Consider the following 88,814-nt stretch of genomic DNA (forward strand, 5'->3'; position numbering starts at 1 on the left):
CGTAGAGGCTATAGAAAAAGTCTGCTTTATGAGCGATGCGGAGAAGAAAATCATATCGTCACATGAGCGGCCCATAGTGGTGCTAGAAAAAAAGAGTCTAGAGCCATTTGAAAAAGCTGCACCGGGTTTGCATAACGTTGGCATAATGCTCCCTTACTCGCCCCTTCACTTTTTACTGTTTAATTACACCTCACTTGATTTTTTTGTCATGACCTCTGCCAATATGCCTGGAGACCCCATGATAACTGAGAACAGCTCTGCTTTTGGCTCGCTTGATGTTGATTACTTTCTTTGCCATAACTTAAAGATATATAACAGATGCGATGACTCTGTTATTCGTGATGGTAAGTTTATTAGGAGATCGAGAGGATTTGTGCCACAGGGGATTCAAATACCTCACAGCGAAAAGATATTGGCCTTCGGTGCAGAACTGAACAATGCCTTTACGCTTACAAAGGAAAAGAAGGCATTTATCTCGCAACACATAGGAAATACCACACATTACGATACACTCCTGTTTTTTGAGGATGCGATAGATAAACTCATGACGCTTCTTAACATGAAGATGGAAGAAGTTGAACTTTTGGTATGTGATCTTCACCCGCAGTACGAGACGACCAAACTCGCCGAAAGATACTCTAAGGAAACTGGGATACCGCTCATAAAGATACAGCACCACATCTCGCACGCAAGGGCAGTTTTTACTGAGAATAAATTGGAAGAAGGTGTTGCAATAGTGTGTGACGGAACAGGCTACGGCCTTGATGGAAAATCATGGGGCGGGGAACTATTCTATGTTAGAGAAAATGAAGAGGAAAGGATCGGCCATTTGAAGGAATACCAGCTTTTAGGCGGAGACAGGGCTGCAAAAGAACCAGTGAGGGTGCTTGTATCACTTCTAAAAGACGAAGACCTTTCCGAGTATGCAGCCTCCTATAAATATGGATTACAGGGTATCGACGCATTGAAAAAACTCACAAAAGATGAAAAGATTTTTTCAACTTCTTGTGGTAGGCTACTTGACATGTTTTCAGTTATGCTTTTTTCATGTAACGAGAGGACATACGAAGGTGAGCCTGCAATGAAGTTAGAGTCTCTCGCATGGAAGCGAAAGGACCTCAACATACCAATTGAAATTGAAGGGAACATAATACAGGTAGAAGAGTTTGCAAAAAAAATATTTGATTTAAGGAACAGAGAAAGAAGGGAAGATCTTGCAAAGACAGTCCATGTCTCTCTTGCCAATGCCTTTTCTGATATCGCAATTGAAGAGGCCAAAAAGGACCACCTTCCCGTGGCATTTTCTGGAGGAGTCGCCTATAACAAGATATTCTCAGATGCGATAAAAAAGAGGGTTGAATCAAGCGGCCTAAAGTATGTAGAACATAAACTCATCCCGTGTGGTGATGGCGGCGTTTCCTTCGGACAGTCTCTTTTCGCATACAAAAACATATAAGATTTTAATCCTATTATCTTTTTATGGAGATAGAGTTCATCGAGATTGAAAAACTTAATACGCATGAGCGTATAGTTCCTAGCGTTCTAAACAGATTACTGATTAAGATGGAGAGAGAAAAAAAGTTCTCTGTCGCCATCATTGTAGATGCAAATACGATGACAATCCTCGATGGCCACCACAGATTCGAAGCCGCAAAAAGACTTGGGTGTAAAAAAGTACCGTGCCTCCTTGTGGACTATAACGACCCGGAGATTAAGCTAGGCCAGTGGTTTCCTGTAATATACGGAGATGTCGGGAAGATAGTAGAGATTTTAGAGAAAAACGGTATGGCCGTTAGATATGAAAAAACTCTAAAGAAGGCTTACTGGCTACTCTACTCTGAAAAAGCTGGCGCAATTCTTGTTCCAAAAAGGGTAACTAAGGATGAAGTTGTGAAGACTGCAAGGAGAGGAGATCTTTTCCCTCCCAAGACTACAAGGCATATGCTCCCAAAATTAAACAAGTTTATCGATGTGCCTCTAGATGAACTTGTATGATTATCTTGCCGCTGAAACTATCTTTATTATGTCTCCGTTTTGAAGCTCGTAGTCGTCTTTTATCCTTCTTTTTGTTCTTGCATTTACAGCATAAAGGAAGTTCTTCCCTATGTCTGTATGAACCCTAAAGGCGAGGTCTCTTGGCGTTGAGCCCTTGTCCATAAGGAAAGCGTCTGGCAAAACATTGCCTTTCCCATCCTTCATATGGGTCTCATCTTCCACGGGATAGACCACTATTTTATCCAATATGTTGAAGACCACCTGATTTATGGTCTTCTGGACGCCTGTACCATCATTTTTTTCCATGAAGCTTTTGATTCTGTTTAGGGCAGTTATCTGCTTGTCATTTAGATTCCCAGTTATTTCAAAAGAAGACTCAGAAGGCACATATTTGACTAATCCAGCACTCGATGCTTTTCTTAAGACAAGCTCCGCCTCGGCACTTATTGTAAAGACCTCCCCAAACTTTTCCTTCAAGGCTTTGATGTTCTCAGGTGGCGCTATATCTGTCTTGTTTAAAACTATCGTAATTGGCTTTGATATCTTTCTTAGAGATTTTGCAAAGATCAATAGCTCTTCATCCTTCCAGTGTATGCATTTTTCTGGATCAAGGCCTGTTTCTCTCATTGACATAATAACATTGCCCTCAGTTATACCTATCCCGGTAAACTGCTCAGCCACTATCTTACAGAAATCATGATGCCCCGAGCATACCTTTCTTGCAAATCTAAACCAGTTTTCATTTAGAATCCCAAAAAACCATAAGTTTATCTCTTCTTCCAAGAATTCTATATCTTCTATTGGATTGTGTGTCCCTATAGGGACTGGATTTCCTTCGATGTCTGTTGAGCCCGAAGCATCAACTATATGAATCAAGGTTTCAGCCCTTGAAAGATCATTTAAGAATTTGTTCCCAAGCCCCCTTCCAGTGTGCGCACCTTTTACAAGACCTGCAACATCAATTATTTTTAAGGGCACAAGCCTTGTTCCATCAATACACTTTGAATTTTGAGGTGAGCACTTAATATCAAGCTCCTTACATGGGCATTTATAGGTAACATAAGTCGCCCCTATGTTTGAGTCAATTGTTGTGAAAGGATAATTTGCAATTTCTGCCCCCCCGAGTGTGACTGCATTAAAAAAAGTTGATTTTCCTACATTTGGTTTTCCAATAACTCCTACATCCATTAAATTCCCTCCTCCGACAAATAAAGACGTGGAAAATTCATAGTGGATACGGCGTTTGCGCCGTAGAAATCCCTTATATACAAAATAGACTTTAAGTGCAGATCCTTTTTAACATCGCAACATGCGTTTGTCAGCATGATGCACTTGTAATCTCTATAATAAGCGTCTGCTACTGTATGCCTTACAGAAAGTGATGTTTGAAGACCCGAGAACACTAAATTCTTTATGCCTTTCTTCTCTAAGATCTCATCAAGCTCTGTTCTGAAAAAACCACTATACTTCCTTTTCTTTATGATAAAATCCCCTTCTTTTGGGATAAGATCCTCTATGATTCTCTCTCCGCGATCATTTTTAGTTTCAATGTCGCATATGTAGATCACGGGGAATCCATTTTCTCTAAAAAGAGAGGAGACCTCCCTAATTGGCCCTATTATCTCTGTGGGATTTTCACATTTTTTTTTATTCCCATAGACGAACTCATTAATCATATTAATGATGAGAAGGGCATATTTTTCCATGTTAGTTACTCTATAAAGGGCCTATATAAAATTTGGCTTTATAAAAAAATAAGATAAAAAATAAAATTATTTTATTTGACTACTTCCTTGTCAGAGACCTCAAGGGCTTTGTCAACCACATCAAGCGCTTCGTTTATCTGCTTCTCATTGATTGAAAGTGGAGGTGCAAATAGTAGTGTTGAAACCATCTGTAAGAAGAATACCCCGTTCTTCATGCACTCCCCGGCAACTTTGGCAGGTATTGAAGCATGACCTCTCATGAACTTTTCTTCCCTTGTTCCTGCCTGCTCCTTTGTCTTTGTGTTTTTGATTAATTCAATTCCCCAGAATAGTCCCTTACCTCTGATGTCACCTACTGACTTGTGGTCTGCTTTTATCTCGTTCAATCTCTTTTCCATTACTTTTTCCATCTTTGCGGCATTTTCAACTAACTTGTTTTTCTTCATGTAGTTTATTGTTGCAACTCCGGCGGCGCATGCGAGTGGGTGGCCTGCATATGTGTGGCCCTCGACAAACCAGTGGTCTTCAAAGTAATCAGAAATCTTCTTTGAGTATGTTGTACCCCCTAGTGGAACGTAAGTTGCAGATAAGTTCTTGGCGGATGTGATTATATCGGGCTGGAACTTGTAGTGCTCTACTGCAAACCATTTTCCTGTCCTACCAAATCCGGTCATGACTTCATCAGCAATCAATACGACATTGTATTCATCACAAATCTCCCTCAGCATGGGGAAGTACTCTTTAACAGGTGGGATAATACCGTTTGAACCTACAATAGGCTCTGCTATTATAGCGGCAACTGTTTCCTTTGCCTCATATCTTATCATATCGCCAATATATCTGGCACACATTATATCGCAACTTGGGTATTCCATCTTGAATGGGCATCTGTAACAGTAGCAGTCAGGCCCGTGCAATACACCTGGGTAACCTGGCTCGTTTGGATATCTCCTTGGGTCTCCTGTAAGCATCATGGCTATGCCTGTTGCCCCATGGTAGGACTGGTAACGTGATATTACCTTATATTTCCCAGTGGACCATTTTGCAGCTTTGACTGCAGCTTCATTTGCTTCGGTACCACTTGAAGAAAAGAATGTTTTCTTAAAGTTTGAACCTGCTATGTCAGCTACCATCTTTCCAAGTTTTGCTCTTGCATCACTCCCAAGTCCAGGACCGATATAAGCATACTTGTTAAGCTGCTCTATAATCCCATCATTTATTTCTTTCACATTGTGACCGCAGCTTGTGCTCAAAAGCTGGGAAGAGAAGTCTGAATATTTCTTGCCTGATTTATCCCAGAAGTAGATTCCATCAGCCTTCTCTATCATGTTAACTTTGACATCAGCTTGGCATGACCAAGATCTCATGACATATTCTTTTTCCATCTGCGCTAAATCTTCCATAAAAGGCCTCCTATTTTTTAATAGGTACAGTTACTTTATTTGTTTAGAGATTTATATAACTTTCGATTATAACTTGGAATATGCAGAGAATAGTTTAATAACATTTAATTATTTAGTCTAATATCCAATGAAAAATCGGTATTTTAAAAATAAAATAAAAATTAATTATTTTATAAGGGATAGAATCTGTCCCTCTTTATGAATTTGCCCCATCCTTTTTCGCCTGCAAGTTTTCCATCTTCTACGACCAGTTTTCCTCTTGAGAGTACGGTCACAGGGTAGCCCTTTACCACCATACCCTCCCAAGGAGTGTAGTCTGTATTCTGGTGGAGATTCTTCACAGAGAGTGTGACTTCTTTTTCCGGGTCAAAGACAACTATATCTGCATCTGAACCGACTGCTATTGTTCCCTTTTGAGGGAATAATCCAAACATTTTTGCAGGATTTGTTGAGTTGAGCTCGACAAATTTATTTAGTGTAATCCAGTCTTCAAGAACTCCGGCAGTGTACATTACTGCCATTCTTGTTTCAACTCCTGGCGCACCGTTTGGTATCTTTGCAAAGTTATCCTTTCCTGCCTCCTTCTGGCCTTTGAAGAAGAACGGGCAGTGGTCTGTTGATATCACTTGAAGGTCCCCCCTCTCAATTGCAAACCACAGTGCGTCCTGGTCAAACTCTGATCTCAAAGGTGGCGACATTACATACTTCGCGCCGTTAAAGTCAGGTTCAGTATATCTTTCTTCATCAAGAGTTAGGTACTGTGGGCATGTCTCTCCATAAATTGGAAGTCCTCTTTCCCTCCCTTCATGAATTGCTTCTACTGCTTCTAGACATGAGTTGTGTACTATGTAAAGAGGCGCCTCTGCCAAATCGGCAAGTGCAATTGCTCTCTGGCAAGCTTCGCCTTCAAGAATAGATGGTCTTGAGACTGCATGATACATTGGCTCTGTCTTTTTTTCAGCCAATAATCTCTTTGTATAGAGGTCAATTATATGGCCATTTTCGGCGTGAAGCATTACAAGTCCACCAAACTCGCCTGCTTTTTCAAGAGCCTTGTAGAATCCATCATCATCTACCATGAGCGCCCCTTTGTAAGCAAAGAATAGTTTGAAACTTGGTATGCCCTCTTCTAATATCATTGTTTCCATTTCTTTCAGCGTGTCGTCATTTATATCGGTCATGGCCATATGAAATCCATAATCGATGTAAGCGTTGCCTGTTGCTCTTTTATTCCATTCGTCTAGAGCTGCTTTTAGGGTTCCCCCTTTTGATTGGATAATAAAGTCAACAACACAGGTTGTTCCACCAAAGGCCGCTGCCCTTGTTCCTGTTTCCCATGTGTCAGAAGAATATGTGCCCATAAATGGCATTTCAATATGTGTATGCACATCTATAAACCCTGGAAATATCATCATCCCGTTTGCATCAATTTCCTTGGAGCCTGAAAGCCCCTTGCCAATGGCGACAATCTTTTCGCCTTCAATGCCTATATCTGCTTCATACATATCTGTTGCAGTAACTATCGTTCCATTCTTAATAACGAGGTCCATAACTATACCCCCCCTATACTTCTACGCCTTTATAACTTATAAAACTTATGATTTCAAATATATAATAAAAATATCCTATTTATTTATCAAAATAATATTTTCTTCAGTAAGAAAATTAAAATGATTTCCATTTTTGAGCGAATTTCCTTTTCCTTTGATTATTTCCAATATCTCTTTCATAGTTTCATCAATAGTTTCATTCAACACTTCATAGATATCTTCATCGCTAAAGAGCTCCTTTACAGCATAAATTTCATAATCAAGAATCTCTGAAAGCAGATTGTCTTTTATTTTCTCTTCAGAGTATCTCCTCTGCCGGAGTCTTTCCAGAAGTATAGGCGGATTGCACCTTAAAATTAACGCTTTGTCAGCTTTGAAAGGTATGTGGGAATCAATAACTATATTTTCCAATTCCTTTAGTTTTTTTTCTACTTCTTTTTCATCGATTACTATTTCATCATCTTCAATTGGGAAGTCAAAGTTATCTTTTGCAAACTCGCCGACATTAATATAATTTAAATTTAGCATTTCGGCGAGCTTTTTTGATATTAGAGTCTTGCCGGTACCCGGTACTCCGGTGATTAAAAGCTTCATAATTATAAATATGAACGAAAATCTTAAATACGTTGTTAATATTTGCGTGATATACATGGGCCCGTGGCTTAGATTGGTTATAGCGTCCGGCTGATAACCGGGAGGTCCTGAGTTCAAATCTCAGCGGGCCCACCTTATTTATTCTTTATCTGTGTTTTCCTACCCCTATTTTTGGGCAGTATTCTTCTATTGGACAGATACTGCACTTTGGGCTGATAGGCGCGCAGACATTTTGGCCGTATGTTACAAGGATATCATTATACTCAATCCAGTGCTCTTGTGGAAGCTTTTCTCTCAAAGCAAACTCAGTTTGGATTGGATTTTTTGTCTTGACGTACCCCCACCTGTTTGATATCCTGTGGACATGGGTATCGACACAAACTCCAAGTTTTGCATATCCAAGAGTAACGACAATGTTTGCAGTTTTTCTGCCTACGCCTTTAAGTTTCAAAAGTTCATCAATTGTATCTGGAACTTTCCCACCATATTCATCCAATATCTTTTGTGACATCTCGATAATCCTTTTTGCCTTGGTCTTATAGAATCCAACTGGATATATTATCTTCTGGATCTCCGCTTCGTCCAAATTAATCATTTTTTTAGGGGTATCGGCATGCTTGAAGAGTTTAATTGAAGCCTTTTTTGTCACTTCATCCTTAGTTCTAAGACTCAATACGCATGAGATTAGCACCTTGTAAGGATCCCTGTCGGCTGCAACTTCAGAAACAATCGGTACATTGAACTTCTTAATCTCCTCTCTTAAGGCCACTAAAATATCTGAGATGTTGTTATTATCGATAATACTTACTCCCCCTTGAATCTTTTAGGAAATCCTGAATTATTTTATTGTGATCAAAGGCTAGATCAGTTGGTATTTGATCTATATCAAATAAGAATATCTCCTTGGCGTCATCGCCGGCTTTTGGCGTTCCGTTTCCTTTGCCAAGGAAAACGATACTTACCGTATGCCCGCGTGGGTCTCTATCAGGCTTTGAATAAATTCCTAAAAGAGATAAATTTGTGATGTCAAGGCCTGTCTCTTCTTTTGCTTCCCTTATTGCGGCATTTTCAACAGTCTCCCCATATTCAACAAAACCCCCAGGGAGTGCAAAACAGTCTTTGAAAGGTTCTCTCCCTCTTTTTATCAAGGCTAATTTATTATCTAAAAGAATTATTGTGTCGACTGCCAGTGAAGGGGACCTTCTCATATCCTAACTCCAATAAGGCGCTTAAAGAAAATTGTCACATAACCAAGTTTTGGTATCTTCATGACACTTTTTCCCAGAATAGCATAATCTGGTACACCTGGAAGTTTTTTACCATTTTCAAAGTAAGAGTCCTCAAAAGGATTGTTGTCACCCTTAGTTACAAAATACAGAATCCCATCCTCCTCTATTATGTTTATCGCTCTGTGCACAATAGGAATATCCTGGTACGGTCTCTTATATACAACAATGTCGCCGACCTGTAGATTGCTTGGTTCAGTTCCTTTTATCACAATAATGTCTCCTCTGTAATAGACGGGCTCCATACTTCCAGAAATTACAACGGCCACGGGATTTTCAACTTTTAAAGCGTAGGATAATGTCAAGCTAATGACTAGGTAAAGCACAACAGCAATAACTATACCTTCTAGTATCTCCTTGCCTTCTTTCTTGTAATCCACTGCTTCACATCCAGAAAAACATGTATATTATAGTATAAGATATAAGAAACCTTTTAAAAGTTTATTGATAGGTTCAATTGGTGATTTTATGGATGAAATTAATGATGATTATTCTATTGAAACTGCCCACCCTGATGAGATAATGGGCAGGATGATTTTTGAGATATCTTACCAAGAAGTCTTTTTGGATCTCCTTTTAAAAAAGCTTGAAGAAAAGGGGATATTAAAAGCTGAAGAATTTAAAAACGAAGTTCAAAAAGAAATTGAGCAGAATTATGGATTCTATCTAGATAAATATTACGCCAGCAGATAGTTATCTCACCAAGTCATAGATAACTGATGCCCATAAAACTGCGCACTTTTCTAAATTTTCTATTTTTACATATTCATCTGATATATGCCAAGTTTTATCAGAATCAGGTGAATGGGCAATTGCAGGTATTCCGTTTAAGTTCAGTATCTTTGCAACTGTTATACCGGCAGATGTTTCAAATTCCATTGGCATGCCAATCTCCTTTGCAGTGTTCTTAAAAGCATCTATTAATTTGCTATTATTTTCTATTATGTGAGGGTAGTGCCTTGTTGTAACTTCACCTAATCGTATGTCTACCTCTTTATCTTCCTTTTTTAAAACATCTATTTCGTCAGACATTCTTTTTAGTATCATGCCCTCAGTTATTCCGACGGGGTATCTTATATCAAGTGTAACTTTGCATCTTGAAGCCACTATATTCGGTGCATTTCCTCCAGATATCATACCCACGTTAATTGTTGGTGGGGTGAACCTAGGGTCGTATTTAAGATTGAAAACAAATTTTTCAAAGTTAGAGATTAATTTGGATACTTTGATTATGGCATTTATTCCTAATTCTGGTGTTGAACCATGGGATTGCTTCCCAAAACTTTCAAGGTCAAACCACGCTGCACCTTTTTCTCCAATAATTGCTTTGTCTATTGAACCGCTATCAGGAACAATTGCATAGTCAGGCTTAAACCCCTTCTCTACAATATATTCAACTCCATAATCGGATCCCATCTCTTCATCAGAAACTGCACAGAAATAAATCGTTCCTTTGAACTTTAATCCACTTTTGAGCAATGCTTTTATCCCAGCCCACGATGCTGCGAGGCATCCTTTGTTATCAAGAGCCCCCCTGCCGTAAATCTTTCCTTCATTTTCATATGGCTGAAATGGGTGATGCGTCCATCCCTCTCCTGGTGGCACAACGTCCATGTGGGAGATTATTGCAACAGATGGCTCTCCACTCCCTATTCTCCCAATGTAATTTGGCCTTTTTTCGTCCTTTGAAATAATCTGAACTTCAGCACCTATCTCTTTCATAGATTTCATGATTATATCATGTAAAAGATATTCATCCCCGGGAGGATTAACTGTTTCAGTTTCAATAAGGCTAAATAAAAAATCTAGCATTTCCTGTTTGTTAAGGTTTGAAGTGATCTTTGCAGCAATCTCATTTATCTCCATTACAACTCCTCCGCATATTTTAAGGCCAAATAAAAGTATTTTTTTGTAAGTTCTTTGGCAGTACTATCTAGAGATGCTTGATAACCGTTTATCTTTGCCCTGACACAAGCCCTATACCCTTTGTAAAATGAAAGGAGCTTTTGGATTTCCTTATCATTACTTTCTAAGATGTATTTATCTGAAAAGATTTTTGAAAGATCATCCCTTCCAAGAAACTCTAGATCCATACACAAGAAAGCTATTTCTGCGGCTACATCAGTTGTATTAATCGCTGGGTTAAATTCTATGGCATCAAAAATATAGGTGTCCTTCGGTGTCACAAATATGTTTCCAGAATGAAGGTCACCATGTGTTTCTAGAACCCTCCCCTTCTTGACTCTTTTTTCAAAAAGAGCACTGTTTTTGTTTATGAACTCAAGATTTTTCCCAATAAGGGCATTGAATTCGTTACTTGAAAAAAGGTCACCGATGAAACATTCGAGATCCTTAAAATTATCCATGACATTTTTTTTAACATTCGCCAAGGAGCCATATTTTCCATTATAATCGACTCTAGCCATTTTATGGAATAAGAGTATCTTCAACGCTATTTCTTCAAGGATCTCTTTCTTAATCTTGTTTTTTTCGATTAGAGTCCTCATTATGTATTTTTCAGGTATCCTTTTCATTACTATAGTATAATCAAGAGGCAATCCAGTGTCTGAAAGTATCAGGCCGTTGCCCTCTTTTATCATTGGCGAAACCTCAAGGTACATATCAGGACATAATAGCTTGTTTATTCTAAACTCCTCTTTGCAGTAGAACTCTCTCTTCTCTAGAGTTGAATAATCAAGAAATGAAAACATTGCATCTTTTTTTATCTTATATGCAAAGTTTTTAGTAAGAAAGATATAAGAGATATGGGTCTCCTTTACCTCTTCTATCTTTTCATTGAATGTTTTATCGTCAATCATTAATTTTAGATGCTCATTCATTGAAAATAATGGTATATGTATATTTAAAAGGTTTTATGGCATAGGATAACGGTAGAAATTGAAAGAAGCCTATTTAAGCTTCATTTTTGGATTATTCGGGATTATTCATGTATGTTATTATCAAGAAATAAGTGTTTCACCCGAAACTTTAAAATAGATAGTAAAGGCATGATTAGTGTGGTTTCATGTGCGGAATCGTTGGAATTATTACCGATGGCGAAATATCGATAAAAAATGACCTCTTGAAGTCTTTAAAGAGACTTGAGTATAGGGGTTATGACTCAGTGGGATACGCCGATGTCCAAGGCAATGTAGAAAAGGATATAGGCGAGATATCACAATTCTTGGAAACTATCAAGGATTCAAACACGTCATGCGCAATCTCCCACACACGATGGGCGACACATGGTGGAGTTACAAAAATTAATTCTCACCCACACTGGGACTGCAAAAAAAATATATTTACCGTTCATAATGGTATTATTGAGAATTATCAAGAACTACAGAAGGAGCTAATTGCAAAAGGTCATGTCTTTATCACAGAGACTGATTCTGAAATTATTTCACATTTCCTGGAAGAAGAGCTAAAATCAAAGGATATGATTGAAGCGATAAAGAGTTTCATTAAAAGAATTGAAGGCACATATGCCATACTCGTCATTGAAAAAGATAAAAACAGGATTTATGCTATAAAGAAGGATTCACCACTTGTTTTAGGTCTTGCTAAAGACAAATTTTATCTAGCATCTGATATATATGCATTCTCTGATACCACAAACAAGGCAATATTTTTTGAGGATAAGGAATTTGCCGTAATTGATCCAAATAAATACACTTTTTATGATAGCGATGGTAAAGAAATCAAAAAAGGGATTTACGAGTTCACCTGGGCAATATCCCAAGAGGAGTCTGTTCAAAGCTACCCACATTACATGATAAAGGAAATCCATGAACAGCCAATATCATCTCAAAGACTTATCAGCTCTCTTGACGGCGAGCAACATGACAAGATCACTAAGATAGCCAATCTTGTCAAAAACTCAAAAAGAGTAGTTTTTACAGCTGCTGGAAGCTCTTATTACGCTTCCCTTTTGGGCATATACTTCCTTAACAGAGCCGGAATAAATGCTCACACGTTAATTGCAAGTGAGTTCCAAAATTTTATGCTTGTGGACAAAGATACCCTCTTTATAGCGATATCCCAAAGTGGCGAAACTATGGATGTTGTGGCAGCAACAAAGTGGGCAAGAGAAAGAGGGGCTAAAATAGTATCCCTTGTAAATGTTCCACACTCAACTCTACAGAGAATGTCTGATACCTCTCTTGAAATACATGCTGGGCCAGAGATATGCGTGGCCGCTACAAAGACATTTACAAATCAGGTTATTGCGCTCTTATATCTATCATCTCTATTAGGATTTTCTGTTAACATGAAAACAATACCTGGAAAAATTGACTATGTAATAAAGGAAAACGAAGAAAGTATTAAGCGCATGGCCGATGAACTTTATGAGAAAAAAGACATTTACATAATCGGAAGAGGCCTCTCCTACCCACCTTCAAGAGAAATGGCGTTGAAGCTAAAGGAGATATCCTACATACATGCTGAAGGTATGATGGGGGGAGAACTAAAGCACGGCACCATTGCTCTGATAGAACCAGGTACCCCAGTTATAGCATTGATTCCGGGTAAAGATTTTGATATGTACTCAAACGCCAAGGAAGTTGAGGCGCGAGGGGCAAGGGTAATAACAATTGCCAACATGATGGACTCAGACTTTAAGATGAATATCACCATAAATGACGGCAAGTTTGCCATTTTATCTGTTGTGATAGGCCAGCTGCTCACATACTACATTGCAAGGAAAAAAGGTCTTCCGATCGATAAACCAAGAAATCTTGCGAAGTCTGTGACTGTAAAGTGATCAAAGCCCCTGCCATATTTTATCCCCGATGTAGTGAAGAGTTTTGATTACTTTTCCTTCTTTCATTGAAGATATCTCTTCAGAAGAATACATTGCAATGCCAACGGCAATCGGCTTTCCATGCTTTTCATCTATGATTATCACAGGTCCGTCTTTCTCGATATGGCCTCCTACTTCTTTAATCCCTGGCCTCATGACATCAGCACCTTTTGAGATGAATGGGACAGCCCCCATATCTATTACTATTTTTCTTGGTATCTCTTCTTTTTTCAGAGAAACTAGGAGTTTCAGAGAGGGTATGAAATTATCCTTCAATTTCAGGAAAGAGGGGGCATCATTTACATAAATTATATCGATGTTTTCGTCTAGATTTGATATCTTAAAAGAAGACTTACTATCGATGCTCTGCAAAATAGTTTCCCCAAAAAGATTTCGAATAGAGTTTAAAACGTCTTTTATTTCTCCTTTTTTTAGGTCATGGACGGGTTTTTTCTTCATATAAGTATTATATGCCTTTATTATGTATTTAAGTTTATAGGGATGTTAATTTGGAGATATTTCGCCGTTAACTTTAAATACTATTTTATTCTGATTCCATAATAGGTGATATATTGGCTCAAAGACCACTCGACATCATACACAGAGCTTTGGATTCCAACGTCCTAGTAGAGCTTAAAGGCGGTAGAGAGTTCAGAGGAACTCTTAAAGGTTATGACATTCATATGAATCTTGTAATGGAGGCTGCCGAAGAGCTTCAGAACGGAGAATCGGTAAGAAAGCTAGGACATGTAGTTGTAAGGGGAGACAACGTTGTTTTGATTTCACCAAGTTTGGAGGATTAATATGAGTAAAGGAACACCTTCCTACGGTAAGAGGAACAATAAAACACATGTAAGATGCAGAAGGTGTGGAAATCATTCGTATCATGCTTCTCATGGTATCTGTGCATCATGTGGCTTTGGTAAATCTGCAAAGATGAGAAGCTACAATTGGTGTAAAAGGAAATGATTGACACAAGAATTATAGTCGAAGGAGTTTCTGATGTTGAAACCTTGTCAAAGGCTATACAAGATTTAGCCTTAGGTTCTGAATTTGGAGTTACAATTTCTTCTATAATTCCTACAACCAACATTGATATTGCTAAAAGGTCAATTGTTGGTGCAGATATTGTTTTAATTGCAACGGATGCAGATAGATCAGGTAGGGAACTCGCCGATAGACTTTTTGAAGAACTTAAAGAGAAAGAAATTATAATTGAAAGAGTGAAGTTCCCAAAAGGACGTGACCTCGAACACGCCGATCTTTTTTTAGTATCAAAGGAAATTAAAAACAGCCTTGTCAGAATTGGCTTAAAATCGCTTAAATCTATTGATACACTGCTGGAAAAGGAAAAATCAGTGCGCTCTCTTGAGAAGGATATTTTTTCATTGAAAATTGAAAATGATGATTTAAAAAAGAAGACAAAAAATTTTGAGCAGACCTTAAATGGCATCGAAAATGAGAAAGAACTCATAAACAAGCTTGAAGAGGATATCGATAGGCTGAATGTTGAAAAGAATGAAATAGAACTTGAAAGCTCTGAAATAAAGAAGGAACTAAAATCAAAGGAGGATAGGATTTCAGAGTTAGAGATAAGGTACAAAGACCTTGAAGCAAAGATTCTTAATATTTTTGACCTTGAAAGCTACTGGTCAAAAGTTTCTAACGATGAATCCCCAACTGCTGCCGAAATAAGAAAGGCAATAGAAATTTTGGATCTTGATCGTGTTGTCGCCTCTGATGACTTCATCGTTTCTCCTTCTGAAGAAAATGTTTACAAGGTATTGAAGCTCATAAAGATGGGGCGAGAGCTTAACAAGAACTAATACTAATATTATTTTTAGTAATTATACTCCATTAATTTTATAAATTAAAATATAATGATTAACTTTAGGGCTGGTAGCGCAGTGGAAGCGCACTCCCTTGGCATGGGAGAGGCCGTGGGTTCAAATCCCACCCAGTCCACTTTACTTATTCTTTTTTAATTCCTCTAACTCTTTGCTCATTGATTCAATTTTTCTAATATTTTTTTGTATCCTGATTCGCATCCTTTTCAACAAAGTATGCGGATATGGCTACTGTGAGCATAGACATGAAACCTATCCCCAAAAATATCAATATAATACCGATTGCCCGGCCACCTGTTGTAAGGGGTGCTATATCCCAATAGCCAACTGTTGAAACAGTTTCAATGGCCCACCATATCCCATCAAATAATGACTTGCCCTTTTCAAATATAGAAAAGATAAGCCCGCAGAAGAAAATAAGGATCACTCTAAAGTAGATAGAATTTCTTGAATTCTTTTGTTCCTCTGCCTAAAACTACGGATACCATCAGCACTCTAAGAACTCTTATAATTCTCAGTCTTCAAATACTTTATTTTTGTGTTTGAGTATTTGCAATTATTGCCATTTCCAATTAAATTTTAATATTATAAAAACACATTAATTATATGAATCAATCAAGGAATATATTATCAAAAATATTCTACGGAGGAGAAGATCCTAGCGATTATGGAGTGGGGTATCTCCACTGGATAGAGAGAAGGCCAACATTAAGATATATTAGATGCAGCGATATCTCAAATTTTGATAGTAGTGGGATACATTTTGAAACTACTACTATTCCATTCCACAGGATAAAACTGATTTTCAACAAAAATGGAGAAATTATTTTTAAGAAGGATGTGGAAGGGCTTCTTATTTCAATGCCTAGAAATCTTTTTATTTAGGTTTAGTCCCACCATACACTGCGAAATTATAATACTTCCATACAATATCGATCTCTCTAAATCCAATATTCTCTAGCCACGACATCTGATCTAAAAGTATTTCAGGCCAGTCTTCTTCGTGATGTTTTGTCATCCAAGTATTCTCTATTTCATCCCCTGGGATACTTTTGGCCATGAACTCTTTCCATTTAGAGATATATAACTCCTGAAGAGCCTCATTTGAACCCAGAATAATATCTGCATTATAAAATACCCCTTTGGGCTCAAGGGCTTCAAATATTTTCTTATAGAATTTTATTTTATCTTTTTTTGTTTCTAAGTGATGAAGCGCAAGTGAGGATACAATAGCATTATACTTTTTATCAAAATCAAATTTTGTTATGTCCTTTAGATAAAAGTTGACATTGTTGTATTGTTGCATTCTGATTTTGGCCTTGGCTATCATGTTCTCAGCAAAGTCAAGGCAGGTGAGATTGGAATTGGGAAATCTCTCTTTTATGTTCATTGAAACGTATCCAGTTCCACACCCCAAATCGATTGTATTGATTGAATCGGAATTCTTAAACGGGATAGCTGAAACTAGTGCATCAATCATTTGGGTATAATGCGGAACTAATTTTAGAATAATATTATCAAATTCAGAAGCTTCATCTTCGAAGTGTTTTTTTACTCCTTTCATGAATAAGACTAAAACTTCTATATTAATTAACTTAACGATTTAAAAAGAATAAAAGAAAAAATTAATTTATTAGTTTCCCTTGTGATAACTCCTTGAGTTATTCCTTCTATTTGATTGTCTTCTATTGCCCTGGGAATGTCTTCTTGGCTCTTGAGAATATCTTTCATTGTCTACTGTAATGGCCATGATTTTCTTTAAGTATGGTCTTTCTACACTTTCAATTGTAAATGATGGGTAGGTGTCAAGTATTTTTGTAAAATTTGCATAATCCCTGTCTGTCAATAGATTGATTACCTTTCCGGATTCTCCAGCCCTTGCAGTCCTTCCGATTCTGTGGACATAGTCGTTGGAATCATTTGATATGTCATAGTTATAGATGTGGGAGACGTTGTTGATGTCAAGACCTCTTGCAGCAACATCTGTACATACTAATACACCTGCTTTAGAGTCGTTGAATTGTTTGATGCTTTTTGTACGCTTGTTTTGCGTCAATCCACCGTGGATTGCGATAGCCTTTATGTTATTTGCCCTTAGATTTTTTACAACATAATCTGTAGTGTTTCTGGTGTTACAGAAGATCATTGCAAGCTCTGAATTTTCAGTTTCTAATAGGTGTACAAGAAGTGACAATTTCATGTTTCTTGGTATGTCGTAATAGACCTGTTTAAGTTTTTCTGGGTCTACCATTTTTTCTGCAGTTACGCTAGTTGGTTTAATCATGTACTTATTGGCCAATCTTTTGATATCTCTTGAAATAGTTGCAGAGAAAAATAAAGTTTGCCTGTCTGTTGGACATTCCGATATAATTCTCTCAACATCATCTAAAAATCCCATGTCAAGCATCCTGTCTGCTTCGTCCAAAACAAGGATGTTGATTTTAGAAATATTTATTGTTCCTCTTTGGAGGTGGTCCATTAATCTGCCTGGAGTAGCTACCACTACCTCAGCTTTTGGGATATCCCTAATCTGTTGATTAATTGGAACTCCTCCGTAAACTGAAATAATCCTCAAATTTTTCTGACTTGAAATTTCCTTCAAGGAATCCTTTACCTGTTCTGCAAGTTCTCTAGTTGGGGTAAGGACTAACGCCTGTAACCCTTCTTTTGGATTTACCTGCTCAACTATACCGCATCCAAAGGCCAGTGTTTTACCTGAGCCTGTTGATGATTCTCCAATTATGTCTTTCCCAGCCATTATATCCGGTATAGACATTTTCTGTATCTCTGTAGGAGTGTTAAATCCTAATTTTTTTATGGCTATGAGTAGCTGATTACTTAAGCCTAAGTTTTCAAAATTCATTTATTTACCTCTTATAAATTCAGCATTGCCCTAGAAAAAGCGAAATGTTCAAAATTGAGCAAGTGCCCTCTCAAAATTAGTAATGCTCTTGTACCTAAGGGGCTAAAATCCCTTTATAAGTGTTTCTGATATCAAAAATAAGAATTTAAAAAAAATAAATAATTTAAGGAACTATAAGATCAATCTGGATTGTGTCAAATACACCGTTTTCAGAGTAGGCGACCATTGCAACTTTGTATGTGCCTGATGGAACATCGGGTCCAACTGTGAAAGTTGCTTGATAGGTACCTAGATTGTGGGCCTTGATCTTCTGAGTATCAGGTGATATTGATACAGACACCCCTTGTGGCAATCCCATGACTTTTACCTTGACATCGTTCTGTGTGAAGAATCCTCTGTTTTCCACTTGGATGAAGGTCTGTTGAACTCCAGGAATTACATTGAAGTTTGTGAGAATTTTTCCGTCTCTTATTATTGTTGCGCCGCCTGTAACAGAGAACTGCTCAATATCAACTTTTGGGTAGAGTGCAACAGTACTCTTACATGGACACTCTGAATAAAGTTTCCAAGAAAATTGAATTGGACAAACAGTGCCCTCAGTAGTTTTATTTTCAACTCTAACATAACTAACATAACTCAATAAAACTCCTGGGAATTTTAGATCTTCAGTAACTGATCCACAAAATTCTGGTCCTGAAAATTCCATTACATATTCATCATTTTCATCTAAGTCTAAATCAAAGTTCTCAGGTAAATTTTTAAATCCGATACCTATTTCCCAATTAGGGTAGCAATTCTGACATTCTGTTTTTCCTTCAATCACTAATTTATACCAACAGTCGTTTGAACCTATTGGAGGATAATATATTTTAGGGGCGCCCCCAGGTTGAAGAATTGCACTGTCAGATTGTAGTAGTCTTAATTGATAGCATCCATCTGATTGAATAGTAATTTCTGGATTCTCAAAATGAGTTTGCCCAAAAAGAGTTGGCAACGTGCCAATAGCTAATAATAACACAATAATTAAAGAAATATATCTCTTATTCATAGGTACACCTTTACTTATAAAATAATTATTCAATATTTAAATATTTCCCTTATTGCCGAATTAAACTATCGTCAATATTTTCAAAAATCTTCTTGGTCGATTTCATCCATAACATACTCTTCTTTCCCATCAAGAACTATCTCAAGCTCTTTTGGAGTCAATAGAGGCTTTTTGTATCTCTTTGCATCATCAATTCCTATCCTTGGGCATGCACAAACAACAAAGCTATCGTAATCAAATCCATAGAGTTTATCAGGAGTAACTTCATCCATCAAAATAATATCTGCAATCAATCCAGAATCTTCTATCTTTCTTTTTAGTATTTTTGCTAGTGCAATTCTCTTTTGACCCTTTTTCGCTGAAACTATCAGTCCAAATTTCTTTGAATCCTTGGCCCTAAAGATTGAACCAAATCTTTCTTTTAGGATCTTATCTCTGTATTCATCTAAAGAATAAATTCCATCGCTATCAAAAGCAAATACTTTTTTCTCAGAAGATATTGCAACGCCTAATGGGTGAAATCTCCCCTCACCTACGAATATAAAAAAGTCAACTTTATCTGAAATGGCAGAAGCAGATGAAAAGTCACACCCCAAAACCTGTCCTGTATATGCAACTCGCTTATCTCCTTTTCCAATGAATACTTCAAATCCTTCACTTTCTAGATATTGTTTTACTTTAGGAAGTTCCTTCACATAGTTTACAGTTGATACAAGCCCCGCCCTTTTTCCTTCTTTTTTAAGTAAATCGATATTATTTTCTAAGAGTCCCATATATGGAAAAACAAAGTCAACTTCTACAAATAACATGGGTATATTGCTTTCAACTGGTAGAGGCGCATGCCCGAAATTAATTAAACAGTCACATACCTCATCAAAGTCAAGATCAGGCACATCACAAGCGCCATAATTAAAATTCCCCGAAACGATTACATCATATCCTTGTTTTTTAAGTTCACTAGAGATATAATCTGCATAAACTTTTAATCCTTCAGGCAATACCAGCCCGACTCTTTTTACATCCAATTCTTTTAATCTCTTAAAAAGAGGCCCTAAATCAAACTGATACTTCAATTCTCTTCCACTCCTTGTCTACTGACGGAATAATTATCTCTCCTTTCTCAATTGCTTTGTTGAAGGAAGAATAGGATAGGTTTGTACCATTCTCCACTCCATCAATGATAAACTTGCCGATATCACACCCCCCAAGAGATATAACATATTGGATAAATGCACCCTTCAGATCTTCAATTCTAACATCTTTTATATTTGTAGTGATGTATTTCATCTTTTCCTTTAATTCTGAAAAATCGAATATATGGTCTTCAAAAGGAGTATGGGGCTTTGGAACAAAAGGATTAAACGATGATTTTGTTCTTATTATCTTTCTTGATTGTTTTATGAAATTTATTATTTCATCCAGATCTTTTTGTTCTTCCCCCGGGAGCCCAAAGATAAAGTATAGTTTTACAGATTTAGAGTATTTTTTTATTAGATTGATTTTATCAAAGAACTCTTCATCCTTGTAACATTTTCCTATTTGAAATCTGATTGATTCAGAAGATTCAGGTGCTAAAGTTATAGTATCTTGGCCCAATAGTGGGATTGTGCTCTCATTTATGTCCCTAAGCTTTAATGAAGGTAGAGAAACTTGAAATCCAAGTCTACTTATACTTTTGATAATTTCATCAAGAGAGGAAGGCATATCTGATCCTATCAATGCAACCTTTTCAAACTTAGTTCTCTTTTGCCCCTCTTTCACTATTTCAATTAGCTTTTCTTCGCTTCTCTCTCGATAAGGCCCGAGAGCGTTGCCAGTAAGGCAGAATGAGCATCTGCTTCTGCATCCCCTAGATACCTCTAAAAGAAATGTTTTATTAAACGATTCTTCAAAATCTCCCCATTGGATAGGTTCGTAAAGTGGATGATATTCCAGCTTTTCTATCCTTCTTTTAATCTTATTTTCCTTATGAATCTCAGGTATATAGAGCCCTTCAATCTTACCAAACTCATCTATTTGTTTTTTAGGATCGTCCAACCCTGAATAAATATCTAGAAATTCAAAGAGTGATTTTTCTGCATCACCAATAAATGCAATGTCAAAAACATCCTTCAATACAAAAGGGTTCACATTGAGAGGGCCACCTGTGATGACTAGGTGCTCTTTTCTATTTTCTCTCAATAAAGGAATATTGTTCTTTTTTAAAATTTTAAGGAGATTAATTACTCCATATTCATAATTTAGTGAAAACAATAAAGCTTTGAAATTCTTTAGCATGTCTTGAGTTTCAATAGATCTTTCAAAGTCAGAGAAAAATCTTTCTATTGAAAATCCATCCTTCTCATTAACAATGTTATAAACATAATGAAGCCCAAGGTTTGAGTTTCCGGCACGATATACGTCAGGATAGATTAAAGCAAATCTATTGACTGATTTTTTTTTAATAGTACCATATTCAGTGAATCTCATTGTTCCTTCCACCCGTTCTCTCCAACTAGAGGCACGAATATACACCCACCGTATTTATTAGTACCAAATGTGCCGTCTCTATTCTTTTTTAATACTAAAAGCTCTTGGTAGTATCTCTCTTTACCAACGGGTGCTATTATCATACCCCCCTCTTTTAGTTGGTCCTTCCAGCTTTTTGGAATTTCAGGTGCTGCTGCAGTAGCAATTATCCTATCGTATGGTGCGTCTTCTTGAAAACCTTTTGTACCGTCCCCAAGAACTATCTTGACATTGTATCCCGCTCTTTTTAGATTCTCCATGCCAAATTGATAAACTTCTGGAATTCTTTCTATTGTGACAACGTTCTCTTCGCCACATATCTCGGCAATTAAAGCAGCGTTATACCCTGAGCCAGCCCCTATCTCCAAAGTTTTTATCCCATTTTTAAGATCGGATACTTCAAGCATCAATGCTATCATTGAAGGTGCAGAAATAGTCTGCCCCCAGCCAATTGGGAGAGGGGCGTCCTTGTATGCTTCGTCTTTTAGATTTTCAGGAACAAAATTACTTCTATCGACTTTTAAAAATGCATTTTTAACAGAATCAGATTTAATATATCTAATTTTTTCAAGATAAGAAACCAGTTTATTCCTTGACTCATCACTTATCGACATCAAGACTCCTTCCACTTTTAGAGGATTGCGAGCAGTATAATCTTCTTATCTCGGATGCTGATGCAGACGGTTCAAATCCATGCGTCGCCAATATTTTATCTATAATCATATCCTGTTCATCAATTGTAATATTGTCCCCTTTAGAAAATACTTCATCTTTATCTGCAAAAGCCCTAAGTGAAAGGTGGCCATATTGAATTCTTAAAGTAATTTTAAGCACAACAGGTATATCCTCTGGTATGAGATATAGTGTGTTGATATCTTTAGCTAACGCAGAATCTGCTTTTCTTTTGGCGTCTATATGGTTGACGTAGTATTTTTTCCCGTTGACTTCTATCAATTCTCCAACTTCAAATAGTTTATTTTCAGCAACATCGATTAATATTTTTTTGGATTGCTCAAAATAGGAAACTACAGCGGGAACTTTAATTAAGATTTCTTTGTCCATAACAGTCTGGAATACTTCGCCACAAAGATTGCACTTTCTCAACTCTTGTCTTCCTCTTTTTTTAAGGACTTCGTACTCTGTATGCTTACACACAATTTTAGTAAATATTTTGTCTTTAAAATAGTTATCGGAAAGATAAAGAGTTGATTAATAATAATTTTTATTTTAAAGGAATAAGGCTATTTTTACCATAAATTATAAAAACTGAAGCGAAGAGATAAAAATAATCGGAGATATCTAATGATAAAAAGACTGATTGGTTTATCGATAATGGGCCTAGGACTTGTTCTAGGTGGTTATTTTTCCATATATTTCAGTTTAATCGATAATCCAACAATGCTTTTAGTATTATCAGCAGTTATTGCGACTCTTTTTACCCTTGGATTATTCGTATTATTTTTGGATAATCGGGAGAGAAAAATAAAAAAACAGAAGACCATAATCCTTGAGATGATAAAAAAGGCCAGAGTTACACAGGAAAGGCAGACCTATTCTGGAGCATTTGACGATCTCAAGCGTAGAAAAATGTATTAATGGATTTTAAAATCAAAAACAACGTGCCATACGCCAGGTGAATATTTTTTAATTTTCCTGTAATAAAGCGGCTCTAAAGTTCTTCCTTTATTAGACAAAATTATTTCAAGATTTTTCTTGAAAGTGGGCTCAGATTTTTCAGGCATAGTATTATGGTAGTGGATTGTTCCACCGTCTTTTATCATATCCAATGCTTTTAATAAAAACTTTTCATCGTCTGAGAAGTATCCCATAATTATCCTGTCTGCTTTGAAGTTTGGATTAAAATCAAGGCAGTCGGTATTTATGGGTGTGACCCTATCAACTACTTTGTTAAGGTAAATATTTTCTAAGAGAAGATTATAGCTATCGGGATTTTTCTCTAAAGCCCATACCTTAGATTTTCCATATTTTGATAACGGTAATGTAAAATACCCAATGCCGGAAAACATATCAATTATAATTTCATCAGGCAAAGAAATTTGGCCCATCCTTATCCTCTCAGCTATGTTGCCGGAAGAAAACATCACTTTGGACAGATCAATTTTGTAGAGTATCCCATTTTCTTTGTGGATTGTGACAAATCCTCCCCCAATAATCTTTTTGTAATAAGGAACTCTAAACTCTCCTGAAACAGAACCCTTTTCTAAAACAGCCTGACATCCAAAGCTATCATAAAAACTCTTTCCGATAAAATCCTTTAGTTCTTGATACTCTTTAGGGATTGTAAGTATTATAATGTCCCCAATTTGCTCGTAACTCTTCATTATTTTTCTGATATCTCCATCAGATACCTTATTCTTTAGCTGTTCTCTAAGTGTTCTTATTTTTTTATCTTCCACATCAAGTATTAATCCAAAATACATAAAAGGTTTTCAATTAAAGATATTTATGGAAAGTTGCGTTCTTACAGGAAATGAAATTAGAGAACTTATATCAAAGAATAATCTAGTACAGAATTATATAGATCTGGATACCCAGATTACTCCAAATGGATTTGATATGACAGTTAGAGAGGTACACAGTATTGTATCTGGAGGTGCTGTAGATTTCAGTAACGAAAAAAGAAAGCTTTCTGAAACGAAAAAGATAGATTTTGTTGAAGAATTTGTTTTTCTTGAAAAAGGCGCTTACAAGATCATTTACAATGAAATTGTAAATATCCCGCCAAATATAGTTGCTTTGGGAAGACCTCGCTCAACTCTACTGAGATGCGGTGCAAACGTTGGAACAGCTGTTTGGGATAGGGGTTACAGTGGAAGGAGTGAGTCCTTACTTTCAGTAGATAATGTGAAGGGTATAAAGATTTTCAAGGATGCGAGGGTTCTACAACTAGTGTTTATGCGAACATTGACAGATGAATCAGTTTACAAGGGGATATTTCTAAAAGAAAATATATAATCAAGTTAAAATATGATCTCCAATTGCAAGAATATTGTTCCTCCTGACTATTATTAAACCCATTTCTTTAACATTTTCTCCGCGGAGGATCTTGACATTTTCCATAACTAGATTGAGTTCTAAGTCATACCCTGCTAATGTTCCGTCTATTTTTCTGCCGTCTTTCAGAACTAGACTGACTATTTCACCGATATTGTTGTGAACAATGTCAAAAGGTTTTTCAGCTCCTGCACTCTGGTATTCTTCATCTTGTTCATAGTCTTCTCTGTCGTCCATAGAAATAATTCAATTAAGTCCTTTAAAAGAATTTCCATCTATCTTTCTGAATAAATATCAACAAGATTATCCATAGTGGGGAAATTGATATTTTTCATAGATTTGCTTTAAAGAGGTAAGCAGAGAGGTATACCTCAATTAATGCAGCAATTAGTAATAGTGGAATTATTATTGCAAATAATTTTAATCCTTTCTTGATATTAACTCTTAGAGACTCTGATCTAGATTTACCCGGAGGCGGAAAAATAATTTCTTTTCCGAGTCTAAATCCTTGGGATGCTGCTATAATGATAGCGGGAATTTCAATTATGCCGTGCGGTAGTATGCCCATTAAGAAAACTAAAGAATTTCCTCCTTCAGCGATAAATTTCCCATAAAGCAGCCCTACTATGGTTCCGTTCCCCCAGAGTGACATGAAAGGAAAGAATCCGACAAAAACTCCAAGTATCATTATCAAAAATGATGTTCTTGTGTTAATAAAGAATATTGTAAAGAATAATTCGAGTGAAGTCATTTCCTTTAAGGGCCCAAACATGTCCTGGAATTCCTTTAGGAAGGAATCAATTATCTCCGGGTTGTTGTTCAATAATACTTTAAATATATAGAATCCTGAGATAGATCCCAGTAGAAATAATCCTAGCGATATTAACATTAGATTTTTATTTTCTTTGATTGTTGCGAATACTTCATTTTTGTAAAAGGAAGTTAATCTTTCTTTTCTGCTTTCCATGATAAAATCCTCTTTGTTATAATCATTAGCAGCAATGCCCCTAATAGAAGTCCAAGACCAAGTATGATTTTAAATATATTGTATTTTTCTATAGCTCTTTCAGAATATTTCTGTGATTCTGTTGCCATTGAAAATGCATCAGAATAGTTTCCTCTGTTGAAAAGTCTTTTTGCTTCAGTTAATAGTTCATCGGCTTTTTGAACATCATTTTCATAGAATAATGTCTCTTTCGCTTTCTTTAATTTACTATCGGCTGTATCAATTTCTATTTTTGTCCTTTGCATATCTCCCTGGCCAAACTTCTCAAGTACTTCAATAGACTTATCAATAAGCTCAATTCTCTTAGTAAGGTTGATTTCTTTTTCAGCCTGGGTTAAGTAATAAACACCTTCATTAAATAGCGCCTCGTCGGCAACTGCAATTCCCTTACTTCTTGCCTCGCTTTCTAAATTCTTTGCTTTCTGAATCTTTTCATTGAATTCAGCATCAATAAAATCCATTTGAGATTCGAGAAGAGTTATTGCCTGGGATATTGTAGTATATGCCTCTCTATAAAGCCCGAATGAGTAGTAACCTTGCGCTTGCTGAATTAAGGAAGTAATTCTATTTGTTTCAGTGGGTTTAATCTCAGAAAAACCGTTCTTTTTCATAGAGTCAAAATATGACAAAAACGAATTTGTTTCTTGATCATAATTTTTTTTGTATTGAATCCTCTGATCTATTGCATTGGCGTCTCCAATTGCAAAGTCAAATAGATTCATGACAAAAAGAGCATTGTCTTCCTGAACTACATATGTATCTTCAAATAGGGATTTGTCTCCAACTATTATTACCATTCCTTTCCCATATTTTATAAATCCAGAAATGGGTGGCCTTTGACCCTTCCCATAAGTTTGAAATTCATCATAGTTTTTAGAATAAGAAGTAATATTGCTTTTTAGTTCGCCGTCAAATTCTCCTTTAAGACTTGAGCCACTAACAAAAATAATTTTGGAAACACCTTTTGACGGAAGATAATTATCATCTCCTTGTACCAAAACATTGGTATTGTAACTTGCAAAGTTTGTATCATCATATACCCTATCGACATTGACCTCTATATTCAAAGAAGAAAGAAGACGATTAATCTGTGTTATTGAACTTGCCTCTGTAAAATCTTCTGCAATTATCAATAGAGTGCCGCCTGAGTTAACAAAATCAAGAAGTCTTGGAATCTCTTCAGAAGATATCCCTTTGTCTGGAGTTATTATTGTAATGAGTTTATACTGAGAAATACTTTGGGGGATCATTTGGGATTTAGTAATGTTATAATTAATCTTAATTGAATCTTCAATTTTTCCAAGACTTTGCCCATAAAATAAAATATCCTCATTATCGGCAAAAACTAGAGGGGAAAATATCGAAAGAAGCATAATTACAAATATGGAGAGCCCTAAAATCTTTTTCATAAATCTTAATTCGGCAGAAAGTATTTAAATTTTTTGAGCTTATTTGACTTATGAGAATGTTATCCCTATTTTCTGGTGGAAAGGACTCTCTTTTTGCCACATATCTTGCAATGAGAGAAGGCCACGAAGTTGTTTGTCTTCTCTCCTTGGAGTCAGAAAGAGATGATTCATACATGTTTCACGTCCCCAATATTTCTTTGACATCATTTCAGGCAAAAGCTATGGGAATTCCTTTGATACAAAAAAATGTCAAAGGTGAAAAAGAAAAGGAAGTTGAAGAATTGCACCATATTATTGGCGAATTTGTTAAAAATAAAGAAATCGACGGGATAATAACAGGTGCTATTGAGTCAAACTACCAGAGGGAAAGGATTCAAAAGATTGCTGACTATTATGGGATATTTCACTATGCCCCTCTATGGAAGACAGATACTAACAAATATATGGAAACATTAATCAATAATGGCTTTAAGGCTGTTATCGTTTCAGTTTCAGCACTTGGCCTTGATGAATCTTTTCTTGGAAGAATAATTGATGAAGAGGTTCTGGAAAAATTAAAACTCTTGAACAAAAAATATGGAGTGCATATTGCTGGAGAAGGCGGAGAATATGAAACTTTTGTCACAGATTCACCTATATTCAAAAAGAAATTAATAATAGAAAAATCAAGTAAAATAGTAGAAAATCTAAATGGAATCTTAGTAATAGAATCTGTTATTCTCGAAGACAAATTATAGAACGATTCTTGTTCCGCAGCTTTCAGCGTCAATTAATGCTTGAAGGATTACATGTTTTGACTTTCCATTTATTACGTGGACTTCTCCCACCCCTTCTTTTAATGCCGAAATAGATGAGAGAACTTTAGGAATCATTCCCCCTGATATCTTTCCTTTTTCAATCATGGAGTTTGCATCTGATTCAGTTAAAAGAGGAATCCTTGTAGAAGGATCATTTGGATCAAGGTATATTCCATCCACATCTGTGATCAACAATAGCTTTTCAGCTCCCATTGCTGCTGCAATTGAGTATGCAAATTCATCGGCGTTCACATTATATGCTCCGTTTTCACCCTCTCCTATTGGAGAAACAACGGGTATGTAACCTTCATCGATTAAGGTCCACAAAAGCCAGGTATTAACGCAGTTTACTTCACCGACAAATCCTAGATCCACTCCATCAACAGATTTTTTAGTTGCATTGACTATGCTGCCATCCCTTCCTGAAATCCCAACTGCATATTCGCCTTCGTTGTTTATTAGAGTAACAAGTTCTCTGTTTACTGCACCGTGAAGAACCATTTCTACAACTTTCATTGCATCTTTTTCAGTTATCCTAAGCCCCTTGTAAAATTCAGATTTTATGCCAAGCTTATCAAGCATTAAGGTTATTTCAGGGCCTCCACCATGAACTATAACTGGTGATGCTCCAAGTGACTTAATCAAAGATATGTCTTTGGCAAAGGCCATTTTTAGTTCTTCGTCCTTCATTGCATGGCCGCCATATTTTATGACAACTAACTTATCCTTCAATTCTTTTATCTCATCCAAATTATTGTAAAGCTCATCAAACATTTTGAACACCTCATGGGTATAGTGGAACTACCTTGAGCCCTTCTTTTTCGTCGAACCCCATCATAAGATTCATATTCTGTACAGCCTGCCCCGATGCTCCCTTGACAAGATTATCGATTGCAGAGACCGCTATTACCCTGCCTGTCCTCTTATCCGATTTTATTCCTACGTCGCAGTAATTGGAACCAGAAACTGCTTTAGTCTGAGGAAACTTTCCTTCGTCCAAGACTCTGACAAATGGACAGTCTTTATAGAATTCACGGTAAAGATTAATGACATCCTTTGTTTCCATAAAATTATTGAAAGTCATGTATATTGTTGTGAGTATGCCTCTATTAATCGGGACAAGATGTGGTGTAAAAGATAGATTAACCTTATTTGTGAAAAGTTTTTCCATTTCCTGTTGAATTTCAGGGGAGTGCCTGTGAGCAGCAATGCCATATGCTGAAAAATTTTCATTTGCATCAGGAAAATGTGTGTTGGCAGTCAATTTTTTCCCGGCGCCTGAGACTCCTGATTTTGAGTCAACAATTACATCAGTCTTTACAAGTTTATTTTTCAAAAGAGGTGCTGAGCCAAGGATTGCACTCGTTGGGTAACACCCTGGGTTTGCAATAAGTTTGGCCTTTTTTATTTTCTCTTTATACAACTCAGGTAAACCAAAAACAGCCTTTTTATTGAGCTCTGGATCTGTGTGTTTTATTTTGTACCACTCTTCATAGACGGCTAGATCATCAAATCTAAAATCACCGCTTAGATCTATCAGATTAACATTCTCATTAATTGAATAGATTTTTGAGATAATCTCGTTTGATGCCCCATGTGGCAAAGCTGCAAAAATAATATCAGATTCATCTATTATATTGTTCATTTCTAGGCTAACAAAGCTCTGTTCAACTAATCCAGTGAGATTTGGATGGACATCAGAAACTTTTTTCCCTGCATAGCTTTCCGACGTCAGGGCCCCTATTTCGACTTTATTATGATTTAAAAGAAGCCTCAACAATTCCCCACCGGTATATCCTGTAGCACCTATTATACTTGCTATCATGATTAAAACTAGATGCAATTTGTTTTTAAGGTTATACCGAAATTATTAAATATAATTTTTACTAATTAACATGTATGGTAAAAGTTGCTTCTGGTGTTTCAAAGATAAAATTATCAGGTATTGAAGAAATGAATGAACTTGCTAAAAAAGTAGAAGGCCTCATAAATATGGGTCAGGGAAAACCGGTCTTTAAGACACCTTTGCCTGTTATAAATGCCGCAAAGAAGGCGCTTGATGAGGGCCACACAAAATACACTCTTTCACGTGGAATTGAAGAGTTAAGGGTGGCTTTAGCAAACAAGATGAGAGAGTATAACAAAATCGATGCCACACCTGAAGAGATGCTTGTGACAGTGGGAGTAAGTGAGGGCATATCTATATCGCTTCTAAGCTATGCAGAAAGAGGGGACAAAGTTATCATTCCAACTCCTTCACATCCTTTTTTTAGGATAATGGCAGAGTTTGTAGGGGCAGATGTTGTAGAAGTTCCTTGTAAAAAAGGTGATTTCTCACTCGACATGGAAGCGATAGAAGATTCTATCGATGATAAAACAAAAGCTTTGTTGATTAATGTACCAAACAATCCGACAGGTAAAATCTATGATGGAAGACAGCTAAAGAGACTCCAAAATATGGCCGTAAATCAGGATTTTCTTGTAATATCGGATGAGATATATGACTACATCGTTTTTGAAAAGAAGCATGAAAGCATTGCAAAGTACGGAAAGGAAAATATAATCACTTTATCAGGATTTTCAAAGGCATATTCAATGACAGGTTGGAGGATAGGCTATATGCATTCCACAGAAGATATTATCAATAATATTCTACCGATACACAATAGTCTAGTTGTAAGTGCTCCTGATTTTATACAGGTCGCAGCGTTAAAAGCTGTAAATGACGAAACTTCAATGAATTTTGTAAAGGCCACGACTGAAGAATATAGAAAGAGGAGAGACTTTGTTGTTAAGAGGCTAAATGAGATTGGGCTTCCTTGTAATCTTCCTGAAGGTGCTTACTACGCATTTTCTGATGTTTCGTCTTATAGAATGGATTCATTAGGATTTGCTAAGTTTTTATTGAAAGTGGCAAAGGTATTATGTGTACCTGGAATATCTTTTGGAAAGGACTGGAATAGCTACGTGAGATTTTCATTTGCGGATGTTCCACAGAGCGACCTTTCTGAAGCCATGGATAGGATTGAAAAAGTAATCAAGAGGATGTGATAATTTGGAATTTAAACATTTCCTTGACAAAAAGAATGTCATTGCCATTGTTGGGGCGTCAGACAACAGGGACAAATATGGGAATATAATCTACAGGGATTTAAGGGCTTCTGGGTACAAAGTCATCCCAGTAAATCCAAAGGCCGATACGGTAGAGGGCGATAAATGTTATCACTCGCTTTCTGAAATTCCTGTCAAAGTCGATGTTGTTGACACTGTAGTTCCCCCGCATATTACAGAACAGATAGTCAAGGAATGCAAAGAAATTGGGATAACTAAAGTCTGGATGCAACCTGGCTCTGAATCTGAAGAAGCTATAATATTCTGTAAGGATAACGGGATAGAAGTTGTCTATGATAACTGTATTATGGCACAAAGGAGGCTTTTAGAGGCTGAACAAAAAAATAATTAAAAATGCTTTTAAATCAAATCTTATATTTATTTTTATGAAAAAATGTGCTTTTGCATTAGTACTATTATTACTATCTATAAATTTTGTTTCTGCCGAAAAAACAATATTGATTGATAAATATCACGATACAGACAACTGGTGGGGCGATCCAGAAGGGACGGGAAGAACCCTATCTCAAGAACTTAGCTCCTTAGGATTTAAGAATAAAATTAATACTGCACCTTTTACAGACGAGGTTCTTAGAGGGGTAGATATAGTTCTTTTGTGGAATCCAAACAATCCTTTGGAAGAAAATGAAATAACTGCACTAACAAAATTCGTTGAAAGCGGAGGAAGCCTACTTGTTCTTGGTTCTCATGATATGGATATGATTGAACCGACAAGAGAATCCGTTAATAAGCTGCTTGAACCTTTTGGGATCAGATTAATGAAAAACGGAACAGATGATCCTACAAACAGGCAAGGGTGCAGTTGCACGCCAATAATCCACAATCTTGCGGAGCATCCTATAAATGAGGGTATAACATCAATTATCTTATACAAGCCGGCTTCACTTGAGTTAAAAGGTAATGCCACAGCAATAGCAAGAGGCGACAATGATACATTCGCTCTTGGAAGCGAACCACTTGGGGGAGAAAATATCATTGTAGTCGCAATTTCAGAAAAGGGAAATGGTAAGGTAGCAGTCATAGGAAGCTCATTTATCTTTGATAACGGCAAAATAGGGGACTTGAATAACAAGCAATTTGCAAAAAATCTCTTCACTTGGCTTGGCAATACTTCTAAACAATCTATTCCTTCTTGGTCATTGTATTTGTCCGTAGTTCTAGCAGTGTTTCTGGGTTATACCGTATATCTTAAAAAGAAAAATGGCAAAGAAAAGATTTGATTTAATGGATCCTAAAGATAATTATCTGGGTGTATCCTATACATTTCTTGCTGTTGTTTTATGGAGTTTTATAGGTATACCTGTTAGGTGGATACCAGAAGTGAATTCTGGGATGATAGTTGCATATAGATTCCTCTTTGCATCAATTGTCTTATTGACTTATGGCATCCTAACCAAAAAATCATCAAAGATTAAAATAAAATTAAAGGATATACCTCACCTTTTAGTTCCTGCAATCCTACTGTCATTCACGATCTATACATATACAATTGGACTTAAAACTACCACAATCGCAAATACAGTCTTTTTGCAGCAGATGGCGCCCCTCTATGTTCTTATCGTATCGGCATTATTACTAAAAGAAAAAGCTTCAAAAAAGACAGCACTTGCAGTTTTGATCGGTATAGCTGGTGGATTTATAATATTTTATTATGACCTTTCTTCTATTAATACCACTACAAACTTTTATGGAAACGTAATGTCAACATTTTCTGGATTTGGATGGGCGCTTTATACAATAAGCATAAGGGCATTGGGTAAAAAATACGATGGCCTCACAACTACCCTCTGGATGTTCATCTTTGCGACTATTATTATGTCCCCATTTTTCTATGGCTCGGAGGTACTTACTCCTTTCTCACTTTCTATGTTATTCATATTAGGATTTTTATGCACTGCAGGTGCATTTCTTTTGTATAGCATTGCATTAAAACATATTATAGCAACTAAAGCTTCTGTCATAGTATTGTCAGAAGGTGTATTGGCCGGTATTCTTGCATACATTATACTCAGAGAAACTGTTACCCAAGGCACAATAATTGGGGGGGCCTTGATTTTAATTGCAATATGGATAATTTTAAGGGAAAAAGAATAAATTTATTTTTTTAGAAAATTGATTGCTCGTTTATATCCTTCATTATTTTTTAGAGGCATTGTTGCATCTATTCCCATCTTTGCTGAAGTGCCATCCCCTTTAACAGATGGATCAAGGCTTGATCCTGCGGCGTTATTTACAACTAATAGATCCTTATCTGCTTGGAATCTTGTAGCTATTGCCCATTCAACATCTGTATCAGAATAGATATCAATATCCTCATCAACTATAACAACTCTTTTCATTGAAGGATGAGATGCAAGTGCGGCCATTATAGCATTCTTCCCATCGCCTTCTTTCTGCTTTTTGATTGATACGACGCCATGAAGCCAGCAGTCTCCGCCTTCGGTCAATCTGACACCATAAACCTTTGGTACAACTTTTGATACGCCCTCAAAGATTATAGGTTCCCTGGGCATACCCATCAAAAGAAAATGTTCATAGCCGCCTGGCATAAGCGCGTGGAAAAATGCATTTTTTCCTTGGTATACTTTCTCTATCTTAACAATTGGCTGTTTTCTAACAAAGTCATAAGTGCCTGTTATATCAACAAATGGTCCTTCATCCCCTTCCTCTAAAGTTATCTTCCCACAAAAAACAAACTGAGATGATGTCGGCACATCTATCCCGTTAGGAAATCTATAAGCAGTGAGCTCACTGCCTAATCCCATCTTCTTCAAGGTATTTGCAATTTCAAGTTCATTGATACCATATGATATTGACATCGCAGCAGGCAATAGCACATAAGGGGGTAATCCTATTACCATAACAATTTCTAAATCCTTACCTTTGGCCTTTGCTTCGTTATACATGGCAAAAAGATGCCTTGGGACAATTCTTATTGTGAATGTATCCTTCCCTGTAACCATCATTCTGTGAAAAGACATGTTTCTGTTGCCCTTTTCATCCTTTACAAAAACAACACCAGATGTCACATAAGGGCCGCCGTCTTGGGGATAATGATACTGAATTGGAATTTTTCTAAGGTCAAAATTCTTAATCTCGTTATCGAGAAATGTGGCTTTATCGACTATTTTGTAAGGTGTTGGTTTATCCATGGATTCTTTCAATGAAAAAAGTAAGTTTGATTTGTCCAATTTAAGGTATTTTGCTACACGGTCTCTTGTAGACCAGATATTACAAAAAACATCATACCCTCTATCTTTGAATTGCAATATTTTAGTTGGATTCTCATGAACTATCTTTGCCATCTCATATTTTTCTAGCTCCCTATCAATTTTGATAATATCCTTTTCATGAGCGATAAATTCTCTAATATCCATAAAAACACCTAGAATAACAGAGCGAAAAAAGGATAAAAGCCTTTCTCATGGAGTAATCCAATCAAATAATGTTTTTTGTTTGTGTTTGAATCCTAAGATTTTGCTCTTTTCTCTATATTTCTCAAAAGAAAGGGATAAAATCTCTGAAGCTTTCTTTAGCGCCTCTTCCTCTGTGTCGAAAGAATCTGGCTTTTTTTGTAAAGCGTTCCTAGTTATCTCTCTGACACGCCACACACCAACTGGAGTATGATACGTTGGGTGTACCTCCATGAACACCAAAGCGCCTGCCTGCCTCCCCTTTTCAAAAAGGTGCTCAGTCACAGAGAATCTTGCTGCATAATATGCGCCAGCAGTAAGAGATGCATACTCTTTTCTTCCGTCAAATAATTCATGATCAGATATTACATTTGGCGAAAGCGAACTCTCTAAAAATAATGAACCTGGAAGCCAGCACTCTAGAAATTCATAGCACCACATTGAAGGAAATAGAAAAACAACAAATCTGTTGCCAACGTCTTCATCATAGTAAACTTCAAATTTATTTATTTCTGGAGAGGATTTAACCTTCTTTAGATGAAACTTAGAAAGGGAATCATCAGTTGCTGTGATACTCCACCTTGTCGGAACAAGTTTTCTGTTTTTCTGCTCTCCTAGAAGCCCGGCGGATAGGAGTTTTGAAATGTGTGATACAGGTATATCTTTATCATAAAGTAGATATATCCCTTTTGATGCCTTGATATCGTCTGAATTAATTTTATCGATTACCCTTGGAACCTTTGGATTTTCAGCGATCTTAAAGCTCTCAACAAAACCAGAAGGACCCGTGGGGGGAGAAAACTGGGAAAATTCTAGGGCAAAGTGAGGTACCTTTTTTAATACTAATTCAACGTCAATAGGCTTCCTTGACATGACTATTTCCTGACTTTTTTCTAGATACCCTTTAGGATTTTTAGCATCGGTGACCTTTAGAAATTCTTTTGACCTTACAAGAAGAGATCTAAATTTTATAATTTCATCAAGCGCTTTGCCATGCCAGCCTTCCGGTAGGTCAAATATTTCAGTGTCTTCGTGCACTGGTGGGACTAACGGCCCGACCAAAACCTTGGGATAGTTCCAGTCTCCGACAAAAAATGCTGAAGGGGATGCCCCAAATATGTCCTTATTGATTAAAGGCGCTATCGATTCCCTAATCCTCTTCTTCTCAAGTATTGGACATATCCCCCTACCACAGAGCTTTTTATGGCCCCTGCATACAGTGCATAGAGTAGTTTTTGGGGTATGCATGAACAAGATAAAGAAGTCTGTTATTTATTTTTAATGGAAATAATTGAAGATTTTTTAAGGCCAATATCAAAAAATTAGGGAGAACAAAGTTTTATATACATAGCAACAAAATGACTAAAAAAGAAGGGATTTTATGTCGGATGTCGTACTACCTTTTTCTGATATCAAGAAGGGTGACTTTAATTCAGTTGGAAACAAAGCATTGAATCTATCTTTATTAAAGGCTGAAGGATTTCAAGTTCCATATGGATTTGTTATTACTACCGAGGCGTATGAAAAGTTTATTGTTGATAATAATTTCAAAGAGAAAATATCTGAGCTTCTCAAAGCGACAAAGTTTGATAATAAAAAAAGTGTAGTTTTTTCTTCGAAAAATATTCAAGGGCTTATTTTGTCTGGCGAGATTGACAAATCAACAATAAAGGAAATAGAAAAAATACTCTCAAAAAATAAGAAAATTGAATTATGGGCAGTACGCTCATCTGCACTGGCAGAGGATCTTGCTGAAGCATCTTTTGCAGGCCAACAAGACTCTTTTCTAAATATAAAAACAAAAGATGTTATAGAACATATCAAGCTCTGTTGGGCGTCCTACTGGAATGAGAGGGCAATTAATTACAGGCAGAACTCTAATATTAATCACCTTGAAGGCGGCATGGCAGTAGTTGTGCAAAGTATGGTTAATGCAAATGCTGCGGGCGTCATGTTCACAGCAGACCCGATAACGGGAGATAAGGAAAAAATAGTCATTGAGTCAAGCTGGGGTCTTGGGGAATCCATAGTGTCTGGTATTGTAAGCCCAGACAGATACACTTTAGAAAAAAAATCAAAAGAAATTATTGAAAGAAAGATAAGCAATAAGACAAAGGGCATATACTTTTCTGATAAGGGAAGCATATCTTCAGAAATTGAAACTTCAAAAAAACTAATTCCTTCACTCACAGACGAAGAGATAATATATCTCTCAAATCTAGGGGAAAAAATAGAATCTTATTTTAAAGCGCCACAGGATATTGAGTGGGCAGTATCGGATGAAGAAATATTCATTTTGCAGTCAAGAGGTATTACCACAATTGAAAAGGATCAGACCCTCTGGACTAGAGGTTATTCTGATGAATACTGGGCTGATGTGACCTCACCTCTATTCTTTTCTCTGCTTGGGGAAAATCTATCCAACTATGTATTCAAGGAAGGGGCCAAAATTATGGGTTACAAGGAGCTAAGGGACAAAGATCTTTTAAGACTACATAAAGGCCATGTCTACTTTAATGCACAAGCGCTTGAGGACGTTTTTACATATAATCCCAAGATTGGAAGGACTAAAGAGCTCTTGAACTACTTCCCTAAAAATGATCAGGAAAGAATTGCTAATGCAGATGCTAAGTTATTCAAGAGAATTCTTGCCGAGATCAGGGTTGCAATTTTAGACCCCGATGGAAAGATATCTACAACTGATGGCGCTTATCTCAAATGGGCAAGCGACTATTTAGCTTACATAAAAGAGTTTGATAAGATAGATTTACAGAACTTAACTGATGATGATCTTCATGAAGAGTTTGTAAAACTAAGGGCGAAGTTCCTAAAGCACAACAGACTGATAAGATACGGCATGGTGACTCACAGCATTGGTTCAAATTTGATTCTTAAAAGGTGGCTAACAGATTGGTTGGGCGATAAATCAGGATTGTTATATTCAAAGTTGATCACAGGGCTTCCTGACAACAAAACTATTGTGACAAATATCGCAATAACAAAGCTTGCTAAAGAAGCCAAGAAGGATAAAAGAGTAAGAGATCTGCTTAATAAATTACCTTCTTCAGGATTTTTAGATCGGCTTGATAATGATGAAGAATTAAATGAATTTTCATATAAGTTCAACGAGTTTATGAATGACTACGGCCATCGCTCCCACACTAGAGAGATCTATTACCCACGGTGGGTTGATGACCCCTCACTTGTGACTGAAGTTCTGAAAAGTCTTATGGATTCAGCTGAAGTAGATTTAGAAGAAGTTGAAAAGAGGAAAAGAGAAGAAAGAAAAAAAGCTGAAGTAGAGATTATTGATGCAGTTTCAAAGACAAAAAATGGATTTATAAAAAAGCCGGTATTTGCCAAAGTATTAAACTATGCCCAGAGATATCTGATATTCAGGGAAAATCAAAGATTCTATCTTGACCATGAGCTAACAAGAGAAAGGAGACTTTTCATGGAATACGGAAGGAGATTTTTAGAGCGAGGCCTTATTGATTCGCAGATGGATATATTTTTCTTGTCTAAGGAGGAGATATTTGATATCTCAAAAGGAGACCTTATAATAGATAAAGATACAATAATAAAGAGAAAGGAAGAGTTTGAAAAATACAAGAGTATTTTACCGCCGAAATTCTTGAAGGGCAATGTAGAGTTCGATGATAGCATTGAAAGGCAGGATAACCTAGTCAAGGTGACAGGAACTTCTTCTAGTCCAGGTATAGCATCTGGAATAATCAGAATTGTTGAATCCATAAGAGAGCTTCCCAAAGTCAAAGATGATGAGATTTTAGTTACTTCCAATACAGATCCAGGGTGGACCCCAGTATTTTCTAAAATAGGTGGGCTTATTACTGAAACTGGCGGAATACTTTCCCATGGTGCAGTTGTATCAAGGGAATATGGCATCCCGGCTGTCACAGCAGTCAGCAATGCAACTAAAATATTCAAAAACGGTCAAAAGGTAAGGATCGATGGAAACGAGGGAGTTATTTACCTTGTGGAGGAGTCTTAATGGATACCGATATAGTTCATACAAAAGGCGACCATGTTGAATGGAATGAGAGCTTTTACTTTAGTTTCTATGACAAGATAAATGACATATGTGCTTTTATGAGGATTGGCCTTAAACCCAACAAACCCTTGAAAAATATGTTCTGTTTCTTTATGCTTCCAGACGGCTCTTACATAGGGCTCAAAGAAGATGATATTTACGAAAATGATAATCTTTCAGCTAAAAACTTGACATTTCATAAGGTCCAATCTGAAAAGAAATGGAATCTTACCTTTGATGGTAAATTATTAAACTTTTCAAATAAAAAGCCTGTTGATGTTTCATTTAACTTTGATTTTGAATCAATGAACAAAATATTTGATTACAGGGAGTGCGTAAGTGGCTTTAAAGAAAAGATATCACAATCAGTTGCATCTGAACACTTGGAACAGTTTGGAAAAGCGACTGGGGAGTTTAAAGTCGAAGGAAATAATTATACCATTTCTGGTTTAGGGGAGCGAGATCATTCCTGGGGGACCAGGGACTGGAACGCGCCCAAGATGTGGATATGGTTGACATGCCAGTTCTCTGAAGAGGCTGCGCTAAATGTCACAAAACTCACAGTAGCAGAAGGTGAGGTAGATGCAGGCTTCGTCCATATTGGTGGTGAAAATCTACCCATAGTTAAAGCTACTATAAACACAGAGTATAATCAAGATGGAAGCCCCAATTCATTTAGAATGGAGCTGTTGGACAAAAAGGGTGGCTTACATAAAATCGATGCAAAGATAATTAAGAATGTAAAACTGCCTTTTACAAGCGGAGATGGAAAGAAACAATCAATAATGCATGAAACGCTAACTGAATACAAAATGGATGGAAAGACAGGGTATGGGATTGCAGAGTATCTGATAAGAGACTTTTGACATGATTATTATCAAATTATTTACTAGTGAAAAACATCTAATGTTGAAATAAAATAAAAATATAATTTAAAATTATTTTTCTTAATTGTAAATAATCAATAACAGTAAATTTTAAGTATAAATGAAAAAGTTACAATAATACACAGGTCGAAACTTCGCTGGTGTCGATGTCGAAGTATGTCTCTTGTTTCAGAGGCTGAAGATACATCTGTTAAAAGAGCTTGTCTCTTATTACTATGTATCCCCGAGTATCTGGATTAAAGGGATATCTGAGTATGGTCGAAATACTTAATCAAACGTAAGTTTGGAGGCCTTTATAAAGAAACATTTTATGTTTCTTTTGAAACCTTGTAGAGACCGTTTCGAGACGTCGAAACATTCAGAAATACATTAGACAAAACATAAGTGAAGCGACAAACTGTTTTTCTTTTTTATTACAGCATGGCTATAAAGATATTTCTAATTCCAGTTGCAAGGAAGTTAATAGCTATTGCCCCTAAAAGTAATCCCATTATACGAGTAAAGACGAGTGTTATTGTTACACCCAATATTTTGCTCAATGGACTTGAGAATCTGAACATCAAAAATGTTATCGCAAAGGTAGCGAGTATTGCAGCAATTGCCACAGCCTTAAGCTCTATTGTGGGAACTGATCTTATTATGACAATTACTGTTGTTATGGTTCCAGGGCCTGTAAGAAGTGGCATTGCAACAGGGAAGACTGATATATCTTCTCTGCCTTTTGCATCTTTTCTTTCTTCTTCGGTAAAGCTTTCTCTGGATGTTTTAGCGTAGACCATGTCCAAAGCTACTTTAAAAAGAATAATTCCACCGGCAACTCTTAAACTATCAACTGTGACTCCAAAGAATCTTAGAATGATTTCGCCACTAATAGCAAATATTATTGCAAGTAAACATCCTATCAAAACTGACCTTGCCCCAAGTTTAATCCTTTCTTTGTGGTCCTTATCGGCAGTCAAGGACATAAATGTAAACATGGCGCCAATTGGATTTACGATTACAAATATAGATGTGAATGCATATACAAAAAAGGCAAAAGCCACCATGAATTAAAGAGATAAAAATGTTTTATAAATATTCTGTTTATTAAATTAAAGAAAAACATTTTAATATAGTTCAAACATCTTGACTAAGTCTTGTGCAGCAAGCCTTGTTTCTTCTCTGTTGGCACCAGCAACGATTAATACATCGTATCCCTTTGCCATTGGGTCTGCTAACCATTCCCATTCTCCCCTAGAAGTTGACCAATCAACTGTGGATGCACCCATGCCAACTAGGTCTTTTACTATGCTATTGTATACTGGACCACCGACAAGAACAAGGTTCTTTGTGTTTGTGTCTGTGTTAACTTCTATGTCAAGCTTTATGAGCTCTACTGGGTCGATTTGAACTTTTGCATTGTAAGTTACTGTCTCTCTTATTGAGGACATTTTGATCCTTAGAAATACTCCGTCAGAATCTGGAGTTTCATCTGTTCTTACAGCTTGGCCTAAGTATGGCGTAAAATAATTAAGATATTGGTAATATCTGGCATCTGCGAGGCTATAAGGATCAACTTGATCACTTGGAGCTTTATTAACTTTTAATGATACCCCAGTTGTTAATGTTGATGGGTCAAATGGCAATCCGGTGTTGTATCGCCCATAATCTGAATCAACAACTTCTACTGTGAAGTAGTTTTCTGGACCATTTACTGTGTATGTTGTCTCACAATTTGGTATAATGATGTTATCACAAAGCTGTAATTCTAATGTATCGAAGTTTGCATCTGGACATGGTGTATCGCATTTTGGTGCAGGCTGCCATAGAATATATGCCCTTGAAATATATTCGTCTGTTGAGTCTAATTCTGGAGCAGATTCCCATGCAGATACAAATCCATTTAAATTTCCTTGTGCATCTTCAATTCTTTTCCACTCAGTTCCGGAAGGAGTAAATTCTGTTAAAGAGATTGCCACTCTTCTCCAACCACCGGTTATGGCAAGACCGTAGTCGTTTGGTGTTGTGACGAATGGGTCGCAGCATCCCTTGTCTTCAAGGTAGCCGTAGTCTTCAATTGCGTAAAGGTTGAATTCTGCAAGATTTGTTCCGTCTGCACCGACAAATGTCTTAATACCATCGAGCATGAAGTTAACATATCTGAAGAAATCATAGGTATATCCATTCTTTTCCTTAGATACCGTTATCTTTACAACGTATGGGTCATATTCGTTTCTCTGTGTTGGATTGGATGTGAATGAACCTCCGCCGCCATATGTTGCACAATCTGGGCAGCATGGCAAACATCCATCCAAAGGATCCATGACCATTATAAATGTAGAAGGCACAGACAAAGCTGGCCCTGATACAGTTATGAATGCCTTGTTCTCGTAGATATTAATATCATTTAAGATTATATTCCATCCATGGAATGTGTAAGTGTCACCGACCTTCATTATTTTCTCAATTTCTGCAAATGGTGTGCCGTACATGAAGTATGCACCAAGATACCCAGGTTCTGGGCCTGTTACATATGTAGCGCCAGCAAACATTGGCTTGTACATCTTACCTAGAAATCTTATTTCATTCAAGTACCCCGCTCTAGCAGTTTCAAAGTCAATCATGCCCCAGCACTTCTGAATGCCACAGATGTTCTGACCATTTTCAAGTAATGGGTATCTGATTTCTGCAGTTCTGTATACTATGCCCGAAGTTGAACCCTTTCCACCGATGAAATCTGCTATACCATCTGGCCCATGGTCAGATTCATATTTGTCCCCAACAATTAATTGAATTTCTTCATGAGCTTCCATTGCTGTGCCTGTTCCACCAAATATGTAGTCACACTCATTTTGAGTATCGTACGCATTATTATTGCCCTGAACATCTACCCACGCATTTGTTGTAAACATAGCATAGTTGAAGCTCCACCCCTCATCACCATTGTCATAGCTGCCACCAGCATATTGTGGAAGCTCTCTAACAATTGGAAATGTTGGATCAACGGCAAAATTAGTTTTTGTATTAACTAAAAAGTAAGGCTTGGAACTTCCAGTATTTGAAGATACAAGAAAATTGTATACTTTCTTCTCCGAATTCCACTGTTTTGGCGAATTTGAAAACCATAGCCTGGATAACCCCTTGGCCACTACCATGTTTGGATTCATGACTTTTTCTGGCATTGCTATCTGAACATATGTGTCATAATCCTTGTGAGGCCAGTTATTTTCGGCAGTCTCCCAATACATCTTTGAGTAAAGATCATAGTCAACATACCAAGTAGCTTCTAAATATCTACCATCGACACAAACTGGAGTAGCATTATAATTAACTCTATAAAAAGGGTAAGTGTAATCATATTCCCCCACATTTTCCCATTCGACTTGAGAGGTTCTTAATATAGGTGCAGTTTCTTCAACTGTTGCCATGTTCCCGACTGCTGCTGCAATTATAGATGCAGAGACTACATCTGACGAGCTGGCTTGAGCTCCAACTGCTATTACTACATTTGGCGTACCCTTTAATGGATCAATCCACCAAGACTTTGCTGGGATATCTATTGCGGTAGTGGCGCTTGCCATAGCAGCCCCAATCATTGTGGTTCCTAAAAGCAATGCACCGATTTTTCTTAATTTCATTTATTTTCGCCTTTCATGGAATAATTCATAAATTAGTAATAATAACATATTTCATTAAATTGATTATTAATAAATCTTTTGATAAGGAGACCGAAAAAACATCAGAACTTACTTTTAAAGCATGTCCTAATATTTTTATTCTCGTAAGATTTCACCTCTATTGATAAACAATAATGTTTTTCTATAATATTTATTATTTACTACTATATAAATGTTTTGGTTGCAATAATAGATTGTATTGTGTAAGATTGTTGTAATAGTTCAACAATCTAAAAGAGAGAGATATAGTAGATAAGAGATAAAAATTTGAAATTATGCTCTATAATTAAATTCAATTTTTTAAAAAGTTCTTTTCTAGAAAAGAGTAAATTGTTTTTAAAAAATAAGATAAAAGAAAAAATAAATTAAATTATTCCTGACCCAAAAAGAACTGCAAAGATTATAGCAAGTGTATTCATTACCTTGATCAGTGGATTTATTGCAGGTCCTGCTGTGTCCTTTGATGGGTCACCTACTGTGTCACCTACTACAGCTGCAGCGTGTGCTGGGCTTCCTTTACCGCCAAGATTCCCATCTTCAATGTACTTCTTTGCGTTGTCCCATGCTCCACCGCCAGTTGCAAGCATCAATGCCAATAGGAATCCTGATAATATGCTTCCTATTAACATCCCACCCAATGCTATCTTTCCCAGTATGAATCCAACGAGTAGAGGGGATACGACTGCTATTATACCTGGAAGCATTAGCTCTTTTAGCGATGCTTTTGTCACAATGTCGACACACCTTGCGTAGTCGGGCTCAGTTTTTCCTTCCATAATGCCTTTCATTTCTTTAAACTGTCTTCTGACTTCTTCAACTATGGAAAACGCTGCTTTCCCGACTGCCTTCATGCAAAGGGACGAGAATAAGAAAGGTATCAATGCACCAAGGAATAACCCCACGATGACCTTTTCGTCAGATAGGCTGAATATGATTTCCTGCCCAGGTGCAAACCTTGCTATTTCATCGACATATGCAGCAAATAAGGTAAGTGATGCCAGTGCTGCAGACCCAATTGCAAATGCCTTTGTTACTGCTTTTGTTGTGTTTCCAACTGAATCAAGTGCATCTGTTGTCTTTCTAATTTCATCTGGCAGGTGGGCCATCTCTGCTATACCGCCTGCATTGTCTGTTATTGGGCCGTAGCTATCAAGAGCAACTACTATTGCTGTTAGGGATACCATTGACATTGCGGCTATTGCGATTCCATATAGTCCAGCTAAAGAGTGAGATATCAATATCCCAGCACATATTACTAAGACCGGCATAAGTGTTGATTCCATCCCGACAGAAAGTCCTGTGATGATGTTTACTGCAGCCCCAGACTGGGAAGCGTGCGCAATACTTCTAACGGGCCTGTGTGGCTTTGCTGTGTAGTATTCAGTGATAAAGAACATTAGAATTGCAATTACTATTCCAACAACTGTAGCTAAGAACAAAGCGATATCAAGTTTAAGGTATGTTATAGTTACTAGGTAGAAACCTATCAATGAGAAAATTGCTGAGGCAAAAACACCTTTGTACAGTGTTTGCATAATGTTGTCTTTTCCTCTCACAAAAAATGACCCCAGTATAGAGCCTATGATTCCTATTGCACCAAGAATCAATGGGTATATTACATAAATGTCATTTTTGCCAAGTGTAACACCTAAAAGCATTGCACCTATGGCTGTTACTGCGTATGTCTCAAATAGGTCTGCCCCCATCCCGGCACAGTCACCCACGTTGTCGCCAACATTATCAGCAATTACTGCAGGATTTCTTGGATCGTCCTCAGGTATACCTTTCTCAATTTTTCCGATTAGATCAGCACCGACGTCAGCAGCCTTTGTGTATATCCCACCGCCAATTCTAGCAAATAAGGATATTAGACATCCACCGAAGCCAAATCCAATTATTAAGGCTGGATCCCTGTAAAGATAATAGAATCCACTGACACCTAATAAGGCCAAACCTGCAACAGACATCCCTGTTACAGCCCCTCCCTGAAATGAGAGCCTTAAAGCTTTTCCAACGCCTTGTTTAGCAATTGACGCAACTCTGACATTTGCTCTTGTAGATATGCTCATGCCTATAAATCCAGCTAGAGCACTGAAAATAGCACCAACTACAAACGTTAAAGTAGTTTCAATATTAATAAATATACCAAAAACAACTGCAAGAATTGCTGCGATTATTGCTATAGTTGTATATTCTCTTTTTAGAAACGCCATGGCGCCTTTGTAAATGGCATTTGATATTTTAAGCATGTTCTTATCTGTGACTTTATACGATAGAACAACTTTTGCCAATACAAGACCATAGATAATACCAGCTATCCCAATTAGAATAGCTATTAAAGTAAAGTCCATTTTTTCTAACCTCCTTTTTATTTCGTCTCAAAGGAGATTCATATTTAAGTATTGTGGTTAAATTAGAAGAAAAAAGAATAGAAAAATTATTTAAGTTTTTTTAGCTCTTGGTAAGTTGCGTTGGCATCTTCTTTTGCTAAGTAATACTGACCTAGAAACTCATCCCCTCTCTCGAAGTCTCCCTTAGCATTTAAATCATTCTGTTTAATATCTTCAATTATTAATGGGTCAGAGAGATTTGCATCGGTTGCATAATAGTACATTACTGCGCCAACTGATTGGGTCGCACCTTTGTACCTACCTATGTTATTTGCAAGCAATTGTTGTGATGTCCTCAATGTGATTACAAGTTGATTGGCCTTAGTTTTAGCCTCGTCACCTTTAATATCTTTAACAGTATCGAAAAGTTCTGTTATCTGAGTTGAGTAAGTCAGATTTTTACTGGCAATTTCATCCAACAAGATGACTTCAGATTCGAGCATTGAAAGAACGTATTTATGATCGACATTTGCGGCTTCTCTGTTCTTGGTAACATATTCAATTCTTTTTGTCTGCTGATCCCAGTAAGAATTATATACGGTGTCTATCTCTTTTTGAGTCGTTTCTATTTTTCCATACGACTCAAAGAATTTATCAGGTATTTGAGTCTGATTTACACACATTGCTAAAGAGCAAACTAAAAATAATGCTCCAATTACTAAAAACTGTCTTTTCATGCCTATCACTATTCTAAGAATTGAAGGGCCGTTTTTAAAGTTTTTGTCTTAGATTTATAAGTAGAGGTAAGAAAGCTTTAAAAACTGGAGTTGTGACCTATTTCAAAGGAGGAATTACATGGGTGACAAAAAGCAAGTTGAGGTCAGGACTTTACGAGAAGGTGGATTCATTCTAATCGATGATGAGCCATGTAAAATTATTAAGATTCAAACTTCTTCTCCTGGAAAGCATGGTGCAGCCAAGGCCAAAATGGAGGCATTTGGAGTTTATGATGACAAGAGAAGGACTATTGTTAAACCAACTTCTGATAAGGTATTTGTGCCTATAATTGACAAGAAAAGTGGCCTAGTTAATGCCGTAATGGGAGAAAAAATCCAGCTTATGGACATGGAAACATACGAAACGTTTGAAATTCCTTTGCCCAGTGAATTTAGCGCTCAAGAGCTTGAAGGTAAAGAAGTTGAATACCACGAGACCATGGGTAGAATAAAAATTGCACGAATAAAAGGATAAACATTTTTTATATAAAATTTAAAAATTAAAAAAAATAAATTTTTAATTTATTTATCTCAACTGAGATACTAACTGCTGAGCAGCGAGCCTTGTTTCTTCCCTGTTTGCACCAGCTACTATTAGGACATCATATCCTCTACCGAATGGGTCTGCTATCCATTCCCATTCACCAGGTGATGTTGCCCAGTTAACTGTTGATGCACCCATGTTACCAAGATCTCTTACGATGCTGTTGTATACTGGTCCACCTACAAGAACTAAGTTCTTTTGAAGTGATGCAGTGTTTATTTCAATGTCAAGCTTTATGAGCTCAATTGGGTCGATGTTTACACTCTTTGTGTAGGTAATTGACTGAGCAGTGTCTACTGTGGTCTGAGATACCATAATTTTTGCACCGTCTGCATCTGTGGTATCGCTGTTAGCTCTTCCGAAGTAAGTAGCCATGTATATTGGATTAAAATCAGCTGTTACGCCAGAGTGTCCGTATAATTGGCCATATGCAAGATCTGTTGGATCTTGACCATTCAATGTTGTATTGGCTTTTCCAAAGTCAATGTCCTGGATTGTTACAGAGAAGTAGTTCTCTGGACCGTTTATAGTAAATGCAGTTTCACAGTCTGGTATGTCAATGTTGTCACAAAGCTGGAGTTCCAAGGTATCATAGTTTGCATCTGGGCATGGTATATCACATTTTGGCGCAGGCTGCCATAGTATGTATGCAGCGTTTATATCGCCGTCTATATCTTCATGGTCTTCCCAAGCCTGCCATCCTATATCTACCTCTCCAGAAACATTGTATGCTACTTTTCTCCATCCACCAGTAATAGCCAATCCATAGTCATTTGGTGTTGTGACGAATGGGTCACAGCATCCCTTGTCTTCAAACCATCCAAAGTCTTCAACAGCGTAGATGTTGAATTCTGCCAAGTATGTACCGTCTGCACCGACGAATGTCTTAATACCGTCGAGCATAAATGGTGTGTACTTGAAGAGATCGTATGTTTTTCCGTCAATTTCCTTAGATTTTGTAATTTTGACCTTGTATGGGTCGTATTCGTTTCTCCTTGTTGGGTTGGATGTGAATGATCCTCCTCCACCGTAAACTGCACATGTTGGACAGCATTCAAGACATACTCCCTGAGAATCCATGACCATTATAAAGCTAAATGGAGAAGCTAATTCTGGTCCGGAAACTGTTACAAATGCCTTGTTTTCGTAAATGTTGACATCAGATAAGTTTATTGTCCATCCATGGAAGGAATAAGAGTCGCCTACTTTCATGATTTTTTCTTTTTCTGCATATGGTTTACCATAAGCAAAGTAAGCTCCAAGGTATGTCCCATCTCCGTCAGTGCTGTAAGTTGCACCGGCAAAAAGAGGGTTATACATCTTTCCAAGGAATTTAATCTCATTTAAACGACCTTTTACTGCAGTTTCAAAGTCAACCATTCCATCACAGTGACTAATTCCGCAGATGTTCTGACCGTTTTCTAACAATGGGTATCTGATTTCGGTTGTTCTGTAGACAATACCTGATGCATGACCTCTGTCTCCTCTAAGATCCACAAGTCCATCTGGTGTTGTTTCAATATCTGCAAGTATTACCTGAATCTCCTCATGAGCTTCCATTTCGGTACCTGTACCACCGAATAAGTAATCACAGTCTTCATCGTATTCATTACCTGTGTTGACATCTACCCAAGCCTTTGTTGTGTAGAATGCGTATTCTCCTGTGACATAATTAAAGTCCCATGAACCGTTTCCATTGTCATAGCTTCCGCCCGCATATGCTGGTAAAACTCTTACTATTGGATCTGTTGGTGAACCGGCAACTCTAGTATTTATAAGCGCATATGATGATGTGCCTCCTCCAGCTGATGGAGAAACTTTGTATACTCTGTTATTTGAATCCCAATCCTTTGGAGAGTTTGAGAACCAAAGTGTGTTTAATTCTCTTGCAACTACGGCTCCGTCAGGATTTCTTATTTCTTTAGGCATTGCTAATGCAACTGAGAGATCATATGCCCCATTTACTGGCCATGTATCATTTGCTGTTTCCCAGAACTGTGTGGAAAAAAGCTCATAGTCAGTGTACCATTTTGCTCTTGCTGCGTTTAAGTCGCATGTTGCATAGTAGTATTCGATATTTTTACTGCTTTTATCGAAAGAGTAGTTGTAGTCCATCATGTAATCAAATGTTGTACTAGCAGACCTTGTAACAGTCTTAGTTTCTTCAATAGTTGCCATGTTTCCAACTGCTGCTGCGATTAAAGATCCAGATACTACATCGGATGCGTTGGCTGTTGCACCAACGGCAATGACGACATCAGGTTCTCCTGTGATTGGATCAATGAAAAAGCTTTTTGGTGGAACTGTTGCAGCTGATGCAGCTCCTGCTAATGTTGCTCCTAACATTAAGGCTCCCGTTAAAGCAGCCCCTAACATTCTTATTCTCATATTATTTCACCTCTATTGCTAAACAATAACGTTTAGCTACAATATACTATATTTTTTTATAGTATATAAATCTTTTGGTTGCAATAATAGAATAAAATAATTATAGTAATATTAATTAAAATATTCAATGATTTATTAATTTATTGACTATAGTGTAATAAAAATAAGTTAATAGAAAGTAGATAAAATACAAAAGAGACTAAATTATTCTTTAAATTGATTATTCGCAAGAAAAAGTGCCTATTTAGAGAAAAGAGTTCTTGATTAAAAAATTTTAATAAAATAAAAGAAAAAAATAAATTAAAATATATTTATTTTAATTTAGTTCAACATTGCGACTAAGTCTTCTGCTGCCATTCTTGTTTCTTCTCTGTTGGCACCAGCAACGATTAATACATCGTATCCCTTTGCCATTGGGTCTGCAATCCATTCCCATTCTCCGGCAGAGGTTGCCCAGTCAACTGTGGATGCTCCCATGTCGACTAAGTCCTTTACGATGCTGTTGTATACTGGTCCACCGACAAGAATTAAGTTTCTTGTGTTTGTGGCAGTGTTGACTTCTATGTCAAGCTTTATGAGCTCTACTGGGTCGATCTTGACGTTTGCTGTGTATTTTATTGTGTCGCCCTTTGTGGACATGTTGATTCTTAGGTATACACCGTCTAAATCTGCACCGTCTTTTGTTGTCTGACCAACATATACTGGTGAAGAACCATCGTAATCAGTAAACACTGCATCAACGAGGGAAGTTGGAGTATCTATAGATTTAGTAGCTGGTATGTATGTTGTAGCAGTTGATGTTGTTGCGAAAGGAAGGCCAGCATTGTATTTTCCAAAGTCGACATCAACTACCTCAACGGTGAAGTAGTTTTCTGGACCGTTGACTGTGTAAGTTGTTTCACAGTTTGGTATATTGATTGTGTCACAAAGCTGTAATTCCAATGTATCAAAGTTTGCATCTGGACAGTATCCGCCACATTGTGCAGCTGGTCTCCAAAGAACGTATTCTTCAATTGGGTGTGTTGTTGATGTTAAAGTTACAGCATTTTCTTCCCATGCTACCCAATCACCTTCATCTATAGTTTGCTGGATAACTCTTCTCCATCCACCTGTTATGGCTAGACCGTAGTCATTTGGTGTTGTGACAAATGGGTCGCAACATCCCTTATCTTCAAGGTAGCCGTAGTCTTCAATTGCGTAAAGATTGAATTCTGCTAGGTATGTACCATCTGCACCGACGAATGTCTTAATACCGTCGAGCATGAAGTTTACATATCTGAAGAAGTCGTAAGAGTATCCGCTCTTTTCCTTTGTTACAGTTGTGTATTTAACGTATGGGTCGTATTCAGTTCTTCTTGTTGGATTGGATGTGAATGCTCCTCCTCCACCGTATGTTGCACATTCTGGACAGCATGGACCGCATGCTTCTACACCTATAGCGTCCATTACCATTATGAAGGTAAATGGTGCTGTTAGGGCTGGTCCTGCGACTGTGATGTATGCCTTGTTTTCATAAATGTTAACATCATTTAATGTTACAGTCCATCCGTGGAAGTTGTATACATCTCCGACCTTCATGATCTTTTCTTTTTCAGCAAATGGTTTACCATACATGAAGTACCCACCAAGGTAGTAGTCAAGTCCATCGACTGTGTTTGTCCATGTGGCACCGGCAAACATTGGCTTGTACATCTTTCCGAGGAACTTAATTTCGTTTAGATATCCAGCTCTTGCAGTTTCAAAGTCAATCATACCCCAGCATTTCTTAATGCCGCAGATGTTCTGACCGTTTTCAAGAAGGGGGTACCTGATTTCTGCTGTTCTGTAGACAATTCCTGATGCAGAGCCTCTGTCACCTATAAAGTCGGCAATACCGTTGGGCCCTGGGTCAGATTCATATTTGTCTCCAACTATTAATTGGATTTCTTCGTGAGCTTCCATTGCTGTACCTGTTCCACCAAATAGGTAGTCACAACCAACTGATGTGGAGTAGGTACCACTGTTATCAACGTCTACCCATGCCTTTGTTGTGAAAAATCCATATGTGTTAAAGTCCCATGCACCATCTCCATCGTCGTAGCTTCCACCAGCGTATGCTGGGAGAGTTCTTGCTATTGGCGCTGTTAATGCGTCAGGTGCGACTGTATTTACTAAGATGTAATTTCTAGTTGTTCCGGCTGCTGAGCCTACTGCAAATTTATACACCCTATCCTTTGAGTCCCATTCTTTTGGTGAGTTTGAGAACCAAAGTGTTGAAAGTCCCTTAGCAACTACGTTACCAGTAGGATTTCTAACATCGCTTGGCATTGCCAATTGAACGTATGTGTCATAACCTGCATTTGGCCAGTTGTTTTCTGATGTTTCCCATAACTGGGAAGAGTACAATGCGTAATCTGTGTACCATCTTGCTGGCCTCTTTGAAAGACAAGGTGTTGTATTATAGTCTAGTATATTCACAGCTCTAGAGTAGTTGTATTCTCCAACTTTCTCCCACTTAACTGATGCTGTCTTTGTTGTTGATGCTTCTTCTTCAACTGTTGCCATGTTTCCAATTGCTGCTGCAATAAGTGATGCAGAAACTACATCGGATGCGTTGGCCTGTGCACCAACTACTACTGTTACGTTTGGTTGTCCCGTTGCTGGGTCAATAAACCATGACTTAGCTGGAGCTTGTGCTGCAGCGGCTGCGCCTGCTACAGTAGCTCCAATCATTGCAGCCCCTGCGAGGACTGCTCCAATTGTTCTTAATTTCATATATTTTCACCTTTAATAGGTTTTAATTTAATTTCTCAAAAGGGTACAATACCCTATAGAGTTGGATTATTTATAAATCTTTTGTTTTAGAAAAATATAAAAATTAGGCCTGTGTGGCCCTAAAGTTGCCAAGTCCGCTGTTCATGCCTTTGGTAATGACATCAAATGTCAGCTGTTGAACAATCCCTGCAACATCAATCCCTATATCTTGAACTTCTGACATATTCAAGTGTATTACTTCTGGCTCTATTACGCTCATTGCTACGGGAGAAAATTTAATCACTGCTTCAAACAAAGTTTCAATATCAAAGAATAGTGCCTCCATCCCAACTACGCCCTCCCATGCTTCGCCCTCACCAACTTTTTTTGCAAGCATCTTGTGTATCAATGCCCCTGTATCATTAACAAGGTCTTTTGTCTTTTCCATGGCTGACTTCTCATCCTTTGCTCTCGCCTCAACTACGAATTTAAATAAAGCCCCTCCCCTATCGATGGCCTCTTCAATCTGCTCTTCTTCAATACCAATTTTCTTCTGTTTGAGGCCTTCATATTCTCCAATTCGGTAAAGAGAAAGATTATATTTTTTACATAGCTTATTAACAGTTGCTGAAACGTCACCAAATACTTCTAAGAGATCTTTGCCTTTAATTTTGACATCACCTTTTAAGATTTCAATAGTTGAAGGTACAAGCCTCATGCAAAGATTGATATATTCTCTAAACTCTGTTTTTATGTCAAGTTCTAAGACAGATGAAAAGAAAATCCTACCCATTTCGTCCTCATCTTCTAAAATCTCGTGGAACAACTCCCTTGTAATCTTTACATTATTTAAAGCCTTTATCTCCTCTAAAAGTTTCTTTAGCGAGATTTCAAGCGCCTCCTTTGAGTTACTTTGGGACTCTAGGTAAAAAGTAGCTTCAATCATAACATATATTCTAAAAATCTGTTTATAAAGTTTTCAACACTATAAATGGTAAAGTTTAAAATCAGGTGAAAATAAAAAATCTATATGTTTGAAGTAGGGATAGTTGGAGCTGGAAAAATAGGCAGTGGTATTATTAAAGGATTAATTGAAAAAAAAGCCTTCAAAGGAGAAAATATTGTCCTAAGTGATGTATCAGAAAACATATTAAATCCTATTAAGAAAGAGTATGGGATAACTATATCTTTGGACAACAAAGATGTTTTTTCTTCATCTAAAATAATAATACTCGCAGTAAAACCTAATTTAATTGCGCCTGTACTAGATAGTATAAAGGACTTAAATTTAAAGGGAAAACTTATAGTTTCAGTTGCTGCGGGGGTCCCAATAGCATTTATAGAAAATATTCTCAAAGATTTAGCAGTTATTCGTGTCATGCCAAATATTTCCCTTTCAATTGGTTTTTCTCCTTCATGCTATTCAATTGGTAAACATGTGACAAACGAAGAAGAAAAGAAGTTCGTAGGTATTTTCAGTAATTTGGGCTCAGTCATAAAAGTTAGTGAAGAACAGATGGATGCTGTAACTGGGCTTTCTGGATCAGGGCCTGCTTACGTTTTCTACTTCTTAAAAGCTTTAACGGAGGGAGGGGTCAAAGCTGGTCTATCACATGAGATCTCAAAGAAGCTAGCTTTAGACACTCTTTATGGCGCAGTGTTAATGGCCTCTTCAACGGATAAAAGCTTTGATGATCTAATAAATATGGTAAAAACTCCTGGCGGAACAACGGAAAAAGGTTTATTAAAACTTGAGGAGTATCTCGTAGAAAAGGCTATAGCAGAAGCTGTTGTTAGTGCAAAGGAAAGATCCAAAGAATTAGGTGAAGCGTATGGAAAGTGTTAAGGATAAGGCCATTTTAGCAAAGGAAGCTTTCATTATACTCTCTAATGCAGATACGAAGGATAAAAACAAAGCATTAATCTTTATGGCAAAATCACTTGACAAGAACAGGAAAAAGATTTTGGAAGCAAATAGTTTAGATGTGACCGAAGCAAAAAAACTTCTAGAAAAAGGAGAGCTAACTGAATCTCTAGTAAAAAGGCTTGAGGTCACAGATTCAAAGATTGATGATATGATCAGTGGTATCAAAGATGTGGCTAAGCTAGAGGACCCAGTTGGGAAAACTCTTAGTGGAATTGAACTTGATTTGGGATTAGAACTATACCAAATTGCCGTACCAATTGGGGTAATTGGGATGGTATTTGAATCAAGGCCTGATGTGGTACCACAGATTATTTCTCTTGCACTCAAAAGTGGGAATGGTGTCTTGTTAAAAGGCGGAAGAGAATCGGCAAAAACAAATAGGGCAATTTACGAAGTTTTGACTGACTCGATTAAAAATAAATCAATTCCAAAAAATGCATTCCAGCTCCTTGAAAAGAGAGAAGAAATAAATGAAATGTTAAAACTTGATAAGTACATAGACCTCATAATTCCAAGAGGGTCAAATGATTTTGTGAGATTTGTACAGTCTAACACTAAAATTCCTGTCTTGGGCCACTCGGATGGGATATGCCATGCCTATGTCGATAAAAAATATGATGAGAAAAAGGCTCTTGGTGTTTGTTTTGATGCAAAGGTGCAGTACCCTGCGGTATGCAATGCTATTGAAACATTGCTAGTACATGAAAAATCAGCTAAGAAGTTCCTCCCAAAAATTGGAAGGATGTACAAAGAAGCCAAGGTAGAAATGAGATGTTGCCCTCAAAGCTATGAGATCCTAAAGGAGTTAAAAGTAAAAAAAGCCAAGGAGAGAGACTGGTCAACTGAATATAATGACCTGATAATCTCAATCAAAGTTGTGAAATCCTTAGAAGATGCGGTCATCCATATTAATAAATATGGTTCCCACCACACTGACACCATAATAACAGAGGATAAAAAAGCGAGTGAGTATTTCTTGAACTTTGTTGATTCTTCATCTGTAATGCTTAATGCTTCAACAAGATTTGCAGACGGCTTTAGATATGGAAAAGGTGCAGAGATAGGGATAAGCACCGGAAAGATTCATGCAAGAGGCCCAACAGGCATGGAAGGGATGCTAATCTATAAGTATAAATTAATTGGGAATGGCCACAAAGTCTCAGACTATGTTGGGAAAAATGCAAAGCCGTATACACACAGAAAATTATGAATCTTACAAAAGAAGGAATAAAATGACTGACAGAAAAGAGTATTTCAAGGGCATAAAAAAAATCGTTGTAAAAATAGGTACTTCAAGCCTTACCGCTAAAGATGGAAAATTCAATAAAGAATTTGCAAGTGATATTGCAAGACAAGTTTCAATACTTAAATCAGAAGGAAAAGACATAATACTAGTTTCTTCAGGTGCAATAGGAACAGGATGCGAGGCTTTAGAATTCAAAGAACGCCCAAAATCAATACCACTTAAACAGGCAACCGCTGCTGTTGGTCAGAGCATTCTCATGCATGAATGGAGCCAAGTTTTTGCAAAATACGGATTAAAAGTTGCCCAGATCCTTCTAACTTATGATGCATTTTCAGATAGAAAGACTTACCTAAATCTCAGGAACAGCATGTCTGTTCTTTTGGAGCTAAATGTAATACCTATAATTAATGAAAATGATCCTATATGCGTACATGAAATTGGTGAAACATTTGGGGACAATGATACACTATCAGCTATGGTGTCAAGTAAGGTTGAAGCTGATTTACTAATACTAATGACCGATATAGACGGGTTATATACAAAAAATCCTAAGAAATCAAAGGATGCTAAAAAAATAGCGATAATTGAAGAAATAACACCAGAAATTCTAAGCTTTGGTGGCGGTGCTGGAGAAAAGGGCACCGGCGGGATGAAAACGAAATTAGAAGCCGCAAAGATAGCTCAAAAATCAGGATGCTTTATGGTCATTGCATCAAGTGAAGAAAAAGATTTAATTTCTAGAGTTATGTCTGGAGAAGATATTGGTACGCTCTTCCTCCCCTCTAAAAATATTGAAAAAAACAAGATAAGGTGGATCTCTCTAGCAAAACCTAAGGGCAAGATTATTATTGATGAGGGAGCAAAAAATGCTCTTTTCGATCACAAGAGTCTATTGCCTCGAGGTATCGTTAATGTAGAAGGGGAATTTGACGCAGGGGATATAGTTGCTCTTGAGACAGATAACGAAATTTTTGCCAAGGGAATTACAAATTATACTAAAAAAGAACTAGAAAAAATTAAAGGGAAAAATACCGATGAAATAGAGCCTATTTTAGGATACAAAAATTACAATGAAATAATAAAAAGTGAAAATATAGGGATAATAAAAAAATAGATTATCTGTTCCTATACTTAATAGTCAAAAAATCCCAGGTTTTAGTGTCAGAACCACCTGTGACGATAATATTGTTTTCTGAATCAACTGCAATTGCATTTGCTTGGTCATTTCGGCCATCGTTGTATATTTTCTCCCAGAGTAATTCACCTTTTGAGTTATATTTTATAGTACAAAAGCCGTAATTTGTTCCCCCAACGTAAGTTACACCTGTAACAAGAATATTGTCGTTTAGGTCGACGGTGACATCATATGCTCTATCATAGTCACTTCTTTTGTAAACTTTATCCCATATGATTTTCCCGTCAGGGTCTGATTTTATAGTACAGAAATGATATTTATTGCCAATCATTACAAATCCTGTGACAATCACATTGTCTTTTGAATCTGTAGCTACACCGTATGCTTCAGCATAAGGGTAAGATGTCGCCCATTTTCCATGCCAAAGTTTATTTCCTTCTTTATCGTATTTGAAGGTGTAGTAAGTGTAATCCCCTCTGCCTTTGTGTTCTTTTCCATTGCTAGAAAATCCTGTGACAATCACATTGTCTTTTGAATCAACTGCGATTCCATATGGCACGTCATCTTCACCGCCTGTCCACATAGCCCTCCAAAGCATGTTTCCATCCTTGTCAAATTTAAGAGTATAATAATTGTAAACTACTAATTTTGTCCTGCCTGTGATAAGTATGTTATCTTCTGAGTCTATAGCAACTCCGTATGCCACATCATCATTTCCTCTACTTGGTGAGTTAGTCCAAATTAATTCGCCATTTTTATCATATTTAATTATGAAATATTTACCGCTTGCAGTTCCTACTATTACAATATTATCCTTTGAGTCGACTGCAACATCGTATGATTCGTCTCTAATTCCAACATTGTATCTCTTCTCCCAGATTGCATTCCCATTTTTGTCGTATTTAATAGTATAGAAATCACGATCTCTTCGAGTAATATCGCGAGAAGTGCCTGTCACAATTACATTATCCTCTGAGTCGATGGCAACTGAGTAAGCCATATCCTCTAGACCGCCGTCATATCTTTGTTCCCAAATTACATCTCTATGTTGACCAAAGACTGGCGTTAACATCATTAGAAAAATTATAAATCCTGCTAGAAGGTATTTTATTTTCATAGGATCACCAAGGTATAAAAACAACATAAATGCCATATATAAGATTTTTGTAGAATAATAATAGGCCTTAATCTCAATCAGTTTGAAAAGCCTTATAAATCGAGTTCTTTTTCCCTTTCCAATGAACACCCTCATATTGACAGAAAAACCAAATGTAGCCGAAAAGATTGCAAACTTTCTCGGCAAGGCCAAGAAAAATCAGCATGAGGGCATAAAGTACTATGAAGTTGATGAAGGAGACAATAAAATTTTTGTTGTTTCTGCTGTTGGTCACCTTTACAAGTTGAGGCAGAGGACGCCTATTAGAGATTATCCTTTTTTTGATGTGGAGTGGGTTGAAACCTTCAAGAACAGCAAGAAAAGTAAGTATGTTGAGCCATATGTCAGGCTTATTGAAGAGATATCAAAGGACATGGACACATTTGTAAATGCTTGCGACTACGATATCGAAGGTTCTGTAATAGGCCATAATGCGCTTTTATATGGTGCAAAGACAGATATATCAAAATCATTCAGAATGAAATTCTCTTCCCTAACAAAGGATGAGATAATCTCTGCCTATGAAAATCTAAATCCACCAGACTACCAAATGATAAATGCGGGTCTTGCAAGGCACGTCCTTGACTGGTACTATGGTATTAACACCTCAAAGGCGATGACAGAATCACTGAAGAAAGTCTCAGGGAGGTATGTCACACTTTCCGCCGGTAGAGTCCAGACCCCAACTTTGAAATTTTTATTGGAGAGGGAGTTTGAGATAGGCCAGTTTGTATCTGAGCCCTATTGGATTCTTTTTATCGAATTCAAAAAGGATGGCATCTCTGTCAAAGCCTCTTACCAAAAAGAGTTTTTTGATGAGAAGGAAGCTTTAACAATTTTTAAAGACATCAAGAGTAAACCTGCACTGGTAAAGGAGATATCAAAGAAGGAAAAGAGAATTAATCCACCATACCCATTTGATCTGGGTACCCTCCAGAAAGAGGCCTACAAGAACTTTAGCTTTCTACCAAAAAGGACTCAAGACATTGCACAGTCACTTTATGAGGCAGGTCTTATTTCTTACCCTAGAACTTCATCTCAAAAATACCCTAAAAGCCTGAATTTACGGGTTATCGTGGAAAAGCTAAAGAAAATAGAAGATTATTCAAATCACTGCAATGAATTGTTAAAAACTGAGCTCGTGCCTACAGAGGGGAAAAAGGACGATCCGGCCCATCCTGCAATTCACCCAACAGGAGAGCTACCAAAAAAACTTAATGATGACCAAGCAAAGCTATATGATCTAATTGTCAAAAGATTCTTTGCTGTTTTTGCAGCACCCTATATTTATCAATCAATTTCAGTTGAGATTGATGTAAACGGCCACTCATTTTTTGCAAGCGGAAGAGTTGGAATTGACCCTGGATTTTTGAAATACTATGGCGATTATTCCGGCGTAGAAGAGGTAATTCTGCCGGAGCTTTTTGAAGGAGAGAAGATAGAAAAGATTTCTCCAAAGAAGGAAGAAAAGGCGACAAAGCCACCGCCTCGCTATAATCCCTCGTCAGTAGTCTCTGAGATGGAAAAGCTTGGTATTGGAACAAAGGCAACAAGAGCCAATATTGTTGACATCTTATATGATAGAAACTATATTGATGGTCGGCAGATAATTGTAACTGACCTTGGAGAAGGTATAGTAGGGACTCTAGAAAAGTACTGCCCCGATATTGTGTCAGTAGAACTAACAAAGCACTTCGAAGAGCAGATGGAAAAAATACAGGAAAATGAGATAACAAAAGAAGAAATCCTTTCAGAGGCAAAGGATAAACTCACTGATATTTTTTCAAAGTTCAAAGAAAAAGAGGAAGATATCGGAAAGGAGCTTCTGGTATACCTTGAAAGGGAAGAGAGAAGGAGAAACTATGTCGGGATTTGTCCAATGTGCGGAGAGGGAGAGCTTTTCATTAGAACAGGGAGGTTTGGCCCTTTCATAGCTTGCCAAAGATATCCGGAGTGCAACGCAACATTTTCCTTGCCAAGTAACTGCCTTGTTACGCCAACAGAAGACAAATGTAAAATCTGCGGATTTCCAGTTGTTATTGCAACAAGGAAAAGATCTAGACCCCAGACGGTCTGTATAAATCTTGAGTGCCCTTCGAAGAACAACTATTCAGCGCCAATGGATGGGAAAAACTGCCCACGATGCGGAGCGGGCCTTGTCATAAAGAAATCCTTCTACGGCCCTTTTATTGGATGCAGTAGTTATCCAAAGTGCAGGTATACTGAAAAGATTCTGGAAGAAAAAGTTGAAGAGAACTAGAATCAAGTGTATATTTCCTTTATTTAAATAACATGTAAATACAAGGACAGGAACTTATTACTGATAAAATTTATCTCGTTTACCTATTTTCAGTATATTAATTATATTCTCGTTTTCATAAATTTCGTAAGAAATTCTAAAGCCGCCTATCCTAATTCTATAAAGGTTTGTTTCTCCTTTGATTTTCTTATATGGATAACTATAAGGATTTTCTTTTAAACGATCAATGATTATATCTAATTTTTTCTTATTAGATTTAGGAAGATTTTTAACAAAAATAGAAGACTTATGTGTTAAAATTACCTTATACATTTTTAGTCACAAAAGGTGTTTTCATATGTTTCATAGTGCCCATTCTTAATTTCTTCTCTTAATTTCTTAAATTCTTCTTTTTCGTCATCTGTAATTTCTTCAAATCCTAAAAAATTATCAATTTTACTATTGATTTCTTTTAGCATTTCTTCAATGTGGTCCAATTTTTCCATAAGAATATCTGTCAACTTGATCCCTATTATTAATTATTAAAACTAATATATAAATATTTACTGGATGGGAAAAATTGCCCACGATGCGGAGCGGGCCTTGTCATAAAGAAATCCTTCTACGGCCCTTTTATTGGATGCAGTAGTTATCCAAAGTGCAGGTATACTGAAAAGATTTTAGAAGAAACAAAAGTTGAAGAGAACTAGAGGTCATAGTTAATATGGCAATATTTCTTTTATTAAACCATTATCTATAAATACAAGACTAGCATATTTTATTTTATGAATCCTTCAGAAAGAAACAAAACACTTGTTTCTTTTCTAACAAAGCACGGCGCTAAAAAAATTGGCTTATTTGGATCAGTTGCAAGAGGAGAGGAAAGGCCCGATAGCGATATTGATGTTCTGGTAGAATTTAATGGAGACCCAAGCTTACTTGATGTAGTAATTATTGAGCAGGAAGCATCCGAAATCCTTGGTAAAAAAATAGATCTTGTAACTGAAGAAGCCTTGAGCCCTTATATTAAGGAAAAGGTCATGAAAGAAGTTGTGGTTATATATGAAGAGCAAAGAGGATAGGGTATATTTACTTCATATTAGAGATTCTATAGATAAGATAGACCACTACACCAATAATATCGAATATGGAGAATTCAAAAGTAATTCTATGGCGTCTGATGCAGTTATTCGCCAGATTCAAATTATAGGTGATGCGAGTAAGAATATCTCTCAGTCATTAAAAGACAAATACCCTTTAGTTCCGTGGAAAGGGATGGCTGGTATGAGAGATAAAATTGTTCATAATTATTTTAATGTTAATATTAGAGAGGTCTGGCGAGTTGCTAAAAAAGATATCCCAACTCTAAAGAAATCGATTAATTCTATATTGGAAGAACTAGATTTATAAAAAGTATAAATCGAGATAATTAGGCTTGACAATACCTTTATAAATTTTTCAACATTTTTAATGACAGAGGGAGAACATGAAAATATTAAAAACTCCACATCACGATCTTGTTTTTGCTGGGTTTTCTGACCTTCCAGAGACGACGGGAACGGCTTACTTCAGAACAGACATTAATGGCCCCCCTGGCCCATCAGTAAGAATGGAGCAGGCCGTTGAGACGATCTGCGATTTAAGAAAACACCAAGAACAAGGATCAAACATTCTTATAATTGCTCATGCCTCAAAGGCTGAGAAATCCATTGAAGAAAACTTTAACGAACTAAAAGCAGAAGTTCTGAATAGTAAAATAAAAACATCGCTTCCCGTAAACAACATCTTTTTTGCTAAGAACCTAGATGAGCTCAAAAAATTAAACGAGTCAAACAAGGACTCAATTGTATTTTTGGAAAATATCAGAAAAGTCTGTGGCGATGAACTTGTCCCGCCAAATGACTCTACAAAAACAGATTTCTGGAAATACTTTACCCAGTTTGAAAAGATAAATGGGGCGCTGTCCTGCTGCCACAGGGATGCGCTTTCTTTAAGATTATTCGCAGACGGCTGTTACTGCAATGACAGCTTCATAAGCGAGCTTTATGATGTAACTCAGCTCTATACAGATAAAACAGAACTTAAAATGTGGGGGATTGCAGGCGCAAAGTCAGAAAAACTTGATGCTATAAGGTTAACAGAAGGCAGAGATGATCTCATGGTGGTCCTAGACGGGGGACCTGTTTTTGTATTGCTTCTTTGGGCACTATCTCAGAAGGCGCCGTCACTAAAAAAGACACTGCCGACTTCAATTGGAAAGGAAAACATAGAGTTGATAGAAAAGTTCTACAAGAAAAACTGGGACAAAGTTAAGGAAGATGCACTTGAAATTGCAAAAAAGATTGATAACGGCTCAATCAGTATGATCCTACCCATAGATGTCAACATCAAAAAGCCTGATGGCACGACAAAGACTGTAAATTTAAAGGATATAGGGGATGGCAAGTTCGAGTCAATAGGGCCAAACAGCATCACGATGATTGGAAACATGGCCGCAAAGAGGATATTCCTCCAGAACGGCTCTTGGGAGCAGCGTGAGAGTTTAGACTGCTGCAAGGCAGAGTCAACTACAAACAGCTTCTGTAAGGAAGTCCTGAATAAATCAAGCAAATTCTTCATAAACGGCGGAGATACGGTATCAGACATAAGAACACTGGAAAATGAGCTCAAACTTTCAAAGTACAGGGAAAAGGGGAAATTAAAGGAGCTTGCCGTTGGCGGGTTTGTTGTCCACTGGTGGAAGTACCTCTACCACGGAAAGTATGTGCCGCATGGCGTAAACTATGCCGAGATAGGAAGCTTTAGGACACTCTACATGAAGAAGAAGGAGCAGAGAGGGTTTAACTAAAGAGATATCAGTTTGAGATACAATATAAACCATTATCTATAAATACAAGACTAGCATATTTTATTTTATGAATCCTTCAGAAAGAAACAAAACACTTGTTTCTTTTCTAACAAAGCACGGCGCTAAAAAAATTGGCTTATTTGGATCAGTTGCAAGAGGAGAGGAAAGGCCCGATAGCGATATTGATGTTCTGGTAGAATTTAGTAAAGTAAAAAGCCTATTCGAAATGGTTGGAATAGAGCTCGATTTGGCTGATGTTTTGGGTAAAAAGATAGATCTTGTCACAGAGGGAAATTTAAGCCCTTATATTAAGGATAAAGTCATGAAAGATTTAGTTGTGATTTACGATGAAAAAAAGCGAGGAGATTTATCTTAGGCATGTTTTCTATGACTTGTATTCAAGTATAGATATTAAATAACTTCCAAAGATTTATAACATTATGATAAAATAAGATGGTATGTACCTTTCTAAGGAAGAGGAGCGCATATTGAACGGGGAAGAGGGATATGCAGCTCAAAAGTCCATGGAGATTTTAGCCTCGCTAGGGGATATCTATGGCGCAGATAAGCTAATCCCTGTTTCATCATGCCAGATAGCAGGTGCATCTTACAAAACAATAGGCGATGCAGGACTTTTCTTTGTGTCTGAGTTTGCAAGGAGCTCTAAGGTTAAGGTAAAAGCCACATTAAATCCCATAGGCATGGATTCAACAGAATGGCAGAGGATGGGGATAAAAAAAGAGTTTGCCAAAAAGCAGCTTGATATCCTTGATGCCTATCTAAAGATGGGGATAGATTGCAGCTGCACTTGCACCCCCTATCTAATTGGCAATAGGCCAAATTGTGGAGAGCATGTTGCATGGAGCGAATCCTCTGCAGTTTCATTTGCGAACTCTGTTCTCGGTGCAAAAAGCAATAGGGAAGGTGGGCCATCATCTCTTGCCTCAAGCATAATAGGAAAGACCCCAAACTATGGATTGCATCTTGAAAAAAATAGAAAGGCCGGAATAATAATTGATGTTAAGGCAAGCATAAAGACATTTTCAGATGTTGGAGCACTGGGAAATTATGTTGGCTCGATTATTGGAAACAAAATCCCTTACTTCAAGAATCTAGAACTAGACTCTGACAAGCTGAAATCTTTAGGGGCTTCTATGGCGGCTTCTGGCTCAGTTGCACTGTACCACGTTGAAGATTTGACACCTGAGTACAGCAAAGCTATCGATGATAGCTTAGAGAAAATAGAGGTAGGAAAAGAAGAGATTGAAGAAAGCAAGTGCAAGCTTAATTCTTCGGATGATATGGAACTAATATGTATAGGCTGCCCTCATTGTTCAGTCGGAGAAGTGAAGGAAGCTTTAGACATCTTCAAAAAGGAAGGCAGAAGATTCAAGGGCGATATATGGATATGTACTTCACGATATGTCAAAAATGAGCTTGAAAGAACAGGTATAGCACAAGAAATAGAAAAGTATGCAAAGCTCTTGGCAGACACTTGCATGGTTGTAACTCCTATTGAGGAGATGTATCAAAAAACAGCAACTAATTCTGGAAAGGCCGCGATTTATCTGCCATCTCTTTGCAAGCAGAAGGTAAGATTTGGTGACTTAGAATCATTGATAAGAGATTTCAAATAGCTAGTCATCAAGAGTAAATTCTCTTATCCCAAGCCAGTATCCTGTTCCCTCGATATAATCAATTTGCGTCTGAATCAGAGAAAAATGTTCTTCCTCCATTCTTACAAGGTATGAGAACATTCTTTTGGCTTCCTCATCCCAGGAATTTCTTATACAATTTTTATAATACTCTATCCCGTTCTTCTCAACTTTTTGTGCCAGCATCAGAACAGCGAGGTCATCCTGGCCGAGATTAACTGACTTATCAATTTCCTGTTCAACATTAGGAACAATTTTAGTGATCTCATTTTTTTCTACTTCATGGAATATGCACTTTCCTCCTTCAAGCTGGGCTTTTAGTGCAGTTTCTAAGATTTCTCGGTGTTTCATCTCATCAAGAGCTAGCTTTAAGAACATATTCTTCCCGACAACGTTTGAAACTTTTATTGCAGACTTGATGTAAGTCCTCAATGTTTCCTTTTCTGCTTCGATTGCAGTTTCAATTATTTTTACCCTCTCATCTTTTTCCATAATACCCTATTATCCTTTATTATTTTTAGTCTTTTCGCCTAGCCTATTGCCTAGCTCAAAGCATAGTGCTAATTCCTTCTCACTTGGTGCATATTGAACTTCTAAAGGATTATCAAATAATTTGAAATCAATCTTTGAAACTAATTTTAATAGATGATTGATAGGGCTAGTCATATCAGAATAGCATGAAAACAGCGCCAAATACTTATTCTTTAATCCTGATAGTTCAATTAAAGATATAATTTTTGAAATTTCAGGCGGCACGCCTCCTTTGAAGGATGGGCAACCTATTGCAACTGTTTTGGATTCAAAAAGCTTTGTTAAGATGTATCCTGGATCGCAAGTTTCATAGTTTATTACCTCGGTATCACTCCCGGCGCCCGCAACTCCATCAGCTATCGCATAAGCCATCTTTTCAGTTCCTCGCCAGATGCTTGAATACAGTATTGCGGCCTTGTTTTTTGATTCACCTTTAATCCAGCTTTGATATTTTTTAATGATCTTACCTTTATTTTGACGCCAAATAACGCCGTGGTTTGGTGCTAAAATCTCTATACCATTGAAATCCAGATCAGGCAGTCTTTGAATTGGCATTAGATAATTAACAAAATAGGAAAGCGCGTCATTTTCCTGCTTTTCACTTGACGTATCGAGCCTATCTTTAGATGCAGTGTGCTGAGAAAAAAGGTCTTCGGAAAAAAGAATATTATCGTGTTCTGAGTAAGTCAGGAGAATATTATTTCCACCGATTTCAAACTCAGTGAATAAGAGCTTTCTTTCCCCAAGTTTTAGGCAATCCCCATCCCCTACAATCTCAAAATTCCATTCTCCTCCGTGGTACTTCTCAATTGCCTTTTTGGATTCTTTTGTTGCAACAATAGTTGCATTCTTTGCCCTCTTCATAAGGAAGGGGAGGCTCCCGGAATGGTCCATATGATAGTTTCCGATTATGATGTAATCTATATCAGATGTTTTAGTGGCTTCGTTTATCCTTGAGATATTTTCTTGGGTAAATCCATGCTTTACAGTGTCAATTAAAGCGGTCTTTTCATCTAGAATTACATAGGAGTTATACGTGGTACCTTTTGAAAGGGAATATCCAAACTTAGGTGGGTTCCAATCTATAGCCCCAACCCAGAAAACTCCATCTTTTAGCTTTAATGCCTTCATTAGAGAAAACTTAGTTTAGTTCTTTTTAAATTATTTGTAAAAAAGATATTTAAAATAAAAAATTAATTTTTTACTGATTTGTTTAGATCCTGTACAAGTACCTCAACGTCAATCCCATGGGCCATTGCCCCTTCCTCTAAAGTCTCAAACTGGGCAATTGCACATCCAATGCACCCAAGCCCGTGTGCCATAAAGACAGGAACTGTTTCTGGGTATTGCTCTACTATTTCCCCTATTGACATATCCTTTGTTATCAATGCATTCACCTCCTTTGAAAAAAATATAAATCAATTTAAAAATTTAACTAGCCGTGAAAATACTCCGAATCAAGCCTTTTTTCCTTGTGGTAGTCGCTATTGTGCCCTGGTATTCCAACAGCGTCAGCCCTGCACTGCTTGCAGAGCTTGAATTGTGGCAGGTATTTCTCCGCCTTTGCCCTAGCCCCAGAAATCTCTTCACATGTAGGTGGCCTTAAATCCTTGAACATGTTTAACGGGATTAAAGGTATTAGATTCATGAGGTCAGCACCATAGTCCCTCCCTTTAAGGGCTATCTTTTCTATCTCATGGAGATTAATTTCAGGGATTAACACAGAGTTTATTTTTACAAGCATGCCTCTCTTCTTTGCAGCGAGGATACCCTCCCACTGCCTATCGAGAAGTTTTCTTGCCGCGTCCTTTCCTTTGAGGATTTCCTTATCAAGGTTAATCCAGGCATAGACCTTTTCCGCTATTTCTTCATCTATAGCATTTACCGTAACTGTAACAGTCTTAACCCCTAACTCTGCAAGCTCCCCTGCCTTCTCCTTTAGCATTAGCCCGTTTGTTGAAAGGCATTTTATGAGGTCTGGGTATCTTTCATCTATGAGCTTTAACGTTTCAAATGTAGCATCATTTGCAAGTGACTCACCCGGCCCTGCTATGCCCACAACCTTTAGATTTTCAGTCTCTTTCAAAGCCTTGTCTAATCTGTCAAGCGCTTCCTGTGGGCTCAATATGCACGCAGAAACGCCAGGCCTAAACTCGCACTTGTTGATGCTTCTGGTGCAGTAGTTACACTGAATATTGCACTTTGGTGCAACTGGCAGATGAATTCTCCCCACTGTAAAATGTGATTTTTCATTAAAACAGGGATGCGCCATTGTAGTATGGGCGTACTTTGAACCTATGTTTTCCCAGGCCGGATTTTTCAAAAATGTCACCTTTACAATTTGGAGATATTTCTCATATATAAAGATAAACTTATTAAATATAAATATAATTACATTAGATGAAAGGAAATAAAAAAATAATGTTATATAGTATAAATCCCCAACAAGATTTAAAAACCACGAAGGATTACTTTGATAAGAGGGTCTTGGTAGATGATAAGTATACCTTTTTTGAGAAGAATTAGAAACAAGTTCATAGCTACATACCTTATAGTACTTTTGGTACCAGTTATGGCTATCGGTTTTTACAGTATTAATTTTACAATTGATTATCTCGAAAATGACGCCTTGAAGGTCGTCGAACAGCAGGCCGAGATTACTGCAAAGGAGATAGAAAAATCATTGGGTGTTGCTGAAAGCGACATTGATTTTTTGAGTCAGTCGGCATCGCTAAGGGCTTTGGCCGATGCCAAGAACAGGAGGTCGGTGATTGAATATATACTCTATAGGGAGCGCCTTATAGAAGAGTTCTATAACTTTGCAAATTCCAAAAAAGCCTACTCGAGTGTTGTCTACATAGATGAAAGTGGAAAAGAAGTCGTAAAGGTAGTTTATAACTGGAACCAGACCTTTATTGCAACGACCTCTGCTCTTTATGATGTTTCAGATGAAGAGTATTTCCTAAAGACAATGACGCTTGACAGAGGGCAATTGTATGTTTCTTCCCTTGACCTCACATCCACAATAACAACAGAGTCGGGGGACCTAATCGTTAGTTATGCAAAGCCTGTCTTTGACTCAAACGGTATCAAAAGAGGCGTTGTCCTTATCAGTTTTCCAGCACAGAGGGTGTTGAGCCCAATATTAGAGCTTGCTGCAAGATCAAATCTAAACACATTCATTTTGAACAAGCAGGGCTATTACATTTCGAAGGTTGGAACGTCAAGCTTATCCAATCCTTTTTATGCTGGAGAAAGCTTTATTGACCAGTATAGGGCCGAGGGATTTCTAAAGATACTATCCGGCACTAGCGGTACAATCTCAGAAGGTACTAATCAGATAATCGCATATTCGCCAGTTTTCCCATCTTCAACTGACAGGAGTAACTTCTGGATTGTTGTGGTAACATACTCGACAGAGACCTTATTTGAGCCAATATCTATTTTTGAGAATAGTTTTATCCTTATAGTATTGTCGACAATTATTATAGCCGTGTTCTTTGGAGTTATAATGGCGGATAGGATTACAAGGCCGCTTAGAAAGCTTGTCTATGCATCAAGAAGCCTTGCGGAGGGGGACTTAAGTCCAAAGATTGACATAGATAGCGAGGATGAGGTAGGGGAACTGGCAAAGGCTTTTGGGGAGATGTCAAAGGACCTCAAAAAATCCTATGAAGACCTTGAAAGAAAGGTTAAAGAGCGAACACTTGAGCTCCAGAAGGCAAATAAAAAGTTATCCGAAACCAATATAGAGCTAGTAGAGCTGAACAAAAAGATATCAGAGGCAAACAAACTAAAATCACAGTTCTTAGCAAATATTACACACGAGCTTAGAACTCCACTTACATCAATTATAGGATTCTCAGAAGTAGTATTAAATGAGGCCAAGTTAAATGAGGAGCAGGCCGATTACCTTGAAACTATTTTGAGAAATGGTGAGATCCTTTTGAAACTTATAAATGACATCTTAGAGCTATCAAGGCTTGATGCAGGAAAATCAAAGCTTTACCTTACGGAGTTTAATTTACAGGACGCAATTAATAAAACTTTAAAAATAGTTTCACCTTTATCAAAGGATAAGAATATCTGGATTTCATTAAATGTCCGGGATGTCGAGAATGTCGTTGCCGATGAGGACAAGATTATTGAAGTCTTACTAAATCTTTTGACAAACGCCATAAAATTCAATGTTGAAGAAGGAAAAATTGCAGTAAGGGCTTTTAGAATAGATGACCACGTGAGGGTGGAAATTGAGGATTCAGGCATAGGAATCAAAAAGGAGGAGCTAGACATAATATTCGATGAGTTCAGGCAAATTGACAGCTCTGAGACTAAAGCCTATAGAGGTACAGGCCTCGGGCTTTCAATTTCCAAACATTATGTAGAGCTCCATGGCGGACTCATCTGGGCGGAGAGCGAACCTGGAAAGGGGTCAATTTTTATATTTGAAATACCAATAGAGGCAGAGGAAGAAGAATGAGCAAAATATTAATTGTTGATGACACAGCAGATAATGTAAAACTTATCAAGGCGATGATAAAGTCAGTTGCAACAGAAATCGAAGTTGCCGTTGATGGCGAAGAGGCCCTAAACAAGATTACTAATAATGATTATGATATTATACTTCTCGATATAATGCTGCCAAAGATATCAGGGATTGACGTTTTGAAACGGGTCAGAGAAAAAGATATTGACATCCCCATAATAGTCATGACAGCCTACGGCTCAGAGGAGCTAGCAGTTGAAACACTTAGAGAGGGTGGAGATGACTATCTTATTAATAAGCCAATAAGGACAGAAGACCTCCTTGAAGCGATAAACAAAGCACTTGAAAAGAGAAAAGCAAAGAATCTTGAAGATGACTTCACAAACGAGGACGCTTATTCTATGGTCTCAGAATTTGAAAATAATTTGAGAGAGTTCATTTTAGAGGCATTAAAAAGAAAGTACGGCCTTTCCTGGTGGGATAGAGGAATTCCAAACTTCATAAAGTCAATCTGTTTGAAAAGGCAAAACGACGCAATCGTCAGAAAAAGAGAAGTTTACCCGCCGCTATTTTATACAGACTTCTCCCATTACCTCCCAATAATTCTCTTTAAGAACAATGAAAAAGAGATAGACAACTGGAAGGATGTCTTTGAATATTATTTTGTAAGCATCGGCTGGATTAAAGGCCGATTGATTGAATTAACAGAAATTAGAAACGAGATTGTCCATCCGAAAAAAATGACCAAGAGGCAGTTTAAGAAGATGAAGTTATACATAGACGAGATCAATGAGTATATGGATAGGCCTCATGATTAAAATTCTTTATTTCATAAATCCTTCTTCTCATTTCCCTTATTCTTTCACTTGACGTGTCGTATCCCTTTTGACATTTTTTGCAGATGCACTCCTCTTTTTGTGGGCAGATTATATATTCTGAAGATTCTTTTGTGAGCCCAAAATCTTCCAGTCTTTTTCTTAAAGAGGTGTCACTGCCTGAAAAGGCATCTTCAAAATTTACTATACTTCTTTTTGAGGAAGGGAGCAGGTATTTATTCTTCATAAATGCCCTCTCTTCTAGCCTCTTTAGGATTGTCTCTTCTGGAGTTTCTGCTTTTCTGTAGGGTATCCCAAGCTCAGTTAATGCAATGATCCTCTCCTCGTAAGAATCAATGGGTAACTCTTCTTTGGATCTGGATGCGATCGTTCCCTCGACTTTTTTTAATGGCAGATTAACTTTTCCAATGTTTAGGTAACAAGATAGAGCAGACCTTATAGCATAGTTTGATAGATACGTCAGGAATATACCATTTTCCTCTAGCCTATCCACCATGCACTTTACAGATTCTATTGTGAAAAGTTCAGGTGAAACTTCTGATTTGTATGGGTCAAAAAATATTACATCAAATTTATCCTGCATGTTGGAAAGAACTTCTTCCGCCTCACCTACATGAAGCCTTAGATTTGGGTCATTTCCATATGCGAGATTTTTAATTAATCCCATTTCATGTAATTTATTTTCTACAGCACCCTTTATCCTTTCAAACTCAGGAGCCAAAAATGAATAGTTTTCAGGGAGGGGTATTATGAGGGAGACTGCAGATATCTCCCAAAACTTTTCCACCATATCTATCCTTAATTTTGGGTTATGGTGGAGGGCGTAAAGCGCGTTGTAGCCAAAACCGCTACATATGTCAAGAAGTCTCTTTCTTTCAGCTATCCTTGAAGGAATCGAGTATGCATGAAGCCTTTCTTTTAGCGCCCCGATATATGAGTGCATCGTGTCCTGAAACTTTAGGGAAAGAGAGCCGTCATCAGTTGTTATGAACTCCTTTTGTATATCAAGAAAGAAATTTCTCCTTGACTCTAACACCTCTTTCTTTGAGAGGGATCTATTATTTTCAAATTCAAAATAATCAGAAATTATTGAAAGATCCATTTGTTAATCCCTCTCAAACCTGAATATGCTTCTAAGTGAGATCAATCCTTCGTTTGACTCTAATATCCCGGCCCGGACTTCCCGTAATACCCTGTGCGCAGTGAAAAACTTTTTTGATGGGTGTAATCTATGCACTTCTTTTAATAGAGGGCACCCAAACCCGGGCGACTCGTACCCGGGTATTCTTGCCGAGAGGTACTTCATATCCTTTTTCTTGAGCGCTAATAGAGATGGGAGATTAATCCTTATCATCCCGTTTTTAATCAAGATTGTTTGGGAACCTGTAGGCAATAAATCTCCAAATGCAATTGCGGATATACCGCGCTCTCTTGTAGCTTCAATTATGACATCTTCCATGTGTTTGTGGCACCTCCCGCATGGATGGTACCTTCCTTCAAGTGCACCTTTCACAATCTCTGAGATGTCGCCATCTATGTACTCATGTGGTGTTAAAAGATGTGTAACAACATTTTGAATTATAGACCTTGTTCTTTTGGGAACCATCATATCGGAAGGATAATAAGTTAGAGCAATTACATTAAATCCCATTTCTTTTAACAGATAAAGGGTAGCGGTGCTGTCAGAGCCCCCTGAATAGGATACAGCGACTGTAATATCCTTATCAATAGTCTTTCTTTTCTTTTGGATATAGTCTCTAAAAAATTCAAGAATGTCCTTGTTTTGCCCTGTAGCTTTTTTCAACAATTTTTCTATCGTGTTTTGAGATTCCAAAAGCTTTAGCTCACTCACTAACTCTTCAGTACTTTCAATGACAGTGACAGGTTTTCCAATCTCTTCGCTTAGCCTGCCGGCTACCCAGCCTCCTGGACCTATAAGCATAGATTTGTCTGAGCGGTGGTACCCGCAGATTATAAGGACATCATCATCCTTAATCCATTTTATCCTGGGGCCTGTAGAGGTGTCCTGGCCAATCTCTTCTCGTATCTTTTTAATCCTCTCTTTTAGCTCTTCTATCTCCATTAAATTAAATAACAAAAGGTTTATATTAAATTATTTCCGTATACAAATCATGATAAATGACGAGATGGAGATACATTCTGAAGCTTTTGTTCATGAGAAGGCATTTATCAACGGCAAGATAATAATAGGCAAAGACTCAAGCATCTGGCCATTTGCAGTTTTAAGAGGCGACATCGAAAGAATAGAGATAGGGGAGGGCAGCAATGTCCAGGACAATGCTGTAGTGCACACAGACTTTGGAAAGCCGGCGATTATTGGAAATAATGTTGTCATAGGGCACTGTGCAGTTGTTCATGGTGCAGTCGTTGGAAATAACGTCCTAGTAGGCATAAATGCAACAGTATTGAGCGGCTCAAGGATAGGAAACAACTGCATAATCGGGGCTGGAGCTGTAGTGAGTGAAAACATGGAGATCCCCGACAATTCAATTGCAGTTGGAGTTCCAGCAATTGTTATTAAAAGAACTGATGAGAAGGCAGTCGATAGGATAAAGAAAAATGCAGAGTCCTATATCGAGCTATCAAGGAAATATAAAAAATGATTAGATTACTATGTTCATATCATCACTATCTAAAAACATACCACATTTTATTCTAGGGCCCGCCTATAGGGTATATGAGAAAAAGCTCATAGGCGAGATAAAAGAAGAAAAGGTTCCACGCCACGTAGGCCTGATAATGGACGGCAACAGGAGATATGCCGCTTCAAAGGGCATCCCAACGTACCTTGGTCATGAGATGGGTATGAAAAAGGCTGAGGATCTTTTGGAATGGGCCAATGAGATTGGGATAAAGATAGTGACTTTGTATGCATTTTCAACTGAGAACTTCAAGAGGGACAGTGAAGAGGTCAACTACATTATGGGAATGCTTGAACGGAAGTTTAAGGAAGCTAGTACCAACAAGAAAATAATTGAAAACGAGGTAAGGGTAAAAGCCATAGGGAATATTGCAATGCTCCCTGAAAATGTGAAGCAGGCGATAAAAGAAGGGGAATCTGCAACAGAAAAATATGACAATATGACTCTAAACATCTGTGTTGCCTACGGCGGCAGGATGGAGATAATAGAGGCCATAAAGAGAATCCTTGACAGCTGTAACGGCGGTGCAATTGACCCAGAAGAGATAGATGCAAAGTTACTCAGTGAAAATCTCTTTACAAAGGGGCTTCCAGATCCAGACATCGTAATAAGGACAGGTGGTGAGGTAAGACTCAGTAACTTCCTTCTGTTTCAGTCAGCCTATGCCGAGTTATTTTTTCTTAATGTTTACTTCCCCCTCATAAGAAAAATCGATTTTTTGAGGGTAATAAGGGATTTTCAGCGAAGAAATAGGAGATTTGGAAGATAATTGGATAAGTTTAAAAACTCTAGATGCATTACCTATTTTGTTACATCGGTAAATATTTATCACAATCGTAGGTGTTAGTATGGTAGAAAGATTTAGGTCAATTACAAGTGTTGGGAGAGGTTTTAGCCGTTATATGGGCTCAATATCAAGGAAGAAAAGAAAGGCTGACAGAATGATAGGCCTTCTAATTGACGGGCCCAATATCTTGAGGAAAGAATTTGACATTAATCTAGAGGATATAAAAAAGATTCTAGAGGACATGGGGGACATAAGAATCGGAAAAGTTTTATTGAATCAGTTTGCACCTCATGGCCTTATTGAGGCTATTGCAAACCAGGGCTTTGATGCTATTGTTGTCACAGGGGATATTGATGTCAGGATGGGTGTTGAAGCCATGGAGATAATTTACAATGAGAATATCAACACCATTGCAATCGCTACAAGAGATGCAGATTTTGTACCTATACTTGCAAAGGCAAAGGAGCATGGGAAGGAAACAATAGTCATTGGGGCTGAACCTGGATTTTCTATAGCCCTCCAAAACACTTCAGACTTTGTCATCAAGATGGGAAAGATCCCACCAGAAGTAGTTGAAGAGGAAGCTGAGGAGCTAAGGATTGAGGGCGAAGAACTAGAAGATTCCTATTAATTTTTTATTTTCTTAGTAAGTTTTATAAGTTTCGGGCGCTTTAATAATAGAGTGGAAACAAGGGACGAAAATAGTGTTCTTACAAGAACAGAGATGCAGATAATAAAATCTCTGAAACTTTCTTTTAGAACATATGACGATTTGGAGAAGGAAGGGGTTGGTGATTCTAAGACACTTAACTCTGCGATAAATGCACTTTTATCAAAGAGATTAATGTCTCAGATGATCAAAGAGAATGACCTTGGCTATTCCACAGAATATTTCTTGACGCCCAAAGGGATTGAGATGTCAAAGATTTTATCTCTCATGCGAATCTATAAATTTCCAGACGAGGGCATGACAAGATTGAAACTCAGAATTTTAGAGTTTTTGGACAAAGAAAAAAAGCTTGAGAAGATAACGGAGTTCCTAGATATAGAAGAGGCGGAAGTCAAGAGAAATCTTAGAGTGCTTGTCAACACGAATCTTATAAAAAAGGAAGAGGACATCTATTCTATAACTTACCCCGGCGGAAAGTTCTTGAGTTTATTCTTAAAGTAAGGCGATTTTATGGACATTCTTTATCTTGAGTGGAGCAAGGTAGATGAAGCGATTTGGACAATGTGTGACCACATAAGAAGGGATTATGATTTTGACGTCATTGTTGGTATCTCTAGAGGCGGACTAATACCGGCTGTCAGAATTTCCCACATATTCGATAACAAGCGTCTTTTATTAATGGAGGCAAAGTACTACAAGGATATAGGTGTAAGGGATGACAAGCCCCGAATAACTCTGCCTTTAAAAAAAGAAGATGTCCTTGGAAAAAAAATCCTCCTTGTAGATGATGTCGCAGACACAGGTGGAACACTTGTTGCTGTGAAGGATTATATTGAAGGGCTCTCTCCAAAGGAGCTTAGAGTGGCCGTAGTTGCATCAAAACCAATATCGATTGTAAAGCCAGATTACACTGTTTTTAACACTGACCAATGGATAATATTCCCATGGGAGAAGATGCCTGTGGAGAAGAAGAAATGAGAAGTTTTATCTCAATGGATATTACCTCAAAAGAAGTACTGGATAAGATTAAGATTTTTCAGACAAATTTAAAAAATTCAGCATGCCCCATGAAGATCGTCGAGAGGGAAAACCTTCACCTGACGTTAAAGTTTTTGGGGGAGATTGGCGAATCATCATACAAGAGAATAGTTGATTCCCTTGGACCGTCAATATCAGGGTATTCCTCTTTTGAAGTCAACTTGAAGGGGACTGGATTTTTCCCAAGCATCTCTGACCTACGGGTAATCTGGGTAGCAATGAATGCGCCCGAGATAGTGTATATACAAAAAGAGATTGATGACACTTTAGAATCAATGGGATTTAAAGAGGACAGGAAGTTTGTCCCGCACCTCACAGTTTCAAGGGTGAAAAGCTCACTAAACAAAAAGCCCCTCCTAAATGTGCTTGATGAGTACAGGGATTATGAGTTTGGAACTGATATGATTACAAAGATAAATCTCAAGAAAAGCACGCTAACACCTTATGGCCCCATATACGAAACTTTAAAAGAATTTGAGCTAAAGAGTGTATGATGTTTTCTAAGATAAAGGCAGATGTCCTAAAAGATATAGTCCCAAGTGATAAAGAGAGGAAGGAAATAGCTTCTCTTACGAATACGATAGTAAGTCACCTCACAGAAAAAATATCAAAAACCAATCTAAACGCTAGAGTTGAGGTGGTAGGCTCAATTGCAAAGGACACCTGGATATCAAGGGACAGGGACTTAGACATTTTCATTGTTTTTGACAAGTCAACTCCTTTAGAAGAGCTAAAGAAGATGGGTCTGGCCCTTGGAAAGATTGAACTTGAGGGCTTCACATCTGAAACAGCCTACGCAAATCACCCCTACACAATAAACAGATTCAAGGAGTTTAAGATTGATGTTGTGCCTTGCTATGACTCTCTTGAAATAATAACTGCTGTTGACAGAACACCACACCACACAAGGTTTGTCAAGGAGAACGTAGGAGATCTTAGAAATGATGTCAGGCTCTTAAAACAGTTCATGAAGGGTGTTGGCGTGTATTCATCTGAGCAGAAGATCCAGGGGTTTGCAGGATACCTTTGTGAGCTTCTCATAATCCATTACAAGAGCTTTGAAAACGTCTTAAAGAACGCATCTGAATGGCAGTACGGGGAATATATAGACATCAAAAATAGTGGGAAAAAAGTCAGCTTCAAGGACCCACTGGTAGTTATTGACCCTGTGGATTCAAAAAGAAATGTGGCCTCTGCACTTTCTCTTGAGAGGCTTTGCGAATTTATCCATTACTCAAGATTATTTTTAGAATCCCCTTCAATTGATTATTTCAAAAAGAAGAAAAAATTATTTGTGAAAAGATACCCAAACTCTGAAGTATACGCTGTTGTCTTTCAGGGAGAACTATTGGATGATATCATCTTCTCGCAGCTAAGGAAGAGCGCTAAATATATGTTTTCTATATTTGAAAAGAATGACTTCAAGCCCCTTTCATATGGGCTCTTTAAAAAAGGAGAGGAATCCGGCATCGTATTTGAAATTGAAAGGTATGAGCTTTCTAAAATGGTGAAACATCTGGGTCCAAAGATCTTTGACCACTCTCACTGGGAGAGTTTTGTCAAAAAGTATGAGAAAACTTTTATTGAAGAGGATAAGGTATACACTTTGAGGGAAAGAGCCCTCCCAACTCCGCATGATGTTATTCTAAGCGTCATGTCTGGAAAGGAAGGCCTTGGAAAAAACCTAAAGACGTTACCTTACCGGATAATAAAAGATGATGAGGCACTGTCTTTTTTAGCTGATAAAGAGTTTGATATCTATATCTAACTCCTGATAAAGTATTTCCTTACCTCATCAACTACTAGGATTGTGAAAGCTGTAGGGATTATTATAAGCCAGTCTTTAAATGCGAGCGGAACTGTGTGGAAGAATCCCTGTAAGAACGGTACGTATACAACAGCCACTTGGAGTACAAACGAAGCTGTGATTGCTAAAAGTAGATTCTTATTCTCAAAGAACTTTATTTTGAATATCGATTGATCAAACGACCTGCAGTTCAAGACGTTCACAAGCTGGTATGTGACAAAGAGTGTAAACGCTGCAGTCCTTGCGTAATCTATAGTTCCACCAATTTTTGTGAAAAGGATGTATGTACCAAGACCCATCACAATACCCCCTATGAACATCGAAAGGTATAGCGGGCTTGTTAGTATGGGTGAATTCTTCTTTCTCGGGGGCTTTTCCATGAGCCCTTCGTGGAACGGCTCCATTGAAAGGGTAACGGCCGGTGGCCCATCCATTATTATGTTAATCCAAAGTATCTGGACCGGTAATAGCGGCAAAGGTGCCCCAGTCATGATTGCTGTGAACATGAGTATTATAGCGCCTATGTTTGTGGAGAGCTGGAATCTTAAGAATTTTCTAATATTATCGTATATCCTCCTCCCTTCACGGATTGCAGTAACAATTGTATTGAAATTATCATCCATTAGGATCATGTTCGATGCTTCCCTTGCGACATCAGTTCCGATTAATCCCATAGAAACACCGATGTCCGCCATTTTTAGTGCAGGCGCATCGTTTACACCATCGCCTGTGACTGCAACTACCTCGCCAACTTCCTTTAGGGTCTCAACTATCTTCACCTTGTGGAATGGGCTTGCCCTGTAGTAGACAACGACATCCCTGACAATTGATGCAAACTTTTCCTTGGACATCTCGTCTAACTCTTTTCCAGAGAGTGTCATGTCGTCTGCATCAAGTATACCGGCTTCCCTTGCAATAGAAAGGCCAGTTTCTCTCTGGTCTCCAGTAATCATTGCAACTTTGATTCCCGCTTTCTTGCATAGATTTATGGCGGCTTTCACTCCCTCTCTCAATGGGTCTTTAAAGAATGCTAGGCCAACAAAGGTAATGTCCTCATCACTGTCACCTTCTTTATAGCCAAGAGCAAGCGCCCTAAGTCCTTGGGCAGCATACTCTCTATTTTTAAGAATAATTTCTTCCTTATCTTTTTCAGAAAGCTTTTGGAGCTTTCCATTAATAAGTGCATTTTTTGAGCGTGAAACAATTACTCTTGGGGCTCCTTTGATGAAAGAGGTCCTCTCGCCATTTTCATCAATAAGGACAGACATCATCATTTTGTCTGAATCAAAGGGATCTTCTTTTATTCTCTCACACTGCTTACAATGATAATTTCTATTCATTGTAAATATCTTTAGGGCCCCTTCAACTGGGTCGCCTATTACTTCTATCTTATCCCCCCCTATCTTGACATGGGCATTGTTACAAAGTTCACTTATCTTGAAAAATATCTCATGCTTTTTTGTATCAATTTTGTTAGGTTCTAGAAAATCATTGTTGATGAAAGCGCTGACAAAACTCATTCTGTTAATTGTGAGTGTTCCTGTCTTATCAGTGCAGATGAATGTTGTTGTACCGAGGGCCTCAACTGCCGCAAGCTTTCTAACAATGGCATTGTTTTTGGCAAGGATCTGTGTTCCAAGAGCCAAAGTCACAAGGACAACAATAGGAAGCCCTTCTGGTATTGTGGCCACTGCAAGACTTATTGCAGTTAGACCTGATTCTATCAAAGCATCCTTTAAGGGTATGGAGTCTAGGAGCTCCCTTGACAAAACGGAAATGAAAAGAAGTAAGCTTATGGCAACAGAAAGCGCCCCCAATTTTTTACCAAGGCTATCTATACTCTTTTCTAGTGGTGTGCTGCCTCTATCCTCCATAGAAATAAGGCTAGAAATCTTCCCAATTGGCGAGTCCTTTCCTGTTAATATGACTACACCTTTTCCACGGCCCCTTGTGACTACAGTACCCATGAAAGCTGTATTTGGGTAGCCTTCTTCAGATTTTGTTTCGACATTTTTCGATACAGGAAAGCTTTCTCCAGTGAGAGATGATTCATCTATCTGTAGATTAATAGATTCAATCAATCTTACTGTGGCGGATAGCTTGTCCCCATCTTCTATGGTGATTATGTCCCCAGGAACAAGCTCCCTTGATGGAATCTCCTTCTTTACCCCATCCCTTATTACAACGACCTTTGACTGGACCATCGCCTTTAGTACTTCGATAGCTTTATCGGCCTTATACTCCTGCAGGAAACCCATCACACCGTTAACAATTACAACTAAAAATATGACTATGGAATCCTTTAGATTACCTATAGCAACTGACAAAAAACCTGCAATCAAAAGGACAACGATAAGGCTGCTCTTGAACTGATTTATGAACTTTTTAAAATTGGACTCCTTCTTTACAGTTGGAAGTTCATTGTAGCCGTATTTTAATATCCTTTTTTCTGCTTCCGCCGCTGAAAGGCCATCCTTTGTAGCGTTGAGTTTTTTTAGTATTGTTTTAATATCTTCATTAGTCCAACTAGAATCAATCAGCTCTAGATCATCCATGCTGTCAAAACAGCAGATTAGTTTAAAAGCCTTGTGGGTAAAGAAACTGACCTATTGGTCATTATTATTCTAATATCCTATGACAAGATATTTATATTAAAAAAACAAATTAAAGATTATGTCAATAATATTTCATGCCAAAGTTGAAAAGGGTATAATAAAACCTGTTGAGGATATTTATAAACTTGGTATAAAAGATGGAGATGTAATTCTCGAAATAAAAAAATCTAAGGTCGATGAGATATATAATAAAATAACTCCGTCTAGTGAAAAACTTATAGAAGAGAGCATCGAACTTACTGAAATTGGTGCAGACCTTGACTAGTTTCTCTTTGAATGACTATCCCGAAGATACAAATTTTTTTATAGATTCAAATGTGTTTATCTATTTTTTATTGAAACATAAGTCATACTCCCCAACTATTAAGTCTTTTTTTAATGATATAGAAAAAGGACAAATTAAAGGATATGTAAATCACACAGTTGTTTCAGAATCTTATTTCAATTATATAAGAATCAAAATATGTGAAAGATATACAATCACTCCTAAAGAGTTTAACATATATATGAAAACTAATCCAGATGCACTAAGAGAAATTGACTTATCTGTTGTGGAAGACATCTTCTCTTTGCCAAATCTCTATTTCTTAAATATTGAAAATATTAAAAATATTGGATCTGCCATTTATGAGTATTCTTTACTTCCAAACGATGCGACCCATGTCGCTTCTTGTATAGAACATGGACTCACTAACATTGTTACAAATGATAAGGATTTTGAAAGGGTAAACTTCCTTAAGGTTTGGAAACCTTGATTTAAAGAAAAATAATTAAGAAAAGAAAAAAATATTATTTATTTTTTCTTGCCGAATCCAAAGAATTTCATGAACTTGTCCATTGGAAGGGAGTTTGAAGTAATTGTCACTGGATTTGTTAGTAATCTCATTGTAGGCGGACTCGCTGGGTATGCTGGAGCACCAAATACTATTGTTCCGGCAAAATTTGCTCTGTATGTCCAAATCCATAGATATTCCCCATCTTTTTTGATTGGGCCAGAGAGTTTTGTTACATATTTCGATGCGTCTTGGAATTCCTCAAAGTCGACATTGAGCATCCAAGTTGTCATTGAAGTGTCGTATATTTTTACTGTTGGGTCATAGCACTCATCAACGGCATCACAAGGATCTAAATTACTTGTTACAGTTATTATCTGTCCAACTTTTACTCTTTCAGGAGTTGCCGTTGCCTCTTCCTTAAACTCTGCTGTAAGGGAAGCTACTCCAAATACACTTGCTACAAAGAGCAAGGATATCAAAATTGCAAATATTTTTTTCATAGTGATCACATGTTATACCAATTGGAATCCAGATATTTATAAATATTTCGTGGAAATAGGAAAAGATACTAGAGTTTCCATATATTCCTTTTTTTAAGAAAAAGCCTTTTATTAGATTAAATTCTCTTAAACATATGGATATATTTGAATCATTTAATGCTGATAATTTAGAGTTCCCAAACTGCTTTGTAGATATCAGGCTTCAAAAAAGGATCAATAACGTTGCAAATGTCGAAAACGGCGAGCTTGATGAGGTCTCTTCAAACGACCAGGCAGGCGTTGGGGTCAGGGCTTTAGTAAACGGCGCCTGGGGATTTTCATCAACAAACAATACAGAAGACATCCAGAGGTGCATTGACTCCGCATATAGGATTGCAGTTGCAACTTCACGCAATTCCAACAGAGAAAATTTTAAGGTAGACCCTCCGGTGCTAAAAGGCCATTTTGAGAACAAGGTAAAGATTGGACCAGAAGATGTCTCTTTAGAAGAAAAGATTTCATACGCATACGAAATAGAAAAAGGCGCAAAGATAAATGAGCTAGTCAAAAACACTGTTTCTGCTTGCAGTGACTCGATAACAGAGCAGCTTTACATTAATTCTGTTGGCAGTGAGATATATCAAAAGACAGTAAGGGTCTATCTAAAGTCAGTAGTTGCAAGTGGAAATGATTCCCTCCAGATGGGTTACGAAGTCATCGGCGGCACAAGGGGCTATGAGGTCTTGAAAGAAAAATCATTAGGAGATCTTGGAAAAGACGCATGTGAAAAGTCACTAAGATTGCTGTCCGCAAAAAAAGCATCAGGTGGAGAAAAGACTGTTGTATTAGATCCAAAAATTCTGGGTGTTTTTATCCATGAGGCGCTTGGCCATGCGTGCGAAGCAGATATTGTACTTCAAGGTGACTCCATTCTAGAAGGAAAGCTAGGAGAAAAAATCGGTGCAGATGGCGTCAACATCTATGACGACCCAACTTTCCTAGAAAAAAATGGGACATACTTCTTTGATGATGAAGGGATAAAGGCAGAGAAAACGTGCCTATTGGAGAATGGGATATTAAAATCATATTTGCATAACTTAGAGACTGCATCAAGATTTAATGCAAAGCCGACGGGCAATGGCCGAGCTCAAGGATTTTCATCAAGGCCCTTAGTCAGAATGAGTAACGTCTATATGGGGAAGGGCGATCAAAGTTTTGAAGAGCTCATCGACATTAAAGATGGCCTTTATGTAAAGGGTGGCAGGGGTGGCCAGGTAGATACTGCAAAAGGATTGTTCACATTCGGATGTGAAGAGGCCTATGAGATAAAAAATGGCGAGCTTGGAGAGCTTTACAGGGATGTCTCGCTTTCTGGAAATACTTTAGAGATACTGAGAAACATAGAAGGAATCGGAAAGGACTTTGAGATTGGAAATCCTGGAAGCTGCGGAAAGGGGCAGTATGTGCCAGTTGATGACGGCGGGCCCCACATTAGAACTAGGGCTCTTGTTGGCGGAGAATAATAGAAAAATATTATTTATCTTAGATATAATTATTTTTATTTCTCCTCTTTCTAATTAGAATAAATCCTAAAGCGCCGCCAATAAATGCAACGACAAGTAGAATTGGTATAAGAATCAATGTAGGGCTCAAAGGTAAAGTTTGCGTTGGTACAGGCTGAATCTTTGATGAAGTCTCGGCTATCATGGCGTCAGTTGTTGCAAGCATCGTCTTGTTTCCTACCTTTTCAAATATCTTTCTTGCCTGAATGAAAAGTTCAAGCGCCTTCTGGTAGTCGCCCTTGTTTACCTCAGCATTTGCACTGTTAAATATCGCAATAGCTTCTGCATTTAGTGCTTTGTACTCAACGGCTGTAGCGATATTTTTCTCACATCTCTTAACTGCCTCGGTATCACCAAGCTTAGTATAGAGCTCCTTTGATTTGGTAAACTCAATTATGGACCCATCAAACTCAGCTGCACGCAATAGCCTTTCTCCCTCTGCGTAGTGCCTTCCTGCAAATATTGTCAGGAAATTGTTTTTGAATACAAAGACATAGTTACTGCAGACTATAACGTCTTTATAGCCGTCAGAATCTATATCAACGATTGAGATGGTCTTAATCGGCCCATTAACTTTTGTCTCTGATAACTTCTCCCCACTAGAGGAGAATATGTAGAACGCGCCGTCATCTATCTCCTGCTTTGATGAAGACCACTTGCCTGCTGCGACAAGTATTTCTGAAGTGCCGTCGCCTGTAAAATCATCGATTGTGACATACCTTACATCCTTACCAACATACTGCGGGTCATTCCATACTTCGTGGCCTTTGCTATCAAAAAGGTAAATAAATCCATCAACTGTGCCTGCTGCAACTTCCTTCTTCCCATCCTTATTGGTATCGCCGACACCAAAAGAATAGATGTAGGAATCAAGGATATTTTGCCATAATTTTCCTTCTAATCCGAAGGCCTGGAGATATTTGTAAGAGGCGGTAATGACTTCCATCTGCTGATCATTATTTATGTCGCCTGAATAGACATGCTCGATTGGGTAGACATTTTCTATCTGCCACACCTTCTTCCCGGTTGGGTCATAAAGATAGATGTTTGGATCTCTTTCCCCGGAGGCTATGACATCAGGAAATATCCACGAGAGGTCAACTTTAACGCCCAAGGGATAGCTATCCCAAGAATCATATTCAGTTGCAGCAAACTCTGCCGTGTATAATCTTAAGACATAGAAGCTATAGAAATCATTTTCCTTTCTCCACTGGGTGCCGCTTATAGTATACACAGAGAAAGATGCATCCTTAAATCCAACTATAATTTCTGGTGCCCTGTCGCCGTCTATGTCAGATGCAACGACAGAATTTATGGGTTTTGTCTGTGGAAAGTAAAGCTGCCATTTGATGTTGCCGTTTGAATCAAGAAGGTATACAAATCCCTTATCATTATAAAAAAGGACGTATCGCTCTGCACCTTTTCTGATAACAGCAAGATTTCGTGCAGGAGAGTCGAAACTCTTTGACCAGAGGGATACTCCGGAAAGCGTGTATGCTTTAACTTCTCCAGTATCAGTTGATAGCACCACATCATGCTCCCCATCACCATCTATATCGCCAAGGGAAGATGAAACGGTGCCGTAATCATGCCTGAAATAGTGCTTGATTGTAAAGGGTTCTACCTCAGCCGCTACGGGAATAGTAAGAATAAATGAAAGGGATACCAATATGCACAAAAGTTGCTTTATATTCATGAATACCATTAATTCATAATAGTATATAAAGTTATTGCTTAACGATAATTAAAATAGTGGAAATCCATTCCCCTTTGTTGCATAAGCTGCGATAGCTCGCCAGTTAAGAATAGCGGCCTACTCTTAAGCTCATAGACAGACGAGCAAGAGTTCAAAAACATCGCTATCTTAAACTCTCTCTTGATTGTCTCGATTTTTTCTACCAATCCTTCAACATTTTCTTCAACGGCTAACTTTAGAAAAGGTAGAGCTATGCCGCATGCTTGAGCGCCAAGTGAAATGCACTTTGCAATGTCAAATCCTGTCCTGACGCCTCCAGAGCCTATGATGGTCTTGATGCCAGATGTTCTGCACTCGGCAATTGAAAGCGGCGTTGGTATGCCCCAGTTCCATAGCTTCTTTACTGTTTCCTTGTTATTATTGCTGCGGTAGTATTCAACTGCACTCCAGCTTGTGCCACCAGTACCTGCAACATCGACGCCATCAAGAAATGACAACTTTTCAGCTGTTTCTTTGGATATGCCTGCTCCCGTCTCCTTTACTATCAAAGGAAAAGGAAGTTTTTCTTTTAGGCGCTTTAGGATAGAGAGCCCGTCTTTGAAGAACAGGTCCCCCTCCGGCTGGGATACTTCCTGCACACTGTTAAGGTGGACTGCAAGCATATCGGCCTTAATCTCTTGAACTGCGTATTTGGCTTCTTTATCGGTGTAGCCTTTCACAAACTGAGGGAGACCGATGTTCCCAATTAGAAGTATGTCTTTGGCGTATTTTCTGATGTCATAGGTATAGGTAAGCGAGTGGTCCTCAATCATCGCCCTCTGGCTTCCAAGCCCCATGCCTATTTGGGTCTTCTGGCATGCCTTTGCAAGCGCTTTATTTATCTTCAAAGCCTCTTCAGTCCCGCCCGTCATGGCAGAGATAAAAAGAGGGAAGGAAAGGCGCTTACCGAATAGCTTGATTTCTGTATTTATATCGTCAAAGTTTATTTCAGGAAGCGCTGAGTGGACAAAAGAAAGGTCTTGAAGGTAGTTGTACTTGGATTGAACATCCTCTTCAAGGCATATTTTAATATGCTCGAACTTCCTTCTTTCCGTCGTCACCCTTATCTACCTTCTTCCATTTAGCGTAGGCAAACCCTACTATAAACATTGTAATTGCATAGGATATTATTGTATATAAAATATACTCTGTGGTGACGGCCTCAACGACCTGAAATCCCTGAATGATGAGCCAGAATGATATGATAATGACAATAGCCCCGACTACCACCCATCCAAAGAACCTGACCTTTGGATCCCATCTCATATCCCTTGCAACATTCTTTGTAAAAGCGCCAACAACGCCTATTATAATGAATGGTATAATAACCCCAAGGCCGTAAAAAGTGACTTTTAGGAAGGCTGAAGCGTTTGAACCTGTTACCGCCTCATCTATCAAAAGAGGAAGTATAATCGCTGCGCAAGGCAGTTTAATCACAGAGAATATCATCCCTAAAATGAAGACTCCGAGCAATCCATATGAGAGAGCAAACTTATGGGTCATCTTCTGGGCAAAGTGCTTTGTGGTGATGGGAAGCTCAACGAGATCAAACCCGCTGTTTAATAGATTTAATCCCAGTACAAAGGTGATTACGGCGCCAAATAATGATATTAGATACTTATAGGCATCGGGTATCGCCTGTCCAAGTTTAAGAAACATTATTGCAACAAGCACATAAGAAAATGTTATCCCAAGCCCAAAGAATATTGATTTTAGTAATATTGTAATTGACTTCTTGCTTGTACCTGCGGTGTAGGCTATGATAAATGATAAAACAGCGAGAAGGCAAGGCGAGAAGCTTGAAAAGAATCCTGCGCCAAGAGCCCCAATTAAAGTAATTGAAGAAACGCCGCCGCCGTTTGTAATAGGCTCTCCAGCAATACATCCCTCAATTGCTTTTTGGATATCTGGGTCTACCTGATTTACACCTTCGAGTTTTGTTGTTCCGCAGACTATCACTGCAGGGACAATCTTAAACCCTGCTTCTGAGAACTCTTTGTAACCGGCAGGCGTGTAGACATCAACTTCAACGACCTGAATATCATATCCTTTTTCATCTATGAGGGCATACATCTTTGCCTTTGATGCCTTGCAATATTCACACTGCTCCTCGTAGAAGAATCTGATGGTCTTTGCACCGTCAGTTGGTGTTGTGACGGGTTGTGTTGGTGTCTCAGTTGTGGGTGTCTGAGGGGTAAGTATAGAGTCAAACAGCACTTTTAAAGATGCTTCGTCAAACTGGCTTATCCCTTCAAGTTTTGTAGTCCCATTAATAACTGCTGAAGGAGTAATGCTAAATCCGTTATTCTTAAACTCGGCGTATCCTGAAGAAGAATAAACGTCAACTTCTACGATGTTTAGCTTTCCATTATATACAGTCTGATTCAATCTGTTGAGGGTTGTCCTTGCCTCTCCACAGAGCTCACACCCTTGAGTTTTATAAAATGTGATATCTACCGTATCTGCAGAAGAAACTGCAAAAGTTCCAAATAAGCTTAGTAAGAATAATGATAGTAATATTATATTAAATACCCTTTTTTTCACGGTGCCCACGCTCCCCACTGGTAAAATCAAGTTATAAAAATCATATTTAAAGATAATGGTTATTGGAAAAAGAGAAAAATAGGAATTATGGGACTCTTGTTGTGAGATCCTTTATCTTCCCTGCCCCGTCAAACCCATCATAAGTATATGAGATTGTGCCTGTGTAAACCCCACTCTGCTTTGCCTTTAGATAAATATCTACCTGAATCTTCTCGCCAGCGGCAATATCCCCGATATAGAACCTGTTGCCCTCTACCCTTAGGTTAGGATTAACGCTTTGCAGGGAGAAATTAGAGTAGTAGTCATTTGAAATCACTATCGCAACGTTAGTTGCCCTGCCCTTGCCATAGTTCTGGACGGAAAGTTGTATGTGATTATTCTTATCAACAGTTTCTGTGTCATAAGATATACCTGAAAGTATGTACGGGGAGCCTTCTTGGGGAGTTGTGCCAGGCGTGCTGGTGGTAGGTGTTTCAGGAATATTTTTGGGGGTTGATTCATAGCTTATTGTTGATGTTCCACGATTTACACAGCCGCTAAAAATAGAGGATAGAATAACGAGCGCCACAAAGAAGCAAATCAATTTACTTTCTTTTTTCATTTTTTTTCACCTTAAAAACTAAAAATAGGGATTATGGCACCCTTGTTGTGATGTCCCTTATTCTTGCATATGTGTCAATTGCATCATGTTTATAGGAAATGGTGCCCGAATAAACTCCGCTAAGCTTTGCCTTGAGATAGATATTAAATTCAAGCTTCTCGCCACCGCCGATATCTCCTAAAAGGAACTTGTTGCCCTCGACCTTTACAGCAGGATCGGTGCTAACTAGTGTGAAATTGGAGTAGTAGTCATTTGATATCTCAACGATGACGTTAGTTGCCTTGCCCTTGCCATAGTTCTGGATTGAAAGTTGTATGTGGCCATTGTTATCGACAGTTTCTGTGTCATAGGATATGCCAGCAAGTATCAACGGGAGATCCTTTATGCTTACCCTTCCCTCAGCGGCTTGTTGTATCTCATTCTGGAAACTTACATTAGAGCCGTTCACAAGGTTAAAGATTTCTTCATATGTTTTTTCTCTTTCAGATCCTGCAATTACTATGACCCTGTCGGCATAGCCGTAAGGGTCAGATTTGATAAAGGTGAATCTCTGCCCGGGCTGCCGTATGAAGTTTATTTCAAGCGAGTCAAGGTAGCGGCTTACCAGAGTTCCAGTTCCTTGCGGGGCGTCTGGACCTCCAAGAATTACGATTAGCTTAACGCCTTTAATCTGTCCGATATCATCAGGCGCTAAGAATTCCGGGAACAGGCCAAATCCCCTGAAGTAGTCCTCTAATATAGGCTTTGCAACGACATCTATGTTGTTTGAGATTACATAGACTTCTTGCTGAGCTGAAATTGGAGTAGAAGTAATCATGCTTAAGATAATAATAAACGAAACAGCAAGTGTTAGGGATTTTTTATTAATCATGAATATTAATTCTTTTCAGGATATATAAGTTTTATTAGGGATTGTCTAGTGCAAGAATAGTTGTTTTGAATTAAAGAGTATTCAACTTATTTTAATTTTAAGTGCCTTTCAAGAGATTTTGCAGATTATTTTAATTTGTAGATAAAATAATTTAAGGCTTTTAAGTATTTAAGAGAATTTAGATTAAATAAAACATTGTGAAACATCATTGGCCTTATTTTAAAAATCTGGGGCATAACTAGGGTTTAATATTTTGAAAAATGACGGTTTACACAACAACTATATATAAAGGTCGATTGGAATAGTATTAGCTTAACAAGGAGGTTAAACTATGAAGAAGATTATTACCTTGTTTATTGCAGTTGCATTGATCGCATCTATGGGTATTGGCGCTATAGCCGGTGCTGATGCAGACGCATATGCAAATGCAGTTAATGATGAACAGGCTCAACTCGCTTTGGAAAAGGCTGCTTTAGAGTTTGCAAACGGAAATGATGTTGAAGGAATTGCTTTAGAAGAAGATGCAACTAACAACTTTGGAAAGACTCAACTTGGATTCCACAAGCTTGCTGGTGCAGTAATCTCTGCCAGCTGGTGTGTAAGGCCAATTGGATACAATGGGCCAAGAATACACAAGCCAGAGTGCTGTAAACCAAAGTAATGTTGTATAAATTAAAATTTAATTTTTCTTATATTTTTTAATTATTCTAATTTTTAAGATTAATTTAAGCCTAATAAAACAATGTGAAACTTTATTGGCCTTATTTTTTAAATTTGAGTTATATTTGGGCTTTAATTTTTCATAAAAATGAAGGTTTACACAACAACTATATATAAAGACAGATGGATATGTCTATTAGCTAAGA

89 protein-coding genes and 2 tRNA genes are annotated in these 88,814 nt (G+C 37.7%); 42 read left to right on the forward strand and 49 right to left on the reverse strand.

The annotated features are described in order from the left end of the window. A partial coding sequence (locus PLI06_06205) for a Sua5/YciO/YrdC/YwlC family protein (protein HOI77186.1) occupies positions 1-1,456 on the forward strand: 1,456 nt, incomplete at its 5' end. A gap of 23 nt (positions 1,457-1,479) precedes the next feature. Continuing rightward, positions 1,480-1,995 (forward strand): ParB N-terminal domain-containing protein, encoded by a 516-nt coding sequence (locus tag PLI06_06210; protein HOI77187.1) that lies wholly within the window; start codon positions 1,480-1,482, stop codon positions 1,993-1,995. Here PLI06_06210 and PLI06_06215 read toward each other — a convergent pair whose 3' ends face one another. The 5 genes from PLI06_06215 to PLI06_06235 all read right to left on the reverse strand — a co-directional run bounded on the left by PLI06_06215 (position 1,996) and on the right by PLI06_06235 (position 7,248). Beyond that, positions 1,996-3,183 (reverse strand): redox-regulated ATPase YchF, encoded by a 1,188-nt coding sequence (locus PLI06_06215; GenBank protein ID HOI77188.1) that lies wholly within the window; start codon positions 3,181-3,183, stop codon positions 1,996-1,998. Continuing rightward, the gene (locus PLI06_06220) at positions 3,183-3,701 is read right to left on the reverse strand and encodes an isochorismatase family cysteine hydrolase (GenBank protein ID HOI77189.1); all 519 of its coding nucleotides are present in this window, start codon (positions 3,699-3,701) and stop codon (positions 3,183-3,185) included. Before PLI06_06220 ends, PLI06_06215 begins: the two co-directional genes overlap by 1 nt. Before the next feature lie 71 nt (positions 3,702-3,772). Then, positions 3,773-5,104, reverse strand: a complete 1,332-nt coding sequence (locus tag PLI06_06225) for an aminotransferase class III-fold pyridoxal phosphate-dependent enzyme (GenBank protein ID HOI77190.1) — start codon at positions 5,102-5,104, stop codon at positions 3,773-3,775. 170 nt (positions 5,105-5,274) lie between these two features. Further along, on the reverse strand, positions 5,275-6,654 hold the full coding sequence (gene hydA / locus PLI06_06230; protein ID HOI77191.1) for a dihydropyrimidinase: 1,380 nt from the start codon (positions 6,652-6,654) through the stop codon (positions 5,275-5,277). A 75-nt stretch (positions 6,655-6,729) separates the two neighbouring features. After that, positions 6,730-7,248 carry an AAA family ATPase gene (locus tag PLI06_06235; GenBank protein HOI77192.1) on the reverse strand — a complete coding sequence of 173 codons (519 nt, stop codon included), beginning with the start codon at positions 7,246-7,248 and terminating at the stop codon, positions 6,730-6,732. Positions 7,249-7,305: 57 nt separating this feature from the next. Here PLI06_06235 and PLI06_06240 point away from each other — a divergent pair. Continuing rightward, positions 7,306-7,380: transfer RNA gene (locus PLI06_06240), tRNA-Ile, on the forward strand. A gap of 13 nt (positions 7,381-7,393) precedes the next feature. Here the strand turns inward: PLI06_06240 and nth are convergent. Genes nth through PLI06_06255 form a run of 3 tightly spaced genes read right to left on the reverse strand, consistent with a single transcriptional unit; the run spans position 7,394 to position 8,914 of the window. Next, positions 7,394-8,047, reverse strand: a complete 654-nt coding sequence (nth, locus tag PLI06_06245) for an endonuclease III (protein HOI77193.1) — start codon at positions 8,045-8,047, stop codon at positions 7,394-7,396. Continuing rightward, complete coding sequence (locus PLI06_06250) at positions 8,040-8,456, reverse strand: NUDIX hydrolase (GenBank protein HOI77194.1); 417 nt, start codon at positions 8,454-8,456, stop codon at positions 8,040-8,042. Before PLI06_06250 ends, nth begins: the two co-directional genes overlap by 8 nt. Further along, positions 8,453-8,914 carry a signal peptidase I gene (locus PLI06_06255; GenBank protein HOI77195.1) on the reverse strand — a complete coding sequence of 154 codons (462 nt, stop codon included), beginning with the start codon at positions 8,912-8,914 and terminating at the stop codon, positions 8,453-8,455. The genes PLI06_06250 and PLI06_06255 overlap by 4 nt, the downstream gene beginning before the upstream one ends. A gap of 88 nt (positions 8,915-9,002) precedes the next feature. Between PLI06_06255 and PLI06_06260 the strand changes: the two genes are divergently transcribed. Continuing rightward, positions 9,003-9,227, forward strand: a complete 225-nt coding sequence (locus PLI06_06260) for a hypothetical protein (GenBank protein HOI77196.1) — start codon at positions 9,003-9,005, stop codon at positions 9,225-9,227. Here PLI06_06260 and PLI06_06265 read toward each other — a convergent pair whose 3' ends face one another. Both PLI06_06265 and PLI06_06270 read right to left on the reverse strand, forming a co-directional pair. Continuing rightward, complete coding sequence (locus PLI06_06265; GenBank protein HOI77197.1) at positions 9,228-10,400, reverse strand: M20 family metallopeptidase; 1,173 nt, start codon at positions 10,398-10,400, stop codon at positions 9,228-9,230. Continuing rightward, entirely contained in the window at positions 10,400-11,374 is a 975-nt protein-coding gene (locus PLI06_06270; protein ID HOI77198.1) for a hypothetical protein, read from the reverse strand. The genes PLI06_06265 and PLI06_06270 overlap by 1 nt, the downstream gene beginning before the upstream one ends. 185 nt (positions 11,375-11,559) lie before the next feature. Between PLI06_06270 and glmS the strand changes: the two genes are divergently transcribed. Then, positions 11,560-13,299 carry a glutamine--fructose-6-phosphate transaminase (isomerizing) gene (glmS, locus tag PLI06_06275; protein HOI77199.1) on the forward strand — a complete coding sequence of 580 codons (1,740 nt, stop codon included), beginning with the start codon at positions 11,560-11,562 and terminating at the stop codon, positions 13,297-13,299. Here glmS and PLI06_06280 read toward each other — a convergent pair whose 3' ends face one another. Beyond that, positions 13,300-13,797, reverse strand: a complete 498-nt coding sequence (locus PLI06_06280; protein ID HOI77200.1) for a DUF1947 domain-containing protein — start codon at positions 13,795-13,797, stop codon at positions 13,300-13,302. Positions 13,798-13,910: 113 nt separating this feature from the next. On the opposite strand from PLI06_06280, the gene PLI06_06285 reads away from it, so the two are divergent. The 4 genes from PLI06_06285 (at position 13,911) to PLI06_06300 (ending at position 15,303) form a co-directional block, all read left to right on the forward strand. Then, entirely contained in the window at positions 13,911-14,141 is a 231-nt protein-coding gene (locus PLI06_06285; GenBank protein HOI77201.1) for an LSm family protein, read from the forward strand. Between the two features lies 1 nt (position 14,142). Beyond that, positions 14,143-14,307 (forward strand): 50S ribosomal protein L37e, encoded by a 165-nt coding sequence (locus PLI06_06290; protein ID HOI77202.1) that lies wholly within the window; start codon positions 14,143-14,145, stop codon positions 14,305-14,307. After that, positions 14,304-15,164: a toprim domain-containing protein gene (locus PLI06_06295; GenBank protein HOI77203.1), complete on the forward strand. Its 861-nt coding sequence runs from the start codon at positions 14,304-14,306 to the stop codon at positions 15,162-15,164. The genes PLI06_06290 and PLI06_06295 overlap by 4 nt, the downstream gene beginning before the upstream one ends. A 67-nt stretch (positions 15,165-15,231) precedes the next feature. Beyond that, a tRNA-Ala gene (locus PLI06_06300) sits at positions 15,232-15,303 on the forward strand. A 54-nt stretch (positions 15,304-15,357) separates the two neighbouring features. On the opposite strand, the gene PLI06_06305 is transcribed toward PLI06_06300, so the two are convergent. Next, positions 15,358-15,612, reverse strand: coding sequence for a potassium channel family protein (locus PLI06_06305; protein ID HOI77204.1), 255 nt, complete (start codon positions 15,610-15,612; stop codon positions 15,358-15,360). 179 nt (positions 15,613-15,791) lie between these two features. Between PLI06_06305 and PLI06_06310 the strand changes: the two genes are divergently transcribed. Then, the gene (locus tag PLI06_06310) at positions 15,792-16,070 is read left to right on the forward strand and encodes an RNA repair domain-containing protein (GenBank protein ID HOI77205.1); all 279 of its coding nucleotides are present in this window, start codon (positions 15,792-15,794) and stop codon (positions 16,068-16,070) included. On the opposite strand, the gene PLI06_06315 is transcribed toward PLI06_06310, so the two are convergent. The 7 genes from PLI06_06315 to PLI06_06345 all read right to left on the reverse strand — a co-directional run bounded on the left by PLI06_06315 (position 16,063) and on the right by PLI06_06345 (position 22,759). Next, positions 16,063-16,749, reverse strand: coding sequence for a class I SAM-dependent methyltransferase (locus PLI06_06315; protein ID HOI77206.1), 687 nt, complete (start codon positions 16,747-16,749; stop codon positions 16,063-16,065). The genes PLI06_06310 and PLI06_06315 overlap by 8 nt on opposite strands. A gap of 69 nt (positions 16,750-16,818) precedes the next feature. After that, positions 16,819-18,048, reverse strand: a complete 1,230-nt coding sequence (locus PLI06_06320) for a DEAD/DEAH box helicase (GenBank protein HOI77207.1) — start codon at positions 18,046-18,048, stop codon at positions 16,819-16,821. 163 nt (positions 18,049-18,211) lie between these two features. After that, positions 18,212-19,096 carry a hypothetical protein gene (locus PLI06_06325; protein HOI77208.1) on the reverse strand — a complete coding sequence of 295 codons (885 nt, stop codon included), beginning with the start codon at positions 19,094-19,096 and terminating at the stop codon, positions 18,212-18,214. An 80-nt stretch (positions 19,097-19,176) separates the two neighbouring features. Then, positions 19,177-20,169 (reverse strand): diphthamide biosynthesis enzyme Dph2, encoded by a 993-nt coding sequence (gene dph2 / locus PLI06_06330; GenBank protein HOI77209.1) that lies wholly within the window; start codon positions 20,167-20,169, stop codon positions 19,177-19,179. Beyond that, positions 20,153-21,577 (reverse strand): radical SAM protein, encoded by a 1,425-nt coding sequence (locus PLI06_06335; protein HOI77210.1) that lies wholly within the window; start codon positions 21,575-21,577, stop codon positions 20,153-20,155. The genes dph2 and PLI06_06335 overlap by 17 nt, the downstream gene beginning before the upstream one ends. Continuing rightward, a complete protein-coding gene (locus tag PLI06_06340) occupies positions 21,562-22,218 on the reverse strand; it encodes a protein-L-isoaspartate(D-aspartate) O-methyltransferase (GenBank protein ID HOI77211.1) in 657 nt (218 codons plus the stop codon). The genes PLI06_06335 and PLI06_06340 overlap by 16 nt, the downstream gene beginning before the upstream one ends. Next, positions 22,205-22,759: an HVO_0476 family zinc finger protein gene (locus tag PLI06_06345; protein HOI77212.1), complete on the reverse strand. Its 555-nt coding sequence runs from the start codon at positions 22,757-22,759 to the stop codon at positions 22,205-22,207. The genes PLI06_06340 and PLI06_06345 overlap by 14 nt, the downstream gene beginning before the upstream one ends. Before the next feature lie 147 nt (positions 22,760-22,906). On the opposite strand from PLI06_06345, the gene PLI06_06350 reads away from it, so the two are divergent. After that, the gene (locus PLI06_06350) at positions 22,907-23,200 is read left to right on the forward strand and encodes a hypothetical protein (protein HOI77213.1); all 294 of its coding nucleotides are present in this window, start codon (positions 22,907-22,909) and stop codon (positions 23,198-23,200) included. Here PLI06_06350 and PLI06_06355 read toward each other — a convergent pair. After that, entirely contained in the window at positions 23,197-24,021 is an 825-nt protein-coding gene (locus PLI06_06355; GenBank protein ID HOI77214.1) for a class I SAM-dependent methyltransferase family protein, read from the reverse strand. The genes PLI06_06350 and PLI06_06355 overlap by 4 nt on opposite strands. A gap of 49 nt (positions 24,022-24,070) precedes the next feature. Between PLI06_06355 and PLI06_06360 the strand changes: the two genes are divergently transcribed. After that, positions 24,071-24,580 (forward strand): deoxyuridine 5'-triphosphate nucleotidohydrolase, encoded by a 510-nt coding sequence (locus PLI06_06360; GenBank protein ID HOI77215.1) that lies wholly within the window; start codon positions 24,071-24,073, stop codon positions 24,578-24,580. Here the strand turns inward: PLI06_06360 and PLI06_06365 are convergent, their stop codons facing one another. The 3 genes from PLI06_06365 to PLI06_06375 all read right to left on the reverse strand — a co-directional run bounded on the left by PLI06_06365 (position 24,581) and on the right by PLI06_06375 (position 27,034). Continuing rightward, a complete protein-coding gene (locus PLI06_06365) occupies positions 24,581-24,856 on the reverse strand; it encodes a hypothetical protein (protein HOI77216.1) in 276 nt (91 codons plus the stop codon). A gap of 94 nt (positions 24,857-24,950) precedes the next feature. Next, positions 24,951-25,586, reverse strand: a complete 636-nt coding sequence (locus tag PLI06_06370; protein HOI77217.1) for a stage II sporulation protein M — start codon at positions 25,584-25,586, stop codon at positions 24,951-24,953. Continuing rightward, positions 25,562-27,034 carry a DUF4350 domain-containing protein gene (locus tag PLI06_06375; protein HOI77218.1) on the reverse strand — a complete coding sequence of 491 codons (1,473 nt, stop codon included), beginning with the start codon at positions 27,032-27,034 and terminating at the stop codon, positions 25,562-25,564. The genes PLI06_06370 and PLI06_06375 overlap by 25 nt, the downstream gene beginning before the upstream one ends. Positions 27,035-27,084: 50 nt before the next feature. On the opposite strand from PLI06_06375, the gene PLI06_06380 reads away from it, so the two are divergent. Further along, positions 27,085-27,771 (forward strand): diphthine--ammonia ligase, encoded by a 687-nt coding sequence (locus tag PLI06_06380; protein HOI77219.1) that lies wholly within the window; start codon positions 27,085-27,087, stop codon positions 27,769-27,771. Here the strand turns inward: PLI06_06380 and argB are convergent. Both argB and argC read right to left on the reverse strand, forming a co-directional pair. After that, a complete protein-coding gene (gene argB, locus PLI06_06385) occupies positions 27,766-28,605 on the reverse strand; it encodes an acetylglutamate kinase (GenBank protein ID HOI77220.1) in 840 nt (279 codons plus the stop codon). The genes PLI06_06380 and argB overlap by 6 nt on opposite strands. Before the next feature lie 10 nt (positions 28,606-28,615). Continuing rightward, positions 28,616-29,659 (reverse strand): N-acetyl-gamma-glutamyl-phosphate reductase, encoded by a 1,044-nt coding sequence (gene argC, locus PLI06_06390; protein ID HOI77221.1) that lies wholly within the window; start codon positions 29,657-29,659, stop codon positions 28,616-28,618. Between the two features lie 71 nt (positions 29,660-29,730). Here argC and PLI06_06395 point away from each other — a divergent pair, with 71 nt between their 5' ends. From PLI06_06395 to PLI06_06410, 4 genes are read left to right on the forward strand one after another with little or no spacing between them, the layout of a single operon-like run. Beyond that, positions 29,731-30,882 (forward strand): aminotransferase class I/II-fold pyridoxal phosphate-dependent enzyme, encoded by a 1,152-nt coding sequence (locus PLI06_06395; protein ID HOI77222.1) that lies wholly within the window; start codon positions 29,731-29,733, stop codon positions 30,880-30,882. Between the two features lie 4 nt (positions 30,883-30,886). Next, a complete protein-coding gene (locus PLI06_06400; protein HOI77223.1) occupies positions 30,887-31,294 on the forward strand; it encodes a CoA-binding protein in 408 nt (135 codons plus the stop codon). 34 nt (positions 31,295-31,328) lie between these two features. Beyond that, a complete protein-coding gene (locus PLI06_06405; GenBank protein ID HOI77224.1) occupies positions 31,329-32,183 on the forward strand; it encodes a hypothetical protein in 855 nt (284 codons plus the stop codon). Further along, positions 32,164-33,057 (forward strand): DMT family transporter, encoded by an 894-nt coding sequence (locus tag PLI06_06410; protein ID HOI77225.1) that lies wholly within the window; start codon positions 32,164-32,166, stop codon positions 33,055-33,057. Before PLI06_06405 ends, PLI06_06410 begins: the two co-directional genes overlap by 20 nt. A gap of 2 nt (positions 33,058-33,059) precedes the next feature. Here PLI06_06410 and PLI06_06415 read toward each other — a convergent pair whose 3' ends face one another. Together PLI06_06415 and PLI06_06420 are read right to left on the reverse strand one after the other, a co-directional pair. Then, positions 33,060-34,340, reverse strand: a complete 1,281-nt coding sequence (locus PLI06_06415; GenBank protein HOI77226.1) for a UbiD family decarboxylase — start codon at positions 34,338-34,340, stop codon at positions 33,060-33,062. Between the two features lie 45 nt (positions 34,341-34,385). After that, a complete protein-coding gene (locus PLI06_06420) occupies positions 34,386-35,624 on the reverse strand; it encodes an Nre family DNA repair protein (protein HOI77227.1) in 1,239 nt (412 codons plus the stop codon). A 133-nt stretch (positions 35,625-35,757) separates the two neighbouring features. Here PLI06_06420 and PLI06_06425 point away from each other — a divergent pair, with 133 nt between their 5' ends. Then, positions 35,758-38,388, forward strand: coding sequence for a PEP/pyruvate-binding domain-containing protein (locus PLI06_06425; GenBank protein HOI77228.1), 2,631 nt, complete (start codon positions 35,758-35,760; stop codon positions 38,386-38,388). Beyond that, positions 38,388-39,293, forward strand: coding sequence for a hypothetical protein (locus tag PLI06_06430; GenBank protein HOI77229.1), 906 nt, complete (start codon positions 38,388-38,390; stop codon positions 39,291-39,293). The genes PLI06_06425 and PLI06_06430 overlap by 1 nt, the downstream gene beginning before the upstream one ends. 434 nt (positions 39,294-39,727) lie before the next feature. Here the strand turns inward: PLI06_06430 and PLI06_06435 are convergent, their stop codons facing one another. From PLI06_06435 to PLI06_06450, 4 genes are all read right to left on the reverse strand, one after another. Beyond that, positions 39,728-40,360, reverse strand: a complete 633-nt coding sequence (locus PLI06_06435; GenBank protein ID HOI77230.1) for an NAAT family transporter — start codon at positions 40,358-40,360, stop codon at positions 39,728-39,730. A 60-nt stretch (positions 40,361-40,420) separates the two neighbouring features. Continuing rightward, on the reverse strand, positions 40,421-42,931 hold the full coding sequence (locus PLI06_06440; protein HOI77231.1) for an S-layer protein: 2,511 nt from the start codon (positions 42,929-42,931) through the stop codon (positions 40,421-40,423). Positions 42,932-43,335: 404 nt separating this feature from the next. Further along, positions 43,336-45,321 carry a sodium-translocating pyrophosphatase gene (locus PLI06_06445; protein ID HOI77232.1) on the reverse strand — a complete coding sequence of 662 codons (1,986 nt, stop codon included), beginning with the start codon at positions 45,319-45,321 and terminating at the stop codon, positions 43,336-43,338. 86 nt (positions 45,322-45,407) lie between these two features. After that, positions 45,408-46,046, reverse strand: a complete 639-nt coding sequence (locus PLI06_06450; protein HOI77233.1) for a hypothetical protein — start codon at positions 46,044-46,046, stop codon at positions 45,408-45,410. Positions 46,047-46,155: 109 nt separating this feature from the next. Here PLI06_06450 and PLI06_06455 point away from each other — a divergent pair, with 109 nt between their 5' ends. Further along, entirely contained in the window at positions 46,156-46,551 is a 396-nt protein-coding gene (locus PLI06_06455; protein HOI77234.1) for a translation initiation factor IF-5A, read from the forward strand. 51 nt (positions 46,552-46,602) lie between these two features. Here the strand turns inward: PLI06_06455 and PLI06_06460 are convergent, their stop codons facing one another. From PLI06_06460 to PLI06_06470, 3 genes are all read right to left on the reverse strand, one after another. Continuing rightward, a complete protein-coding gene (locus PLI06_06460; GenBank protein ID HOI77235.1) occupies positions 46,603-49,008 on the reverse strand; it encodes an S-layer protein in 2,406 nt (801 codons plus the stop codon). A 321-nt stretch (positions 49,009-49,329) separates the two neighbouring features. Then, positions 49,330-51,762 carry an S-layer protein gene (locus PLI06_06465; protein ID HOI77236.1) on the reverse strand — a complete coding sequence of 811 codons (2,433 nt, stop codon included), beginning with the start codon at positions 51,760-51,762 and terminating at the stop codon, positions 49,330-49,332. Positions 51,763-51,865: 103 nt separating this feature from the next. Continuing rightward, positions 51,866-52,687, reverse strand: coding sequence for a hypothetical protein (locus tag PLI06_06470; GenBank protein ID HOI77237.1), 822 nt, complete (start codon positions 52,685-52,687; stop codon positions 51,866-51,868). An 84-nt stretch (positions 52,688-52,771) separates the two neighbouring features. On the opposite strand from PLI06_06470, the gene proC reads away from it, so the two are divergent. From proC to proB, 3 genes are read left to right on the forward strand one after another with little or no spacing between them, the layout of a single operon-like run. Then, complete coding sequence (gene proC / locus PLI06_06475) at positions 52,772-53,587, forward strand: pyrroline-5-carboxylate reductase (protein ID HOI77238.1); 816 nt, start codon at positions 52,772-52,774, stop codon at positions 53,585-53,587. Next, a complete protein-coding gene (locus tag PLI06_06480) occupies positions 53,574-54,878 on the forward strand; it encodes a glutamate-5-semialdehyde dehydrogenase (protein HOI77239.1) in 1,305 nt (434 codons plus the stop codon). The genes proC and PLI06_06480 overlap by 14 nt, the downstream gene beginning before the upstream one ends. 22 nt (positions 54,879-54,900) lie before the next feature. Then, positions 54,901-56,028: a glutamate 5-kinase gene (gene proB / locus PLI06_06485; GenBank protein ID HOI77240.1), complete on the forward strand. Its 1,128-nt coding sequence runs from the start codon at positions 54,901-54,903 to the stop codon at positions 56,026-56,028. A 1-nt stretch (position 56,029) separates the two neighbouring features. On the opposite strand, the gene PLI06_06490 is transcribed toward proB, so the two are convergent. Further along, the gene (locus PLI06_06490; protein ID HOI77241.1) at positions 56,030-57,166 is read right to left on the reverse strand and encodes a hypothetical protein; all 1,137 of its coding nucleotides are present in this window, start codon (positions 57,164-57,166) and stop codon (positions 56,030-56,032) included. Positions 57,167-57,287: 121 nt separating this feature from the next. Between PLI06_06490 and topA the strand changes: the two genes are divergently transcribed. Continuing rightward, complete coding sequence (topA, locus tag PLI06_06495) at positions 57,288-59,465, forward strand: DNA topoisomerase I (GenBank protein ID HOI77242.1); 2,178 nt, start codon at positions 57,288-57,290, stop codon at positions 59,463-59,465. Positions 59,466-59,779: 314 nt separating this feature from the next. Here topA and PLI06_06500 read toward each other — a convergent pair whose 3' ends face one another. Further along, positions 59,780-59,965, reverse strand: coding sequence for a hypothetical protein (locus PLI06_06500; GenBank protein ID HOI77243.1), 186 nt, complete (start codon positions 59,963-59,965; stop codon positions 59,780-59,782). Positions 59,966-60,229: 264 nt separating this feature from the next. Between PLI06_06500 and PLI06_06505 the strand changes: the two genes are divergently transcribed. The 5 genes from PLI06_06505 to PLI06_06525 all read left to right on the forward strand — a co-directional run bounded on the left by PLI06_06505 (position 60,230) and on the right by PLI06_06525 (position 63,929). Beyond that, a complete protein-coding gene (locus tag PLI06_06505; protein HOI77244.1) occupies positions 60,230-60,526 on the forward strand; it encodes a nucleotidyltransferase family protein in 297 nt (98 codons plus the stop codon). Then, positions 60,507-60,854, forward strand: coding sequence for a DUF86 domain-containing protein (locus PLI06_06510; protein HOI77245.1), 348 nt, complete (start codon positions 60,507-60,509; stop codon positions 60,852-60,854). The genes PLI06_06505 and PLI06_06510 overlap by 20 nt, the downstream gene beginning before the upstream one ends. A 76-nt stretch (positions 60,855-60,930) precedes the next feature. Further along, the gene (gene pgk / locus PLI06_06515) at positions 60,931-62,292 is read left to right on the forward strand and encodes a phosphoglycerate kinase (GenBank protein HOI77246.1); all 1,362 of its coding nucleotides are present in this window, start codon (positions 60,931-60,933) and stop codon (positions 62,290-62,292) included. A 67-nt stretch (positions 62,293-62,359) separates the two neighbouring features. Continuing rightward, on the forward strand, positions 62,360-62,668 hold the full coding sequence (locus PLI06_06520; protein ID HOI77247.1) for a nucleotidyltransferase family protein: 309 nt from the start codon (positions 62,360-62,362) through the stop codon (positions 62,666-62,668). Between the two features lie 82 nt (positions 62,669-62,750). Beyond that, positions 62,751-63,929, forward strand: coding sequence for an aconitase X catalytic domain-containing protein (locus PLI06_06525; GenBank protein ID HOI77248.1), 1,179 nt, complete (start codon positions 62,751-62,753; stop codon positions 63,927-63,929). Here PLI06_06525 and PLI06_06530 read toward each other — a convergent pair whose 3' ends face one another. The 4 genes from PLI06_06530 to PLI06_06545 all read right to left on the reverse strand — a co-directional run bounded on the left by PLI06_06530 (position 63,930) and on the right by PLI06_06545 (position 66,801). After that, positions 63,930-64,439 (reverse strand): ferritin family protein, encoded by a 510-nt coding sequence (locus PLI06_06530; protein ID HOI77249.1) that lies wholly within the window; start codon positions 64,437-64,439, stop codon positions 63,930-63,932. Between the two features lie 9 nt (positions 64,440-64,448). Next, a complete protein-coding gene (locus tag PLI06_06535) occupies positions 64,449-65,609 on the reverse strand; it encodes an FprA family A-type flavoprotein (protein ID HOI77250.1) in 1,161 nt (386 codons plus the stop codon). A 62-nt stretch (positions 65,610-65,671) separates the two neighbouring features. Then, the gene (locus tag PLI06_06540; protein ID HOI77251.1) at positions 65,672-65,851 is read right to left on the reverse strand and encodes a DUF1858 domain-containing protein; all 180 of its coding nucleotides are present in this window, start codon (positions 65,849-65,851) and stop codon (positions 65,672-65,674) included. 62 nt (positions 65,852-65,913) lie between these two features. Then, positions 65,914-66,801, reverse strand: coding sequence for a radical SAM protein (locus tag PLI06_06545; GenBank protein HOI77252.1), 888 nt, complete (start codon positions 66,799-66,801; stop codon positions 65,914-65,916). 171 nt (positions 66,802-66,972) lie between these two features. Between PLI06_06545 and PLI06_06550 the strand changes: the two genes are divergently transcribed. Next, on the forward strand, positions 66,973-68,958 hold the full coding sequence (locus PLI06_06550; protein ID HOI77253.1) for an ATP-binding protein: 1,986 nt from the start codon (positions 66,973-66,975) through the stop codon (positions 68,956-68,958). Further along, the gene (locus PLI06_06555) at positions 68,955-69,782 is read left to right on the forward strand and encodes a response regulator (protein HOI77254.1); all 828 of its coding nucleotides are present in this window, start codon (positions 68,955-68,957) and stop codon (positions 69,780-69,782) included. Before PLI06_06550 ends, PLI06_06555 begins: the two co-directional genes overlap by 4 nt. Here the strand turns inward: PLI06_06555 and PLI06_06560 are convergent. Beyond that, complete coding sequence (locus PLI06_06560) at positions 69,751-70,902, reverse strand: MnmC family methyltransferase (protein ID HOI77255.1); 1,152 nt, start codon at positions 70,900-70,902, stop codon at positions 69,751-69,753. The two genes, PLI06_06555 and PLI06_06560, sit on opposite strands and share 32 nt — an antisense overlap. 3 nt (positions 70,903-70,905) lie before the next feature. Next, positions 70,906-71,883, reverse strand: a complete 978-nt coding sequence (locus tag PLI06_06565; GenBank protein ID HOI77256.1) for a hypothetical protein — start codon at positions 71,881-71,883, stop codon at positions 70,906-70,908. 49 nt (positions 71,884-71,932) lie between these two features. On the opposite strand from PLI06_06565, the gene PLI06_06570 reads away from it, so the two are divergent. From PLI06_06570 to cca, 7 genes are all read left to right on the forward strand, one after another. Further along, a complete protein-coding gene (locus PLI06_06570) occupies positions 71,933-72,424 on the forward strand; it encodes a gamma carbonic anhydrase family protein (protein HOI77257.1) in 492 nt (163 codons plus the stop codon). Positions 72,425-72,434: 10 nt separating this feature from the next. Next, complete coding sequence (uppS, locus tag PLI06_06575; GenBank protein HOI77258.1) at positions 72,435-73,232, forward strand: polyprenyl diphosphate synthase; 798 nt, start codon at positions 72,435-72,437, stop codon at positions 73,230-73,232. 133 nt (positions 73,233-73,365) lie between these two features. Further along, positions 73,366-73,881: a TIGR00288 family NYN domain-containing protein gene (locus PLI06_06580; GenBank protein ID HOI77259.1), complete on the forward strand. Its 516-nt coding sequence runs from the start codon at positions 73,366-73,368 to the stop codon at positions 73,879-73,881. Positions 73,882-73,932: 51 nt separating this feature from the next. Continuing rightward, positions 73,933-74,421, forward strand: a complete 489-nt coding sequence (locus tag PLI06_06585) for a hypothetical protein (protein ID HOI77260.1) — start codon at positions 73,933-73,935, stop codon at positions 74,419-74,421. A gap of 9 nt (positions 74,422-74,430) precedes the next feature. After that, positions 74,431-74,898 carry a phosphoribosyltransferase gene (locus PLI06_06590; GenBank protein ID HOI77261.1) on the forward strand — a complete coding sequence of 156 codons (468 nt, stop codon included), beginning with the start codon at positions 74,431-74,433 and terminating at the stop codon, positions 74,896-74,898. Next, positions 74,865-75,452 (forward strand): RNA 2',3'-cyclic phosphodiesterase, encoded by a 588-nt coding sequence (gene thpR / locus PLI06_06595; protein HOI77262.1) that lies wholly within the window; start codon positions 74,865-74,867, stop codon positions 75,450-75,452. The genes PLI06_06590 and thpR overlap by 34 nt, the downstream gene beginning before the upstream one ends. Beyond that, entirely contained in the window at positions 75,452-76,726 is a 1,275-nt protein-coding gene (cca, locus tag PLI06_06600; GenBank protein ID HOI77263.1) for a CCA tRNA nucleotidyltransferase, read from the forward strand. The genes thpR and cca overlap by 1 nt, the downstream gene beginning before the upstream one ends. Here the strand turns inward: cca and PLI06_06605 are convergent. Next, the gene (locus PLI06_06605) at positions 76,723-79,320 is read right to left on the reverse strand and encodes a calcium-translocating P-type ATPase, PMCA-type (protein ID HOI77264.1); all 2,598 of its coding nucleotides are present in this window, start codon (positions 79,318-79,320) and stop codon (positions 76,723-76,725) included. The genes cca and PLI06_06605 overlap by 4 nt on opposite strands. A gap of 118 nt (positions 79,321-79,438) precedes the next feature. Between PLI06_06605 and PLI06_06610 the strand changes: the two genes are divergently transcribed. Then, positions 79,439-79,645 carry a hypothetical protein gene (locus PLI06_06610; protein ID HOI77265.1) on the forward strand — a complete coding sequence of 69 codons (207 nt, stop codon included), beginning with the start codon at positions 79,439-79,441 and terminating at the stop codon, positions 79,643-79,645. Next, complete coding sequence (locus tag PLI06_06615) at positions 79,629-80,135, forward strand: PIN domain-containing protein (GenBank protein HOI77266.1); 507 nt, start codon at positions 79,629-79,631, stop codon at positions 80,133-80,135. Before PLI06_06610 ends, PLI06_06615 begins: the two co-directional genes overlap by 17 nt. A 38-nt stretch (positions 80,136-80,173) precedes the next feature. Here PLI06_06615 and PLI06_06620 read toward each other — a convergent pair whose 3' ends face one another. After that, positions 80,174-80,656, reverse strand: a complete 483-nt coding sequence (locus tag PLI06_06620) for a hypothetical protein (GenBank protein HOI77267.1) — start codon at positions 80,654-80,656, stop codon at positions 80,174-80,176. A gap of 134 nt (positions 80,657-80,790) precedes the next feature. Between PLI06_06620 and PLI06_06625 the strand changes: the two genes are divergently transcribed. After that, positions 80,791-82,158, forward strand: a complete 1,368-nt coding sequence (locus PLI06_06625; GenBank protein HOI77268.1) for a TldD/PmbA family protein — start codon at positions 80,791-80,793, stop codon at positions 82,156-82,158. 19 nt (positions 82,159-82,177) lie between these two features. Here the strand turns inward: PLI06_06625 and PLI06_06630 are convergent, their stop codons facing one another. The 5 genes from PLI06_06630 to PLI06_06650 all read right to left on the reverse strand — a co-directional run bounded on the left by PLI06_06630 (position 82,178) and on the right by PLI06_06650 (position 87,948). Then, positions 82,178-83,893 carry a hypothetical protein gene (locus PLI06_06630; protein HOI77269.1) on the reverse strand — a complete coding sequence of 572 codons (1,716 nt, stop codon included), beginning with the start codon at positions 83,891-83,893 and terminating at the stop codon, positions 82,178-82,180. Positions 83,894-83,931: 38 nt separating this feature from the next. Further along, positions 83,932-84,993: a type 2 isopentenyl-diphosphate Delta-isomerase gene (fni, locus tag PLI06_06635; protein ID HOI77270.1), complete on the reverse strand. Its 1,062-nt coding sequence runs from the start codon at positions 84,991-84,993 to the stop codon at positions 83,932-83,934. After that, the gene (locus PLI06_06640) at positions 84,959-86,476 is read right to left on the reverse strand and encodes a cytochrome c biogenesis protein (GenBank protein ID HOI77271.1); all 1,518 of its coding nucleotides are present in this window, start codon (positions 86,474-86,476) and stop codon (positions 84,959-84,961) included. Before PLI06_06640 ends, fni begins: the two co-directional genes overlap by 35 nt. An 85-nt stretch (positions 86,477-86,561) precedes the next feature. Next, complete coding sequence (locus PLI06_06645) at positions 86,562-87,077, reverse strand: hypothetical protein (protein ID HOI77272.1); 516 nt, start codon at positions 87,075-87,077, stop codon at positions 86,562-86,564. A gap of 31 nt (positions 87,078-87,108) precedes the next feature. Further along, complete coding sequence (locus tag PLI06_06650; protein ID HOI77273.1) at positions 87,109-87,948, reverse strand: hypothetical protein; 840 nt, start codon at positions 87,946-87,948, stop codon at positions 87,109-87,111. A 331-nt stretch (positions 87,949-88,279) separates the two neighbouring features. Between PLI06_06650 and PLI06_06655 the strand changes: the two genes are divergently transcribed. Further along, positions 88,280-88,609: a hypothetical protein gene (locus tag PLI06_06655; protein HOI77274.1), complete on the forward strand. Its 330-nt coding sequence runs from the start codon at positions 88,280-88,282 to the stop codon at positions 88,607-88,609. Positions 88,610-88,814: the final 205 nt, after the last annotated feature.

Origin of the sequence: Methanofastidiosum sp. (assembly GCA_035362715.1) — an archaeon.
GTDB lineage: Archaea > Methanobacteriota_B > Thermococci > Methanofastidiosales > Methanofastidiosaceae > Methanofastidiosum.

Excerpts from the sequence above, each read along its gene's own strand:
- PLI06_06210 (HOI77187.1), top strand. The coding sequence starts at position 1,480 with ATGGAGATAGAGTTCATCGAGATTGAAAAACTTAATACGCATGAGCGT.
- PLI06_06215 (HOI77188.1), bottom strand. The coding sequence starts at position 3,183 with ATGGATGTAGGAGTTATTGGAAAACCAAATGTAGGAAAATCAACTTTT.
- PLI06_06220 (HOI77189.1), bottom strand. The coding sequence starts at position 3,701 with ATGGAAAAATATGCCCTTCTCATCATTAATATGATTAATGAGTTCGTC.
- PLI06_06225 (HOI77190.1), bottom strand. The coding sequence starts at position 5,104 with ATGGAAGATTTAGCGCAGATGGAAAAAGAATATGTCATGAGATCTTGG.
- hydA (HOI77191.1), bottom strand. The coding sequence starts at position 6,654 with ATGGACCTCGTTATTAAGAATGGAACGATAGTTACTGCAACAGATATG.
- PLI06_06235 (HOI77192.1), bottom strand. The coding sequence starts at position 7,248 with ATGAAGCTTTTAATCACCGGAGTACCGGGTACCGGCAAGACTCTAATA.
- PLI06_06250 (HOI77194.1), bottom strand. The coding sequence starts at position 8,456 with ATGAGAAGGTCCCCTTCACTGGCAGTCGACACAATAATTCTTTTAGAT.
- PLI06_06260 (HOI77196.1), top strand. The coding sequence starts at position 9,003 with ATGGATGAAATTAATGATGATTATTCTATTGAAACTGCCCACCCTGAT.
- PLI06_06265 (HOI77197.1), bottom strand. The coding sequence starts at position 10,400 with ATGGAGATAAATGAGATTGCTGCAAAGATCACTTCAAACCTTAACAAA.
- PLI06_06270 (HOI77198.1), bottom strand. The coding sequence starts at position 11,374 with ATGAATGAGCATCTAAAATTAATGATTGACGATAAAACATTCAATGAA.
- glmS (HOI77199.1), top strand. The coding sequence starts at position 11,560 with ATGTGCGGAATCGTTGGAATTATTACCGATGGCGAAATATCGATAAAA.
- PLI06_06280 (HOI77200.1), bottom strand. The coding sequence starts at position 13,797 with ATGAAGAAAAAACCCGTCCATGACCTAAAAAAAGGAGAAATAAAAGAC.
- PLI06_06290 (HOI77202.1), top strand. The coding sequence starts at position 14,143 with ATGAGTAAAGGAACACCTTCCTACGGTAAGAGGAACAATAAAACACAT.
- PLI06_06295 (HOI77203.1), top strand. The coding sequence starts at position 14,304 with ATGATTGACACAAGAATTATAGTCGAAGGAGTTTCTGATGTTGAAACC.
- PLI06_06310 (HOI77205.1), top strand. The coding sequence starts at position 15,792 with ATGAATCAATCAAGGAATATATTATCAAAAATATTCTACGGAGGAGAA.
- PLI06_06315 (HOI77206.1), bottom strand. The coding sequence starts at position 16,749 with ATGAAAGGAGTAAAAAAACACTTCGAAGATGAAGCTTCTGAATTTGAT.
- PLI06_06320 (HOI77207.1), bottom strand. The coding sequence starts at position 18,048 with ATGAATTTTGAAAACTTAGGCTTAAGTAATCAGCTACTCATAGCCATA.
- PLI06_06325 (HOI77208.1), bottom strand. The coding sequence starts at position 19,096 with ATGAATAAGAGATATATTTCTTTAATTATTGTGTTATTATTAGCTATT.
- PLI06_06340 (HOI77211.1), bottom strand. The coding sequence starts at position 22,218 with ATGTCGATAAGTGATGAGTCAAGGAATAAACTGGTTTCTTATCTTGAA.
- PLI06_06350 (HOI77213.1), top strand. The coding sequence starts at position 22,907 with ATGATAAAAAGACTGATTGGTTTATCGATAATGGGCCTAGGACTTGTT.
- PLI06_06360 (HOI77215.1), top strand. The coding sequence starts at position 24,071 with ATGGAAAGTTGCGTTCTTACAGGAAATGAAATTAGAGAACTTATATCA.
- PLI06_06365 (HOI77216.1), bottom strand. The coding sequence starts at position 24,856 with ATGGACGACAGAGAAGACTATGAACAAGATGAAGAATACCAGAGTGCA.
- PLI06_06370 (HOI77217.1), bottom strand. The coding sequence starts at position 25,586 with ATGGAAAGCAGAAAAGAAAGATTAACTTCCTTTTACAAAAATGAAGTA.
- PLI06_06375 (HOI77218.1), bottom strand. The coding sequence starts at position 27,034 with ATGAAAAAGATTTTAGGGCTCTCCATATTTGTAATTATGCTTCTTTCG.
- PLI06_06380 (HOI77219.1), top strand. The coding sequence starts at position 27,085 with ATGAGAATGTTATCCCTATTTTCTGGTGGAAAGGACTCTCTTTTTGCC.
- argB (HOI77220.1), bottom strand. The coding sequence starts at position 28,605 with ATGTTTGATGAGCTTTACAATAATTTGGATGAGATAAAAGAATTGAAG.
- PLI06_06395 (HOI77222.1), top strand. The coding sequence starts at position 29,731 with ATGGTAAAAGTTGCTTCTGGTGTTTCAAAGATAAAATTATCAGGTATT.
- PLI06_06405 (HOI77224.1), top strand. The coding sequence starts at position 31,329 with ATGAAAAAATGTGCTTTTGCATTAGTACTATTATTACTATCTATAAAT.
- PLI06_06410 (HOI77225.1), top strand. The coding sequence starts at position 32,164 with ATGGCAAAGAAAAGATTTGATTTAATGGATCCTAAAGATAATTATCTG.
- PLI06_06415 (HOI77226.1), bottom strand. The coding sequence starts at position 34,340 with ATGGATATTAGAGAATTTATCGCTCATGAAAAGGATATTATCAAAATT.
- PLI06_06420 (HOI77227.1), bottom strand. The coding sequence starts at position 35,624 with ATGCATACCCCAAAAACTACTCTATGCACTGTATGCAGGGGCCATAAA.
- PLI06_06425 (HOI77228.1), top strand. The coding sequence starts at position 35,758 with ATGTCGGATGTCGTACTACCTTTTTCTGATATCAAGAAGGGTGACTTT.
- PLI06_06430 (HOI77229.1), top strand. The coding sequence starts at position 38,388 with ATGGATACCGATATAGTTCATACAAAAGGCGACCATGTTGAATGGAAT.
- PLI06_06435 (HOI77230.1), bottom strand. The coding sequence starts at position 40,360 with ATGGTGGCTTTTGCCTTTTTTGTATATGCATTCACATCTATATTTGTA.
- PLI06_06440 (HOI77231.1), bottom strand. The coding sequence starts at position 42,931 with ATGAAATTAAGAAAAATCGGTGCATTGCTTTTAGGAACCACAATGATT.
- PLI06_06445 (HOI77232.1), bottom strand. The coding sequence starts at position 45,321 with ATGGACTTTACTTTAATAGCTATTCTAATTGGGATAGCTGGTATTATC.
- PLI06_06455 (HOI77234.1), top strand. The coding sequence starts at position 46,156 with ATGGGTGACAAAAAGCAAGTTGAGGTCAGGACTTTACGAGAAGGTGGA.
- PLI06_06460 (HOI77235.1), bottom strand. The coding sequence starts at position 49,008 with ATGAGAATAAGAATGTTAGGGGCTGCTTTAACGGGAGCCTTAATGTTA.
- PLI06_06465 (HOI77236.1), bottom strand. The coding sequence starts at position 51,762 with ATGAAATTAAGAACAATTGGAGCAGTCCTCGCAGGGGCTGCAATGATT.
- PLI06_06470 (HOI77237.1), bottom strand. The coding sequence starts at position 52,687 with ATGATTGAAGCTACTTTTTACCTAGAGTCCCAAAGTAACTCAAAGGAG.
- proC (HOI77238.1), top strand. The coding sequence starts at position 52,772 with ATGTTTGAAGTAGGGATAGTTGGAGCTGGAAAAATAGGCAGTGGTATT.
- PLI06_06480 (HOI77239.1), top strand. The coding sequence starts at position 53,574 with ATGGAAAGTGTTAAGGATAAGGCCATTTTAGCAAAGGAAGCTTTCATT.
- proB (HOI77240.1), top strand. The coding sequence starts at position 54,901 with ATGACTGACAGAAAAGAGTATTTCAAGGGCATAAAAAAAATCGTTGTA.
- PLI06_06490 (HOI77241.1), bottom strand. The coding sequence starts at position 57,166 with ATGAAAATAAAATACCTTCTAGCAGGATTTATAATTTTTCTAATGATG.
- topA (HOI77242.1), top strand. The coding sequence starts at position 57,288 with ATGAACACCCTCATATTGACAGAAAAACCAAATGTAGCCGAAAAGATT.
- PLI06_06505 (HOI77244.1), top strand. The coding sequence starts at position 60,230 with ATGAATCCTTCAGAAAGAAACAAAACACTTGTTTCTTTTCTAACAAAG.
- PLI06_06510 (HOI77245.1), top strand. The coding sequence starts at position 60,507 with ATGAAGAGCAAAGAGGATAGGGTATATTTACTTCATATTAGAGATTCT.
- pgk (HOI77246.1), top strand. The coding sequence starts at position 60,931 with ATGAAAATATTAAAAACTCCACATCACGATCTTGTTTTTGCTGGGTTT.
- PLI06_06520 (HOI77247.1), top strand. The coding sequence starts at position 62,360 with ATGAATCCTTCAGAAAGAAACAAAACACTTGTTTCTTTTCTAACAAAG.
- PLI06_06525 (HOI77248.1), top strand. The coding sequence starts at position 62,751 with ATGTACCTTTCTAAGGAAGAGGAGCGCATATTGAACGGGGAAGAGGGA.
- PLI06_06530 (HOI77249.1), bottom strand. The coding sequence starts at position 64,439 with ATGGAAAAAGATGAGAGGGTAAAAATAATTGAAACTGCAATCGAAGCA.
- PLI06_06535 (HOI77250.1), bottom strand. The coding sequence starts at position 65,609 with ATGAAGGCATTAAAGCTAAAAGATGGAGTTTTCTGGGTTGGGGCTATA.
- PLI06_06540 (HOI77251.1), bottom strand. The coding sequence starts at position 65,851 with ATGTCAATAGGGGAAATAGTAGAGCAATACCCAGAAACAGTTCCTGTC.
- PLI06_06550 (HOI77253.1), top strand. The coding sequence starts at position 66,973 with ATGATAAGTATACCTTTTTTGAGAAGAATTAGAAACAAGTTCATAGCT.
- PLI06_06555 (HOI77254.1), top strand. The coding sequence starts at position 68,955 with ATGAGCAAAATATTAATTGTTGATGACACAGCAGATAATGTAAAACTT.
- PLI06_06560 (HOI77255.1), bottom strand. The coding sequence starts at position 70,902 with ATGGATCTTTCAATAATTTCTGATTATTTTGAATTTGAAAATAATAGA.
- PLI06_06565 (HOI77256.1), bottom strand. The coding sequence starts at position 71,883 with ATGGAGATAGAAGAGCTAAAAGAGAGGATTAAAAAGATACGAGAAGAG.
- PLI06_06570 (HOI77257.1), top strand. The coding sequence starts at position 71,933 with ATGATAAATGACGAGATGGAGATACATTCTGAAGCTTTTGTTCATGAG.
- uppS (HOI77258.1), top strand. The coding sequence starts at position 72,435 with ATGTTCATATCATCACTATCTAAAAACATACCACATTTTATTCTAGGG.
- PLI06_06580 (HOI77259.1), top strand. The coding sequence starts at position 73,366 with ATGGGCTCAATATCAAGGAAGAAAAGAAAGGCTGACAGAATGATAGGC.
- PLI06_06590 (HOI77261.1), top strand. The coding sequence starts at position 74,431 with ATGGACATTCTTTATCTTGAGTGGAGCAAGGTAGATGAAGCGATTTGG.
- thpR (HOI77262.1), top strand. The coding sequence starts at position 74,865 with ATGGGAGAAGATGCCTGTGGAGAAGAAGAAATGAGAAGTTTTATCTCA.
- cca (HOI77263.1), top strand. The coding sequence starts at position 75,452 with ATGTTTTCTAAGATAAAGGCAGATGTCCTAAAAGATATAGTCCCAAGT.
- PLI06_06605 (HOI77264.1), bottom strand. The coding sequence starts at position 79,320 with ATGGATGATCTAGAGCTGATTGATTCTAGTTGGACTAATGAAGATATT.
- PLI06_06610 (HOI77265.1), top strand. The coding sequence starts at position 79,439 with ATGTCAATAATATTTCATGCCAAAGTTGAAAAGGGTATAATAAAACCT.
- PLI06_06620 (HOI77267.1), bottom strand. The coding sequence starts at position 80,656 with ATGAAAAAAATATTTGCAATTTTGATATCCTTGCTCTTTGTAGCAAGT.
- PLI06_06625 (HOI77268.1), top strand. The coding sequence starts at position 80,791 with ATGGATATATTTGAATCATTTAATGCTGATAATTTAGAGTTCCCAAAC.
- PLI06_06630 (HOI77269.1), bottom strand. The coding sequence starts at position 83,893 with ATGAATATAAAGCAACTTTTGTGCATATTGGTATCCCTTTCATTTATT.
- PLI06_06645 (HOI77272.1), bottom strand. The coding sequence starts at position 87,077 with ATGAAAAAAGAAAGTAAATTGATTTGCTTCTTTGTGGCGCTCGTTATT.
- PLI06_06650 (HOI77273.1), bottom strand. The coding sequence starts at position 87,948 with ATGATTAATAAAAAATCCCTAACACTTGCTGTTTCGTTTATTATTATC.
- PLI06_06655 (HOI77274.1), top strand. The coding sequence starts at position 88,280 with ATGAAGAAGATTATTACCTTGTTTATTGCAGTTGCATTGATCGCATCT.